At 72.3% G+C, this 94660-nt stretch carries 99 protein-coding genes; 44 read left to right on the top strand and 55 right to left on the bottom strand.

The window, feature by feature from the left end:
* The first annotated feature begins 299 nt into the window (after positions 1–299).
* Genes GRQ65_RS19610 through GRQ65_RS23065 form a run of 4 tightly spaced genes read left to right on the top strand, consistent with a single transcriptional unit; the run spans position 300 to position 2852 of the window.
* Positions 300–1703, top strand: coding sequence for a hypothetical protein (locus tag GRQ65_RS19610; RefSeq protein WP_160879677.1), 1404 nt, complete (start codon positions 300–302; stop codon positions 1701–1703).
* Between the two features lie 26 nt (positions 1704–1729).
* On the top strand, positions 1730–2008 hold the full coding sequence (locus GRQ65_RS19605; protein WP_160879676.1) for a hypothetical protein: 279 nt from the start codon (positions 1730–1732) through the stop codon (positions 2006–2008).
* Between the two features lie 36 nt (positions 2009–2044).
* The gene (locus tag GRQ65_RS19600) at positions 2045–2263 is read left to right on the top strand and encodes a cold shock domain-containing protein (protein ID WP_160879675.1); all 219 of its coding nucleotides are present in this window, start codon (positions 2045–2047) and stop codon (positions 2261–2263) included.
* A gap of 34 nt (positions 2264–2297) precedes the next feature.
* Positions 2298–2852, top strand: a complete 555-nt coding sequence (locus GRQ65_RS23065) for a hypothetical protein (protein WP_237448551.1) — start codon at positions 2298–2300, stop codon at positions 2850–2852.
* Here GRQ65_RS23065 and GRQ65_RS19590 read toward each other — a convergent pair.
* Positions 2849–3895, bottom strand: a complete 1047-nt coding sequence (locus GRQ65_RS19590; protein ID WP_160879673.1) for an NAD-dependent epimerase/dehydratase family protein — start codon at positions 3893–3895, stop codon at positions 2849–2851. The genes GRQ65_RS23065 and GRQ65_RS19590 overlap by 4 nt on opposite strands.
* Positions 3896–3934: 39 nt before the next feature.
* Here GRQ65_RS19590 and GRQ65_RS19585 point away from each other — a divergent pair, with 39 nt between their 5' ends.
* Positions 3935–4747, top strand: coding sequence for an alpha/beta fold hydrolase (locus GRQ65_RS19585; RefSeq protein WP_202388381.1), 813 nt, complete (start codon positions 3935–3937; stop codon positions 4745–4747).
* Here GRQ65_RS19585 and GRQ65_RS19580 read toward each other — a convergent pair whose 3' ends face one another.
* From GRQ65_RS19580 to GRQ65_RS19565, 4 genes are read right to left on the bottom strand one after another with little or no spacing between them, the layout of a single operon-like run.
* Complete coding sequence (locus GRQ65_RS19580) at positions 4748–5581, bottom strand: DUF2705 family protein (RefSeq protein WP_202388380.1); 834 nt, start codon at positions 5579–5581, stop codon at positions 4748–4750.
* The gene (locus tag GRQ65_RS19575) at positions 5578–6474 is read right to left on the bottom strand and encodes an ATP-binding cassette domain-containing protein (RefSeq protein ID WP_160879672.1); all 897 of its coding nucleotides are present in this window, start codon (positions 6472–6474) and stop codon (positions 5578–5580) included. The genes GRQ65_RS19580 and GRQ65_RS19575 overlap by 4 nt, the downstream gene beginning before the upstream one ends.
* A gap of 2 nt (positions 6475–6476) precedes the next feature.
* Positions 6477–7586, bottom strand: a complete 1110-nt coding sequence (locus tag GRQ65_RS19570) for a transcriptional regulator (RefSeq protein WP_160879671.1) — start codon at positions 7584–7586, stop codon at positions 6477–6479.
* Complete coding sequence (locus GRQ65_RS19565; protein WP_160879670.1) at positions 7583–8161, bottom strand: hypothetical protein; 579 nt, start codon at positions 8159–8161, stop codon at positions 7583–7585. Before GRQ65_RS19565 ends, GRQ65_RS19570 begins: the two co-directional genes overlap by 4 nt.
* Before the next feature lie 90 nt (positions 8162–8251).
* On the opposite strand from GRQ65_RS19565, the gene nhaA reads away from it, so the two are divergent.
* Positions 8252–9559 carry a Na+/H+ antiporter NhaA gene (nhaA, locus tag GRQ65_RS19560; RefSeq protein WP_337191900.1) on the top strand — a complete coding sequence of 436 codons (1308 nt, stop codon included), beginning with the start codon at positions 8252–8254 and terminating at the stop codon, positions 9557–9559.
* Here nhaA and GRQ65_RS19555 read toward each other — a convergent pair.
* The 8 genes from GRQ65_RS19555 to pstC all read right to left on the bottom strand — a co-directional run bounded on the left by GRQ65_RS19555 (position 9556) and on the right by pstC (position 20520).
* Positions 9556–10281 (bottom strand): lytic murein transglycosylase, encoded by a 726-nt coding sequence (locus tag GRQ65_RS19555; protein ID WP_160879669.1) that lies wholly within the window; start codon positions 10279–10281, stop codon positions 9556–9558. The two genes, nhaA and GRQ65_RS19555, sit on opposite strands and share 4 nt — an antisense overlap.
* A 4-nt stretch (positions 10282–10285) precedes the next feature.
* Positions 10286–11089, bottom strand: a complete 804-nt coding sequence (locus tag GRQ65_RS19550; RefSeq protein WP_439331872.1) for a phosphate ABC transporter ATP-binding protein — start codon at positions 11087–11089, stop codon at positions 10286–10288.
* 142 nt (positions 11090–11231) lie between these two features.
* Entirely contained in the window at positions 11232–12821 is a 1590-nt protein-coding gene (locus tag GRQ65_RS19545) for a PstS family phosphate ABC transporter substrate-binding protein (protein ID WP_160879667.1), read from the bottom strand.
* A gap of 107 nt (positions 12822–12928) precedes the next feature.
* Complete coding sequence (locus GRQ65_RS19540; RefSeq protein ID WP_160879666.1) at positions 12929–13906, bottom strand: sortase domain-containing protein; 978 nt, start codon at positions 13904–13906, stop codon at positions 12929–12931.
* The gene (locus GRQ65_RS19535; RefSeq protein WP_160879665.1) at positions 13903–16623 is read right to left on the bottom strand and encodes a hypothetical protein; all 2721 of its coding nucleotides are present in this window, start codon (positions 16621–16623) and stop codon (positions 13903–13905) included. Before GRQ65_RS19535 ends, GRQ65_RS19540 begins: the two co-directional genes overlap by 4 nt.
* The gene (locus tag GRQ65_RS19530) at positions 16623–18311 is read right to left on the bottom strand and encodes a phosphate ABC transporter substrate-binding protein PstS (RefSeq protein WP_337191898.1); all 1689 of its coding nucleotides are present in this window, start codon (positions 18309–18311) and stop codon (positions 16623–16625) included. The genes GRQ65_RS19535 and GRQ65_RS19530 overlap by 1 nt, the downstream gene beginning before the upstream one ends.
* The gene (pstA, locus tag GRQ65_RS19525) at positions 18308–19510 is read right to left on the bottom strand and encodes a phosphate ABC transporter permease PstA (protein ID WP_160879664.1); all 1203 of its coding nucleotides are present in this window, start codon (positions 19508–19510) and stop codon (positions 18308–18310) included. The genes GRQ65_RS19530 and pstA overlap by 4 nt, the downstream gene beginning before the upstream one ends.
* Positions 19510–20520, bottom strand: a complete 1011-nt coding sequence (gene pstC, locus GRQ65_RS19520; RefSeq protein WP_337191897.1) for a phosphate ABC transporter permease subunit PstC — start codon at positions 20518–20520, stop codon at positions 19510–19512. The genes pstA and pstC overlap by 1 nt, the downstream gene beginning before the upstream one ends.
* A 303-nt stretch (positions 20521–20823) precedes the next feature.
* On the opposite strand from pstC, the gene GRQ65_RS19515 reads away from it, so the two are divergent.
* The 3 genes from GRQ65_RS19515 (at position 20824) to GRQ65_RS19505 (ending at position 22492) form a co-directional block, all read left to right on the top strand.
* The gene (locus GRQ65_RS19515) at positions 20824–21120 is read left to right on the top strand and encodes a hypothetical protein (protein WP_160879663.1); all 297 of its coding nucleotides are present in this window, start codon (positions 20824–20826) and stop codon (positions 21118–21120) included.
* A gap of 132 nt (positions 21121–21252) precedes the next feature.
* Complete coding sequence (locus tag GRQ65_RS19510; protein WP_160879662.1) at positions 21253–22047, top strand: sigma-70 family RNA polymerase sigma factor; 795 nt, start codon at positions 21253–21255, stop codon at positions 22045–22047.
* A gap of 10 nt (positions 22048–22057) precedes the next feature.
* Positions 22058–22492 (top strand): SRPBCC family protein, encoded by a 435-nt coding sequence (locus GRQ65_RS19505; protein WP_160879696.1) that lies wholly within the window; start codon positions 22058–22060, stop codon positions 22490–22492.
* Between the two features lie 10 nt (positions 22493–22502).
* On the opposite strand, the gene GRQ65_RS19500 is transcribed toward GRQ65_RS19505, so the two are convergent.
* From GRQ65_RS19500 to GRQ65_RS19480, 5 genes are all read right to left on the bottom strand, one after another.
* On the bottom strand, positions 22503–23171 hold the full coding sequence (locus tag GRQ65_RS19500) for an ElyC/SanA/YdcF family protein (RefSeq protein WP_160879661.1): 669 nt from the start codon (positions 23169–23171) through the stop codon (positions 22503–22505).
* Between the two features lie 86 nt (positions 23172–23257).
* Positions 23258–24445 (bottom strand): zinc-dependent alcohol dehydrogenase, encoded by a 1188-nt coding sequence (locus GRQ65_RS19495; RefSeq protein ID WP_160879660.1) that lies wholly within the window; start codon positions 24443–24445, stop codon positions 23258–23260.
* A gap of 147 nt (positions 24446–24592) precedes the next feature.
* The gene (locus GRQ65_RS19490) at positions 24593–24985 is read right to left on the bottom strand and encodes a DUF421 domain-containing protein (RefSeq protein ID WP_202388379.1); all 393 of its coding nucleotides are present in this window, start codon (positions 24983–24985) and stop codon (positions 24593–24595) included.
* Positions 24986–25012: 27 nt separating this feature from the next.
* A complete protein-coding gene (locus tag GRQ65_RS19485; protein WP_160879659.1) occupies positions 25013–25528 on the bottom strand; it encodes a hypothetical protein in 516 nt (171 codons plus the stop codon).
* A complete protein-coding gene (locus GRQ65_RS19480; protein ID WP_160879658.1) occupies positions 25525–26211 on the bottom strand; it encodes an HAD family hydrolase in 687 nt (228 codons plus the stop codon). Before GRQ65_RS19480 ends, GRQ65_RS19485 begins: the two co-directional genes overlap by 4 nt.
* A gap of 54 nt (positions 26212–26265) precedes the next feature.
* Here GRQ65_RS19480 and GRQ65_RS19475 point away from each other — a divergent pair, with 54 nt between their 5' ends.
* Both GRQ65_RS19475 and GRQ65_RS19470 read left to right on the top strand, forming a co-directional pair.
* Positions 26266–26460, top strand: coding sequence for a hypothetical protein (locus tag GRQ65_RS19475; RefSeq protein WP_160879657.1), 195 nt, complete (start codon positions 26266–26268; stop codon positions 26458–26460).
* The gene (locus GRQ65_RS19470) at positions 26457–27443 is read left to right on the top strand and encodes an LLM class F420-dependent oxidoreductase (protein WP_160879656.1); all 987 of its coding nucleotides are present in this window, start codon (positions 26457–26459) and stop codon (positions 27441–27443) included. Before GRQ65_RS19475 ends, GRQ65_RS19470 begins: the two co-directional genes overlap by 4 nt.
* Before the next feature lie 29 nt (positions 27444–27472).
* Here GRQ65_RS19470 and GRQ65_RS19465 read toward each other — a convergent pair whose 3' ends face one another.
* Positions 27473–28093, bottom strand: a complete 621-nt coding sequence (locus GRQ65_RS19465; RefSeq protein ID WP_337191896.1) for a response regulator transcription factor — start codon at positions 28091–28093, stop codon at positions 27473–27475.
* Between the two features lie 224 nt (positions 28094–28317).
* On the opposite strand from GRQ65_RS19465, the gene GRQ65_RS19460 reads away from it, so the two are divergent.
* Both GRQ65_RS19460 and GRQ65_RS19455 read left to right on the top strand, forming a co-directional pair.
* On the top strand, positions 28318–29127 hold the full coding sequence (locus tag GRQ65_RS19460; protein WP_160879654.1) for a sigma-70 family RNA polymerase sigma factor: 810 nt from the start codon (positions 28318–28320) through the stop codon (positions 29125–29127).
* A 1-nt stretch (position 29128) separates the two neighbouring features.
* Entirely contained in the window at positions 29129–29746 is a 618-nt protein-coding gene (locus GRQ65_RS19455) for a methyltransferase domain-containing protein (RefSeq protein ID WP_160879653.1), read from the top strand.
* Positions 29747–29881: 135 nt separating this feature from the next.
* On the opposite strand, the gene GRQ65_RS19450 is transcribed toward GRQ65_RS19455, so the two are convergent.
* From GRQ65_RS19450 to GRQ65_RS19440, 3 genes are all read right to left on the bottom strand, one after another.
* Entirely contained in the window at positions 29882–30088 is a 207-nt protein-coding gene (locus tag GRQ65_RS19450) for a CDGSH iron-sulfur domain-containing protein (protein WP_337191895.1), read from the bottom strand.
* On the bottom strand, positions 30085–31038 hold the full coding sequence (locus GRQ65_RS19445; RefSeq protein WP_160879651.1) for an iron-containing redox enzyme family protein: 954 nt from the start codon (positions 31036–31038) through the stop codon (positions 30085–30087). The genes GRQ65_RS19450 and GRQ65_RS19445 overlap by 4 nt, the downstream gene beginning before the upstream one ends.
* Before the next feature lie 65 nt (positions 31039–31103).
* Complete coding sequence (locus GRQ65_RS19440) at positions 31104–32336, bottom strand: Nramp family divalent metal transporter (RefSeq protein ID WP_160879650.1); 1233 nt, start codon at positions 32334–32336, stop codon at positions 31104–31106.
* A 252-nt stretch (positions 32337–32588) separates the two neighbouring features.
* On the opposite strand from GRQ65_RS19440, the gene GRQ65_RS19435 reads away from it, so the two are divergent.
* The gene (locus GRQ65_RS19435; protein ID WP_202388378.1) at positions 32589–33503 is read left to right on the top strand and encodes a ferritin-like domain-containing protein; all 915 of its coding nucleotides are present in this window, start codon (positions 32589–32591) and stop codon (positions 33501–33503) included.
* Between the two features lie 276 nt (positions 33504–33779).
* On the opposite strand, the gene GRQ65_RS24190 is transcribed toward GRQ65_RS19435, so the two are convergent.
* Genes GRQ65_RS24190 through GRQ65_RS19410 form a run of 5 tightly spaced genes read right to left on the bottom strand, consistent with a single transcriptional unit; the run spans position 33780 to position 40190 of the window.
* Positions 33780–35900, bottom strand: a complete 2121-nt coding sequence (locus GRQ65_RS24190; RefSeq protein ID WP_160879648.1) for an acyltransferase family protein — start codon at positions 35898–35900, stop codon at positions 33780–33782.
* On the bottom strand, positions 35897–38023 hold the full coding sequence (locus tag GRQ65_RS24185) for an SGNH hydrolase domain-containing protein (protein WP_160879647.1): 2127 nt from the start codon (positions 38021–38023) through the stop codon (positions 35897–35899). Before GRQ65_RS24185 ends, GRQ65_RS24190 begins: the two co-directional genes overlap by 4 nt.
* Before the next feature lie 60 nt (positions 38024–38083).
* A complete protein-coding gene (locus GRQ65_RS19420; RefSeq protein WP_237448572.1) occupies positions 38084–38662 on the bottom strand; it encodes a sulfotransferase family 2 domain-containing protein in 579 nt (192 codons plus the stop codon).
* Entirely contained in the window at positions 38662–39594 is a 933-nt protein-coding gene (locus GRQ65_RS19415; RefSeq protein WP_337191893.1) for an LCP family protein, read from the bottom strand. Before GRQ65_RS19415 ends, GRQ65_RS19420 begins: the two co-directional genes overlap by 1 nt.
* Entirely contained in the window at positions 39591–40190 is a 600-nt protein-coding gene (locus GRQ65_RS19410; RefSeq protein WP_160879645.1) for a hypothetical protein, read from the bottom strand. The genes GRQ65_RS19415 and GRQ65_RS19410 overlap by 4 nt, the downstream gene beginning before the upstream one ends.
* A 163-nt stretch (positions 40191–40353) precedes the next feature.
* On the opposite strand from GRQ65_RS19410, the gene GRQ65_RS19405 reads away from it, so the two are divergent.
* Positions 40354–44082: a multifunctional oxoglutarate decarboxylase/oxoglutarate dehydrogenase thiamine pyrophosphate-binding subunit/dihydrolipoyllysine-residue succinyltransferase subunit gene (locus tag GRQ65_RS19405; protein WP_337191891.1), complete on the top strand. Its 3729-nt coding sequence runs from the start codon at positions 40354–40356 to the stop codon at positions 44080–44082.
* 29 nt (positions 44083–44111) lie between these two features.
* Positions 44112–44288, top strand: a complete 177-nt coding sequence (locus GRQ65_RS22255; protein ID WP_202388417.1) for a DUF6104 family protein — start codon at positions 44112–44114, stop codon at positions 44286–44288.
* 215 nt (positions 44289–44503) lie between these two features.
* Here the strand turns inward: GRQ65_RS22255 and GRQ65_RS19400 are convergent, their stop codons facing one another.
* Positions 44504–45832 (bottom strand): glycoside hydrolase domain-containing protein, encoded by a 1329-nt coding sequence (locus GRQ65_RS19400; RefSeq protein WP_160879644.1) that lies wholly within the window; start codon positions 45830–45832, stop codon positions 44504–44506.
* A 76-nt stretch (positions 45833–45908) separates the two neighbouring features.
* Here GRQ65_RS19400 and GRQ65_RS19395 point away from each other — a divergent pair, with 76 nt between their 5' ends.
* Entirely contained in the window at positions 45909–46562 is a 654-nt protein-coding gene (locus GRQ65_RS19395) for an acetoacetate decarboxylase family protein (RefSeq protein ID WP_160879643.1), read from the top strand.
* On the opposite strand, the gene GRQ65_RS19390 is transcribed toward GRQ65_RS19395, so the two are convergent.
* The 3 genes from GRQ65_RS19390 to GRQ65_RS19380 are packed head-to-tail and all read right to left on the bottom strand — an operon-like array spanning position 46559 to position 49021.
* Positions 46559–46783 carry a hypothetical protein gene (locus GRQ65_RS19390; RefSeq protein ID WP_237448549.1) on the bottom strand — a complete coding sequence of 75 codons (225 nt, stop codon included), beginning with the start codon at positions 46781–46783 and terminating at the stop codon, positions 46559–46561. The genes GRQ65_RS19395 and GRQ65_RS19390 overlap by 4 nt on opposite strands.
* Positions 46784–46800: 17 nt before the next feature.
* A complete protein-coding gene (locus tag GRQ65_RS19385; protein ID WP_337191890.1) occupies positions 46801–47901 on the bottom strand; it encodes a fatty acid desaturase family protein in 1101 nt (366 codons plus the stop codon).
* Positions 47902–47944: 43 nt separating this feature from the next.
* The gene (locus GRQ65_RS19380; protein WP_160879642.1) at positions 47945–49021 is read right to left on the bottom strand and encodes a ferredoxin reductase; all 1077 of its coding nucleotides are present in this window, start codon (positions 49019–49021) and stop codon (positions 47945–47947) included.
* A gap of 139 nt (positions 49022–49160) precedes the next feature.
* Here GRQ65_RS19380 and GRQ65_RS19375 point away from each other — a divergent pair, with 139 nt between their 5' ends.
* Entirely contained in the window at positions 49161–49781 is a 621-nt protein-coding gene (locus GRQ65_RS19375; RefSeq protein WP_160879641.1) for a TetR family transcriptional regulator, read from the top strand.
* On the opposite strand, the gene GRQ65_RS19370 is transcribed toward GRQ65_RS19375, so the two are convergent.
* The 4 genes from GRQ65_RS19370 to GRQ65_RS19355 all read right to left on the bottom strand — a co-directional run bounded on the left by GRQ65_RS19370 (position 49782) and on the right by GRQ65_RS19355 (position 52986).
* A complete protein-coding gene (locus tag GRQ65_RS19370) occupies positions 49782–50456 on the bottom strand; it encodes an SDR family oxidoreductase (RefSeq protein ID WP_160879640.1) in 675 nt (224 codons plus the stop codon).
* A gap of 11 nt (positions 50457–50467) precedes the next feature.
* Positions 50468–51436 (bottom strand): zinc-binding dehydrogenase, encoded by a 969-nt coding sequence (locus GRQ65_RS19365; protein WP_160879639.1) that lies wholly within the window; start codon positions 51434–51436, stop codon positions 50468–50470.
* Between the two features lie 43 nt (positions 51437–51479).
* On the bottom strand, positions 51480–52595 hold the full coding sequence (locus GRQ65_RS19360; RefSeq protein ID WP_160879691.1) for an NAD(P)-dependent malic enzyme: 1116 nt from the start codon (positions 52593–52595) through the stop codon (positions 51480–51482).
* A 67-nt stretch (positions 52596–52662) separates the two neighbouring features.
* The gene (locus GRQ65_RS19355; protein WP_237448548.1) at positions 52663–52986 is read right to left on the bottom strand and encodes a S24/S26 family peptidase; all 324 of its coding nucleotides are present in this window, start codon (positions 52984–52986) and stop codon (positions 52663–52665) included.
* Positions 52987–53107: 121 nt separating this feature from the next.
* On the opposite strand from GRQ65_RS19355, the gene sodN reads away from it, so the two are divergent.
* The 5 genes from sodN (at position 53108) to GRQ65_RS19330 (ending at position 56272) form a co-directional block, all read left to right on the top strand.
* Positions 53108–53509, top strand: a complete 402-nt coding sequence (gene sodN / locus GRQ65_RS19350) for a superoxide dismutase, Ni (protein WP_160879637.1) — start codon at positions 53108–53110, stop codon at positions 53507–53509.
* Between the two features lie 252 nt (positions 53510–53761).
* A complete protein-coding gene (locus GRQ65_RS19345; protein WP_160879636.1) occupies positions 53762–54562 on the top strand; it encodes a sigma-70 family RNA polymerase sigma factor in 801 nt (266 codons plus the stop codon).
* A 157-nt stretch (positions 54563–54719) separates the two neighbouring features.
* Complete coding sequence (locus tag GRQ65_RS19340; protein ID WP_160879635.1) at positions 54720–54959, top strand: hypothetical protein; 240 nt, start codon at positions 54720–54722, stop codon at positions 54957–54959.
* Positions 54960–55047: 88 nt separating this feature from the next.
* Positions 55048–55455 (top strand): ATP-binding protein, encoded by a 408-nt coding sequence (locus GRQ65_RS19335; RefSeq protein WP_160879634.1) that lies wholly within the window; start codon positions 55048–55050, stop codon positions 55453–55455.
* 1 nt (position 55456) lies between these two features.
* Entirely contained in the window at positions 55457–56272 is an 816-nt protein-coding gene (locus tag GRQ65_RS19330; protein WP_160879633.1) for an RNA polymerase sigma factor SigF, read from the top strand.
* Positions 56273–56281: 9 nt separating this feature from the next.
* Here the strand turns inward: GRQ65_RS19330 and GRQ65_RS19325 are convergent, their stop codons facing one another.
* The gene (locus GRQ65_RS19325; RefSeq protein ID WP_160879632.1) at positions 56282–56674 is read right to left on the bottom strand and encodes a hypothetical protein; all 393 of its coding nucleotides are present in this window, start codon (positions 56672–56674) and stop codon (positions 56282–56284) included.
* Between the two features lie 293 nt (positions 56675–56967).
* Between GRQ65_RS19325 and GRQ65_RS19320 the strand changes: the two genes are divergently transcribed.
* Complete coding sequence (locus GRQ65_RS19320) at positions 56968–57219, top strand: WhiB family transcriptional regulator (RefSeq protein WP_027863177.1); 252 nt, start codon at positions 56968–56970, stop codon at positions 57217–57219.
* A gap of 42 nt (positions 57220–57261) precedes the next feature.
* On the opposite strand, the gene GRQ65_RS19315 is transcribed toward GRQ65_RS19320, so the two are convergent.
* On the bottom strand, positions 57262–58752 hold the full coding sequence (locus tag GRQ65_RS19315) for a sensor histidine kinase (protein ID WP_337191887.1): 1491 nt from the start codon (positions 58750–58752) through the stop codon (positions 57262–57264).
* 123 nt (positions 58753–58875) lie between these two features.
* On the opposite strand from GRQ65_RS19315, the gene GRQ65_RS19310 reads away from it, so the two are divergent.
* The 4 genes from GRQ65_RS19310 to GRQ65_RS19295 are packed head-to-tail and all read left to right on the top strand — an operon-like array spanning position 58876 to position 62282.
* Positions 58876–59754 carry a DUF2785 domain-containing protein gene (locus GRQ65_RS19310; RefSeq protein WP_202388377.1) on the top strand — a complete coding sequence of 293 codons (879 nt, stop codon included), beginning with the start codon at positions 58876–58878 and terminating at the stop codon, positions 59752–59754.
* Positions 59755–59764: 10 nt separating this feature from the next.
* Positions 59765–61426, top strand: coding sequence for an acetolactate synthase (locus tag GRQ65_RS19305; RefSeq protein WP_160879630.1), 1662 nt, complete (start codon positions 59765–59767; stop codon positions 61424–61426).
* A gap of 8 nt (positions 61427–61434) precedes the next feature.
* Positions 61435–61929, top strand: coding sequence for a GNAT family N-acetyltransferase (locus GRQ65_RS19300; protein WP_160879629.1), 495 nt, complete (start codon positions 61435–61437; stop codon positions 61927–61929).
* Positions 61926–62282, top strand: a complete 357-nt coding sequence (locus tag GRQ65_RS19295) for a thioesterase family protein (protein ID WP_337191885.1) — start codon at positions 61926–61928, stop codon at positions 62280–62282. Before GRQ65_RS19300 ends, GRQ65_RS19295 begins: the two co-directional genes overlap by 4 nt.
* A gap of 72 nt (positions 62283–62354) precedes the next feature.
* Here GRQ65_RS19295 and GRQ65_RS24315 read toward each other — a convergent pair whose 3' ends face one another.
* The 5 genes from GRQ65_RS24315 to GRQ65_RS19275 all read right to left on the bottom strand — a co-directional run bounded on the left by GRQ65_RS24315 (position 62355) and on the right by GRQ65_RS19275 (position 64952).
* Positions 62355–62429 carry a 50S ribosomal protein bL37 gene (locus GRQ65_RS24315; protein ID WP_396408713.1) on the bottom strand — a complete coding sequence of 25 codons (75 nt, stop codon included), beginning with the start codon at positions 62427–62429 and terminating at the stop codon, positions 62355–62357.
* Between the two features lie 86 nt (positions 62430–62515).
* Positions 62516–62791 (bottom strand): mycothiol system anti-sigma-R factor, encoded by a 276-nt coding sequence (rsrA, locus tag GRQ65_RS19290; RefSeq protein ID WP_160879628.1) that lies wholly within the window; start codon positions 62789–62791, stop codon positions 62516–62518.
* On the bottom strand, positions 62788–63474 hold the full coding sequence (locus GRQ65_RS19285; RefSeq protein WP_237448547.1) for a sigma-70 family RNA polymerase sigma factor: 687 nt from the start codon (positions 63472–63474) through the stop codon (positions 62788–62790). Before GRQ65_RS19285 ends, rsrA begins: the two co-directional genes overlap by 4 nt.
* Before the next feature lie 75 nt (positions 63475–63549).
* A complete protein-coding gene (locus GRQ65_RS19280; RefSeq protein ID WP_160879627.1) occupies positions 63550–64215 on the bottom strand; it encodes an alpha/beta family hydrolase in 666 nt (221 codons plus the stop codon).
* Positions 64212–64952 (bottom strand): SOS response-associated peptidase family protein, encoded by a 741-nt coding sequence (locus GRQ65_RS19275; protein ID WP_160879626.1) that lies wholly within the window; start codon positions 64950–64952, stop codon positions 64212–64214. Before GRQ65_RS19275 ends, GRQ65_RS19280 begins: the two co-directional genes overlap by 4 nt.
* 103 nt (positions 64953–65055) lie before the next feature.
* Between GRQ65_RS19275 and GRQ65_RS19270 the strand changes: the two genes are divergently transcribed.
* From GRQ65_RS19270 to rsgA, 4 genes are read left to right on the top strand one after another with little or no spacing between them, the layout of a single operon-like run.
* Positions 65056–66588 carry a zf-HC2 domain-containing protein gene (locus GRQ65_RS19270; RefSeq protein ID WP_160879625.1) on the top strand — a complete coding sequence of 511 codons (1533 nt, stop codon included), beginning with the start codon at positions 65056–65058 and terminating at the stop codon, positions 66586–66588.
* Between the two features lie 7 nt (positions 66589–66595).
* The gene (locus GRQ65_RS19265) at positions 66596–67153 is read left to right on the top strand and encodes a DoxX family membrane protein (RefSeq protein WP_160879624.1); all 558 of its coding nucleotides are present in this window, start codon (positions 66596–66598) and stop codon (positions 67151–67153) included.
* 7 nt (positions 67154–67160) lie between these two features.
* Positions 67161–68438 (top strand): 3-phosphoshikimate 1-carboxyvinyltransferase, encoded by a 1278-nt coding sequence (gene aroA / locus GRQ65_RS19260; protein ID WP_160879623.1) that lies wholly within the window; start codon positions 67161–67163, stop codon positions 68436–68438.
* Complete coding sequence (rsgA, locus tag GRQ65_RS19255) at positions 68438–69442, top strand: ribosome small subunit-dependent GTPase A (RefSeq protein WP_160879622.1); 1005 nt, start codon at positions 68438–68440, stop codon at positions 69440–69442. Before aroA ends, rsgA begins: the two co-directional genes overlap by 1 nt.
* Before the next feature lie 15 nt (positions 69443–69457).
* On the opposite strand, the gene GRQ65_RS19250 is transcribed toward rsgA, so the two are convergent.
* Entirely contained in the window at positions 69458–69904 is a 447-nt protein-coding gene (locus GRQ65_RS19250; protein WP_160879621.1) for a DUF2231 domain-containing protein, read from the bottom strand.
* A gap of 54 nt (positions 69905–69958) precedes the next feature.
* On the opposite strand from GRQ65_RS19250, the gene hisN reads away from it, so the two are divergent.
* The 4 genes from hisN to GRQ65_RS19230 are packed head-to-tail and all read left to right on the top strand — an operon-like array spanning position 69959 to position 72456.
* A complete protein-coding gene (gene hisN / locus GRQ65_RS19245) occupies positions 69959–70831 on the top strand; it encodes a histidinol-phosphatase (RefSeq protein ID WP_160879620.1) in 873 nt (290 codons plus the stop codon).
* Between the two features lie 49 nt (positions 70832–70880).
* Complete coding sequence (locus GRQ65_RS19240; protein ID WP_160879619.1) at positions 70881–71312, top strand: CBS domain-containing protein; 432 nt, start codon at positions 70881–70883, stop codon at positions 71310–71312.
* Positions 71309–72052, top strand: a complete 744-nt coding sequence (locus GRQ65_RS19235; RefSeq protein ID WP_160879618.1) for an SDR family oxidoreductase — start codon at positions 71309–71311, stop codon at positions 72050–72052. Before GRQ65_RS19240 ends, GRQ65_RS19235 begins: the two co-directional genes overlap by 4 nt.
* Positions 72053–72087: 35 nt before the next feature.
* Positions 72088–72456: an FKBP-type peptidyl-prolyl cis-trans isomerase gene (locus GRQ65_RS19230; protein ID WP_160879617.1), complete on the top strand. Its 369-nt coding sequence runs from the start codon at positions 72088–72090 to the stop codon at positions 72454–72456.
* A 9-nt stretch (positions 72457–72465) separates the two neighbouring features.
* Here the strand turns inward: GRQ65_RS19230 and GRQ65_RS19225 are convergent, their stop codons facing one another.
* Both GRQ65_RS19225 and GRQ65_RS19220 read right to left on the bottom strand, forming a co-directional pair.
* A complete protein-coding gene (locus GRQ65_RS19225; protein ID WP_160879616.1) occupies positions 72466–72699 on the bottom strand; it encodes an RNA-binding S4 domain-containing protein in 234 nt (77 codons plus the stop codon).
* Positions 72700–72755: 56 nt separating this feature from the next.
* Positions 72756–74039: a DUF445 domain-containing protein gene (locus tag GRQ65_RS19220; protein WP_337191884.1), complete on the bottom strand. Its 1284-nt coding sequence runs from the start codon at positions 74037–74039 to the stop codon at positions 72756–72758.
* Positions 74040–74136: 97 nt separating this feature from the next.
* On the opposite strand from GRQ65_RS19220, the gene GRQ65_RS19215 reads away from it, so the two are divergent.
* From GRQ65_RS19215 to GRQ65_RS19205, 3 genes are read left to right on the top strand one after another with little or no spacing between them, the layout of a single operon-like run.
* Positions 74137–74535 (top strand): FAD synthase family protein, encoded by a 399-nt coding sequence (locus tag GRQ65_RS19215; RefSeq protein WP_160879615.1) that lies wholly within the window; start codon positions 74137–74139, stop codon positions 74533–74535.
* 15 nt (positions 74536–74550) lie between these two features.
* Positions 74551–75174 (top strand): sulfotransferase family 2 domain-containing protein, encoded by a 624-nt coding sequence (locus GRQ65_RS19210; protein WP_160879614.1) that lies wholly within the window; start codon positions 74551–74553, stop codon positions 75172–75174.
* A 57-nt stretch (positions 75175–75231) separates the two neighbouring features.
* Positions 75232–75405 (top strand): hypothetical protein, encoded by a 174-nt coding sequence (locus GRQ65_RS19205; RefSeq protein ID WP_160879613.1) that lies wholly within the window; start codon positions 75232–75234, stop codon positions 75403–75405.
* Positions 75406–75667: 262 nt separating this feature from the next.
* On the opposite strand, the gene araA is transcribed toward GRQ65_RS19205, so the two are convergent.
* The 9 genes from araA to GRQ65_RS19160 all read right to left on the bottom strand — a co-directional run bounded on the left by araA (position 75668) and on the right by GRQ65_RS19160 (position 87061).
* Entirely contained in the window at positions 75668–77194 is a 1527-nt protein-coding gene (gene araA / locus GRQ65_RS19200; protein WP_160879612.1) for an L-arabinose isomerase, read from the bottom strand.
* A gap of 63 nt (positions 77195–77257) precedes the next feature.
* On the bottom strand, positions 77258–78919 hold the full coding sequence (araB, locus tag GRQ65_RS19195; RefSeq protein ID WP_160879685.1) for a ribulokinase: 1662 nt from the start codon (positions 78917–78919) through the stop codon (positions 77258–77260).
* Between the two features lie 5 nt (positions 78920–78924).
* Positions 78925–79962, bottom strand: a complete 1038-nt coding sequence (locus GRQ65_RS19190) for a LacI family DNA-binding transcriptional regulator (RefSeq protein WP_202388376.1) — start codon at positions 79960–79962, stop codon at positions 78925–78927.
* A complete protein-coding gene (yjfF, locus tag GRQ65_RS19185; protein ID WP_160879611.1) occupies positions 79959–80969 on the bottom strand; it encodes a galactofuranose ABC transporter, permease protein YjfF in 1011 nt (336 codons plus the stop codon). The genes GRQ65_RS19190 and yjfF overlap by 4 nt, the downstream gene beginning before the upstream one ends.
* Positions 80966–82081, bottom strand: coding sequence for an ABC transporter permease (locus GRQ65_RS19180; protein WP_337191883.1), 1116 nt, complete (start codon positions 82079–82081; stop codon positions 80966–80968). The genes yjfF and GRQ65_RS19180 overlap by 4 nt, the downstream gene beginning before the upstream one ends.
* Positions 82074–83687, bottom strand: coding sequence for a sugar ABC transporter ATP-binding protein (locus GRQ65_RS19175; RefSeq protein ID WP_202388375.1), 1614 nt, complete (start codon positions 83685–83687; stop codon positions 82074–82076). The genes GRQ65_RS19180 and GRQ65_RS19175 overlap by 8 nt, the downstream gene beginning before the upstream one ends.
* A 111-nt stretch (positions 83688–83798) precedes the next feature.
* Entirely contained in the window at positions 83799–84800 is a 1002-nt protein-coding gene (locus GRQ65_RS19170) for an ABC transporter substrate-binding protein (protein WP_337191882.1), read from the bottom strand.
* A 115-nt stretch (positions 84801–84915) separates the two neighbouring features.
* Positions 84916–85986, bottom strand: coding sequence for an aldose epimerase family protein (locus GRQ65_RS19165; protein ID WP_160879609.1), 1071 nt, complete (start codon positions 85984–85986; stop codon positions 84916–84918).
* 61 nt (positions 85987–86047) lie between these two features.
* Entirely contained in the window at positions 86048–87061 is a 1014-nt protein-coding gene (locus GRQ65_RS19160; protein ID WP_160879608.1) for a LacI family DNA-binding transcriptional regulator, read from the bottom strand.
* Between the two features lie 123 nt (positions 87062–87184).
* On the opposite strand from GRQ65_RS19160, the gene GRQ65_RS19155 reads away from it, so the two are divergent.
* From GRQ65_RS19155 to leuE, 3 genes are all read left to right on the top strand, one after another.
* Positions 87185–88561 (top strand): GntT/GntP/DsdX family permease, encoded by a 1377-nt coding sequence (locus GRQ65_RS19155; protein WP_160879607.1) that lies wholly within the window; start codon positions 87185–87187, stop codon positions 88559–88561.
* A 133-nt stretch (positions 88562–88694) separates the two neighbouring features.
* Entirely contained in the window at positions 88695–89783 is a 1089-nt protein-coding gene (locus GRQ65_RS24180; protein WP_160879606.1) for an Ig-like domain repeat protein, read from the top strand.
* Positions 89784–89815: 32 nt separating this feature from the next.
* The gene (leuE, locus tag GRQ65_RS19145; RefSeq protein WP_160879605.1) at positions 89816–90493 is read left to right on the top strand and encodes a leucine efflux protein LeuE; all 678 of its coding nucleotides are present in this window, start codon (positions 89816–89818) and stop codon (positions 90491–90493) included.
* 42 nt (positions 90494–90535) lie between these two features.
* Here the strand turns inward: leuE and GRQ65_RS19140 are convergent, their stop codons facing one another.
* The gene (locus tag GRQ65_RS19140; protein ID WP_160879604.1) at positions 90536–92764 is read right to left on the bottom strand and encodes a CLIPPER-2 domain-containing protein; all 2229 of its coding nucleotides are present in this window, start codon (positions 92762–92764) and stop codon (positions 90536–90538) included.
* A 154-nt stretch (positions 92765–92918) separates the two neighbouring features.
* Between GRQ65_RS19140 and GRQ65_RS19135 the strand changes: the two genes are divergently transcribed.
* Positions 92919–93611: a VOC family protein gene (locus GRQ65_RS19135; protein ID WP_160879603.1), complete on the top strand. Its 693-nt coding sequence runs from the start codon at positions 92919–92921 to the stop codon at positions 93609–93611.
* Positions 93612–93769: 158 nt separating this feature from the next.
* A partial coding sequence (locus GRQ65_RS19130; protein WP_237448546.1) for an integrase core domain-containing protein occupies positions 93770–94660 on the top strand: 891 nt, incomplete at its 3' end.

Genomic DNA, 94660 nt, shown 5'->3' with positions numbered 1-94660 from the left:
CCCACCCCCGCCAGCCACAGCCCATCACCAACAGGGCTGCAGCAACAGACTCACAGTCTCGAAACCACTCTCGTGGAACGCCGATCCGGTGGTCGAGCAGCGACCCCCGGCGAGCGTCGCCGAGACCCATCCAAGGCGGTCCGGGAGCCGACCAACCGGTGGTTGAGGAAGGACGAAGTCCTGTCTCGAAACCACTGCCAGCCGCCCCTCGGAAATTGTTCTGCCTACCGTCTCGGATCGTGGTCAACCATGGCCTCGACGGGGTCTGACTGTCGGTGGTGACCTCTAGCGTTTCACTCATGACGGAGCACCTCGACCACGACCTCGCGCAGGCCGTGCTGGCCTCCGCGACCCGGGTCGTGCGCGTCCGTCGTCTGGTCGAGGTCGAAGACCTCGAGACCCTCGCCGCGTGGGCCGACCTGCACACCGGACCCGCCACCGGTAAGTGGGACGCCCTGGTCCAGCTCGGCGGGCAGGGGACGCCCAGGGTGCGGGACCACTGCCTCGGCGAGATCGCCATGGCCCGCGGCACCGGAGTGGTGGCCACCTCAAACGCGTTGGCTGATGTGCTCGATCTGCGCCACCGGCTCCCGCTGACCTGGGCCGTCGTCCGCCGCGGCGAGGCGGAGGTGAACATCGCACGCCGGGTCGCGAAGTTGTCACGGCACCTGCCGCTCGATTGTGTCGGGACCGTCGATGCTGCGGTCGCCCGGGTCATCGCCCGCGAGGCCGGCGGCCGGGTCCTCGCGGTCGCCGAAGCCAAGATCATCGAGGCCGACCCCGCCCTCCACGAAGAACGAGCCGAAGCCGAACGCCGACGCCGCTACGTCGGGATGTCCCGCACCGACGAACACGGCCTCCGCACCATCATCGCGAGGGTCGAAGGCGGCGACGCGCACTGGATCGACGCCACCCTCACCCGGGTCGTCGAGCTCATCGCACCCAGGCACCCCGACGCCTGCGCCCAGGAGCTGAGGTCGATCGCGTTCGGGTGGCTCGCCCGACCCGCCGAGCTCTTCACACTCCTCGTCGAGCACCAGCAGCCCGCCCGGTTCGACCACGACGCCGAGGAAGCCGAGCCGTCCCGAGCGACCGCGATGCCCGCCGACCTCCTCGACGCCCTGCGCGACCTCGACCTCGAGCCGCTGCGCCCGCGCACCGTGCTCTACGTCCACCTCCACGAGGCCGCGCTCCACGGCACCCCCGCCGCCGCCCGCATCGAAGGGCTCGGCCCCAGCACGATCACCGGTATCACCAGCCTCCTCGCCGGCTGCAAGGTCACGATCAAGCCGGTCATCGACCTCGCCGACCGCGTCCGCACCACCGCCTACGAACACCCCGAGGCCCTCAAGGAACGGGTGCACCTCACCACCGGCGGCGACTACTGGCCCTACGCCGTCAACGTCAGCAGACGCGTCGACTACGACCACCCCACCCCGTACACAGCCCAAGGACCACCCGGGCAGACCGGCACCCACAACTCCGGCCCCCTCGGCCGCCGACACCACCGGTGGAAGACCCACGCCGGCTACCAAGCACGACAATCAGGCCAAGGCCGCTACGCCTGGCTCACACCCCACGGCCTCGGCTACCTCGTCGACCACACCGGCACCCGACCCATCCCCGCACACCACGCCCGGATGATCATCGACGCCCCACCAGGTCTCGACCTCTACCCCGGCACCGAGATCGACCTCGACTAGCGCTGACTGTGCGGCAAGATCGTCCGGTGAGCGGGGACGAACGTCAGCACCTGATCGACCGGCTCGAGATCCTCGAGGGCCTGTCCACCGCATCGCAGCGGTTGCCCGAGGTCGTCGACCTCGTGATGCGCACGGCCGACGGAGAGACGGTGGCGGCGCTGCAAGAGCTGCTGGGATGCAGCGAGAACGCGGACCGGGCGCTCCTCGACACGCAGCTGAGGCGTTGGTCTCCCGCTGCGGTCGCTGAGCTCCATGAGTGGACGAGGGAAGTCCGCGCCCAATTGGCCGAGTGCGACCAGGGGTGACCCTGTCCTGTCCGGGTCTGGCCTACCGTCGGTCCTGTGGTGCGAGCAACCGTGCGCGAGTGGCACGACGACCTCGGGTGGGGTGTGCTGGACAGCGAGGAGACCCCGGGCGGCTGCTGGGCGCACTTCTCGGCCATCGACACCGGTGACCTGAACGTCTTCCGGAGGCTGCGTCCGGGCCAGGTCGTCGACCTCGACGTCGAGCATCCCGGCCAGGACGGCTTCGACCATCGGGCGCGCAGGATCCGCGCCTAGGAACCGGGCATCTCGGGAACCGGTGATCGGGTTGATGAGCGCTGCGAGCCTCACAACCTCCTACCTCGGCGACGAGATCACGCTCGCGCTGTGCCGAGAGCGGCCGGAACCGACGCACGCCAAGACGCGTCGGACCGCCGTGCGAGCTCACCTGATCGCCGCTGCGGCGTTCGCATTCCTGGCGCCGTCAGCATGCGACGCGACATGCCTCTCGTCCGCGACGTCCTCCGCGTCCTGCGTCGGCCCGTACGTCGACGACCAACCGCCGCGCGGCACCTTCGGCGCCGAACCGCCCGTCGTCACGACTGGCGAGACAGTGACCCTCTACGGGCACTTCTTCCGCAGTGGCTGCAACGACACCGGCAACTGCGTCGACGAGGAGCGGCCCCTGCCCCCGGTGACGCTGCTCGTCACCTACCCCGGCGGCGGCACCGAGGAACTCGGCCCCCTCACGCCAGCAGGGTGGGACTCGGGCTTCCGCACCGAGCTGACGATCCCGGCCGGCACCCCGCCCGGCCGGATCCGGGTCCGCTACGACGGTCAACCGCGCCCACAGCGGCCGTTCGTCCTGGTCGTAGGCGCGGCCTAGACCCGCAGCGGAGCGGTGGCGAACGCCGCGAGCCCGGCGTCGGGCAGGATCTCGGCGCGGAAGCCGAGCTCGGCGGCGGCGCGGGCGGGCGAGGCGACGACGTGGCGCACGTCGCCGAGCCGGAAGCCGCCGGTGACCTCGGGCTCCGGGGTCGAGTCGGGCAGGCCGTCGGCGACGCGGCGGGCGACGTCGAGGATGGTCACCGGGTGCCCGGAGGCGACGTTGTAGGCGGCGTAGCGGCCGGCGGGCTCGTCGACCACGGCGCGGAGGGCGGCGAGGTTGGCGCGGGCGACGTCGTGGACGTGCACGAAGTCGCGCATCTGCCCGCCGTCCTCGTAGACCTGCGGCGCCTGGCCGCGCTCGAGCGAGGAGCGGAACATCGCCGCGACCCCGGAGTACGGCGTGTCGCGGGGCATCCCCGGCCCGTAGACGTTGTGGTAGCGCAGCGCCACTGCCGAGGCGCCCGCCTGGCGCACCCAGGCCGAGGTGTAGTGCTCCTGGGCGAGCTTGCTCGCGGCGTACGACGAGCGCGGGTCGAGCCGCGCGTCCTCGTCGACGAGCTCCCAGCCGAGGGGTCCGTCGCAGACGGGGCAGTGGTTCTCGAAGTCGCCTGACTCGAGCGCCTCGACCGCGCGGGGCGGCGGGGCCTGGTCGCCGTGCTCGGGGCAGGCGTAGCGGCCCTCGCCGTAGACGACCATCGAGGAGGCGAGCACCAGCCGGTCGACGCCCGCCTCGTGCATCGCGGCGAGGAGCACCGCGGTGCCGAGGTCGTTGTGACCGGCGTAGTCGGGCAGGTCGGCGACCTTGACGCCGGCGCCGACGACGGCGGCCTGGTGGCAGACCGCGTCGACGCCCTCGAGCAGGTCGGTCCACTGCGCGGCGTCGCGCACGTCGAGGCGGTGGGTGCCCGGCGGCGGGGTGGCCGAGCCGTGGGCCATCGGCAGCATCATGTCGACGCGCACGACCTCGTGCCCGTCGGCCTCGAGGACCTCGCCGATCGCCGTACCGATGAACCCGGCCGAGCCGGTGAGCAGCACCTTCACACCCGCCACCCTGCCTGAGGCGTGGGAGAGACTGGGGAGGTGCCCCCGCTGCGCTCGCTGTCACCGGCCCGTCGACGCTTCGTCCTCGGCTCGCTCGGACTCGCGATCGGCGTCGTCGTGGCCGCGCTGGTCGGCGTGGTGCTGAGCGGGGACGACGCGGTCGAGCCGGTCGCCCAGGACGATCCGGGGCCGGTCCTGCTGGTGCCGGGGTACGGCGGCTCGACGGCCGCGCTGCAGGTGCTCACCGACCAGCTGAGCGCCGAGGGGCGCGACGCCCGGATCGTGCGGCCCGAGGGCGACGGCACCGGCGACCTGCGGCAGCAGGCGGCCGACCTGGCCGACGCGGCGGAGCGAGTCCAGGACAGCACGGGGGCGGCCTCGGTCGACCTCGTCGGCTACTCCGCCGGCGGCGTCGTCGTGCGGTGGTACGTCGCCGAGCTCGGCGGCGGCTCCCACGTCCGCCGCGCGGTCACGCTGGTCTCGCCGCAGCACGGCACCGACCTCGCCGCCCTCGCCGGCACCCTCGGCTCCCGGGCCTGTCCGGAGGCCTGCCAGCAGCTGGCGCCCGACTCCGACCTGCTGCGCACGCTCAACGCCGGCGACGAGACCCCGGCGGGTCCTCGGTGGGTCTCGATCTGGACCACCGACGACGCCACCGTGGTGCCGCCGGACTCGGGTGCGCTGGACGGGGCGCTCGACTTCTCGGTGCAGGACGTCTGCCCCGGCCTCGCGGTCTCGCACCCCGACGCCCCGCGCACCCCGGCGGTGATCGCGATGGTCGCCTCCGTGCTCGGCACCGGCGGCCCCGACGTGCCGAGCAGCAGCACGTGCGCGGACGAGATCAGCCGGTGATCAGTCGGTGACGTCCTTGGTCGTGAAGTTGGCCCAGCCGGCCCCGAGGAACACCACGACGTAGACGCCCTGCAGCACGACCCCGCGCACCACGTCGCGCCACAGGATCGGGTCGCGGAACAGGTCGACGAAGGCCAGCCAGTAGCGGGTCGGCAGGTAGGGCTGCACCGCGTTGGCGGCGTCGAGCGTGATCAGCAGCGTCGAGGCGACGAGGATCGCGAGGGTGCCGAGCGCGGCCCCGAGCGGTGAGTCGGCGACCGTGGAGAAGAACAGCGCGATCGCGGCGACGCAGAGCATGCACAGCATCGCGTAGCCGAGCGCGAGCCCGGTGCGCCCGAGCAGCTCGGCGGTCGACATCGACGAGCCGGACACGCTCGTGGCGGGACCGGTGGCGGTGACCGTCTCGTTGCCGAGGAGCAGCACGCCGAGCACGTACGCCGTCACGGCGACGACGAGGACGGTCAGCACCACGAACGCCATCACCGCGACCAGCTTGGCCACGAGCAGCCGGGTGCGGCCCACGGGTCGCACGAGCAGGTAGCGCAGCGTCCCCTGCTGGGCCTCCCCCGCGATCGCCTCGCCCGCGGTGATCGCCACTGCGATGGGCAGGAACAGCGGCAGCACGATCGCCAGCGCGGCGAGCGGGAAGAGCGTGCCGTCGGTCAGCACGGCCGAGAGGAACGCCGGCCCGGTGCCCGGGCGCGGGCCGAGGTCGGTCCAGGCCAGGAGGAGGGCGACGAGGGTGGGCAGCGCGTCGATGAGCGCGATCGTCACCCAGGTGCGGCGGCTGCGCACGAGCTTGCTGAGCTCGACGCGGATCAGGGCCCCGGTCACGGCTGGCTCGCCTCCAGCACGACGTCCTCGAGGTGGCGGCGTTCGGGCACGAGCGCGGTGACGCGGACACCCGCGGCGACGAGCCGGGCGTTGAGCGCGGCGGGGTCGGGCTCGCGCACGAGAAGGCGCGGGCCGTCGTCGTCGTGCACGACCTCCTCCAGCGTGCCGTCGAGCAGCGAGCGGCCGAGCTCGACGTCGGGGGTGTGCACCGCGACCCGCCCGGTCGGCCCGCGCAGCTCGGCCAGGGGCGCCTGCACGACGAGACGGCCGCGCGCCAGCACCCCCACCCGGGTGCACAGCTGCTCGATCTCGGCGAGCAGGTGGCTGGACAGGAACACCGTCGTGCCCTCCCGGTTGAGCTCGAGCAGCAGCTCGCGGATCTCGTGGATGCCCTGCGGGTCCAGGCCGTTGGTCGGCTCGTCGAGCACCAGCAGCCGCGGACGGCGGAGCAGTGCGCTCGCCAGCCCGAGCCGCTGGCGCATGCCGAGGGAGTAGGCGCCCACGGGACGGTCGTCGACGTGGCCGAGCCCGACCCGTTCGAGGGTCTCGGCGATCCGGGCCTTGCGGCTCGACCGCGCACCGCCGGGGCCCGAGGCGTCGACGAGGGCGAGGTTGCGGCGCCCCGACAGGTGGTCGTACGCCGCCGGCCCCTCGACCATCGCGCCCACCTGCGGCAGCACGTGGCGCGCCGCCTTCGGCATCTCCTCGCCGAGCACCTCGGCGGTGCCGGAGGTCGCGAGCACCAGCCCGAGCAGCATCCGCACGGTCGTGGTCTTGCCCGAGCCGTTGGCGCCGAGGAAGCCGTAGACGTCGCCCTCGCGCACGTCGAGGTCGAGCCCGTCGACGGCCGTGATGGCGCCGTAGGCCTTGGTCAGCCCGTGGGTGCGGATCACCGTCAGCCCCGCCCGACGTAGCGGAAGCCGCGCACGACGTCGTCGGCGGCGCGCACCAGTCCGTCGCGGTTCAGCGTGCCGGCCAGCAGCCAGCCGCCCTCGCCCTCGGTGCCGGTCAGCACGACGCCGAGCGGGCCGACGGTCACCAGGGTGCGGCCGGGGCCGTCCTCGGTGCCGTCGGTGCGCTCGACCCCGGGGGTCACCGCGAGCTGGTCGCGCAGCGCGTCGGCCTCGCGGTCGCGCAGCGGGATGGCGATCACCTGGGTCAGCCCCTCTCCGTAGACCCCGACCGCGCGGTCGGAGGACTCGCTCTTCGCCAGCCCGGCGACGGTGCGCGGCGGGCGCACCGGGGCATACTGGTTGGCCGCGTCGGCGATGTCGAGCACGTCGTCGTACTCCACGTCGCTGCTCGGCGTTGCCGTGAAGTCCACGTCGGCGGCGGGGGGCCGCGCGCCGTCGAACTCCTCGAACGTGCTCGTGAACGCCGGCTTGCCGCTGCCGGCGTAGACCTCGACGCGCAGCGGCACCCCGGTGTCCGGGTCGGCCCACAGGTCGACGTGGTCGATGCTGGAGAGCTCCGAGGACGGCACGATCCGCAGCCCGGGCGCGCTGACCCCGGCGACGCGACGCGCGTCGAGCCGGCTGACGTCGCCGTCGCCGACCCCGTCGAGGAAGCGGCGGGCCAGCTCGGGCGGCACCAGGTCGGCGCTGCGCGGCAGCCGGATGTCGGGGTCGCGGCTCACCGTCGCCTCGGCGCGCTCGTAGTCCCAGGCGGTCGTGCGCCCACCGTCGTGGATCAGGTCGCGCTCACCGGTGAGCAGCAGCTGGTCGACGCGCCAGTGGTCGGCGTCGCGCCACCACGCGCGCAGCACCGTGCCCTCCCCGAACAGCGCACCGACGTCGCTGAACTGGTCGGCGTCAGGGAGCTGCAGGGTGCCCTCGGTCTCGACGTAGCCCGACCACCCGGCGTCCTGCGACGCGCGCACGCGCTCCAGCAGCGCGGAGGCGCTGACGTCGCTCTCGGCCGCGGGCAGGGCGCGCAGCCCGATCGGCACGCCGATTAGCAGCAGGGTGCCGAGGGCGACCACGCACCAGCGGCGGAACGGCGTCACCTCGAAGACGCTACAGAGCGGCGGGTCGCCCACCAGGCCACGACGAACCCCGCCAACAGCGACCCGAGGGTGCCGAGGGTCTCGTCGCCGAGGGTGTCGCGGTAGGCACCACCCGCCTCCTTGCCGGTGCGGATGAACAGGGCGTACTCCCCCAGCTCCCACGCCAGCGCGAGCACCGACCCGGTGCCCGCGACCAGCGGCACGAGGACCCACCGCGGGCGGACCGACGGCGCGACGAGCAGCCCGAGCCCCGCGCTGAGCAGCGCCCAGTGGGCGAAGTGGCTCGCGTCGTCCCACCAGCCGACCGAGCGGAACAGGTCGAGCCAGTTCGCCGCGGTGTCGGAGAGGAACGGCAGCATGATCAGCCCGAACGCGGCGTACGGCGGCGGCCCGGACCGGCGCGCGAGCGCCCAGACCAGTGGGGCGACGAGCATCAGCGCCGGGTAGGCGACGAGTCGGACGCCCCACCCCTTGTCGTCGAACTGCGGCCCGCCGACCACGACCGCGGCCACCAGCAGCGCGAGCGTCGCGAGCAGGACCAGCCCCGGGAACCAGACCCCACGGTGTCGCGCCATCCCTCCATGATGCTCGCTAGGGTGGACACCGGTGCGCCGGGAAGTCTGGTCGGCAGTCTGCTGCCGACCCCACGACTCCTGAGGAGCCCCGTGCCCGACACCACCCTCCGCCACCGCCTCTTCGGCCGCGGCAGCTTCCCCGAGGCCACCCGCATCGCCGAGGTGCTGCGCGCCGAGACCACCGGCGGCGTGCTGCTCATGATCGGCGCCGCGGTCGCGCTGGTCTGGGCCAACTCGCCCTGGGCCTCGTCGTACGCCGGGCTGCGCGACACCGTCGTCGGCCCGAGCTCACTGCCCCTCGGCCTCCACCTCGACCTGAGCCTCGGCACCTGGGCCGCCGACGGCCTGCTGGCGATCTTCTTCTTCGTCGCCGGCCTCGAGCTCAAGCGCGAGTTCGTCGCCGGCGACCTGCGCGACCCCCGCCGGGCCGCGCTGCCGGTGGCGGCCGCGGTCGGCGGCATGGCGGTGCCCGCCCTCGTCTTCGTCGCGTGGAACGCCGGCAGCCGGGCCGACCTCGCGGGCTGGGCGATCCCCACGGCCACCGACATCGCCTTCGCCGTAGCCGTGCTCGCGGTGATCAGCACCCACCTGCCGACGGGGCTGCGCACCTTCCTGCTGACGCTCGCGATCGTCGACGACCTGCTCGCGATCACCGTGATCGCGTTCTTCTACACCGACACGCTCCAGCTGTCCTACCTGGCGCTCGCCCTCGTGCCGCTCGCGGCGTTCACGGTCCTGGTGCAGCGCCGCGTCCGCTCGTGGTGGCTCCTGCTCCCCCTCGCCGCCCTGACCTGGGTGCTCGTGCACGAGTCCGGCGTCCACGCCACGGTCGCGGGCGTCCTGCTCGGCTTCGCCGTACCCGTCGTACGCCGCGCGCCCGGGGACGGCCCCGGCCTCGCCGAGCACTTCGAGCACGTCTTCCGTCCGCTCTCGGCGGGCTTCGCCGTCCCGGTCTTCGCCTTCTTCGCGGCCGGGGTCACCGTCGGCGGGCTCAGCGGGTTCCTCGACGCGCTGCGCGACCCGATCGCGATCGGCATCGTCTGCGGCCTCGTCGTCGGCAAGGCGGTCGGCATCAGCGGCTCGACGTACCTCCTCGCGCGCTTCACCCGCGCCGACCTCGACGACGACCTGTCGTGGGTCGACGTCATCGGCCTGTCCCTGCTGGGCGGGATCGGCTTCACCGTCTCGCTGCTGATCGGCGAGCTCGCCTTCGGCGCCGGCACGCCGCAGGACGACCACGTCAAGGTCGGCGTCCTGTGCGGCTCGATCGTCGCGGCGCTGCTGGCCACGGTCGTGCTGCGCGGGCGCAACCGCGTCTACCGCCGACTGTGCGAGGAGGAGGCCCGCGACGACGACGGCGACGGCGTGCCCGACGTCTACCAGCGCGAGCGCGGCTAGCGAGTGCGCTCGGCGTACGTCGTCGCGGCCGAGTGCACGGCGAGCACGTAGGCGTCGCTGTGGTTGTAGGCCCGCACCGCCGCCGTCCACCCGGCAGCGGTGGTCAGGTCGTAGCCGGTGCCGCACAGGTACGCCGCCGCAGCGGCCGCCGCGTCGTCGAGGTCCTGCGGGTCGGCGACCCCGTCGCCGTCCCCGTCGCGGCCCCACTGCTGCCAGGTCGAGGTGATGAACTGCATCGGACCCGTGGCGCGGTCCCACGCCCCGTCGACGGGGATCGCCGCCACCGGGCCCGTGCCGTCGAGCGCGGGCCCGACGATGGGCGTCGAGGGTCGGCCGTCGGCGCCCACCGTCCGCCCGTCGATGGTGGCGTGGTGCGACTCGACCCAGCCGATGCCGGCCAGCGTCGTCCAGCCGAGGTCGCAGCCCTCGGGCGCACCGAGCGTCGCCCGGGCGTACGCCGCCACGGCGGGCTCAGGGATGCCCGCCGCGAGCGCCGTACGGCGGACCCAGGCGGGGTCGGCTGCCGCCGGCGCCACCGGAGTGCGCGAGGCCGAGCGCGACGTCGGACCGGGCTCGGGAGCGGCCGCGGGGGCGACGTCGGCCGGCGGACCCGAGGTCAGCAGCACGGGGTCGGAGGTCACCGTGCGCTGCTGACCGAGCCAGGCGACGGCGCTGAGCACGGCCAGGCCGACCGCGACGAGCAGGACGGAGCGGAACCTCACCCGCTCAGCCGAAGCGGCCGTTGACGTAGTCCGACGTGCGCTCGTCCTGAGGGCTGCCGAACATCGCGTCGGTGCGGCCGTGCTCGACGATCACGCCGGGTGTGCCGTGGGCGGCGAGGAAGAACGCACAGGTGTCGGAGACGCGCGCCGCCTGCTGCATGTTGTGGGTGACGATGACGATGGTGACCTCGCGGGCCAGCTCGACCATCGTCTCCTCGATCACGCGGGTCGAGGTCGGGTCGAGCGCCGAGCAGGGCTCGTCCATGAGCAGCACGCGCGGCTTGACCGCGAGCGAGCGGGCGATGCACAGACGCTGCTGCTGACCGCCGGAGAGACCGCCACCGGGCGCGTCGAGGCGGTCGCGCACCTCGGTCCACAGACCGGCGCGGGTCAGGCAGGACTCGACGAGCGCGTCGCGCTCGGACCGGGAGGCCTTGGTGCCGGTGAGCTTGAGCCCGGCGAGGACGTTCTCGCGGATGGACATCGCGGGGAACGGGTTGGGCTTCTGGAACACCATGCCGATCGCGCGGCGCGCGTCGATGAGTCGGCGCTCGGGGTCGTAGATGTCCTCGCCGTCGAGCAGCACCTCGCCGGCCAGCGCGGCCGAGGGCACGAGCTCGTGCATCCGGTTGAGGATGCGCAGGAAGGTCGACTTGCCGCAGCCGGACGGGCCGATCAGGGCGGTGATGCCGCCGGCGGGCATGGTCAGCGAGACCCGGTCGAGCACCTTGCGCTGACCGAACCACGCGGTCACGCCGACGGCCTCGAGCTGGGCCAGGGCGGGCGCGTCGGCGGGTACGGCGGGCAGCAGGTCGGTGGCGGTCTCGTCCTGCGTCGGGGTGCTGGTCACGGTGTCTCCGGTGCTCGTCTCTGGATCTGGACCGCCCGGGCCCGGGCGAGCACGTCGGCTCGCCCGGGCCGGGCAGGGTGGTGCTGGGGTGGAGCGGGTGCTACTTCTTCTTGACGACCTTGACGACCTTGATGGTCGCCTTCGCCGTGCTGGCGTTGCCGTTGTTGTCGCCCGCCCAGGTGATCGTCAGCTTGTTCTTGCCGGGCTTGAGCTTCTTCAGCGTCACCTTGGCGACGCCGTTCGACAGCGTTCCCTTGCCGACGGTCTTCTTGCCGAGGGTCACGGTGACCACGCCGGAGGCCTTGGCGCTGGAGCCGGCCAGCGTGACGGTGACCGTGCCCTTGACCTTCTTGCCGGCCTTGGCCTTCTTCGGGAACTTCGCCGAGATGCTCGAGGCGACCTTCGTGGCGGTCGCGGAGACGACGCCGGCGCCGGTGCCCTCGGAGGTGGTGAACGCGGTGTTGGCGGCCGGGGTGAAGACGGCGCGGTAGGTGTGCGTACCCGGGGTCGTCGGCTGCACGCGGACGGCCTGGCCGGAGCTCAGCGGGACGCCCGAGGCGAGCAGGGTGGAACCCTCGTAGAAGGCGACGGTGCCGCTGGGGGCGGTCGAGCCGGTCACGGTCGCGACGATGCGAGCCGAGGAGGGAGCCACGCTGGTGACGGTCACGCCGGTCTTCGTAGCGACCTGGGCGACGGTGAAGTTCGTGGTCTGCGCCTGGGTCGCGGCGCCGCACACCCCGCCCTGGGTCGGGCGGAAGAGCTGCTTGAAGCCGGCCTGCTCGATGAGCGGCTTCGCGGCCGCCGAGCAGAAGTACCCGTTGCTGCCGAACGCGGCGGTGAACTCGGGCTTGGCGACGTCGGCCTGACGCACGACGTTGTAGACCGCACGGTTGGCAGCGAAGCCGCCCTCGACGCGGACGGTGCCGGCGAGGTTGGCGCGGCCCTCGGAGAACGGTGCAATGGCGTTGGGGTCGTTCTGGATGTCAGCCGGGTTGTGCTCCTGGGTCGGGGTGACCGACCCGGCGAGGCTCACCGGCACGCCGTTGTTGGCGACTGCGAGCTGAGCGGTGAAGAAGTCCCGGGTGCCGGAGTTGGTCTGCGGGATGTAGGGCTTGATGACACCCGGCGTGCCGCCGAGCTGGCTCCAGTTGGTGATGTCGCCCTCGTAGATGTCCACGATCTGAGCGGGCGTCAGGGAAGCCGGCGCGTTGGAGGCGACGCTCTTCGACGTGACCATGACCAGGGTGTCGAGAGCGTAGGGGAACGCCTGCAGCTGCCCGGCGATCTCAGTGTCGTTCAGCGGAGAGGAGGAGCGCGCGAAGTCGATCTGTACGTTGTTGTTCGCGCCGTAGAGCAGGCGCTTGCCGCCTCCCGAGCCGTTCGGCCGGGTGATCTTGGTCCCGTCGGGCAGGGTCACCTGGCCACAGGTCGTCGGGGTCGCGCACGCCGCGTAGGTGAAGATCGAGGCGCTGGGGTTGGTGGCGTTGTAGGCGTCCGAGACAAGCTTGACCGCGTGCTGGGTGGTGTCCGACCCGGCGCCGAGCAGCTGAGCGGCCGTGGGGACTGCCGTGCTGGTGTCGTCGGGCTGCGGGTCGGTGGCCTCGGCGAAGGCCGCGGTGCCGGTGAGCGTCAGGACCGACGCGGTCACCGCGGTGGCGGCGATGCCACCGAGGAAGGAGCGAATGCGCATCTGGAGTCTCTCCAAGGACGAGGCCGAGAGCGGCCGGGTGGGTGGTGCGGTGGTTTCTGGTGCGGGATGGTGCGGGATGGTGCGGGTGGTGCGTGCGGGCAGGCGGCTCAGACCACGTTGGGCAGGAGCCGCATGACCACGTCGGTGGTCGACCAGGCCAGGGCCAGGGCGACGGGGGTCGCGACGATCCACACCAGGGGTGCGGACCAGCGCTGACGGGCGGCGACGATCCCGAGCGTCACCGCCAGGAGCAGCGCGAGGTGCAGTGCGAGCAAGGGGTAGACCCCCGGGTCGTTCTGCATCAGCTGCTCGGACTCGGGCACCGCGGTCGGCAGGCCCGACGGCGGGTTGAACCCCTTCGGGGCGTCGGCGTCGACGTAGAGCACGTCGCCGGGGGTGAGCGCCGCCAGCGGGCCGGAGCCCGTCGCGGTGGCGAGCACCAGACGGCTCTGGCCGGCCGGCAGCGGCTGGGGCAGCGGGTCGCCAGCACGTCGTACGTCGACGACCTCGTAGGTCACGCTCCCCTGCGCCATCGTCACGTCGATGGTGTCGCCGGGGCGCAGCTCGCCGATCTCGGCGAACGGCGCGCCGTACGTCGCGGCCCGGCCCATCACGACGGAGGTGCCGGTCTGGCCGGGCAGGACCGTGCGGCGCAGGTGGCCGGGGCCGGCGAGCGTGTCGGCGGACGACGTGCCCTCGACGACGACCTGGGAGACGCCGAGGCGCGGGATCGACAGCAGAGCCACCGGGTCGCCGACCGGCACCGTCGGCCCGACCGGGGCGACGATGTTGGGGTCGCCGGCGATGCTCGTGCGCAGCTCGCTGTAGAGCAGGTCCTGCGAGCGGGCCTGGGACAGGCCGCTGAGGAACAGCACCTGCGCGAGCACCCAGAGGCACACCAGCGCGACCATGGCGCCGCCGGCCGAGACCACGGTCCACAGGTCGTCGCCGGGGCGGGGCGGGCGGGCGAGGGACGGGGCCGGCGTCGGGGTCGCCCGACGGCGGCGCGCCGGCGTGGGGGCCGGAGCCTGCGGCGCGGTGACCGAAGCCTCGGTGCCCTCGCGGTCGGGGATGGTCGCAGTCATGACAGCGGACCCCTCGGACGGACGAACAGGCGGACGGCCGTGGTGAGGGCCATGCCGAGCAGACCGAGCACGAGCAGGACCGGCACGGCGCGGTTGCCGAGCTCGGAGCTCACCGCCTGCGTGGGTGGCATCGCGACCGGCTCGGCCACGACGGTCGGCGCCGCCGAGGTCGGCACGGCCTCGACCGGCTGGTCCGTCGGCACGTCGCCGCTGGGGACCTCGGTGACCGACCCGGTGTCGACACCGGTCGAGGTGTCGACCGGCGGGGTGCTCGCCTGCTCCGTCGGCGACGGCTCCTCGCTCGGGGCCGGGACCTGGGCCTCGACGGCGTCGGCGACGTCCTGCGCGGTGCGGTAGAGCTTGCCGGTGGCGCCGGTCCTGCGCACCGGCAGGAAGCCGGCCGGCAGCTCGCCGTTGCCCGCCCCCTCCTGCTGCCCCTCGGTCGTCGCCGTCCGGATGAACAACGCCACCTTGGCGGCGTCGGCCTTCTCGAGCTCACGCAGCTTGGCCGCGGTGTAGACGACCATCGTGCCGGGGTAGGCCTTCTTCGACCGGCGTACGTCGGCCTGGTCGAGCGTGTAGGCGCGCGTCAGTGCGTCGAGCACGGCACCCGTCGGGGGCTTCGGGTCCGCGGTGGGCGCGAGGCGCGCTGCCGGATCGGACTGGCTGGCCTCCGACCCGTTGCCACCCTTGCCGCCCTTGCCGCCTGTCGCCGGCGCCTCCTGCTGCATCAGGTCGACGGCAGCGGCCAGCGAACCCTTGTTCGGCGTGACGAAGGTTCCCTCCTTTGCCTGCAGCGCCGCGGTCTTGATCCCGTAGCGCGCCGCGTCCCCGAGGCTGATGACGCCGAGCATGAACCGGGACCCGTAGGTCTGCCGGTCGACCCTGCTCTGTTTGAAGGTGTTCGTGGTGGGGTCGAACTCGCACTTGGTCTGCACGTTGGGCCAGCCGTCGAGCAGGGCGTCCGAGACCTTGCGCAGGGCGGTCACCGGCGCCGCCAGCTGGGTGAAGTAGACGGTGGCGGTGTTCTGCTTGCACGTGTCAGAGGTCTGCGGCACGAAGGTGTCCAGCAGCGGCCACTCCTCACGCGGCAGCTTGATCTTCTTGTACGCCGGGTTGACGACCATGCCCCACGGGTCGGGCTTGCCGTCGACGAAGTCCATCGCCTTGCGGTCCTGCGCGATCCAGTCTGTGAGCTGATCGACGATGTCTGACTCGTTCGACAGTGACAGCAGAGCTGCTCCGGCCTCCTGAGTTGTCTGGCTGAGACCGGGGTTCAGCTGCTGGAACTCGGGGTCATTCATCATGGCCAGCGGGTTCGCCGCCATTCCGGGGTGTCCCCGGCCCAGGTCGGAACCCAGGTAGGACTGCGTCAGCAGCTTGGCGACCAGGCGCGGGGTCAACTTCAGGTCGCCGTACTCCCCGGCGTTGTCGGGGCGGTCGATGTTGTAGCCGATCGCGAAACCAGTGACGGCGGTCGGCGCCATGCCGACCGGCTCGGACCCGGTCCGCTTGTGCGCCGAGGACACGAAGGCCGCGACGCCGCCGCCGCTCTCCATGAGGTTCCAGCCGGCCGCGTCCGACATCTGGTTGAGCTGGAACTTGAAACGCTTCTTGTCCAGGCAGTACGCCGGCGACCACTGCAGGCCCGCCTGCGCCATCAGCTCTGAGCCGTAGAAGCCCGTCGGCGGACGGGGGTCGAGCACGTCGCAGGTGTCGGGCGGCAGGCCCATGGTGATCGGGATGCTCAACCGGTTCGCCCAGTTGGAAGCCGACCACCACAGGGCCGGCGACACGGCCTGGTCGACGCCCTGGTTGGCGAAGTTGCTGGTGCCCGGAGCGAACTGACCGCCCTTCCGGCACGCAGAGTCGGAGACCGAGGCCGGGATGGCGGGGGCGTCGCAGGAGATCCCGTTGATCGGGATGACGACGATGGAGCAGGCTGTCTTGTCGTTGCAGCCCAGCGACTCGTTCTCGACGTCGCTGCGCACCTCGAACTGCACCGAGCCGGCGCCGCTCTCGTCGGTGAAGGCCGCGATCTCGGCGGGGGGGAAGGCTGCGCCGACCGCTGCCTCGGGCGGCATGTGCGCGCTGTCGCACGCTGCATAGACCTTGCCAGAAGCGGCGACGAACGGCGTCAGGTGTGTGTAGAGCTCGGCCGCGTCCGCAGTCGGGCACTGGTCACTCGGGAACGGGTCCATCCCGGAGATGCGTGCCTTCTGCGAGGGGTCGGCGGCGGCGTCGTGGATCCACGACGCCTCGCCGTCGGACCTCGCGATCTGCGAGCGCTGAGCGACCGAGCCGGTCCAGCAGGTCTCCGGGCGCACCTGCTGGTCGAGGGGCAGGCTGGTGTCGTCGGTACCGCGGCACTGCAGGATGACGACGGGGTACTCCTGCTGGAGTCCCTTCTCGCCGTAAGGGTTGGAGGCGCGGCCGCCGCTGGGCTGCGCGCCGGTCCAGCTGATCTGGATCCGCTGACGTCCGCGCAGCTCCTTGGTCTGCGACGCCTCCACCGTGACGGTGTTGGCCGGGAACTCGTAGGTGCTGCCGTCGTCGTTGACGAAGGTGCGCGTCAGCGTCTTCGTCGTGGTGAACGATGAGTCCGAGGCGCGCTGGACCGGGTCTGCCTGCGCAGGCAGGACCGCGAGCCCGAGCCCCGTCAGGGTGGTGACGGTGCTGACGATGAACGCGAGGGTCAGGGCGAGGCGGCGGTCCATCACTGCCCCCGTCGCACAGGCCGGCGGCGCAGCTTGGTGGCCATCACGCCGGGCATCAGGACGAGCGCGACGAGGAGCAGCGCCGCGACCCAGCTGAACGTCTTGGTGTCCGCGGGGCGCGCGGCGGCGAGCTCGGTCGGCACCGGGAAGTCCGCGGCGGCGGCCTGCGGCTGAGTCGCGGTCGTGCCGGTCGTGTCCGTCGTCGTGGTGCCGGTGTCGGCCGCCGGAGCAGCCGGGTCGACCGGTGCGGCCTGGACGACTTCGCCTGTCGTCGAGTCGACCACGGGAGCGGTGTCCGTCGGTGGTGACGTCCCGTCGGCCGCCGGCGCCTGTGAGGTGCCGTCGGTGGGCTGCTGCCCGTCGGTCGAGGGCTGGTTGGTGCCGGTGTCGTAGCCGCACGGGCCCGCGCCGGTCTTGTCGCACGCCGCGGGCTGCGGGGCGATCTGCGCCAGCTTGTTCTTCGACAGGTTCTTGCCGTCGAAGGTCGGGTTGTTGCAGGACTTCACGTCGCGCGAGGTCAGGTCGACCGCCGGATCAGCCGTCTTGAGCTTGGCGATCTGGTCGAAGCCGGCCTGCACCAGGTTGAGCGGCAGCGGGCTGTAGCCGTAGGGACCGGCCTTGGTCTGCCCGGCGCACAGCGAGTAGTACATGAAGTCGGCGAGCGTCTGCCGCTTGGCCGTCGTCATGCGCGGGTCGGTCGAGCCCGTCGGGATGATCATGTAGCTGTAGCTGGAGATCGGGTAGGCCCGCGGGTCGGCGTTCGTGTAGACGTTGTCGAGGATCTGCGTCAGGTAGAGCGGGCTGTTGGGGTCCTGGTTGATCTGGGCCTTGGTGAGCGCGACCGCGGTGTTGTACTGCGTCGGCTCGACGTAGTAGCCCGCCTTGTTGAGCACCTTGACGACCGGGTAGTCCTTGTTGAGCGGGTAGGAGTACTCGACGTAGCCGATCGTCCCGTTGCCGGCGAACCCGGCGATGGTGTTCATGACCTGGTCGGAGCCGGCCTGGCCGATCGCGCGGCCCTGACGGGGGTAGTACGACGTGAGCCCGGACTTGCCGTAGAACGGCCGCCAGATGCTCGGGTACGACTTGTCCATCCAGAGCGTGAACTGCGCCGTGGTGCCCGAGCCGTCGGAGCGGACGACGGGCGTGATCGGCAGCGACGGGAAGGCGCGGCCGTTGTTGTCCGCGGCGATCGCCGGGTCGTTCCAGTTGGTGATCTGGTTGGTGAAGATCTTGGCGATCGTCTCGCCGGACAGGCGCAGGTTCTTGACCTGCTGGCCGCCGATCTTGAGCTGGTAGGTGAAGGCCGTGCCACCCGCGACGATCGGCAGGTAGGCGAACTGCCGGCCGTTGCTCGTGTCGGCGTTCCCCTGCTCGTCGGTGCCCTGGTAGGGGATCTCGGAGATCGCGAAGTCGGTGCTGCCCTGCGCGAAGTCCTTGCGGCCCTTCGACGAGCCGCCGCCGGTGTAGACGACCTTCATGCCGTTGGCGTCGACGTCGGCGATCCACTGCTGGACGATCAGCTCCGACCAGGTCGAGCCGGTGCCCTCGATCTGGGCGTACGTCGTGCGCAGGGCTGGGGTGGCGGGCCCCACCGTGCTCGCGGCGGCGAACCCCACGGGGGCGATCAGGCAGGCGGCCGCGACGAGCAGGCTGAGCAGGGCGCGGATGCGGGTGCGGCGGGTCACCGGGACTCCAGGTCGGACGGGCGGCGGCGGGCCAGACGGCTGCGCAGCGGTGGGCGGTTGCCGCGCGGGCGGGCGAGCACGCGGGCGAGGGTGAAGAGGATCAGCACGAGGATCAAGAGGGCGGTGGCGGCGGCGAAGGCGCGCTCGATGGCGACCGGCTCCCCGCTGCGCACGTTGGAGTAGATGAAGAGCGGCAGCGAGTTCATGACGCCGTCGGTGGGGTTGGTGACCAGGAACGCCGCGGCGCCCGAGGTCAGCAGCACCGGGCTGGTCTCCCCCACGCCGCGGGCGACGCCGAGGATCACCGCGGTCGCGAGGCCGGGGCGCGCGGTCGGCAGCACGACGTGCCACACGGTGCGCCAGCGGCTGGCGCCGAGCGCGAGGCTCGCCTCGCGCAGGCCGCCCGGCACGACCCGCAGCACCACGTCGGAGGCGCGGGCGATGATCGGCAGGATCATCACCGAGATCGCCAGGCCGGCGGCCAGGCCGGAGCGCGGCTGGCCCAGGGCGATGATGAAGACGGTGTAGACGAACAGGCCGGCCACGATCGAGGGCAGCGCGGTCATCGCCTCGACGACGGTGCGCACGATGCGGGCGAACTTCCCGCCGACCTCGGTCATGAAGACGGCGGTGCCGATGCCGAGCGGCAGCGTGATGAGCAGCGCGATGCCGAGCTCGATCGCCGACCCGGTGATGGCGTGCACGACGCCGCCGGTGTCGAAGCCGTCCTTGGGCCCGACCCCGCTCATGTCGTCGGTCCAGAAGTTCAGGTGCAGCAGCGGGCGCCAGCCCCGCAGGGCCACGAAGACCACCGTGCTGACCACCGCGGCGCCGACCAGCAGCGCCGCACCGGTCACCAGGGACTCGGCGACCCGGTCCTTGACCTCGATGCGCCCGCCGGTCATCCCTGCGGTGACGGCACTGACGGCGACCCCGAGGACGAACCACGCGATGAGCAGCCACGGCAGCCCGTCGAGCGGCAGCAGCCGCTGCGTGACGACCCAGGCGAGGCCGAGCCCGGCCACCCAGGAGCCGACCTTGGCGAAGCGCTCGTCGGGGCTGGCCTTGCCGAGGCCCAGGCGCGGGACGACCGGCGCCGCGTCCTCGTCGTACGACGGGAGGATCGTGGCGGGCGGCGGCGCGACGTCGTACGTCGGGGGCTGGGTGGTGGAGGGGGTCGTGGAGGGCGTGACGGTCATCAGTCGACCCCCGCCCCGGAGCGGCTGCGGTTGACGACGACGGCGGCGCCGGTGTTGACCACGAGCGTGATGAGGAAGAGCACGAAGCCGGCGGCGAGCAGCGCGGACAGCTGGGAGGTGCTGGCCTCGCCGAAGCGGCCCGCGATGAGGGAGCTGACCGTCGAGGTGCCGACCTCGAGGATGCGGGGCTTGACCTCGAAGGCCGGCGACACGATCAGGACGACCGCGATGGTCTCGCCGAGCGCGCGGCCCAGGCCGAGCATCGTGCCGCCGATGATCCCGCCGCGACCGAACGGCAGCACGACGGAGGTGACCATCCCCCACTTGGTGGCGCCGAGGGCCAGCGCCGCCTCCTTCTCGCCGGGCGGGGTCTGCGAGAACACCTGGCGCATGACCGCGCACGCCATCGGCATCACCATCATCGAGACCGCGATGCCGGCGCAGAAGGCGCTGGAGACGTAGCGCGTGGCGTCCCAGGTGGCGGCGTTCGGGTCGGTGTCGGCGACCTGGAAGATCGGGATCCAGCCGAGGTGGCGCTGCAGCCACAGGGCGAGCTCGGCGGCGTGCGGCATGATCAGGAAGAAGCCCCAGAGCCCGTACACGATCGAGGGCACCGCGGCCATCAGGTCGATCAGCGCGACCAGCGTCGACTTGATCCGGGCGGGGGCGTACTCGCTGATGTAGAGCGCGGTGAGCAGCGCGAGCGGGAACGCGAAGAACATCGCGACGAGCGCGACCGAGACCGTGCCGCACAGCACGGCGGCGATGCCGATGACGTCCTGGTCGGGCTGCCACTGGCTCTCGGTGAAGAAGCTCCAGCCGTAGCGGCGCAGCGTCGGGTAGGCCTGCCAGGCCAGGAAGGCGCCCACGCCACCGGTGATCACCAGCACCGAGGCGCCGATGGTGCGCGCGCTCGCGGTGAAGACCGCGTCCGCGCCGGTGGAGGCGCGCGACAGGCGTCGCGGGCTCACCTGGGCCAGCTCGGCCTCAGGCGTCGGGATGGTGGTCACGTGTTCTCTCAGCGGGTGTCCGGGCGCGCGGACGGGTGCCGCGCGGGTCGTCCCGAACTGTGAGGAGGGCGCCGGAACGAAACCTGCGGCGGTGGTGAACGCGGAGCGAACAACCGTTTCCCGCGCGACCAACGGGTCAGGGGAACGACCGGCGGCATGGCCCGAACGGGTCACCCCGGGTGACCCGCGCCGTGACGCCGACTCCGGGCGGTCGCTCGCCGTTCACCGACGGCGCCACCACCGGCCCCCGACACGTCGCCCGGTCGTCGCCCGTCGTTCCCCGCCGCTGCCTAGTTTCGCGCCGTGAGCAGCAGGTCGATGCGGGCCGACGGCAGCCGGCGCCGCGGACTGCCCGACGCCCACGCGTGGGCGCACGACGCCTGCCGGCGCTGCGGCATCCGCCGCCGTGAGGAGTGGGTCCTCGACCGGAGCGGCCAGGCCGTGCTGGCCCTGGTGTGGACGGGACGCTCGGGCGACTTCCGGGTGCAGCCCTTCCCGCCCATGCGCGGGCTCGTGCCCGAGCAGGTCCCCGACCAGACGCTCGAGCAGGCGTTCCCCGGTGTGCCCGTCGGCGGCGAGCCGCCCTGCCGCGCACGCTGAGGCGCAACCCCGTCCGCTGACAAGCCCGACCGGACTTTCACCCCCAGAGGTGGACGTAGGCCTCCACCGCCCTGGCTAACGGTGTGACAGACGGCCCCGGTCCGGGAGGGGCCCCACCGCGGAGGTACGCCGATGACCGTCACCCCGATCCGCACGGCTCGTCAGACGAGCAGCCGGGCGGAGCGCAGCCGCCTGACCCACGACCTGCTCCTCGCCGCCCACGCGTCCGACGACGAGGTCGAGCGCAACCGGCTGCTCGACGAGGTGATCCTCCTCAACCGCGGCGTCGCCGAGGCGGTCGCCGCCCGCTACCGCAACCGCGGCCTCTCGTCCGACGACCTCGAGCAGACGGCGTACGAGGGACTGATCAAGGCGGTCCGCAAGTTCGACCCGACGGTGCGCCCGGACCTGCTGACGTACGCCGTGCCGACGATCCGCGGCGAGATCCAGCGCCACTTCCGCGACCACGGCTGGACGGTGCGACCGCCCCGCCGCATCCAGGAGATGCAGTGGCGCATCAACCGCGGCGTCGAGACCCTGGCCCAGGAGCTCGGCCGCGAGCCGTCGGACGACGAGCTGTGCAGCCACGTCGGCTGCACCCCGGCGCAGCTGCGCGAGGCCGTGGCGGCGTTCGGCACCTTCACCCCCGCCTCGCTCGACCGCCCGCTCGCGGGCCAGGACACCTTGACCGTCGGCGACACGCTCTCCATCACCGACGAGACCGAGATCGACCAGGTCGACGCCGTCGCCCTGTTGCAGGAGGCGCTGCCGCACCTGTCCGAGCGCGACCGCGAGATCGTGCGGATGCGGTTCTTCGAGGACCGCACCCAGGCCGAGATCGGCGAGGCGCTCGGCATCACCCAGATGCAGGTCTCGCGGCTGCAGTCGCGGATCCTGCGCGACCTGCGCCGTCACCTGGAGGGCTGACGTTCCCGCCATCGAGCGCACCGTCACGGTCGACACCCCGGTCGACACGGTATTCGCCTTCATGGCCGACTCCACGAGCACCGAGCGGTGGGACCCGCCCACCGTCTCCACCACCCGCACCGCGGGCGACGGCGGCGTCGGCACGACCTACCACACCGTCACGAAGATGCTCGGGAGCACGCAGGAGATCGACTACACCGTCCTCCAGCGGGAGGAGGACGCCCTCCTCCAGCTCGAGGGCGACGCCGGCTCCGTGAAGCTCCTCGACACCATCCGGTTCGAGCGGACCCCGGAGGGCGGCACGGCCGTGCACTACCGCGCGGAGTTCCACCCCGTCGGCCTCGCCAAACTGGCCACTCCCCTGCTGCCGCCCGGGCTGAAGATCCTGGGTGACCAGGTCGCCAGCACGCTGGAGGACGAGCTCCGGGGACTCGGGCGAGGCTGAGCCGGCCGGGTCAGGACCGCGCCGGTCGTCCCCAGTCGGGGTGCGACCGCAGCAGGGCCGCGTGCGCGGCCTCGACCTCGGCAGGCACGTCGACGTGCGCCAGGAACCCGGCTCCGCGCGGGCCGTAGCCGCCGGCGTCGTCGCGCAGGCGGGGCACCTCGCCCACGACGAGCTGCACCCAGCGCTCGCGCGGCCAGGTGTCGCGGCCGTCCGGGCCCGGACGGTTGACCGCCCGGGCCTCGGGCCACACGAGCCTGAACACCGCATCCATCCGCCGCTGCATCGTGGGGTCCTGGACGAGCCCGACCGTCCGCGGTGACAGACCGTGCTCCTCGGCCACCGCCTTGGCCCGCGCGACGTTCTCCCCGCAGTTGGTCGACTCCCGCTCGAGGAGGACGTCGGTGACACCTCGGCGCGCGAGGTGGCGCGCCACCATGTCGGCCTCGGCCTCGTCGTCACGGCCCCCGACGATGGACTGCAGCACGTCCGTGGTGTGGCCGCGGCCTCCCACGACCATCAACCGGCCCACGCTCCCCCGGCCGACCGCCTCGACCACGCCGTCCCACGCCGTGGGCAAGGACCCGCCGAACAGCAGCAGCAGGTCGACGTGGTCGGGTTCGGGATCCTCCAGCGCCAGCCACGCCGCGATCGTGTCGAGGTGGTGTTCGTCGGACGTCACGGCTCAGTGTCCACCGGGAGGCCGACCGCGGACGCACGACGCCGCCGGACCCGCGGCGGGTCCGGCGGCGTCGTGAGCAGAGGACGTCAGGGTCGGAACACGACCTTGACCATCCCGTCCTCCTTGGCCTGGAACTTCGCGTAGGCCTCGGGGGCCTCGTCTAGCGAGAGGTGGTGGGTGGCGAAGGACTCGACGCCGAGGACGTCCTCGTCCTGGTCGAGGAGGGCGAGGATGTCGTCGGACCAGCGACGCACGTTGGCCTGTCCCATCTTGACCGTGACCTGCTTGTCGAACATCGAGAACAGCGGCATCGGGTCGGTCGCGCCGCCGTACACGCCGCTGATCGAGACGGTGCCGCCGCGGCGCGCGGCGTCGAACGCCGAGTTCAGCGCAGCGAGGCGGTCGATGCCGGCCTTGAGCATGAGCGGCTCGGCCACCGCGTCGGGCAGCAGGCCGACGAGCTTGTGCAGCGTCTTGGCGCCGCCCGAGCCGTGCGCCTCCATCCCGACGGCGTCGATCACGGAGTCGGCCCCACGGCCCTGGGTGAGCTCGCGGACGCGGTCGCCGAGGTCGCCGGTGTCCATGTCGGCGATGTCGATCGTCTCCGCACCGCGGGCAGCGACGCGGGCGAGCCGCTCGGGCACCAGGTCGACCGCGATCACGCGGTGGCCGCGGTGCAGCGCGATCCGGGCCGCCATGTCGCCGATCGGACCGGCGCCGAGCACGACGAGCGTGCCCCCGTCGGGCACGTTCGCGTACTCCAGCGCCTGCCACGCCGTCGGCAGCACGTCGCTGAGGAAGAGGTAGCGGTCGTCCGGCGGGCCGTTGCGGACCTTGATCGGACCGTAGTCGCCGTGCGGCACGCGGAGGTACTCCGCCTGGCCGCCCGGCACCTGGCCGTAGAGCTTGCTGTAGCCGAGCAGGCTGGCGCCGGTGCCCTGCTCGGTGTTCTGGGTGGTCTCGCACTGGCTCTGCAGGTCGTGGGTGCACATGAAGCAGTGCCCGCAGCTGACGTTGAACGGGACCACGACGCGATCGCCCACGTCGAGGTGGGAGACCCCGGAGCCGACGGCCTCGACGACGCCCATCGGCTCGTGCCCGACGATGTCGCCGGGGGTCATGAACGGACCGAGCACCTCGTACAGGTGCAGGTCGGAGCCGCACAGTCCGCTCGAGGTGACGCGGATGACGATGTCGGTCGGCTCCTGGATCGTCGGGTCGGGGACCTGGTCGACGCGGATGTCCTTGGGACCTTGCCAGGTGACTGCACGCATGCCGGGCCGGTGTCCGTCACCTGCGGGCTGACGCCCACCCCGCAGGGTGAAGCCGTCCGGTCAGCCCTCGGGCGGAGGCTCGGGTGCACCCGGGTCGCCGTCCCCGCGCGTGAAGAACGAGATGCGGCCGTCGGCCTCGAGCACGGCTTACTCGATGTGGTCGACGTGCCGGATGCCCTGCTCGCGTGCCGCGACGAGCAGGTCGCCGATGGACAGGCGCTGGCGCGCCATGGCGGCCTCGTCGAGGTGCCCGTCGTGGGCGACCAGGACCGGGCGCCCGGTCACGACGTCGCGGGCGCGCGGGAAGCGCCACTGCACCCACGACAGCCCGACCGTCAGCAGCGCGAAGGTGCCGACGGCCAGCACCGCTGCGGTCACGGAGTAGTCCTGCTGGGTCACCGCCTGCTGCACCAGGTCGCCCATGGTGACGTAGAGGAGCAGCTCGAAGGTGCTGAGCTCCCCCAGGGTCGAGCGCCCCACCGCCCGCGTGACGGCCCACAGGAAGACGAAGACCACGACGGTCCGCAGCACGATCTCCATCAGCACGACCCCCTCAGCACGACCCCATCAGGGCAGCAGCCGGGTGCGGAACGTCACCGGCGCGTAGCGGCGGCCGCCGCTGAGCACGGCGAGGGTGGCGAATCGGCCCCGCTGAGCGGCAGGCTGGACGTAGGCGTCGAAGCCCACCACCAGCTCGTCGCCGGAGGGCGGCGCGTCGAAGGCGAGGTAGAGCGTGTCACCGTCGCGCCGCGACGACGCCGGCTCCGGACGGAAGCCCTGGGACTCGTAGAGGTCGAGGTAGTCGCCGGTGATCACCAGGGTCACCGGGGTGTCCGCCGGGAAGCCGCCCTCGTGCCGCACGGTCGCGGTCCACGGTACGTCGAGACCCGCACGGGCGACCGCGGCGTACTCCAGGTGCAGCGACCACTCCCCCTCTCGCGCGGAGGCGTCGGCCGAGCGGACGCCGAGCAGCCCGGCGGGGCCTGCGAGGACGACCGCCAGCAGCAGGGTCACGAAGCCACGCCGTCCCCACAGCCCCACGACGTCCGCGCGGGAGCCTTCGAGGCCTTCGAGGACGCTCACCGGGGCAGCCACTCCTCCAGGTGCTCGCGCAGGTCGTCCAGGTCGACGTAGACCCCGGCCGCGCCCGCCTCGAGCAGCTCGGCCCGCGAGGTCCCGCCCGTCAGCACGGCGTACGCCGGGAGCCCGGCACGCTGCGCGGCACGCACGTCGTGGACCGAGTCGCCGACGACGCACGCGGCGCCGGTCTCGAGGTCCTGACCGAGCCGGTCGAGCGCGGCCTGCACCAGCTCGGGATCGGGCTTGGACTCCCCGGCGTCCTCGGCGCTGGTGGCGGTGTCGACGAGACCGTCGTCCTCGGCGCCCTCGTCGACCCCCAGCAGCGCGAACGCGTGGTGCGCGTGCTCAGGGTTCGCCGAGCTCGCCAGCGCCACGGCCACCCCGCGGTCCTTCAGCGCAGCGAGCAGCTCGCGGGCGCCGACCAGCGGGCGCACCTCGTCGATGACCGCGTCGAACTCGTCCTTCCACCGGGCCCGCACCTCGTCGCCGAGGCGCTCCTCGACGTCGTCACCCGCGACCTCGCCGACCAGACGGTCCCCTCCCATCCCGATCGCGCGGTGCACGCGCCACAGCGGCACGGTGACGTCGTGGGCCGCGAAGGCCCGGGACCACGCGAGGACGTGGTGGTAGTTGGTGTCGACGAGCGTGCCGTCGACGTCGAGGACCACGGTGGGGTCGGCGCTCATGGCGCGCGGGTACCCACCTCGACCAACCCCACCGCGAGCGGTTACCTGCCCCCCATGAGCCCCGGAATGCACTCCGTCCCCCACCCCCACGACCCGCCGGCCGAGCGCCGCGACGAGATCCCCGACCTGCCGGCCGACGAGCACGTCGACGCCGGTCGCGTCGCCGAGGACCTCGCCCTCGAGCCCGAGGAGAAGCAGAACGCCACCGACGGCCAGGACGGCCCCGACTCGGGTACCAGCCCGGCATGACCCGCTTCGGCTACACCCTCATGACCGAGCAGTCCGACCCCCGTGACCTGGTGACCTACGCCGTGGCCGCCGAGCGGGCGGGCTTCGACTTCGAGGTCTCGAGCGACCACTACTCCCCCTGGCTCACCGAGCAGGGCCACGCGCCGTACGCCTGGAGCGTGCTGGGCGCGATCGCGCACGCCACCGAGTCGGTCGAGCTGATGACCTACGTGACCTGCCCGACGATGCGCTACCACCCCGCCGTCGTGGCGCAGAAGGCCGCGACGATGGCGCTGCTCTCGGACAACCGGTTCACGCTCGGCCTGGGCAGCGGCGAGAACCTCAACGAGCACGTCGTCGGGGCCGGCTGGCCGGCGGTCGAGACCCGCCAGGAGATGCTGGAGGAAGCCGTCGAGATCATCTCCTCGCTGTTCGCGGGAGACCTCGTGACCTACCGCGGCGACCACTTCGACGTCGACGCCGCCCGGCTGTGGGACCTGCCCGACGAGGCGATCCGCATCGCGATCGCGGTCTCGGGCGAGCGCAGCGTGGAGCGGTTCGGCCCGCTCGCCGACGACCTGGTCGCGGTCGAGCCGGACGAGGAGCTCATCACGCGGTGGAACGCCGTCGAGGGCGCGGACCGCATCGGCGACGGCGCCCGGGCCATCGGCCAGATCCCGATCTGCTGGGACCCCGACGAGGACGCCGCCGTCGAGCGCGCGCACGCGCAGTTCCGCTGGTTCGCGGGCGGGTGGGGCGTCAACTCCGACCTCCCGACCACGGCGGGGTTCTCCGCGGCGACGCAGTTCGTGACACCCGACGACGTCGCCGACAACATCCCCTGCGGCCCCGACCTCGACGCGATCGTCGACGCCGTCTCGGAGTTCTGGGAGGCCGGCTTCACCGACGTCGCGCTCGTGCAGGTGGGCGACGAGGGCCAGGACCGGTTCCTCGTCGAGGCGGCCGAGCCGCTCCTGGAGAAGCTGCGCGCCGCCGCTCCCTGAGCCTCGAGACCAGTCGTCGGGACCGGCCCTCAGGACTCGGGCTCGTCGCCCCCGAGGGAAGCGGTCATGTGGTGCTGCACGCCCCACAGGACCGCCTGGGGGCGACGGGTCACGCCCATCTTGCGGTAGGCCGTGCGGATGTAGGTCTTGACCGAGTTGATGCTGAGGAAGGTCTGCTCGGCGATCTCCTCGTTGGTGAGACCGCGGGTGATGAGGGCGACGATCTCCGCCTCGCGCACGCTGAGGCCCTGGGCGCGGCCGGGCCAGTCGGCGCCCGAGGGGGCCTTGGTCCGCGATGACGGCTGCGGGGAGACCTGGGTGCCGGCGCTCACGCGCTCGAGGGCCTCGACGAGCTGCTCGGCCGGCAGGCCCTTGAACAGGTAGCCGGACGCCCCCGCCTCGAAGGACGCCCGCACCAAAGGCTCGCTGAGGTTCCAGCTGTAGACGGCCAGGTGCCGGCTGCGGGTGCGGGTCAGCAGCTCGCCCACCCGCATGGTCGGGCCCTGGGCCCGACCGAAGGTGTCGTAGAGGACGACGTCGGGTCGCTGGCGCGGCCCCGCGGTCAGCGCGACGCGCTCGCCGAAGGGCTGGAGCAGGTGCTGGACCCCCGCCACCACCAACGGGTAGTCGTTGACGACGCTGACGAGCACCGGTCGTCGACCGGTTCCGCCCTTAGAGGCTGTGTGGCTCGTCACCGCCCGCCGGTGTCCTGAACTCCCGATCCCATGCGCCCCACGAGTACGCCACCCCCAGGGGTGAGCAGACTGTGCTGAGACCCATCTCTAATGGAAGGGTCGGCAGTCGTGCCGACGCACGACGCGGCGTCCGCACCAACCGGCGCTGCGACACCCCCTTCTGGGAAGGGGGTTCAGAGATGAACTCCACACGCACGCGTTCCACCACCCCCACTCTCACCCGCGCCGAGCGCAGCCAGCGCACCGACGAGCTGCTCCGCGAGGCGCACGACAACCCCGACGACGTACGCCGCGAGCAGCTGCTCGACGAGGCCGTCGTCATCAACCTCGGCGTCGCCGAGGCCGTCGCCAACCGCTACCGCAACCGCGGCGTGCCCGACGAGGACCTGCGCCAGGCGGCGTACGAGGGGCTGGTCAAAGCCGTCCAGCGCTTCGACCCCACCGTGCGCCCCGACCTGCTGACCTACGCGGTCCCGACCATCCGCGGCGAGGTGCAGCGGTGGTTCCGCGACCAGAGCTGGATGGTCCGCCCGCCGCGTCGCCTGCAGGAGCGCCAGTGGCAGGTCAACCGGAGCATCGAGCGACTGACCCAGGACCTCGGCCGCCTGCCGACGGGCGACGAGGTGAGCAGCGACGTCGGGTGCACCGCCGCGGAGCTGGCCGAGGCCGAGGCGGCGTACGGCTGCTTCGCCCCCGCCTCCCTCGACCGCTCGCTGACCGACGAGGCCGGACCGACGCTCGGCGACGCGCTCGCGGCGGACGACGACGGCGGAGCCCAGGCGGCCGAGGCCCGCGCCACCCTCGCCCCCGTCGTGGCGCACCTCAGCGACCGGGACCGGCGCATCCTCTACCTCCGGTTCTTCGAGGACCAGAGCCAGAAGGACATCGGCGCCGAGCTCGGCGTCACGCAGATGCAGGTGTCCCGGCTGATCCAGCGCATCCTCGACGACCTGCGCGACGAGATCGGCCCCGTCGCGGTGCCCGCCTGACGTGACGACCGAGACCGTCGACTTCCGCGGGCTGCGGATCTCCTACGACGACCGCGTGCTCGCCCCGCGCATCTGGACCGCTGCGCAGTCGGAATGGGCCGCCGAGCTCATCCGCACCGCTCCCCCCGGTCCGGTGCTGGAGCTGTGCTCCGGGGCCGGCCACATCGGGCTGCTCGCGGTGCACCTGGCGCCCCGCTCGCTCGTCTGCGTCGACGCCGACCCGGTGGCCTGCGACTACCTGCGGCAGAACGCCGCCGCGGCCGGCGTACCCGTCGACGTCCGGGAGGGCCGGATGGACGCCGTCCTCGGTGCCGACGAGCGGTTCGCCGTGGTCATCGCCGACCCGCCGTGGGTGCCGACGAGCGGTGTTGCGGAGTTCCCGGAGGACCCGGTCCTCGCGATCGACGGAGGCGACGACGGGCTCGACCTCGTCCGCTCCTGCCTCGCCGTGGTCGCGGGCCACCTGCTGCCCCAAGGCTCCGCGGTGCTCCAGGCCGGTCCCGACCAGGCCGACGCCGTGACCGCGCTCGTCGAGGACCACCCCGACCTGAGGGTGGCCGAGACCCGGGCCTTCCCGCGCGGCTCGCTGATCCGGATCGACCGCGCCTCTGGTGGTTGAGGAAGGACGGAGTCGTGTCTCGAAGCCACTGCCGACGGGCGTGGTCTCGAGACGGTCCTAGCGGACCTCCTCAACCACCGGCACGGTGGTTGAGGAAGGACGAGGTCCTGTCTCGAAGCCACGCCCCAGGTGGCGCTACGGCCGCAGCTTGGGCGGCAGCACCTTGTGGGTGCCGTCGCACCAGGGCTTCGAGGCCGACTTGCCGCAGCGGCACACGGCGCTGACCGGTCGCGTGGTGGCGTGGCTGACGCCGTCGTCGTCGACCACCACGTGGTCACCGCGCAGCAGCATCGGACCACCCGGGCACATCACGACGTCGGGGCGGGTCGCGGGGCGGGTCACGCGGCCACGCCCCATCCGGAGAGCAGCCGGCGTGCCGTGCGGTCCTCGAGGTCCAGGCACGCCCAGGCGCCGAACCACACGTCGGCCTCGAGGACGGGCTCCTCGGCGACCAGCGCGACGCAGATGTCGCGCAGCGCGGTCTGCTCGTGCACCGCGTCGGCCTCGACGTGCTCGGTGTAGTACGCCGCCATCTCCGCGGGGAACCCCAGCCGGTCGAGCCCCTGCGCCATGCGACGCGAGGGCATCGAGCTGGTCGCCTCGAACGCCGCCAGGTGACCCAGCGCCGAGGCCCGCAGCCGGCGCTGGAGCCCGAACATCGACAGCGCGTTGTTCTGCTCGAGGATCTCGGCCGGAGCCTCGTCGACGTACGCCGCGTAGTCCGCGCGCAGCCCGCTGGCCTCCATTCCCTGGGCGAACAGCACGGCGTGCAGCCGGGCCGGGTCGCCGACGCCGTACTCGTCGAACTGCAGCTCGACGAGCGCCGCCTTGGGGCCGACCGGCAGGCGCGGTACGACCCAGGTCGTCGGGTCCGCCTCCTTGAGGTGGTAGACCGAGCGCACCCGCAGCAGGTCGAGCACCTGGTCCCGCGTCGCCGCGGTGTGCACGTGGCGGGCGATGGACGGCCCGTCGTGGTCGGCGACCCAGTCGAAGAAGTCGCGCTGGAGGTCGAGACCGTCCGGCACCCCCGGCCAGCGCTCGCGCAGCGCCGCCTCGAGGCGCTCCTCCAGCCGGCGACGCACCCGGAGCAGCTCGGGCTCCCACTCGGCGCGGTCGTCGACCTCGTCGAACCCGCGGTAGTGCAGCTCGTGCAGCGTCCAGAGGGTGATCGCGGCGTCGTCGTCGGACTCGGGTTCGGCGTCGATCCGCTCGACCGGCTGCTCGGGGAGCTCGCGCAGGGCGAGCAGCACGGCGTCGCTGAGGCGGCCTCGGGGCTTCGGGAGGGACGTCACCGCGTCCAGGTATCCGCGCCTCCGCGCCTCACCCCACCCACGGGGGTGAAGGTGAGGTGGCCCGGTCAGACGAGCTGGACGAGCAGCACGCCGTTGAGGGCGATGATCAGCGCCGCCACGACAGCGGCCGCCAGCGTGGTCACCTGCCGGTTCACCAGCCCGCCCATGAGGTCCCGCCGGCGCGTGAACAGCACGAGCGGCACCAGGGCGAACGGGATGCCGAACGACAGCACCACCTGTGAGACCACCAGTGCCCGCGTGGGGTCGATGCCGAGGGCGAGCACGGCCAGGGCGGGAGCGAGGGTGATGCCCCGACGCAGCACCAGCGGGATGCGGCGCTGGATGAACCCCTCCATCACGATCTGGCCCGAGAGCGTGCCGACCGAGGAGGCGGCGAAGCCGGAGGCCAGGAGCGAGAGCGCGAACAGCAGCGCCGCTCCCGCGCCGAGCTGGGCGCCGAACGCCGCGTGCGCGCCCTCGATGGTGTCGACGGGCGGGCCGTCCCCTCGCAGCGCGGCGGCGCCGATGACCAGCAGCAGCAGGTTCATGACGCCCGCGATCGACATGGCGCTCACGACGTCGATGCGCTGGCTGCGCACCAGGGCCCGTCGCTGCTCCTCCGTGCGCCGCACGTAGCGACCGTTGGTGAGCGCGCTGTGCAGGTAGATCGCGTGTGGCATCACCGTCGCGCCGAGCATGCCGGCGGCCAGCATGAGCGAGTCGGGGCCGTCGAAGCGCGGGACCGTGCCCTGGACGATCGCGAGCGGCTCCAGACCGCTGTGCGCCACGTCGTAGAGGAAGCCGATCAGGATGACGGCGAGCAGCCCGGTGATCGCGACCTCGAACGGACGGTGCCCCCGGCCGTGCAGGACCAGCAGCCCGAAGGCCACGAGGGCGGTGATGAGCCCGCCGACGACGAGCGGGAGGTCGAAGAGGATCTTCAGCGCGAGCGCCCCGCCCACGACCTCGGCCAGGTCGGTCGCGATCGCCACGCCCTCGGCCTGCAGCCACAGGCCCTTGTTGGTGCGCCGCGAGAACTCGTCGCGGCACAGCGCGGGCAGCGTCTTGCCGGTGGCGATGCCGACCTTGGCGGAGAGGTACTGGATGAGCATCGCCATCAGGTTGCTGACCACGACCACCCACACGAGCAGGTAGCCGTACGTCGAGCCGGCGGTCAGGTTGGTCGCGAAGTTGCCCGGGTCGACGTACGCGATGGCCGTGACGAACGCGGGGCCCAGCAGCGGCAGCGGTCCCCGGACCAGCGCTCGGGGGACGGTCCGACTGCGGTCCTGGAACATGAGGGCATCGTCTCCTGTCGACCGGCTGCCGGCGAGTGGTTCGGTGCCCCCGGGTGTCCGGATTGGACGACCGTCGAGCCAACTTCTCGAAAAATTTCCCACCAGGACCAATCCGACGGGCCGGGGGTACCGAACCCACCGCGAGGACGGCAGTGCACGCCTGTCCGGGATGCAAGCCCACGACGTGGGTCCTCGTCCAGATCCCTTTCTTGATCGGAGAGCACATTGTTCGGCAAGGCAGTAGTCACCGACATGATCAACCGCAGCGCGGAGAACGAGGCGGACCGCCGCTCGTTCCTCAAGGCTGCCGGTGTCGCCGGCCTCGGGACCGTCGGCGGCGCGACCGCCCTCGGCGCGATGACCGACGGCGCGATGGCCGCCCCCAAGATCACCGACGGCGCGATCCTCAACTTCGCGCTCAACCTCGAGTACCTCGAGGCGGAGTTCTACAACATCGCTGCGTTCGGCACCGGGCTGAAGAACAACCTCACCGGCGGCAAGGGCAAGAAGGGCGGTGTCGTCGGCGGCTCGGCGGTGCCGTTCAAGACCCCGGCCATCGCCAACTACGCCCGTGAGATCGCGATCGACGAGCTCGACCACGTGAAGTTCCTGCGCAAGGCCCTCGGCGGCGCCAAGGTCGCCCGCCCGGCCATCGACCTGCAGAGCAGCTTCACCGCCGCCGCCACGGCTGCCGGCCTGATCCAGCCGGGTCAGACCTTCAACCCGTTCCTCGACGAGGACAGCTTCCTGCTGGCCGCCTTCATCTTCGAGGACGTCGGGGTCACGGCCTACAAGGGCGCCGCTCCCCTGATCCAGAACAAGACCTACCTCGAGGCCGCCGCCGGCATCCTCGCGGTCGAGGCCTACCACGCGGGCATCGTGCGCACCGCGCTTTACCAGAAGGGCCTCTACGCCCAGGCGCAGGCGATCAGCGACGCCCGCGACAGCCTCGACGGCCGCAAGAACGACGACCAGGGCATCGGCACCGCCCAGGTGGCCAACCTGGTGCCGACGGACAAGAACGGCATCGCCTACTCGCGCGACCCGTTCCAGGTGCACAACATCGCGTACCTGACCGACAAGAAGGCCCGCAAGGGTGGGTTCTTCCCCAAGGGCACCAACGGCGTGCTCACCACCAGCGCCAACCAGCGCCGCAAGAAGGGCTGATCGTCGTGGTCGTCGTCTCCGCACTGGCCCTCGTGGCCTGGCTCACCGTCCTGCTGCGCGGCATCTGGATGGTCTCCCACCCCGTGCGACGTCCGGCCACGGCCCTCGCGCACAGCTGATCCGACCCGTCCGCGGAGTCGCCCGGCACCGGGCGACTCCGCGGACGTCGTCATTTCCGACCCGATGGTTGAGGAAGGACGAAGTCCTGTCTCGAAACCACTGTCGGTGAGGGTGGTTTCGAGACGGGCCCAGCGGCCCTCCTCCACCACCGGTGGGCTATTGCAGACCCAGAGCTCGTTCGAGCTCACCCGCCAGCGACCCGGCGTACACCGTGGTGAGGTGGCCGCGGTCGCGGTAGGGCAGGACGTCGCCGATGACCGCAGGGCACTCGCCCTGCCAGCAGACCCACTTCGTCGGGTCGACGACCTCGGTGCCGGTCGCCTCCGCGGCGTCCACCGAGATGTCGGCGTCCTGGGTCGAGGCCGCGAGCGGCTTCCACAGGCAGTCGCCGAGGGTGTTGCTCTGCTCGGTCAGGCACTCGTCGGGCAGGTTCTCGTTCTTCGGTACGTCGCGCAGCAGGACGGTGCGCTGGGCGGTGGAGTCGAGCCGGGTGAAGAGGTCGACGTAGCCCTGCCGCGCGGCGGCGTCGAGCCCGTCCTTGGGGATGCGGTTGCCGTCGGCGTCGTAGAGCACCGGGTTGGGGCCGCTCGTCGAGACGACGACCAGGTCGGGGTCGAGCTGCGCGATCTGGTCGAGGGCGAAGGCCCGGAAGTCGTCGCACTCCTGCCACAGCGGTGAGCCCGGCTCGAGCTGACCGACCGTGACGAGCGTGGCCGCGCAGTTGGGCTTGACGAAGTAGTAGGTGGTGTAGCCGAGCTCCTCGCCGATCTTGTCGAACGCCGGGATCCACATCCGGCCGTGGGAGTTGCCGAAGACCACGATCGAGCGGTCGGCGTCGACGTCGCCGCGGGGGCAGACCTCGCGCGAGTCCTTCTCGTAGTCGCACGCCCCGACGTCCGGCTCGTCGTCGCGCACCGACAGCAGGTCCGGCCGCAGCTTGCTCGGGATCGCCATGTCGTTGCGGGCTGCGATCACCGAGGCCTGCACGAGCGCGACGGTCTTGTCCTTGGCCAGGTCGACCGAGGACGGGTCGGCGCCGAAGTTCGTCAGCGTGATGGCGGGGTTGTCGCCGAGCGCCCCGGAGGAGTACTCGCTGTACCACTGCCCGCCGAACGCGCTCGCCGCCACGAGGGCCACCGCCCCCGGGTAGAGCGCGATCGCCCGTCGCGTGGGGAACCGCACCGGGCTGCGGAACGGCTGCTCGACGAAGCGGTAGGTCAGCGCCGAGAGGACGAAGGTGAGCGCCACGCACGCGGTGGCGCGCACGACGCCGAGCGGCGCGTCGACGTACCGCTCGGCGATGATGAGCACCGGCCAGTGCCACAGGTAGAGCGAGTAGGACCAGTCCCCCACGACCTGCATCGGGCGCACACCGAGCAGCCGCCCGGCCGCACCCGCGGGCCCGGCCGCCCCGGCCAGCAGCACGAGCGCGGAGCCGACGACCGGCACCGCCGCGGCCGAGCCGGGGAACGGCGTCGCCTCCGAGAACGCCACGCACGCCAGCAAGATGAGCCCGAGCCCGGCCAGGCAGAGCGCCGAGCGGGCGGCGGTGCTCAGCCGGCCCGCGACGGCGGGCGCGACCAGCGCCGTGAGCGCGCCGAGACCGAGCTCCCAGGCTCGCGCAGGGGTCGAGAAGTACGCCGAGAGCGGGGTCGAGGCGGTCGAGGCGGCCGACCACGCGAACGACGCCAGCGTCGCCACGACCAGCACCGCGGCGACCGGGCCGCGAGGCAGCCCGGTGCGCCGACCGCGCCGCGCGGCGAGGAGCACGAGGACCAGCAGCACGATCGGCCAGACGAGGTAGAACTGCTCCTCGACCGACAGTGACCAGTAGTGCTGCAGCGGCGAGGGCGGCTCCTCCTGGGCGAAGTAGTCGGTGCCGACCGCCGCGAAGTGCACGTTGGCCAGGAAGAACGTCGACCACAGCGCGTCGCGCACGATCGTCTGCAGGTCGACCGCGGAGAGCCAGATCGCCGAGGCGGCCAGGGTCGCGAGGGTGACCAGGGTGGCCGCCGGCAGGATGCGCCGGGCCCGGCGAGCGTAGAAGCCCGACAGCGAGACGCGCCCGGTCCGCTCGACCTCGCGGAACAGCAGCTGGGTGATGAGGAAGCCCGAGATCACGAAGAACACGTCGACGCCGACGAAGCCGCCCGGGAGGAACGGCACCCCGGCGTGCGCGCAGATCACCGTCACGACCGCGATGGCGCGCAGGCCCTGGATGTCGTCGCGGTGCACGACGGCGGGCGCGGTCGCGGGCGCGGTCACCGGGGCGGTCACCGGGCGGCTGCCGGGTCGAGGAGGATCTGCCCCTCGAGCTCGTCGGTGAGGTAGCGCGCGTAGCTCTGGCTGATGTGGGTGCGGTCGCGGTGGGCGATGTAGTCACCGACGACGGCGGGGCACAGCCCGTCCGCGCAGAACCACGAGCCGGTCTCGACGAACTGCACGCCGCGCGAGGCCGCCGCCTGGCGCAGGGCGTCGATGAAGGTCAGCGAGGCCTGCTCCTCCCCCGACAAGCACGACTTCAGCGTCGCGTCACGCTCGGACAGGCAGCGGCCCGGGTGGATCACGACCGCCGGCGGGTCGCCGATGACGATGACCCGGTCGGTGTCCGGCGAGATCTCGTCGATCTGCTTCTGCATCCCGTCGTGGTACATCGTCGCCATCGTCGGTACGTCGTCCACGAGGTTGCCGTCGTCGTCGGCGAAGCCGCGGCGGTTGGCCTCCGAACCCATCAGCACGACGTCGGGCTGCAGCTCGGCGACCTGCTCGCGCGCCCAGTCCTGGAAGTCCTCGCAGTCGGTGCTGGGGCCACCCTTGATCAGCCACGGCGTGACGTCGGAGGAAGGGCAGCCCTCGCGGATCAGGTAGTAGGCGACGTAGCCGTAGCGCTTGGCCAGCTCGTCGAGAGCCGGCACCCACTGGCGCGCGTGCGAGTCGCCGATCAGCACCAGCGTCTTGTCGCCCTCGGTGTCACCGCGCGGGCAGAGCGGGCGGTCGGAGTTGATCTCGAAGTACTGGCACTCGCCGAGGTCGGGGATGTCCTGGTCGAGGTCCAGCAGCGACGGCTTGAGGTCGGCCGGGATCTCGTAGCCGTTCTGTGCGGCCTCGATCGAGGCCTGCACGAGCGCCACGACGGGGTCGGTGCTGAAGCCGGGCTGACCCTCGCCGGTCGACTGGCCGAACGCCGAGGTCGTGATCGGCGGGCCACCGCCGGAGATCTCGTCCGCGACGACGGTGTTGGCCGCCGCGAGCATCGGCAGGGTCAGCACGATGACCGCGGGGTAGAGCAGCACCCCGCGCAGCCGGCGGCCCTGGAGCAGCTTGGCGCGGCGCACGGGGTTCTCCACGAAGTGGTAGCTCAGCGCCGAGAGCGGCACGACCCCCGCGACCACCAGCGCCCCGACCCAGCCCGAGGCGTCGCGCCAGGCCGCCGAGACGATGATCAGCGCGGGCCAGTGCCACAGGTACAGCGAGTAGGACCAGTCCCCCAGGGCCCGCACCGGCGCGACGGTCAGCAGCCGCTGGGGCCCCCACGCCGCCGGGGCGAGCCCGCCGACGAGCAGCGCCGCGGTGCCGAGGACGGGCAGCGCCGCGGCGTACCCGGGGAACGTCGTGCTGCCGTCGAAGGCCAGCGAGGCCACCACGACCGCGGCCAGCCCCGCCCACGACAGCGCGGCCTGGACCGCGGGCTTCACGGTCGCCAGCCGGGCGACGAGGCACGCGGCGAGGGCGCCGACGGCGAGCTCCCAGGCGCGGGTGAACGGCGAGAAGTACGCCGCGACCGGGTCGGTGGTGCTGTAGGTGACCGAGAAGGCCAGCGAGACGCCGATGATCACCACGAGCGGCGAGACGGCCAGGTCGCGCAGCCGGGGGCCGGTGCTGCGGCTGCCGACGCTGCGGCGCGCCCGCCAGGCGGAGTAGAGGCACAGCAGCAGCACGAGCAGCGGCCAGACGACGTAGAACTGCTCCTCCACCGCGAGCGACCAGTAGTGCTGCAGCGGCGACGGGGCGTTCTCGGCCTGGAAGTAGTCGGTGCCGTCGTGGGCGAACTTGAAGTTGGCCGCGAAGAAGGTGGCCCACAGCGCGTCCTCGATCGCTCCGCTCGCCTCGACCGCGCTCAGCAGGAACAGCCCCGCCACGATGGTCACGACCAGCACCAGCGTGGCCGCCGGCAGGATGCGCCCGGCGCGCCGGGCGTAGAAGCTGAGGAGCGAGACGCGCCCGGTCCGCTCGGCCTCGGCCACCAGGAGTCCGGTGATGAGGAAGCCCGAGATCACGAAGAAGACGTCGACGCCGACGAACCCGCCGTGGAAGGGACCGATCTGCGCGTGGTCGAGCACCACGAGCACGACGGCCAGGGCGCGGAGTCCCTGGATGTCGCGCCGGAAGCCCTGCTGCACGGTCGAGATGATAGGTCGGGTGCCCGGGCTGGCCCGCTTCGCCGAGCCCGCGGACGTGTCCTACCGCGCGGCCTCGTAGACCGCGAGGTCGGCGGCGAAGTGCTCCTCGAGCCGGGCGCGCGTGGTGACGTCCACCTCGCCCGGGCGGTCGGGGCTGACGTTGGTGGGCTCGAGCACCGGCGGCTCGATGCCGAGCTGCTCCGACATCCACGCGGTCGCCGCGCCGAGGTGCTCGTAGCGGTAGAGCCGGTCGACGATGACGCGTCCCTCGGCGTCGGTCACGAAGTTGGCGGCCGTCCCGAGGCCGATCTCACCGCTGATCAGCCCGTCGGCGAACTCCGCGAACCCCATCTCGGCGCTCGAGTGCCGTGCGCCCGGCCGGGACCGGTACTTCCACCACGACACCGCCCGGTCGATCGGGTGGCGCACCAGACAGGTCGTCTCGTACGACGAGCGCGGGTGGCCGTAGCGCTCCAGCCACGGCGCCATCACCGACTCGTAGGTCGAGGCCGACATGTGCTTCATCCCCGGCGGCTGCCGCACCAGGATCATCGCGTGGCGCGCGAAGTGCCGCTGCAGCACCGTCGAGCCCGCCTTGGGCATCGACAGGAAGACGAACCCGCGGTCCGCGAACGCCATCACGTGCAGGACTCCAGGGTGGCGTCGTCGCGAGCGCGGTCGCCCAGCCGCTTCGCCTGGTCGGTGTAGGGCAGCACCACGCTGGCGCCGCCCACGTCACCGATGTCGCCCTGCAGCACGCAGGAGGTGATCTTCCCGGGGCGGATCGTCGCGGCGGCGCGGGCGAGGCGGTAGACCTCGGTGGGCGAGGCGGTGACGGCCATGTTCTCCAGCGCGGTCGTGGCGCCGTCCTCGATGAAGCCGGGGCGGTCGGCGCGGGCGCGGATCTTGGCGGCGATGCCGCGCAGGACCCGCTGCTGGTTGGCGGAGCGGTCGAAGTCGCCGCGCAGCAGGTCCTTGCGGACCCGGGCGAAGGTGAGGGCGAGGTAGCCGTTGAGGTGCTGCTCCCCCACCGCGAACCCCTTCGGCTTCAAGTAGGGGTCGCTGAACGCCACCGGGTTGTCGACGTCGATGCCGCCGATGGAGTCGACCATCGCCTTGAACTTCTCGAAGCGGGTCACGAACACGAAGTCGGGCTCGATGCCGACGAGGTCGCCGACGGTGTCGGCCAGCAGCTGCGGCCCGCCGTAGTAGAGCGAGGCGTTGATCCGGTCGCTGCCGTAGCCCGGGATCGAGACGTAGGAGTCGCGCGGGATGCCGATCGCGGTCGCCGCTCCCGTACGTGCGTCGAGTCCGATCAGCTGCAGCGCGTCGCCGCGGGTGCGGGTCATGTCCTCGCCCGGGCGCGCGTCCGAGCCGACGGCCATGATCCACACGACGTCGCTGTCGCCGTCACCGCCGACGTCGACGCTGCTGGCCTTCTGCACCTGCACCAGCGCCATGTCGGTGGGCTTCACCGTCGACGTCGGGGCGACCCCGATCCCCACGGCGAGCACGGTCGCCAGCGCGGCCAGCCGCAGCCCCCTCGTCCTGCCGATCGTCCGCGCCCTCACTGCGCCACCGCCTCGTCCACGTCGTAGCCGAAGACCTGCCACTGTCCCTCGGACCGCGTGACGTACAGCCTCCCCGTGACACGCCGGCTCTCGGCGAGCGTGCCGGTGGTGTCGAAGTCGAGCAGGAACTGGACGGTGCCGCCGCGCGGGTGCCCGTCGTGGGAGAACACGTCGAGCCGCACCTTGCGGCGGGTGGCGGTGGCGGTGTCGATCCGGTCGGAGATCGCCTGGTTGCTCAGCAGCGCGAGGTCGCGCTGGGCGTCGCGGGCCGCCCCCGGTGTGAACGCAGCGAACGCCGGCGCGTAGTCGCTGCGCGGGAACTCTCCCAGCCACGCCCCGTCGAACCACGGGTCGAGCGCCGCGACCAGGCTCGTCTTGATCCGCTCCCGCTTGGCGTCGCCGACCCCCTTGCCGAGGTTGCCGAGGGTCACGACGGTCTCGACCGGGGCGGTGGTGTCCGACCCGCTGGCGGCACCGGTCGAGGCGTCGCCACCACCAGGGCGGTCCGGCTCGTCGTCGCCGCTGCAGCCCGTGGCCACGACGGTCAGCAGGACGGCGCCCGTGACGACCGCGCGCCGCAAGGTGAGCCACATCATGGGGACACCCTCACACGCACCCCGACCTCACCCCTGCATTTGCTGGAGGGGAGGACTAACGTGGAGTCCGTCTCCGGACGACCCGTCCACCACCTCGAATCGACCTGCGGAAGAGGCGATCCACGCCGTGCCCGACCCTTCAACGTCCTCCCCCTCCTCCTCGGTGACCATCCCTGAGGAGTTTGGGGCCAACGAGTGGCTCGTCGAGGAGATGTACGACCGGTTCCAGGCGGACCCGTCGAGCGTCGACGCGACCTGGGTCGCCTACTTCGAGGCGCACGGCAAGGACGTCGGCGGGAGCACCAGCAACGGGGCGAAGAACGGTTCCGCCAGCGGGTCGAACGGCGCCAGCAACGGGTCCAGCGCCCCGGCGGAGCCCGCCCCGGCGAAGCCCGCTCCGGCGAAGGCGGAGAAGCCGGCTGGCAAGGCCGAGCCCGCGAAGCCCGCCGCCAAGGCCGAGCCCGCGAAGCCCGCGGCCAAGCCTGCTGCGAAGCCGGCGCCGAAGCCCGCGGCGCAGGCCGAGCCGGCCGCGAAGCCGGCCGACGCCGAGCCGACCTACACCGTGCTGCGCGGCGCGCCCGCCCGCACGGCGAGCAACATGGACGCCTCCCTCACCGTGCCGACCGCGACATCGGTCCGCTCGGTGCCGGTCAAGCTTCTGTGGGACAACCGCACGGTCATCAACAACCACCTCGCCCGCGCCCGCGGCGGCAAGGTGTCGTTCACCCACCTGATCGGCTACGCGCTGGTCAAGGCGGTCGCCTCGATGCCGGAGATGAACGTCGGCTTCGACGTCGTGGACGGCAAGCCCAACCTCATCCAGCCGGCCCACGTCAACCTCGGCCTCGCGATCGACGTCCCCAAGCCCGACGGGTCGCGCCAGCTGCTGGTGCCCTCGATCAAGGCCACCGAGGAGATGGACTTCGCGGCGTTCTGGACCGCCTACGAGGAGGTCGTGCGCAAGGCCCGCGACAACGCCCTCACCGTCGCCGACTTCCAGGGCACCTCGATCTCGCTGACCAACCCCGGCGGCATCGGCACCAGCCACTCCGTCCCGCGCCTGATGAAGGGCCAGGGCGCCATCATCGGCGTCGGCGCGATGGAGTACCCGCCCGAGTGGCAGGGGGCCTCGGACGACGCGATCGCCCGCAACGCGATCAGCAAGGTCATGACGCTGACCTCGACCTACGACCACCGCGTCATCCAGGGCGCGCAGTCGGGCGAGTTCCTCAAGCGGATGCACCAGCTGCTGCTCGGCCAGGACGGCTTCTACGACGAGATCTTCCGCTCGCTGCGCATCCCCTACGAGCCGATCCGCTGGAGCAGCGACATCTCGACGTCGCACGACGACGAGATCAGCAAGCAGGCGCGCATCCTCGAGCTCATCCACGCCTACCGCGTGCGCGGCCACCTGATGGCCGACACCGACCCGCTGGAGTACCGCCAGCGCAGCCACCCCGACCTCGAGGTCGAGTCGCACGGCCTGACCCTGTGGGACCTCGACCGCGAGTTCGCCACCGGGTCGTTCGGCGGCGAGGGTCGCCGCTTCATGAAGCTGCGCCAGATCCTCGGGATCCTGCGCGACTCCTACTGCCGCACCACCGGCATCGAGTACATGCACATCATGGATCCCGAGCAGCGCCGGTGGATCCAGGAGCGGGTCGAGCAGCCGCACTCCAAGCCCCCGCGCGAGGAGCAGCTGCGCATCCTGCTCAAGCTCAACCAGGCCGAGGCCTTCGAGACCTTCCTGCAGACCAAGTTCGTCGGCCAGAAGCGGTTCAGCCTCGAGGGCGGCGAGACCACGGTCCCGGTGCTCGACGAGATCTGCGAGGCCGCGGCCGAGGCCCACCTCGACGAGGTCGCCATCGGCATGGCCCACCGCGGCCGGCTGAACGTGCTGGCCAACATCGTCGGCAAGAAGTACAGCCAGATCTTCCGCGAGTTCGAGGGCAACATCGACCCGCGCACGGTCCAGGGCTCCGGCGACGTGAAGTACCACCTCGGCGCCGAGGGCGAGTTCGAGGCCGGCTCCGGCGACACCATCAAGGTGTCGGTGGCGGCCAACCCCTCGCACCTCGAGGCCGTCGACCCGGTCCTCGAGGGCATCGCCCGCGCCAAGCAGGACGTGCTCGACCAGGGCGCGGCCTACCCCGTCCTGCCGCTGCTCGTCCACGGCGACGCGGCGTTCGCAGGCCAGGGCGTGGTCGCCGAGACGCTCAACCTCTCCCAGCTGCGCGGCTACCGCACCGGCGGCACGATCCACGTCGTCGTCAACAACCAGGTCGGGTTCACCACCTCGCCGGGCAGCTCGCGCTCCTCGCTCTACTGCACCGACGTGGCGCGGATGGTCCAGGCGCCGATCTTCCACGTGAACGGCGACGACCCCGAGGCGTGCATCCGCGTGGCGCGGCTCGCCTTCGAGTACCGCCAGGCGTTCAACAAGGACGTCGTCATCGACCTCGTCTGCTACCGCCGCCGCGGCCACAACGAGGGCGACGACCCGTCGTACACCCAGCCGCTGATGTACGACCTCATCGAGCAGAAGCGCTCCGTGCGCAAGCTCTACACCGAGTCGCTGATCGGTCGCGGCGACATCACGATCGACGAGGCCGAGCAGGTGCTGCGCGACTACCAGCAGCAGCTCGAGCGGGTCTTCACCGAGGTGCGCGAGGCGACCAGCCAGCCCTCGGAGTGGACCACCGTCCCCGACTACCCCGACAAGCCCGCCGGCGAGACCGCCACCGCGGTCGTGCCCGAGGTGCTCAAGCGGATCTCGGACGCCTACGTCACCCCGCCCGAGGGCTTCACCGTCCACCCGAAGGTGATGCCGCAGCTGCAGCGCCGCGCGACCGCGATCACGGAGGGCCCGATCGACTGGGGCACCGGCGAGATCCTCGCCTTCGGTGCGCTGCTCATGGACGGGCGTCCCGTGCGCCTCGCCGGTCAGGACTCGCGCCGCGGCACGTTCGTGTCCCGCTTCGCCACGATCATCGACCGCGTCAACGCCGACGAGTGGACACCGCTGGCCAACCTCACCGAGGACCAGGCCAAGTTCCACGTCTACGACTCGCTGCTGTCCGAGTACGCCGCCCTCGGCTTCGAGTACGGCTACTCCGTGGCCCGGCCCGAGGCGCTGGTGCTGTGGGAGGCGCAGTTCGGCGACTTCGTCAACGGCGCGCAGACGGTGATCGACGAGTTCATCACCTCCGGCAAGACCAAGTGGCGCCAGGAGTCCGGCGTCGTGCTGCTGCTGCCGCACGGCTACGAGGGCCAGGGCCCTGACCACTCCTCGGCCCGCATCGAGCGGTTCATGCTCATGTGCGCCGACGAGGCGTTCGTGGTCGCCCAGCCGTCCACGCCGGCGTCGTACTTCCACCTGCTGCGCAAGCACGCCCTCGGTGAGCAGCACCGCCCGCTGGTGGTGTTCACGCCCAAGTCGATGCTCAAGCGCAAGGAGGCCGCCTCGCAGCCCGCCGACTTCACGAGCGGCACGTTCCGCCCGTTCATCGGTGACGAGCAGGCCGACGCGCAGAAGGTCGACACGCTGCTGCTGTGCTCGGGCCGGATCACCTGGGACCTCGTGGTCGAGCGCGCCAAGCGCGAGGCCGAGGGCGAGCGGTTCGCGATCGGGCGGGTGGAGCAGCTCTACCCCCGTCCGCTCGACGACATCGAGCACGAGATCGCGCGCTACCCCAACCTCAAGACGGTCCGCTGGGTGCAGGACGAGCCGATGAACAACGGCCCGTGGCCGCACTACGCCCTCAACGCGTGGCCCCACGTGGACGCCACCGTCGAGCCGATCACGCGCCTCGAGTCCTCCTCCCCATCGGTCGGCACCGCCAAGCGGCACGCCGAGGAGCAGAAGGACCTCATCGCGCGGGCCTTCGCCTGACGGCCCGGGACCGACGCAGGGGCTGAGCGGTGTACTTCACCGACCGCGGCATCGAGGAGCTGGCGGCGCGCCGGGGCGAGGAGGAGGTCTCCCTCGCCTGGCTCGCCGACCGGCTCTCCGAGTTCACCGACGTGCACCCGGAGTTCGAGACGGCCACCGAGCGTTTCGCCACCTGGCTCGCCCGCCTCGACGATCCCGAGGACTGAGCGACTCCCGAGAGTGGTTTCGAGACGGTCCTAGCGGACCTCCTCAACCACCGGCGACGACACCGGTGGTTGAGGAAGGACGAAGTCCTGTCTCGAAACCACTGACGTTCGAGTGGTTTCGAGACCGTCCTAGCGGACCTCCTCAACCACCGGTGGCGACACATCGGTGGTTGAGGAAGGACGAAGTCCTGTCTCGAAACCACCCTCGCTGCGCGCTACTGCCCGCTGAGCTCGTCCCAGACCTCGGCGGTGGTGACGCCGGTGACGGACAGCCCGCGCTTGCGCTGGAGCTTGGTCACCCGCCGGGCGGTGTCGACGCTGTAGACGCCGTCGATGACGACCTTGCGGCCCAGGGCCGCGGTCAGCGCCCGCTGCAGGCGCAGCACCGGCTCACCGGTCGACCCGACCTTGAGGTCGGGGTGCTTGCCCTTGGCGAGCAGCGCGGCCCACGTGGGCGCGGTGAGGCGTCCGGTCGGCTTGAGGCCGAACTTCCGCTGCGCCTTCTTCACCGCCGCCACGGTGCGGGCGTCGTACCGCCCGGTGATGGGGGCGTTGGTGATGCGCTGCTTGCGCAGCACGCACTGCGCGGCGCTGACCACCGGACCCCGCTTGCCGGCACGCAGGGTCGGGTAGCGGCGCAGGTCGACCTCGACGCCGCGGCACAACCGCTTCGCCGGCTTCGCGACCGAGCCCTCCCCCACGTCGGCCCAGTTGGCGTCGACGGTCAGGGGGTAGCCGCCGAAGCTCTGCGGGGTGTCGAGGAGGTACTGGTGGATCCGCGCGTGGTCGTCCCAGCGCGAGCTCAGCACGCGCTCGTCGGTCACGGTGTCGGCCTGGTTGTTGTTCCAGGCGAACCAGATCTCGTCCGGCATCGTGTAGGTGCCGTACGACGCCCGGTCGGCGTAGTCGAGGGCCGCAATCCCGGCCGCGATGTTGGAGTAGACGCCCGAGGTGTAGCCCGCGGCGTGAAGCCCCTTGCTCCAGCCACTGAGGAACCACAGCGACGACTGACGGCACGGGGTCGAGGTGATGTCGTAGTCCTCGAGGTCGTAGTAGAGCGTGGACCCGCCACCGATGCCGAGCGACTGGGCCACGGTCACCGCCGCGGCTGCCTGGGCCTGGCCCTGGGCCTCGGCGGTCGGGAAGTCGAACGACATCTTGTCGGCGTACGTCGAGCACGCGGCCTGCGGGCCGACCCACAGCGACAGCAGCCGCCAGCCCTGGGCGCGCTGGGCGCCCACCCAGCCGGGCGTGAGCTGCGGCTGGTCGCACAGGCGGTTGCTGCCACCGAGGTAGATACCGACCGCGGCGTACGGCGACTCGTCCCACCAGGCGTCCATGACCTCCTGGGCCGGCGCGGAGCAGGTGTCGAAGGCGTAGCCGGTGAACGAGCCCGGCGCGGAGCCGCCGGCCTTGCGGGCCGCGGGGTCGGGCGCCGCCGTCGACGGGGCGGCCGTGCCGACGAGCAGCGTCGCGGCGAGCGCAGCCACGGAGGTGAGGAGGGCGGTCCAGCGGGTGGCGGAGCGGGGTCCCGAGAAGGTCATGCAGCGTCCTTGGCCTGGTGGGGTCGTGGTCGTGTGCCCCACGACCCTAAGCGACGCAGCGTCCTAGGGTGAGGTCATGACGGTCGAGTGGTTGCAGTCGTCCGAGTCCGAGGTGAGCTACCCGGCCGCGCCCTGGCCGCTGGCGGGGTCGATGTGGGTCACGCTGTTCCGCGTCCGGCGCCCGGTCGACCCCTCGCGTCCCGCCGGCCTCTACGCCGCAGCGTTCGTCTCCTACGACGAGCCGAGTCCACTGACCTACTCCGAGCTGCTCGTGGCTCGGCCGGTGAGGGCGGCGGGCACCCGTCGGCCCCACGTCACCATCACCGACATCTGGGTCGACTCCCCCGAGTCGATGGCGGGTGGCCGCGAGCTGTGGGCGATCCCCAAGGGCCTCGCCGACTTCGAGCTCGACACGGCGCACCGCGGCCCGCTCGCGACGACGGAGTGGACGGCCCGGGACGGCCGGGTGCCCATCGCGCGGGCATCCTTCACCGATGTCTCCCGGGCCGTGCCGCGTACGCCGTTCGCCGGCGCGACCTCGCAGACCGGCCTCCCCGACACCGGGGACGAGCCGCGCGCGGCTCCGATCCGCGGCTCGGCCCACACCTTCGCTGCCCGCGCCCGCTGGGACGTCAACCCGGACGGGCCGCTCGGCTGGATGGCCGGAGCCCGCCAGCTCGGCTCGGTGCGGCTGGCGGGCTTCCGGATGGCGTTCGGGGAGACTGGCTAGTCCTCGGACGCCTTGCGCGCCGAGTCCCGGATCTCGAACACCTCGGTGGCGAACCCACCGAGCGCGGTCGCGATGTCGCGCACCGCGTTGGTGACGATGACGGCCACCTCCCCGACGGTGGTGGCCGCCGCCTCGACGGTGGACTGCAGGGCGTCCTTGCCGATCTCGGGGCCGGAGAGGTGGTCGTCCCCGCTCATGTCACCGCTCGTGTCACCGGTCATGCCACCAGTGTGCCGCGTCAGGCTGCGACGGGCTCGGCGACCGGCGCGCTCGTCCTCTCCTCGACCTTGCGGTCGGGCAGCGCCATCCGGCAGATCTTCTTGGCCACCGAGCCGAGCTGCTTGCCGAGCCGACCGGTGTTGTACTGCAGGCCGTAGCGCTCGCAGATCTCACGCACCTCGACCGCGATCTCCGGGTAGCGGCGCGCCGGGAGGTCGGGGAACAGGTGGTGCTCGATCTGGTGGCTGAGGTTGCCGGTCATCACGTGGAAGAGCTTGCCGCCGGTGATGTTGGCCGAGCCGAGCAGCTGGCGGTAGTACCAGTGGCCGCGGCTCTCGTCCTCGCACTCCTCCTGCGAGAACGTCGCCACGCCGGCCGGGAAGTGACCGCAGAAGATGATGTTGAACGCCCACACGTTGCGCACGAGGTTGGCGATCGCGTTGCCGGTGAAGGTCAACGGGAACAGCGGCCCGGTGAGCGCGGGGAACAGCAGGTAGTCTTTGAGCGCCTGACGCTTGACCTTGCGCATGATGCCGGCGTGCAGGGCGGCGTTCTCCGACACCTTGCGCTTGCCCGCGACGATGTTCTCGACCTCGAGGTCGTGCAGCGCGACGCCCCACTCGAAGAACACCATCAGCGCGAACGCGTAGAGCGGGTTGCCGAGGTAGTAGGGGTGCCACTTCTGGTCCTCGTCCATGCGCAGGATGCCGTAGCCGATGTCACGGTCCTTGCCGAGGATGTTGGTGTAGGTGTGGTGAATGTAGTTGTGGCTGTTCTTCCACTGCTCCGAGGGGCACACGTTGTCCCACTCGTACATCCGCGAGTTCAGGCCGGGGTCGCCCATCCAGTCGTACTGCCCGTGCATGACGTTGTGGCCGATCTCCATGTTGTCCAGGATCTTGGAGATGCTGAGCGAGGCCACGGCCAGCGGCCACGCCGGCGGGAGGTACATCAGCGCACGGCCCGCGACCTCGAACTGGCGCTGGGTCTTGACGACCTTGCGGATGTACGCCGCGTCCTCCTCGCCGAGGTCGGCGATGATCCGCTGACGGATGGCGTCCATCTCCTCGCCGAACTTCTCGAGCTGCTCGTCGCTGAGGGTGGTCTTGTTGGTCTTCACGGTTCGTCCCTTCGGTTCGTTCTCGAGGGTGGAGGGGTGTGGATCAGAGGTCGACGGAGCAGTCGCCCACGGGCGCGCTCACGCAGATGCGGACGTCCTCGTCGGGCAGCGAGGACTCCTCGCCGGTCAGCACGTTGCGCACGGTGCCGTCGGTCTTCTTCGACACGCAGGAGAAGCAGATGCCCATCCGGCAGCCGAACTCAGGCTTGAGCCCGAGGGCCTCGGCCTGCTCGAGCAGCGAGGCGCCGGTGTTGTCGGCGCTCTTGCCCGAGCGCTCGAAGCTCACGGTGCCGCCGGCCTCGCCGGTCGCCGCGCGGGGCGGCTTGAAGTACTCGACGCGCAACGCGTCGGAGTCGGCGTACGCCGCCTGGACGCCCTCGATCATCGGCGCCGGGCCGCAGGCCCAGGTCGCGACGTCTCGGTAGCCCGGGACCAGCCGCTCGAGGTAGGCCGGCGAGAGGTTGGGGTCGCCGAGCTCCGGGTGCAGCAGGTGCACGTCGATGCCGTGACCGGAGCGTCGGATCTCGTCGAGCTCGTCGGCGAAGATCTGGTGCTCGGGGCTCTGCGCGTAGTGCAGGAACGTCACGTGGCCGCGGTGGGTGCGGCGCTGCAGGGAGCGCAGCATCGACATGACGGGAGTGATCCCGGAGCCGCCGGAGATGAACAGGATGCGTTCGGGCACGCGGTCGGGCAGGACGAACTCGCCCTGCGCCTGCGAGAGGTGGACCATCGTGCCCGGCCGGGCCCGCTCGACGAGGTAGCGCGACACGACGCCGTCGGGGTTGGCCCGCATCGTCACCGTGAACCGGTCACCGGCGTGCGAGTCGGGGCTGGAGATCGTGAAGACCCGCGTCGTACGACGCGCGCCGTCGACCTCGACGCCGAGCTGGACGTGCTGGCCGGCACGGTGTCCTCGCCAGGTCGAGGTGGGCTGCAGCGTGATCGTGGCGACCGGCGGGTGACCGGGCACGTCGACCTCGCGGTGGATGTCCACGATGCGCGCGCGGACCTCGTGGGCGGCCCACATCGGGTTGACCTGCTCCAGGTAGCGGTCGACGCCGTGCGGCGAGGTCAGCGCAGCGAGCGCCTTCGAGCGGAGCACGGTGGTCGCGAGTCCCATGTGGTGCCTCCTCGGAGTGGAAGATCGGGTCGGACGATCAGTGCACGTCCGTACACTCAAACTCTCTCGAACCACCCCAGGGGAGGTCAAGGCGCTCCTGAGGTGATAGGGGACACGTGTGCACGAATAGGATGGGGGAATGGCCGAGTCCCGAGGAGAGCGCAAGGAGCGCACCCGACGCGCCATCCTCGACGCCGCACTGCGACTGTGCGAGGAGTCGTCGCTCGTCGCCCTGTCGCTCCGTCAGGTCGCGAAGGAGGTCGGCATCGTGCCGACCGCCTTCTACCGCCACTTCGACTCCATCGAGGACCTCGGCATGGCCCTGGTCGACGAGTCGTTCGTCAGCCTGCGCGCGATGCTGCGCGACATCCGGCAGGGCGACCCGTCGTACGCCACCATCGTCGACAGCTCGGTCGAGGTGCTCGTCGACCACGTCCACCGCCAGCGCCAGCACTTCCTGTTCATCGCGCGCGAGCGCGCCGCCGGTCCGCCGTCGGTCCGCGAGGCCATCCGCCACGAGATCGAGCTGTGCGAGCGCGAGCTCGCCGCCGACCTCACCCGACTGCCCGGCACCGGCGGCTGGTCGCCCGAGGACCTGCGCGTGCTCGCCAACCTCATGGTGACCTCGATGGTCGGCACCGCCGAGCAGATCATGGAGGCCGCCGGTCGCCCCGGGGTCGAGAAGCAGATCGTCGAGACCGCCCGCACGCAGCTGCGGATGGTGCTCGTCGGCGCCCTCAACTGGGAGTCACGCGGCTGACTACCGGGGCTTCACCGTCAGGTCCGTGATGGTGGCGTCACCGGGCAGGTCGAGCACGTGCAGGACGGCGTCGACGACGGTGGCAGGGTCGATCCAGGCCGCCGGGTCGTAGTCCTTGCCCTCCTGCTCGTGCACCTTCGCCTGCATCGGCGTGGCGGTGCGGCCGGGGAACAGCGAGGTGACCCGCACCCCGTGCTCCTGCTCCTCGGCGCGCAGCGAGTCGGCGAGCGCCTTGAGCCCGTGCTTGGAGGCGGCGTACGCCGACCAGCCGGGGTGGGCGAACAGCCCGGCGCCCGAGTTCACGAGCACGACCGTGCCGCGCGCCGCCCGCAGGGCGGGCAGCGCGCGCCGGGTGAGCACGGCGGGGGCGACGAGGTTGACCGTCACCTGCTGCTGCCACGCCTGCGTGCTGAGGTCGGCGACGGGACCGAGGTCGACCATGCCGGCCGCGTGGACCAGCGAGTCGAGCGCGTCCGGCAGATCGAGGGCCTCGAGGCCCGCCGGGTCGGCGAGGTCGGCGACCACCACGGTGGCGCCGGGCAGCTCCTCGCGCAGGTCGTGGGCCCTCTCGGTGGAGCGGGCGAGGAGCACGAGGTCGTCGCCGCGCTCGAGCAGCCGCTCCGCGAGCAGCGCGCCGATGCCCGAGCCGGCGCCGGTGAGCAGGTGGGTGGCCATCGGTGGTCCTCTCAGGCCGTGAAGACGATCTTGCCGAACACGTCGCCGTCGAGCATCGCCGCGAACCCGTCGCGGGCCTGCTCGAACGGCAGCTCGCGGTCGATCAGCGGTCGTGCGCCGGAGGCGTCGAGGAGCGCCACGAGGGAGGCGAGCTCGTCGCGGGTGCCCATCGTCGAGCCGATGACGCTCAGCTGGAGGAAGAAGATGCGGGTGAGCTCGGCGTCGTCGAGGTCGGGGCCGGAGGTGGTGCCGGAGGTGATGAGGCGCCCGCCCGGGCGCAGCGAGCGGATGGAGTGCGACCAGGTCGCCTTGCCGACGGTCTCGATGACGGCGTCGACCTTCTCGGGCAGCCGTGCGCCGGACTCGAACGCCTCGTGGGCGCCCAGCTCGATCGCCTTCTGCCCCTTGGCCTCGTCGCGGCTGGTGACCAGCACCCGCAGTCCGGCGGCGCGCGCCAGGGTGATCGCGGCGGTCGCCACCCCTCCCCCGGCACCCTGCACGAGCACGGTCTCGCCGGCGGTGAGCCCGCCCCGGGTGAAGAGCATCCGGTACGCCGTGAGCCAGGCGGTGGGCAGGCAGGCCGCCTCGGCGAACGAGAGCGAGTCCGGCTTGGGCACGACGTTGCGGCGCGGCACCGCGACCCGGGCAGCCATCGTGCCCTGGTGCCGCTCGGAGAGGAGCGAGCGCTTCGGGTCGAGGGTCTCGTCGCCCGTCCAGTCAGGACTGCTGACGACCGCGTGCACGACGACCTCGTTGCCGTCCTCGTCGAGCCCCGCGGCGTCGCAGCCGAGGATCATCGGCAGCGCCTCCTCGCGCAGCCCGACCCCGCGCAGCGAGAACAGGTCGTGGTGGTTGAGCGAGGCGGCCTTGACGGTCACCGTGGTCCACCCGTCGGGCACCTCGGGGTCGGGGCGCTCCCCCACCACCAGTCCGCTCAGCGGGTCCTGCTTCGAGAACGACTCTGCGTAGACGGCGAACATGTCCTCGAACCTAGCGGGAGGCCCGAGGACGCGTCAGCAGCCCTCAGGCGCGGGCGACCCCGTCTCGACGAGCGGCCTCGGCAACCGCGGCGGAGACGGCAGGGCCCACGCGCGGGTCGAACGGCGAGGGCACGATGAGGTCCTCGGCGAGGTCGTCGCCGACCAGGTCCGCCAGCGCCGTCGCGGCCGCGAGCTTCATCCCCTCGGTGATCGCCGTCGCGTGGGCGTCGAAGGCGCCCCGGAAGATCCCCGGGAAGGCCAGCACGTTGTTGATCTGGTTGGGGAAGTCGGAGCGACCGGTGGCAACGATCCGCGCGTACTTGTGCGCCACGTCGGGGTGGACCTCGGGCGTGGGGTTCGCCAGGCCGAAGATGATCGACTCGGGCGCCATCCGGGCGACGTCCTCCTCGGGCACGGTGCCGCCCGACAGGCCGATGTAGACGTCGGCGCCGTCGAGCACGTCGGCCAGGCTCCCGGTGCGGCCGGTCTGGTCGGCCGTCAGCGCGGCCAGCGCCTTCTTGACGGGCGTGAGGTCGCTGCGCGAGGAGTGCAGGACGCCCTTGCGGTCGGTGACGGCGAGGTCGGTGATGCCGGCGTTGAGCAGGATCTTGGCCACGGCGACTCCCGCGGCGCCCGCTCCGGAGATGACGACACGGGTGGTGCCGGGGTCGCGGCCGGTGAGCTTGAGGGCGTTCTGCAGGGCCGCGAGGGCCACCACGGCGGTGCCGTGCTGGTCGTCGTGGAAGACGGGGATGTCGAGGCGCTCCTTGAGGCGGTCCTCGATCTCGAAGCACCGCGGCGCCGAGATGTCCTCGAGGTTGATGCCGCCGAAGCTCGGCGCGAGCCGCGCCACCGTCTCGATGATCTCCTCGGTGTCGGTCGTGTCGAGGCAGATCGGCACGGCGTCGACGCCGCCGAACGACTTGAACAGCACCGCCTTGCCCTCCATCACGGGCATGGCCGCCGCCGGGCCGATGTCCCCGAGGCCCAGCACCGCGGTGCCGTCGCTGACGACGGCGACGACGTTGGGCACCCACGTGTAGTGGCGCGTCATCTCCGGGTCGTCGGCGATGGCCTCGCAGACCCGGGCCACGCCGGGGGTGTAGGCCAGCGAGAGGTCGTCGCGGGTGGCGAGGCCGACCGTGCTGGCGACCTCCATCTTGCCGCCGACATGGAGGTCGAAGACCGGGTCACCAGCGTGCGGATGTCCGCTCACGGAGCTCGATTCAGGCACCGCAGGAGTCTGGCACAGCCCTGCGGCGCCCCGGCGGCCAGATCCGCATGACGACCACGCCGTGCACGTCCGCGTCGCGCACGGGGCCTCGGTGACGCGAGTCGACACCGCGCCGGGGGTCGTCGCTCAGCAGCCACCACGCCGGCTCGCCGGTGCGCGTCGTACGCCGCTCGACGGCGCGCTTGGTGACGAGGGTGCCGTCGGCCAGCGTCGCGACCACGACGTCGCCCTCCCGCGGTCGGCGGTCGTACCTCACGAGCAGGCGGTCACCGGGGCGCAGGGCGGGCCGCATGGAGTCGCCCGTGACGGTGGCCAAGCCCCAGTGGGGTACCAGGGGAGGGCGTGTCGACACCGGAGTAGTGTCGCAAGTCCACGACGCACCACCCCTGTCCGAGCCCGTCAGCGGCCCGCACCGCGGGCCAGAGCAAGGAGTCTGCATGTTCCGCCGACTGTTCGCCCCGACCGTCGAGGTCTCCGCCCACTGCGACCTGCCCTGCGGCGTCTACGACCCCGCCCAGGCCCGCATCGAGGCCGAGTCGATCAAGGCCGTCATCGCCAAGGTCGCCGACAACGACGACCCCGACTTCCGCACCCGCGCCATCCTCATCAAGGAGCAGCGCGCCGAGCTGGTCAAGCACCACCTGTGGGTGCTGTGGACCGACTACTTCAAGCCGCCGCACTTCGAGAAGTACCCCCAGCTGCACCAGCTCGTGAACGAGGCCACCAAGCTCGCCGGCGCCAGCGGCGCCAAGGGCAGCCTCGACGCCGACGTCGCCGACCAGCTGCTCGCCAAGATCGACGAGATCGCCGAGATCTTCTGGGAGACCAAGAAGGCCTGAGCGCCTGCGCGCACCCGCTCCACCCGACGCCCCGATCCGCTCCCGCGGATCGGGGCGTCGCCGCGTCCGGTCCAGACCGGACACCCTCAGGCGCGGTCGAGGTCCAGCACAGGTGTTTCTCAGCCTGCTCCGAGGGGTAAGCGCCTTCTCAGCTCCCCGTTTGAGGGAGCTGACTGACGCTGTCCTCATCCATAGGGGTGAAGTTCAGTTTTCAAGGTTTCGACGGCTCTGCGCTCTGGGAAGGTCACCACCATGACGATCTCCATGATGGACGAGGCCCCATCACGTGCAGTACGCCGTGAGGAGACCGCCCGTCTCCTGCAGGAGGCGTCCGAGCTCACCGGCTCCGCCCGCGACCAGGTCATCGACCAGGTCATCGTGCTCAACATCGGCGTCGCCCACGCGATCGCCCACCGCTACCGCAACCGCTCGGTCCCGGTCGAGGACCTCGAGCAGGTCGCCTGCATGGCGCTCGTGCGTGCCGCGCACAAGTTCGACGTCGCTCAGGAGCGCGACTTCCTGACCTACGCCGTGCCGACCATCTCCGGAGAGATCAAGCGTCACTTCCGCGACCAGGGGTGGACGATCCGTCCTCCGCGCCGCGTCCAGGAGATCCAGTCCAAGGTCATCCACGCCTACCACCGCGGCGAGGAGCACGGCGCTCCCCCCTCTGCAGCGCGGATCGCCGAGCAGCTCGGCCTGCCCGAGTCCGACGTGGCCGAGGCACTCCAGGCCGAGGGCTGCTTCCGCCCGGTCTCCCTCGACGTCCCCGTCACCGAGGACGGCCGGCCCGCGATCGACCAGCTGACCGCCGACGAGGACGCCGACGAGCGTGCCCTCGAGGCCCGCCTCATGCTCGGCCCGGCCATGCGCAACCTCTCCGAGCGCGACAAGCGCATCCTGCACCTCCGCTTCGTCGAGGACCGCACCCAGCAGGAGATCGGCGACGAGCTCGGCGTGACGCAGATGCAGGCCTCGCGCCTGCTCAAGCGCATCCTCGACCAGCTGCGCGCCGAGCTCGGCCCCGACGCTGTGCCCGCCCGCGCCAGCTGACGACGCACCTTGACAACACCGACCCGATCGCGCATGCAGCGCGGTCGGGTCGGGCACTGAGGGGACAGGGTCCCGGGTTCCGGTCGGGGGGATCCTGAGCGTCACGCCCGCGCCGACCGGAGACGGCCCGTCGGCCCATCGATCAGGAGTGGTTGCGTTGTCGCAGCGTGGTGAGCTCGGAGAGCTGATCGACCGTCTCGGGGTCCGCCAGCACATCGACCCGGACGAGAACGTCCGGGGCGCCGTGGTCCTCCTGACGGTCGAGGAGCCGGACGGGCACCTCTCGCTGCGGGCCGCCTGGTCGGAGGGGATGAGCTGGATCGAGCGCATCGGCGTCCTCCGCGCCGCGGAGCGGGCTGAGCTGCCCGCCGACGGCGCACACGACTGGCGGGTCTGAACCCACCCAGGGCCCGGCACCGCTACCCTCGGTCCACCCTCTCGTGCGAGTCCGTACGAGCAGCCACTCGCACGAAGGACGGACCCGCATGTCTCCGAGCGGCACCGGCGACGACCCACGCCCCGACGTCGAGCTCCGCCTGCCTGCGGACAGCGTCTACGTCGCGGTGCTGCGCACCACGTCCGCGGGCCTCGCGGCGCGACTCGACTTCACCCTCGACGACATCGAGGACCTGCGGATCGCGGTCGGCGAGGCGAGCGCGCTCGTCCTGGCCGAGGCCGACGACGGCAGCGACCTGCACTGCGCCTTCCACCTCGGCAGCGGAGAGCTCACCGTGAGCGTCACGGTCGACAGCGCCGCGCCGGCGACCCCCGACGAGGACAGCTTCGCCTGGCAGGTCCTCACCACGCTGGCCAACGAGGCCTCGTCGTCCGCCGAGGACGGACACTTCAGCGTGTCGCTGACGATGCGCTCGGCCCTGCAGCCTCCCGCCTGACATGGCCTCCTCCGAGGAGCTCGCACCGCGACCGGACGGACCGGTCAGCGGCGTCGAGCAGACCCGACGGCGCAGTGCCGAGCTCTTCGCCTCGCTGCGCGAGGACGACGCCTCCCAGGCCCAGCGCGAGACCGCCCGCGAGGGCCTGGTGCACCTGCACCTGCCGCTGGTCGAGCACTGCGCACGGCGCTTCCGCAACCGCGGGGAGCCGTTCGAGGACCTCGTCCAGGTCGGCACCATCGGGCTGCTGAAGTCGATCGACCGCTTCGACGTTGGGCGCGGCGTCGAGTTCTCGACGTACGCCACCCCCACGATCATCGGCGAGATCAAGCGCTACTTCCGTGACAAGGGCTGGGCGATCCGCGTCCCGCGGCGCCTGCAGGAGCTGCGCATGCAGATCGGCGCGGCCGGCGCCGAGCTGACCCAGACCCTGGGTCGCTCCCCCACCCCGCGCGAGCTCGCCGAGAAGATCGGCTGCACCGTCGAGGACGTGCTCGAGGGCATCGAGTCCAGCAACGCCTACTCCACGCTCTCGCTCGACGCCGGCGACAACGACGAGGACGGCTCGGCCTCGATGCTCGACGCGATCGGCATCGACGACGAGAACCTCGAGCACGTCGAGATCCGCGAGTCGATCAAGCCACTGCTCGACAAGCTCGACGCCCGCGAGAAGAAGATCCTCCTGCTGCGGTTCTTCAAGAACATGACGCAGTCGCAGATCGCCGAGGAGATCGGCGTGTCCCAGATGCACGTCTCCCGGCTCCTCTCGCGCACGCTCGACCAGCTGCGCCGCTCCCTGGAGGAGAGCCCCGACTAGGGACGGCGATCAGCGCAGGTCGGCCGGGTCCTCCTCGGCGGCGAGAGCCGCCGTCGAGGCGGGGTGCAGCACGCCGACCAGGGCGACACCGGCGGCCGCCAGCATGCCGAGGGCCCACTGCCTCGACCCGCCCCAGGTGCTGAACGCCGTGAGCACGAGGATGAGCTCGGCCGCGACGACCGGACCCCGCGCCCAGCTCGAGAGCCGGGTGAGCGCGACGGCGCAAGCGCCCAGACCCGCTCCGACCAGCCAGAAGAAGGCCGTGGTCGTCACGGCCAGCGTGACGCGGCCTCCGCTGAGGTGCACGAGCTCGAGCACGCCGAGCACGACCAGGGCGGCCGCCTCCAGCGCCACGACGGCGGCCGCGGCCAGGAGGGGCGGGGGCGCCGAGGTGCGGTTCACGACGGCCAGGATAGGCGGGGGGACCAGACCGCCCGGCTTCGCGAACCTGACGCGCACCTGAGAGGATGCTGCGGATTTCGTCGTCGCGCGCCCTGTGATCCACGAGACGGGCGCAAACGCTTGTGCACCACCCCCTCGACCGGGCAGGCTGGTGTCACACGCGCCGGCGTCCGAATCGTCGCGCCTGTGTCGATGCCCGCGTGACACCTCCAGACCGGAGCCGCCCGCGGGAGACCCGATGGGCGCGGAAACCCCCTCGCGCCCTCCCCTGTTGTGAAAGAAGGACCCCAGCCATGGATTGGCGTCACCGTTCCGCGTGCCTCGACGAGGACCCGGAGCTGTTCTTCCCGATCGGCAACACCGGTCCGGCCATCCTCCAGATCGAGGAGGCCAAGCAGGTGTGCCGTCGCTGCGACGTGCGCGAGCAGTGCCTGGCGTGGGCGCTCGAGGCGGGACAGGACCACGGTGTCTGGGGTGGCCTCAGCGAGGACGAGCGGCGCGCGCTGAAGCGCCGCAACGCACGGGCGCGGGTCCGCACCGCCTGACCGGCGCCGCCTGACCCGCCCCGTCCGGCCCCAGGGGAGGGATCAGACCGGCACGTCGATGCCGGCACGGGTGCCGCGGCCCGAGGGGGCGGGCCCCAGCGACAGACGGCCACCCAGTTCGCTCTCGACGAGCGTCGTCGCGATGGAGAGTCCCAGCGAGGACTGTCCGGCCACGTCGAACCCGGGCGGCAGCCCGCGGCCGTCGTCGTCCACCGTGAAGCGCAGCCGGTCCTCGGTGCGCTCGGCCGACAGCACGATCCGGCCCGTGACCGGCCCGCTCGAGGCGTCCGCCTCGGGGTGCCCGGCGTAGCCGTGCTCCGCGGCGTTCTGCAGCAGCTCGGTGATGACCATCGCGATCGTGGTGGCCGTCTCCGAGGGCAGGACCCCGAACGACCCCTCGCGCCGCACCTGCAGGCGCACGTCGACCGAGCCGACGTCGGTCACCATCAGGGCGAGCCGGTCCGCGACGTCGTCGAAGGCGACGCTCTCCTCGACCGCCTGGCTCAGGGTCTCGTGCACGATCGCGATCGACCCGACCCGTCGCACGGCCTCCTCGAGCGCGGCCTTCGCGTCGGGGTTGCCCATCCGGCGCGCCTGGAGGCGCAGCAGCGCGGCCACGGTCTGCAGGTTGTTCTTCACCCGGTGGTGGATCTCGCGGATCGTGGCGTCCTTCGTGACCAGCTCGCGGTCGCGGCGGCGCAGCTCGGTCACGTCGCGGACCAGCACGATCGAGCCGATCAGGCGGCCCTGCGGGCGCAGCGGGATGGCCCGCACGATCAGCGAGACGGAGTGGGTGCCGATCTCGGCGTCCCGGTTGGCCCGCCCGCCCAGCACCGCGCTGAGGGTCTCCTCGTCGGGGCGCAGCCGCGGTGGGACGAGCTGGCGGGTGACCTCGCTGAGCCGCAGACCGTCCAGGTCTCCGGAGTGGCCCAGCCGGCGGTAGACCGAGAGTGCGTTGGGGCTGGCGTAGACGACCCGCCCCTCGTCGTCCACGCGGATGAAGCCGTCGCCGACGCGAGGGGTGTCGGCGTGGTCGCTGCGCTGCCCCGGCACCGGGAAGTGCCCGGCGGCGATCATCTGGGTCAGGTCGGCCGCGGTCTGGAGGTAGGACAGCTCGAGGCGGCTCGGGGTGCGCACGCCGAGCAGGTTGGTGTGGCGTCCCACCACGGCGATGACGCGCTCGCCGCTGCGCACCGGGATCGTCTCGGAGCGCACCGGCACGTCGTCTCGCCACTCCGGGTCGCCCTCGCGCACGAGCCGGCCCTCGGCGTACGCCGCGTCGAGGTGGGGGCGCCGTCCCGCCGGCACGAAGGTGCCGACGATGTCGTCGACGTAGGCGGTGGGTCCGGTGGTGGGGCGCATCTGGCTGCCCGCCCAGAACCCCTTGCCCTCGCGGTCGGGGAGCCAGAGGACCAGGTCGGCGAAGCTCAGGTCGGCGATGATCTGCCAGTCCGCCTGGAGCAGCTGCAGCCACAGCACGTCGTCGGCGTCGAGGTCGGTGTGGGCGCGCACGAGATCGGTCAGGGACGCCACGCCCCCCAGGCTAAGCCCCTGGTGGGTCCCGGTTGAGGCCGGTCGCGGAGGCCAGCGACAGCACGATCCGGGCGCGAACACAAGACTCCCCTCGGGCGCGTCGGGCGGGCAGACTTTGGCAGGATGGGCAGCGTGCAGAGGTCGTACTGGGAGCAGGTCGCAGCCTCCGGGCTCGCCGTCCCGCAGGACCGACCGCTGGGTGACCTGACCGCTGAGCTGACCCGGATGCTGGGCGACACCGACCCCGATCAGCGCGACGGCACGGCCTACCCGACGCTAGCGACCTGGGTCGAGCGGGGTGTCTACGACGACCTGCTCCCCGGGCTCGGCGACGGCATGGCCGCGGGGCTCGGAGTGGGCCTCGGCGAGCGCGACACGGACTCGGTCTTCCGCCGCAGCTTCTCGGCGCTGATCCTCGGGGAGTGCATCGCGCGCGACAACCAGCGGCCGCTGGTCGCCGGCAACAAGGTGCTCGAGTGGGGCGACCGGCTCGCCACCTGGCTGCTGCGCGAGCGCGACCTGCGCGGCTTCGTGCCGGGCAAGGGCTGGGCCCACGCCGTCGCCCACGGCGCCGACGGCCTCGCGGTGCTGGCCCGCTCGCCGCACGTCGCCGCCAACGAGCTGACCGTCGTCCTCGACGTCATCGCCGACCGGGTGCTGCTCCCGGTCGACGCCGTCTTCGGCACCGACGAGCACGACCGCCTCGCAGCCGCGACGATGGCGGTGCTGCGGCGCGGGATCGTCTCGCTGCGGGTCCTCGAGCCGTGGATCGCGCGGCTCGCCGCAGCCGGACGCCCGACCGAGGACCGTGACGGCGCCGCGGACCACCGGCGCGACCCCCGCCTCGACACCGGCAACGCCCAGGCCTTCCTGCGCTCGCTCTACCTCCAGCTCGCGCTCGGTCCGCGGCCGCCCGAGGTCCGCTCCGACCTGCTGCTGGTCGTCGTCGACGCGCTGCGCTCCACCAACCCGGCGTACCTCCAGGCAGCCCAGCCGCGGTAGGACTGGTCTCATGACTTCCGAGGAGACCATCTCCGGCCACAGCGGCGAGCTGGCCGTGGCCGTGGCTCGCGCGCACGGCGTCGAGACGATGTTCACGCTGTCCGGCGCCCACGTCTTCCCGATGTACGACGGCGCCGTGAAGGCCGACCCGCCGATGCGGCTGCTGGACGTGCGCCACGAGCAGACCGCCGCCTTCGCGGCCGAGGCCACCGGCAAGCTGACCCGCGTGCCCGGCCTGGCGGTGCTGACCGCCGGCCCGGGCGTCACCAACGGCGTGAGCGCGATCGCCCAGGCACAGTTCGCCGGCTCCCCCATGGTGGTCGTCGGCGGGCGTGCGCCGCAGAACCGCTGGGGGAGCGGCTCGCTGCAGGAGCTCGACCAGCCGCCGATCCTGGCGCCGGTCTCGAAGTCGGCGACCACGCTGATGACGGCGGGCGACGTGCTGGGCGGGATGGACGCGGCGTTCACGGCCGCCGGCAGCTCCCACCGCGGCCCGACCTTCGTCGACGTGCCGATGGACGAGTTCTTCGCCCAGGCCTCCGGGCCTGCGCCGGTGACGCCCCGCCCCGCCCCGATCGAGCCCGACGGCGACGCGATCGCTCGGATCGCCCGACTCCTCGCCGAGGCCCGTCGGCCGCTGATGATCCTGGGCACTGACGTGTGGGCCGACCGCGCCGAGGAGGCCGCGCTGCGCTTCGTCGAGGCCCTCGGCGTGCCGACCATCACCAACGGCATGGGGCGCGGCCTGGTCCCGGGCGGCCACCCGCTGCTCGTCACCAAGGCGCGCGGGGCCGCGATCAGCGGCGCCGACCTCGTCGTCGTGGTCGGCACCCCCCTGGACTTCCGCCTGGGCTACGGCGTCTTCGGCGGCAAGGAGGAGGGCTCGAGCCCGGCCCGCGTCGTGCACGTCGCCGACTCCCCCGGCCAGGTCTCCCACCACGCCGACCTCGCCGCGTCGGTGTCCGGCGACCTCACGAGCGTCTTCGACGGCCTGCAGAGCGCCGTCGAGCGTGGCGCCCGGCCCGACTGGTCCTCCTGGGTCGAGACGCTCCAGGACACCGTGCGCGCCACCGTCGAGAAGGACCGCGCGCTGCTCGAGGCCGAGGCCGACCCGATCCACCCGGCCCGCATCTACGGCGAGCTGGTGCCGCGGCTGGCCGACGACGCCGTCGTCATCGGCGACGGCGGCGACTTCGTGTCGTTCGCCGGCAAGTTCGTCGAGCCGAAGCGCCCCGGCGGTTGGCTCGACCCCGGCCCCTACGGCTGCCTGGGGGCCGGTCTCGGCGCGGCGATCGCCGCCCGCCTCGCGCGGCCCTCGGCGCAGGTCACGCTGCTGCTGGGCGACGGCGCGGCTGGCTTCTCGCTGATGGACGTGGACACGCTGGTCCGTCACGACCTCCCGGTCGTGATGGTCATGGGCAACAACTCCGCCTGGGCGCTGGAGAAGGGCCCCATGCAGATGCTCTACGGCTACGACGTGATCGCCGACCTCGGCCAGCGCACGCCCTACGACCAGGTCGTGACCGCGCTCGGCGGCGCTGGAGAGACGGTGACCGACCCGAAGCAGATCGGGCCCGCGCTCGACCGCGCCTACGCCGCGGGCGTGCCCTACCTCGTCAACGTCATCACCGACGTCGAGGCGGCCTACCCGCGCGCGACGTTCGGCATCTGAGGGCGCCGGTGACCGTCGAGCTGCGCCGGGCGACCCCGGCGGACCACGACGCGGTCTCGCGCGTCGTCGTGGCGGCGTACGCGCCGTTCACCCGCGGTCGCCACGACGACTACGTCGAGTCGCTCGCCGACTCCGCGCGACGCGACCTCGAGGCCGAGCTGTGGGTCGCCACCGACGACGGGGACGGCGAGGTCCTCGGCTCGGTGACCGTGTGCCCGCCCGGCTCGGCGTGGCGCGAGATCGCGACCGAGGGCGAGGCGGAGTTCCGCACGCTCGCGGTCCACCCCGCGGCGCAGGGGCGTGGCGTCGGGGCCGCCCTGCTCGACCTGGTCGAACGGCGGGCGCGCGTCGAGGGCGACACCGCGATCGTCCTGTCGAGCCTGCCGACCATGACCGCGGCGCACCGGCTCTACGAGCGGGGCGGCTACCGGCGCGCACCGGAGCGGGACTGGCAGCCCCGCCCGGGCGTCGACCTGGTGGCGTTCGTGAAGGAGCTGGCGTGAGCGTCCTGCGCTTCACCGTCGGCGACGAGGACACGGCCCTCGCCCTGGGCTCCGGCAGCCTGCCGGTGCTCGCGACGCCGAGACTGCTCGCGTGGTGCGAGGCCGCGACCTGCGCGGCGCTCGAGCTGCCGGACGGCCAGACCTCCGTCGGCACCCGGGTCGCCCTCGAGCACGTCGCGGCCTCGTCCGTCGGCGCCACCATCGAGGTGAGCGCGGACGTCGCCTACGAGGACGGACGACTGCGCCGCTTCACGGTGGCGGCCCGCGACGTCGAGCGCGGCAAGGTCGTCGGCACCGGAGAGGTCACCCGCGTCGTCGTGGACGTCGAGCGGTTCCTGGGCCGCCTGGGCTGACCAGACTGACAGGGCTGGGCCGGGAAGCGACGAGCCCCCGGCACCTCAGGGGCACCGGGGGCTCGAACCACGTCAGGCGTTGGGACGCTTGCCGTGGTTGGCGGCCTTCTTCTTGCGGCCGCGACGCTTGCGTCCGGTCTTGCCCATGGTGACCTCCTGGTCGACAGAATCGCCGACCAGTCTCCCAGGGACCGGCGTCAGCGCGAAATCTCAGACGACTGCGACCGTGGTGGTCAGGCGTCGGTGATGCGGACCTGCACCTGCCGGATCCGCAGCAGCACCTTGGCCCGCAGCTCCGAGGGCGCGGGCTCCGAGCACGAGCGCGCCACGATCGACTTCACCGTGCGCTGGAGGTCGTACTTCTCCAGGCACGGGTTGCACGAGTCGAGGTGGGCGCGGACCACCGTGCAGTCGGCCTCGTCGAGCTCGTTGTCGATGAAGTAGACGATCTGGTCGAGGTAGTCGGCGCACTCGCTGGCCGACGGCGCCTCGTGGTCGTGCGCACTCACGACGCACCGCCCTTCGCAGCGGTCGCAGCGGCCGGCAGCAGGTCGTGGGCCCGCACGTAGTCCGACAGCATGTCGCGCAGCTGACGGCGGCCACGGTGCAACCGCGACATCACGGTGCCGATCGGGGTCTCCATGATCTCGGCGATCTCCTTGTAGGCGAACCCCTCGACGTCGGCGAGGTAGACCGCCATCCGGAACTCCTCGGGCAGGCGCTGCAGCGCGTCCTTCACCTCGGAGTCGGGCAGGTGCTCGAGCGCCTCGGCCTCGGCCGACTTGAGGCCGGAGGAGGAGTGCGACTCGGCCCGCGCGAGCTGCCAGTCCTCGACGTCCTCGGACATCGACTGCTGCGGCTGGCGCTGCTTCTTGCGGTAGTTGTTGATGAACGTGTTGGTGAGGATGCGGTAGAGCCAGGCCTTGAGGTTGGTGCCCGGGCGGAACTGGTGGAAGGAGGAGAACGCCTTGGCGAACGTCTCCTGGACCAGGTCCTCGGCGTCCGCGGGGTTGCGGGTCATCCTCATGGCGGCGGAGTAGAGCTGGTCGAGGAAGGGCAGCGCGTCGCGCTCGAAGCGGGCGGCGCGGTCCTCCTCGCTCTCGGTGGCGACGTCGACCGGCTGCTCCGGCTGCTCGGTCCCCGGAGCGGAGTCCTCGAGAGCCGACAGGTCGTCGGGAGTGGAGTGGGTCATCGCCTCCCAGCCTACGCGCGTGGCGGGAGGCTCCATCAGCGCGATCACAGAGGGTGAACGCCGATCCTCAGCCGGTCATTCCCCGTCCCCTGTCGCCGCGACCTGTCGCCGGAGCCAGGACAGCGTCGCCCCGACCACGACGTCGGCCACGTCGTCGGCAGCGACCCCGGAGGACTTCGCCGTCCGGAGCCCGTGGTCCGCGGCGGGCACCACCGCGAGGTCGACGTGCGGCAGGTCGTCGAGGGGGAACTCCTCGGGCCGCCCCATCGCGTCGCGCTCGCCCTGGACGACGAGGGTCGGCACGCCGGTCCCGGCGAGCTCGCCGAGGCGGCTGCGCTCGGGTCGCCCCGGAGGGTGCAGCGGGAACGACAGCGCGACGCAGCCGGACGCGCCGATCGCGGTGGCGCAGCGGGCCGCCGAGCGCGCTCCGGCCGAGCGCCCACCGACGACGAGCGTCGGGGTGTCCCCCAGCGACTCCGCGGCCGCGACCAGCGCGACGTCCAGCGTGGCCGGAGCCGTCGCGATCCTGCGTCCGGCGCGTCGCCACGGCTGCTCGAGCAGGGCCACGCTCACGCCGGACGCCGGCAGGCGGGTCGCCAGCGCCTGCAGGTCCAGCGCCTCGATGCCGCCGCCCGCACCGTGGCTGAGCAGCAGCGTCGCCGTCGGACGCTCGGCCGGGTGCAGCACGAGCCGCGCCTCGCCGTACGCCGTCGCGAGCAGTCGCTCCGACGACGCGCTCACGAGAGCGCCAGCGGCTCGAGCAGCTCCGGGCCGTTCTTGCGCACGGCGTTGACCGCGGTGGAGACCGGGTAGGCCTCGAGGCGTCCTGGCGCAGCCGGCGTCAGCAGTCCGAGGACGGTCTCGGCGTCGCTGCGGGGGTCGAGCCACGGGCCCCAGCGCTCCGGCTCGACCATCAGCGGCATCCGGTCGTGGATGCGCCCCAGGTCGTCGGGCGCGTCGGTGGTGATGACCGTGCAGGTCCAGCGGAACCGGTCCTCGGCGTCGTCGTCCTTCGTCGGGTCGCGCCAGATCTCGTAGAGACCCGCCATCGCGAGGGTCCCGCCGTCCTGCGGCCGGATGAAGTAGGGCTGCTTCTTCGGCTTCCCCGCCTCGGTCAGCTCCTCGGTGGCGTACCACTCGAAGTAGCCGTCGGCCGGCAGCAGGCAGCGGCGGGCCGCGAGCGCGCGGCGGAACGCCGGCTTCTCGGCCACGGTCTCCATCCGGGCGTTGATCATCCGGCTGCCGATCGAGGGGTCCTTGGCCCACGACGGGACGAGTCCCCAGCGCAGGACCCGCAGCTGGCGCTGGGGCGGCTCGGTCGACTCCCTCGACGGCGGCCGGTCGACGACGGCGTAGACCTCCTTGGTCGGCGCGACGTTGTAGTCCGGCTCGAGCGGCTGGGCGACGTGGCTCTCGAGCACCTCGAACTCCTCGACGAGGTCCTCGGGGCTGCGACTGGAGGCGTAGCGACCGCACACGTCCCTCACCCTAGGTCGTGGCACCGACCGCTGGACCGACCGCTGGACCAGACCGCCTCGGGGCCACCCGTGTCTTGATCACCTTGACGCAGTTGTCCTTCACGTGATCCCCGTCACCGTCCGGTCCCCCGCCCCGGTCCCGCCCCGCGTCGACGCCTACGCCCGGCTCTGCGAGGAGCACGCAGGCCCCGCTCGGCGTCTCGCCCACGTCCTCCTGGAGCACCAGCGGGGCGAGGTCGACCCGAGCCCGACGGACGCGGACGTGGACGGGCTGGTCGCCGCGGCGGCAGCCGACCTCTGGCCGGCCGTGGAGTCGGGTGAGGTCGAGGAGAGCGTGGTCGGCCTGCACCTGCTCGCCGCCGTGCGCAGGGTCGCGACACCCGGAGCGGAGCCCTCCCCCGTCGTGCGGGCGGTGGCGAGCCTGCCCGCGGACGTCCAGTGGGAGCTGTGGCACGTCGAGGTGGAGCACCGGCCGACGGTCTCGCCGGCGCTGCTGCAGGAGGCGCACACCGCATTGCCTGCGGCCCTGGTCGCGGCGCACGCCGGCACCACGCAACGTGCCCGGTGCCTCGTCGCGCGCACCCAGCTGCCGGCGTACGCGCGGACCGAGCTGGACGCCGCCGTGGCCACCCGCGTCGGGGCGCACCTCAGCGTCTGCCGCCCCTGCGCGGCCCTGGCCCTCGACCTCATCGAGGCGCGCACCGTCCCCGGCGAGCTGCTCGCCCGAGTCTTCCTGGGCGCCGGGGCCGCCGCCCACCTCGACGGAGGGTCACCGGCCGCGCGCGAGGCCGGCGAGCCGGCGCGCGCCGTACGCCGCGTCGTGGGCGGCGGGGCCGCCGTCGTACTGCTCGCCATGGCACTCACCCTGGGCGCGGGCGCCCTCGACGGCACCGGGCCCGACCGCGACGCGCCGGTCGCCGAGGCCCGCGTCGTCACCCGGCCGTCGACCGGGCCGGTGCTCACGCCGGTCCGGGACTCCGTGGCCGGTGTCGACCCCGCCGTCGCGGCGGTCCCCTCCACCACTGTCACCCCCGCGGCGGTCCAGCCGACCAGCGCCGCTCCCGACGTGCCGGTCCCCGTGACGCAGGAGCCGACGCTGGCCCCAACGCAGGGCCCGAGCCACCAGCCGAGCCAGCAGCCGAGCCAGCAGCCGAGCCAGCAGCCGAGCCAGTCGCAGACCCCGAGCGACCCGCCCAGCCAGCAGACGACTCAGCAGACCAGCCCGCCGCTCGACCCGCCGACGGTGGCACGCGACCCGGGCGCGGTCGACGTGGCCGTGCGTGCGGCGGTCTCGGGCATCGGCCCGGCGTCGGTCCTGACCGTCGGGGCGGACCGTCTCGGCGACGACCAGAGCGCGACGGTGACCGTCGAGGGCGACGGGCTGCTCGCCTCGCTGCAGCTGGGACCCGGCTGCCAGCTGCTGGGTCTCGGCAGGGCGACCTGCGAGGTCACGGGCTCGCGGACCGTCACGCTGGTCGGCGCGTCGCTGGGTCCGCAGCTGCTCGGCAGCCTCACCGGCGGCACCCCGACGACCCCGCCCACGACACTGCGCGTGAGCGTCGTCCCGAGCGGCGGACTGCACGACACGTCCATGGCCGACAACTCCACGAGCGTGACGCTCGGTGGTCGTGTATGACTGGGGCATGCCCCTCAGCAGACTGATCGCGCGCCCCCTGCTCGCCGCCGGATTCGTCGTCGGGGGCGTCAGCGCCCTCCGCAGCGCTCCCCAGCACGCCGAGAAGGCGGCTCCGGTCGCCGACCGCGTCGTCCCCGCCGCCAAGCAGGCCGGGATCCCGCTGCCCGAGGACCCGCTCGCGCTGGTGCGCCTCAACGCCGGCGTGCAGATCGCCGCCGGGCTGGCCCTCGCCACCGGCCGCGCTCCGCGCATCTCCTCGCTGGTGCTCGCCGCGTCGCTCGTCCCGACGACCATCGCCGGCCACCCGTTCTGGGCCGCCAGCGACCCGAGCGAGCGGGGCGCCCACCTGCTGCACTTCGCCAAGAACTCATCGATGCTCGGCGGTCTGCTCATCGCGGCCGGTGACACCGAGGGCAAGCCGGGCGTCGCCTGGCGTGCGCGCCGCGCGGCCAAGGACACCCGCCGCGAGGCCAAGCACCTCGCCCGCGACGCCCGCCGCGAGGCCAAGCACCTCGCCAGCGCCGCCAAGCGCGAGGCCCGCCTCGCCAAGGCCCGCGCGACCTGATCGGGCGGTGACGACCACGACCGACCTCGACCCCTGGCCCGCACCTCGCGCCACCGGGCCGGTCGAGGCCACCGTGACCCTGCCCGGGAGCAAGTCGCTCACCAACCGGGCCCTGGTGCTCGCTGCCCTGGCCGAGGGGCCGTCCGTCGTACGCCGGGCGCTCCGCTCGCGCGACACGACGCTGATGGCGAGGGCCCTGACGGCGCTCGGCTCCCACGTCGACACGACCGCCGAGGACTGGACGGTCACGCCGGGCGCCTTCGACCGCGCGGCCGACGTCGACTGCGGCCTGGCCGGCACCGTGATGCGGTTCGTCCCGCCGGCCGCGGGGCTCTCGACGGCCACCGTCGCCTTCGACGGCGACCCGCACATGCGCACCCGCCCGATCGGCGAGGTGCTCACCGCCCTGCGCGGCCTCGGGGTGCAGGTCGAGGACGACGGCCGGGGCTCGCTCCCCTTCACCGTCCACGGCACCGGCTCGGTGCCCGGTGGCCGGGTCGTGATCGACGCGTCGGCGTCGTCGCAGTTCGTCTCCGCGCTGCTGCTGGCCGGGGCGCGCTACGACCGCGGCGTCGACATCGTGCACGAGGGGAAGCCGGTGCCGTCGCTCCCCCACATCGACATGACCGTGGCCGTCCTGCGCGAGCACGGGGTGGAGGTCGACGACTCCGACGCGGACCGGTGGACGGTCGCGCCGGGACCTGTCGCACCGGTCGACCACGTCATCGAGCCCGACCTGTCCAACGCCGCGCCCTTCCTCGCCCTGGCCGCGGTCAGCGGCGGCACGGTGACCGTGCGCGACTGGCCCGCCCGCACCACCCAGGCCGGCGACGCGCTGCGCGACATCCTGACCCAGCTCGGCTGCTCCGTCTCGCTCGGCGACGAGGGGCTCACCGTCGCCGGTCCCGAGCGGCTCTCGGGGATCGACGTCGACCTCCACGACCACGGTGAGCTCACCCCGGCGATCGCCGCCCTCTGCGCCCTCGCCGGCTCCCCCTCGCACCTGCGGGGTGTCGCCCACATCCGGGGTCACGAGACCGACCGGCTGGCCGCGCTCGCCACCGAGCTCGACGCGCTCGGCGCCGACGTGGTCGAGCACCCGGACGGCCTGTCGTTCACCCCGGCCGCGCTGCACGGAGGCGTGTTCCACACCTACGCCGACCACCGGATGGCCCACGCCGGCGTGATCGTCGGCGCCGCGGTCGACGGGGTCGAGGTCGAGAACGTCGCCACGACGTCCAAGACCTTCCCCGACTTCGCCGGCTTCTGGTCCGGGCTGTTCTGATGCCGACCGGGCGGTACTCCGACCACGACGTCGAGCACTACGACCGCCCCCGTCGACGCACCCGGCCCCGCACCAAGGAGCGGCCGTCCTACGACGACGCGCCGCAGGGCGTGGTCGTGACGGTCGACCGCGGGCGGTTCACCCTGCTGGTGGGGGGCGCCGACGGGACCACGGTGACCGCGATGAAGGCCCGCCCCCTGGGCCGACGCGGCGTCGTCGTGGGCGACCGGGTGCGGCTCGACGGCGACGTCTCCGGCGACGAGGGCACGCTGGCGCGCATCGTCGAGGTGCTGCCGCGCAGCACCACCCTGCGCCGCACCGCCGAGGACGACGACCCCGTGGAGCGCGTCATCGTCGCCAACGCCGAGCAGCTCGTCGTCGTCACCGCGCTCGCCGACCCCGACCCGCAGCCGCGGCTCATCGACCGCGCCCTCGTGGCGGCGTACGACGCGGGACTGGCACCGCTGCTGTGCCTCACCAAGGCCGACCTCGCCGACCCCGCCCCGCTGCTCGAGACCTACCGCGCGCTCGACGTCCCCCACGTCGTGACGCAGCGCGGCGGTGACCTGGGCGCCCTGCGCGAGCGCCTCGACGGCCGGGTCAGCGTGCTCCTCGGCTCCAGCGGCGTCGGCAAGTCGACGCTGGTCAACGCCCTCGTGCCCGACGCAGGACGCGAGGTCGGCGTCGTCAACGCCGTCACCGGGCGGGGCCGGCACACCTCGACCTCGGCCTACCTGCTGCCGCTGCCCGCACCGCTGGCGGGCTGGATCGTCGACACCCCGGGCATCCGCTCGTTCGGGCTCGCGCACGTCGAGCCGGCACGGCTCATCGGCTTCTTCCCCGATCTCGAGCAGCTCACCGAGGACTGCCCGCGCGGGTGCACCCACGGCACCGAGGAGCCGGAGTGCGCGCTCGACGGGGCCGTCGCCGAGGGACGGGCCGACCCGGCGCGCGTCGCGTCGTTCCGGCGGCTCCTGGCCGCGCGGTCCGAGCCGGTGTGGTGAGTCGTCGCAGCGGCGTCAGCCGTTGACGCCGTACCACGCGATCTTGGCGCCGGCGTCGCCCGTCAGCACGGTGTAGACGAGGGTCAGCACGCCGAGACCGGCCACCACCCCCGCGGCCACGGCGCCGCCGCGGCCTGGCCGGCTGTGCAGCCACGCGGCGACGTACGTCGCGACGGCGAACGCTGTCACCGAGATGCGCAGGATCCCGGCCCGCTCCTCGTGCGTCTCGAGCAGCTCGCCCAGCGGGCCGCCGTAGGTGTTGGCCTCCTCCAGCTGCTCGCCGGAGAAGTAGGCGACCCAGATCGACACCAGCGCGATGGTCACGCTCGCGACGAGGGGCCAGCGCATCCGCGCGCGCCAGCGAGGCACGGCGTACGCGAGGCCCGCCAGGGCCGAGAGGGGTCCGAACACGACCGCTGCGTGCACGACCAGGGCGTGCAGGGGCAGACCGTTGATCTCCACGGCTCACACACGGACGGGCGCCCGGTTCGGTTCAGGTCCCTCTAGGGTGGCCTCGTGGCTGACTGGACCGACGACCTGCGGCTGGCCCACGTGCTCGCCGACGACGCCGACTCCCTGACGACGGCGCGGTTCAAGGCCCTCGACCTGCACGTGATGTCGAAGCCGGACCTCACCCCCGTCACCGACGCCGACCAGGCCGTCGAGGAGGCGATCCGCCGCACCCTCGGGCGGGTCCGCTCGCGCGACGCGATCACGGGCGAGGAGCAGGGCACCAGCGGCCACAGCCAGCGACGGTGGATCGTCGACCCGATCGACGGCACCAAGAACTTCGTGCGCGGGGTGCCGGTGTGGGCGACCCTCATCGCTCTCGCGGTCGACGACGAGGTCGTGCTCGGGGTCGTGTCCGCCCCGATGCTCCAGCGCCGCTGGTGGGCCTCGGCCGGCAACGGCGCCTGGACCGGGCGCTCGCTGCTCAAGGCGACCCCGTGCCACGTGTCCGACGTACGCCGCCTCGAGGACGCCTCGCTGTCCTACGCCTCCCTCCACGGCTGGGAGGAGCGCGGGATGATGGACGACTTCGTCTCGCTGATGCGTCGCTGCTGGCGCACCCGTGCCTACGGCGACTTCTGGTCCTACATGCTGCTCGCCGAGGGCGCCGTCGACGTCGCCGCCGAGCCGGAGCTCGAGGTCTACGACATGGCCGCGCTCGACGTCATCGTGCGCGAGGCCGGCGGCAGCTTCACCTCGCTCGACGGGCGGGACGGTCCCTGGGGCGGCAACGTCGTCGCCACCAACGGCCACCTGCACGACGCGGTGCTGTCGTTCCTCGGCTCCGTCGACGACGACGACCCCGACACCGGCTCGCGCTCCACCGGCCCGGGCTCGGTCTCCGCACTGCGACCGCGCGGCACCCAGACCGAGGACTGACGGCCCCGCGACCCTGGTCAGCGGCGCCGGGACTCGTTAACGTCGGCGGATGCGGATCGCCGACGTGCTCCAGGCCAAGTCGTCCCACGACGTGGTGAGCATCGCGCCCGACGCCGGGGTGCGCGAGCTCGTCGCCCGTCTCGCCGAGCACAACGTCGGGGCCCTGGTCGTGAGCTCCGACGGCGTGACCCTCGAGGGCATCGTCAGCGAGCGCGACGTCGTGCGTCACCTGCACAGCGACGGCACGGTCGTCCACAACACCGTGCGCGCGATCATGACCGAGACCGTCGAGACCTGCTCCCCCGACGCCGGGCTCGACGAGCTGATGGAGACCATGACGCGCCGGCGCATCCGCCACGTGCCCGTCGTCGAGGACGGCCGCGTCGTCGGCGTCGTCTCGATCGGCGACGTGGTCAAGCACAGGATCAGCCACCTGGAGTACGAGCGCGAGCAGCTCGAGAGCTACGTGCACTCGACGTGACCGGCCCCCGCAAGCGCGTCCTGGTCACCGGCGGCACCCGCGGCATCGGGGCCGCGGTGGCGACCCGACTGGCCCGCGACGGTCACGACCTCGTCCTCGGCTGGGCCCGCGACGACGCCGCCGCCGAGCTCACCCGGGCGGCGGTGGAGGACGCCGGCGCCGCCTGCACGCTGGTGCAGGCGGACCTCCTCGCCGAGGACGGCGTCGAGCGGCTCTTCGCCGCGGCCGGGCCGCTCACGGGCGTCGTCAACAACGCCGGCGCGACGTTCCACACCGGCACCCTCGCCGAGACCCCGCCCGACGTCGTGCGCCGCACGGTGGAGCTCAACCTCACCGGCGCGATCCTGGTGGCCCGGGCCGCCGTGCGCGCCCTCTCCACGGCGTACGACGGTCGCGGCGGGGTGCTGGTCAACGTCAGCAGCGCGGCCGCGACCCGGGGATCACCCGGCGAGTACGTCCACTACGCCGCCGCCAAGGCGGGCGTCGACGCGCTCACGCTGGGCCTGGCCGAGGAGGTCGCCGAGCAGGGCGTGCGCGTCGTCGGGGTCGCGCCCGGCATCATCCGCACCTCCATCCACGCCGACGCGGGCGAGCCCGGCCGCGTCGAGCGCGTCGCCCCGACGGTGCCGATGCGTCGTGCCGGCGAGCCGGAGGAGGTCGCCGACGCCGTGGCCTGGCTGATGGGCGAGGAGGCGTCGTACGTCACCGGCACCACGCTGCGGGTGGCCGGCGGGCGCTGACCCGGCCGCAGCGGCGCCTGGTTAGGGTCGGAGCCATGGACAAGCCCGAGATCGACTTCGTCGACCCCACCCCGCCCACCGACCTCGTCGTCACCGACCTGCGCGAGGGTGACGGTCCCGAGGCTGCCGCCGGCCAGACCGTCGAGGTGCACTACGTCGGCGTCGCCCACTCGACCGGGGAGGAGTTCGACGCCTCCTACAACCGCGGTGAGCCGCTGCGCTTCCGCCTCGGCGTGGGCCAGGTCATCTCCGGCTGGGACACCGGCGTGCAGGGCATGAAGGTCGGCGGTCGCCGCCAGCTCGTCATCCCGCCGCACCTCGGCTACGGCGACCGCGGCGCCGGAGGCGTCATCAAGCCGGGCGAGACCCTGGTGTTCGTCGTGGACCTGCTCGGCGTCAGCTGAGCCGCCGGGTCACTCCCAGACGCGCTCGCCGCCGACACGCGCCGACTTCGCAGCCACGCTGACGACGTCGCCGCGCTCGAGCTGGCGGCCGCGTCGGGTCTCGACCTCGCCGTTGACGCGGACGATGCCGCCCGAGAGGACCTGCTTGGCCTCGCCACCGGACTCGATGAGGTTCGCGAGCTTCAGGAACTGGCCGAGCTTGATCGCGTCGTCGTCGACCGGCACGTCGTTGTAGTCACTCACGCCCCCAGTCTCTCCCCGGGCGTGTCGCGGCCCAAATCAGCCCGGACCGCGCCAGCTCAGGAGATGAGCACGCTGACCGCGTGGATGAGCAGGCCGACGAGCCCGCCCACGACGGTGCCGTTGATGCGGATGAACTGCAGGTCGCGACCGACGTGCAGCTCGATGCGCTCGGAGGCCTCCTGGCCGTCCCACTGCTCGATCGTGTGGGTGATGACGGCGGTCAGGTCGTCGCCGTAGCGCTCGACGACGAAGACGGCCGCGTCGGCGGCGTGCCCGTCGACGCGGGCCTGCAGCGCCTCGTCGGTCGAGAGCCGGGCGGCCAGCGCGTCGACCTCGGTGCCGAGGCGGCGGCGTACGGCGCCCTGCGGGTCCGCGAGCGAGGCGGTGAGCGCGCGGCGCAGGGCGTCCCACAGCGAGATCGCCGAGCGGATCACCGCCGGGTTGTCGAGCAGGCGGTCCTTGAGCCGCTCGGCGCGCGCCTGGGTCTCGGGCTCGTGCAGCAGGTCCTGGGCCAGCTGCACGAGGACGGAGTCGAGCGCGAGCCGGGCGCGGTGGCGCGGGTCGTCGCGGATGTCGGCGACCCAGCGCACCAGCTCGACGTGGAGCCGGGTGATGACGGCCTCGTTGACGCGGGTGGGCGCCCACCACGGCGCGCGCTCGCCCAGCACGTCGGCGACGGTGTCGGGGTTGTCGAGGAGCCAGCCGTGCATCTCGTCGAGGGCCAGGTCGACCAGCCCCTTGTGCAGGTCGTCGCGCAGAGCCTCCTCGAGCAGGCTGCCGAGCAGCGGCGAGATCGGCTCCTCGTGGAAGCGTGGGCGCAGCGCCTCGCGCACGAGCGACTCGACGTGGTCGTCGCGCACCTTCGTCAGCGCGATCGCGGCGACCTCGGCCACCTCGTCGACGACCCGCTGGGCGTGGGCCGGCTCGCTGAGCCAGACGCCGAAGCGTCTCGCGACGTGGGCGGCGTCGAGGCGCTCGCGGATGATCGCCTCCTGCAGGAAGTTCTCCCCCACGAACTCCTGCAGCCCGCGGCCGAGCTCGTCCTTCTTGCGCGGGATCAGCGCGGTGTGCGGCACCGGCAGCCCGAGCGGGTGGCGGAACAACGCCGTCACCGCGAACCAGTCGGCGATCGCGCCCACCATCGACGCCTCGGCCGCGGCGTTGACGAAGCCCAGCGCTCCCCCGCGGTCGAGGGTGAGCACGTAGACGACGGCCGCGAGCACCAGCAGCCCGGTCGCCACCGTCCGCATCCGGCGCAGCGCGCTGCGCCGCTGCTCGTCGGCGGCGAGGTCGCCGCCGACGACGGGGACGCTGGCCGGAGAGCTGGCTCGGCTGGACACGGTCGAAGACTAGGCGGAGGGGTGAGCAGCAGGCGGAACCTGCCACGCGCTGCTCCGGGTTGCTCCCCGCGGCACGCCGGGTGGGAGACTGCCCGCCATGCCCCGCACCGTCTTGACCTTCGGCACGTTCGACGTCTTCCACGTCGGTCACCTGCGGGTCATCGAGCGCGCCGCGACGTACGGCGACCGGCTGGTCGTCGGTGTCTCCTCCGATGCGCTCAACCAGAGCAAGAAGGGCCGCCAGCCGGTCTTCAGCCAGGCCGAGCGGCTCGCGATCGTCGGGGCGCTCAAGCCCGTCTCCGAGGTCTTCGTCGAGGAGAGCCTCGAGCTCAAGCGGCACTACATCGAACAGTTCGGCGCCGACGTGCTCGTCATGGGCGACGACTGGGAGGGCCGCTTCGACGAGTTCCGTGACGTCTGCGAGGTCGTCTACCTCCCCCGCACCCCGGCGATCTCGACCACCGCGCTGATCGAGAAGATCTCCGACCTGGCCTGACGGTAGGTTCTCGGGGTGCTCATCTCCGACTCGCACCGGTTCCTCTTCGTGCACGTCCAGAAGACCGGCGGGTCGACGATCGACAACGGGCTGACGGCGGCGCTCGGCGACGTGCGCCGCATCCCGGCTGCCAACCGCCACGCACCCCTCGACCGCCTGCTGCAGCTCGAGCCCGGGCTGGCGGACTACTGGACCGCCGGGTTCGTCCGCAACCCGTGGGCGCGGATGCTGTCGTGGTGGCGGATGATGGAGCGCTTCCGCGACGGTGCGGCGCAGGGCGTCGAGCGCTACGTCGACCACCTGCAGCGCAACCGGTTCGCCGCCTCCATCGTCGAGACCTACCCCGACTTCGAGTCCTTCGTGCTCGGTGCTCCCGACGAGCACCCGCGGCTGCGCAAGCCGCAGATCCGCTTCCTCGACGTGCCGGCCGGACGGGCCGACTTCATCGGCCGCCAGGAGAGCCTCGAGGCCGACCTGCACACGATCTACGACCACCTCGGCCTCGAGTGGACCGAGTTGCAGTCGGTCAACATCGACCCCGGTCGCCCCGACTACCGCGACGTCTACACCCTGCGGGCGCGCCAGCGGGTGGCCGAGCTCTTCGAGCCGGACCTGCGGGCCTTCGACTACGAGTTCTGAAGGTCACACCTGCGGCAGGGACGGTTCACAGGCGTGTCGGCGGGGCATGCTCCCGCCATGTCCGCCGCCGCCTCCTCACCTCGCGCCATGTCGCACCCCAGCTCGTTCGTACGCCAGCCGCTCGCGACCGCCCTCGCCGCCGCGCTGCTGGCCCTCGGTGTCACAGGCGCAGCCTGGGCCACCTCCTCCGCCACCCCTGACCGCGCCCCGCAGACCCAGTCCGCGCGCTGACCCCTCACCGAGCTCCGACCGGTCTGGTCCGCTCCTCCTCCGTTCGGCCCCATCTGGGCCGACCGGGCAGCACAGCCGCCCGTCGGGAGTTGCCATGGATGCGTAGCCAGCGCGCAGACCACGGAAGGAGCGCCCCGGTGATTCGGGTCATGTCGGAGGACGAGTACACCGCCTGGAGCGCCCTGACGGCGCCCCCGACCGGCGAGGGTCGCCGCGAGGTCGCACCCGACGCCTCGGAGCTCCCTGACTAGACGCCCTGCGACTAGAGCCCCTGCGCGAGGCGGTGGTACGCCGCGCTCCAGCGCAGCTCGCGCTGGACGGAGCGGGGCGTGGAGTTCGCGTCGATGAGCACCAGCTCGGTGCGGGTCATCTCGGCGAAGTCGTCCAGCACCTCGGAGTCGAGCGCGGTGCTCAGCACCGTGTGGTGCGGCGCGCCGGCCATCAGCCACGACTCGGCCGAGGTCGACAGCGACGGACGCGGCTCCCAGACCGCGCACGCCACGGGCAGCTGCGGGAGCGCCTCGTCGGGCTCGACGAGGTCGACCTCGTTGACGGTCAGGCGGAAGCGGTCGCCCAGGTCGGACAGGCCCGCGACCAGGCCCTCGCCCGGGTCGGCGGTGAACCGCAGCCGGACCGGGTCCTCGCGCCCACCGATGCCGAGCGGGTGGATCTCCAGGCTCGGACGGGCGGTCGTGATGGTCGGGCAGACCTCGAGCATGTGCGCGCCGAGGATCTTCTCCTGGCCCGGGACGAGGTGGTAGGTGTAGTCCTCCATGAACGACGTCCCGCCGGGCAGACCGGCGGCCATGACCTTCATGCCGCGCAGCAGCACCGAGGTCTTCCAGTCGCCCTCGCCGCCGAAGCCGTAGCCGTCGGCCATCAGCCGCTGGACCGCGAGGCCGGGCAGCTGGCGCAGCCCGCCGAGGTCCTCGAAGTTCGTCGTGAACGCCGTGAAGCCGCCGTCCTCGAGGAAGGTGCGCATCCCGAGCTCGATGCGTGCTCCGTAGCGCAGCGACTCGTGGCGCTCGCCGCCCGGCAGCAGCTCGGGGGCGACGTCGTAGGAGTCGGCGTACTCGACGCACAGCTTGTCGACGTCGGCGTCGGTGACCCGCGTCGTGTCGTCGACGACGGCGACGAGGTCGTTGACGCCGTAGGTGTTGACCGAGACCCCGAAGCGCAGCTGCGCCTCGACCTTGTCACCCTCGGTGACGGCGACGTCGCGCATGTTGTCACCGAACCGCGCCAGCCGGGTGCGGCGCAGCGCGTCACGACCCACCGCGGCCCTCGCCCACCCGGCGATGCGGGCGACGACCGTGGGGTTCTCGACGTGGCCGGCGACGGTCTTGCGCGCCACCCCGAGCCGAGACTGGATGTAGCCGAACTCCCGGTCGCCGTGGGCGGCCTGGTTGAGGTTCATGAAGTCCATGTCGATGGTCGACCACGGCAGCGCCATGCCCGCCTGCGTGTGCAGGTGTAGCAGCGGCTTCTGCAGGGAGTCGAGCCCGGTGATCCACATCTTCGCCGGGGAGAAGGTGTGCATCCACGCGATGACCCCGACGCACTCGGGGGCGCTGTTGGCCTCGAGCAGGCGGCGGTGGATGGAGACGGCGTCGAGCAGCACCGGCTTCCAGACGATCCGCACCGGCAGGTCGGCGGAGCCGGCCAGCCGCTCGGCGATGGCGCGGGACTGGTCGGCGACCTGGTCGAGCGTCTCGGGGCCGTAGAGCGACTGGCTGCCGGTCAGGAACCAGACCTCGGGGACGGCCTCGGGGACGGGCTGGTGGGTCATGCGGGGTGTCCTTCCTGGACGGGTGGTGCGAGCGGGGCGGTGCGGGAGCGGAGCCGGGCTGGACTAGGCGAGGACCTCCCGGCGGATCGCCTTGAGCCGGCGCATGACGTCGCTGTCGCGGCCGAGGTGGTCGTGGAGCTCGAGGTAGACCGAGAAGAGCCGGTCGTAGGCCTCGGCGCGCTGCTCGTCGGGCACGTAGACGGCCTTGCGCACCTTGCCCATCGACTTCGCCGCGGTGGGCACGTCGGGGTAGGCACCCGCCGCGACGGCGGCGTGGATCGCCGAGCCGAGGGCCGGTCCCTGCTCGGAGTCGATGATCGACAGAGGCAGGCGGGTCACGTCGGAGTAGATCTGCATGAGCAGGGCGTTCTTGGCCAGCCCGCCCGCGACGATGAACTCCTCGACCGGGACCCCGGCCTCGCGGAAGGTCTCCACGATGACGCGGGTGCCGAACGCCGTCGCCTCGAGCAGCGCGCGGTAGACGTCCTCGGGCCGGGTGGCCAGCGTCAGGCCGACGACGAGGCCCGAGAGCTCGTGGTCGACGAGCACGGAGCGGTTGCCGCTGTGCCAGTCGAGCGCGACCAGGCCGTGCTCGCCGACGACCTGCTGCTCGGCGAGGCGGGTGAGGTGCTGGTGCACCGACTCCCCCGCTGCGTCCGCGGCCTCGACGTACGACGGGGGCACGCAGGTGCGGGTGAACCAGCCGAAGATGTCGCCGACCCCGGACTGGCCGGCCTCGTAGCCCCAGCTGCCCGCGACGATGCCGCCGTCGACGACGCCGCACATGCCGGGGACCTCGCGGAGCACGTCGGCGTTCATGACGTGGCAGGTCGAGGTGCCCATGATCGCGACCATCTGACCGGCCCCGGTCGCCTGGGCGGCGGGGGCGGTGACGTGGGCGTCGACGTTGCCGACCGCCACCGCGATGCCCTCGGGCAGCCCGGTCCAGGCCGCCGCCTCCGCGGTCAGCGTGCCGGCGCGGTCGCCGAGCTCGCCCATCTCGTGCTCGAGCTTGTCGGGCACGAACGCCGAGAAGCCGGGTGCGAGCTCCTCGAGGAACTCCGCCATCGGGTAGCGGCCGTTCTGGCGGATCCCCTTGTAGCCGGCCGTGCAGGCGTTGCGGACGTAGCGACCGCACAGCTGCCACACGATCCAGTCGGCCGCCTCGACCCAGTGGTCCATGGCGTCGTAGAGCTCGCGGTCCTCCTCGAACAGCTGCAGCCCCTTGGCGAACTCCCACTCCGAGGAGATCAGCCCGCCGTAGCGCGGCAGCCACGCCTCGCCGCGCTCCTCGGCGAGCCGGTTGATCCGGTCGGCCTGGCCCTGCGCGGCGTGGTGCTTCCAGAGCTTGACGTAGGCATGCGGTCGGTCGGCGTACGCCGGCACCTCGTTGAGCGGGGTGCCGTCGGCCAGCGTCGGCACCATCGTGCAGGCGGTGAAGTCGGTCGCGATGCCGATGACGTCGGCGGGGTCGATGCCGGCCGCCTCGACCGCGGCGGGCACCGCGACGCGCAGCACCTCGCGGTAGTCCTCGGGCACCTGCAGCGCCCACTCCGGAGGCAGCCGGCGCGCGTCCGGGCCGACGCCGGGGAGCCGGTCCTCGACGACGGCGTGGGGGTACTCGTGCACGCCGGTGCCGAGCTCGGCGCCGTCGGAGACGCGGACGACGACGGCGCGTCCCGACAGGGTGCCGTAGTCGACGCCGATGACGTACTGCTCAGACATGCTGCTCACTTCCGGACGGGTGGGACGACCGAGCTCGTCCGGACGACGAGCTCGGGGCTGATCAGGCTCTCGGGGGGCGTCTGGCCCTCGATGACGGCGCGCAGGATCTCGATCGCGCGGCGCCCGACCGCGCCGAAGTCCTGACGCACCGAGGTCAGCGGCGGGATGAGGAACGCCGCCTCGGGGATGTCGTCGAAGCCGACGACGCTGACGTCCTCGGGCACCCGGCGACCGCTCTCGTGCAGGGCCCGCAGCAGCCCGAGGGCCATCTGGTCGTTGGCGCAGAACACCGCCGTGACGTCGTGGCGGGCGACGATGTCGTCGCACCCGAGCGCAAAGCCGCTGCGCGCGGACCAGTCGCCGATCAGGGGCGGCGCGGGGCGCAGCCCGGCGGAGTACATCGCCTCCTGGTAGCCCGCCAGACGGGCCCGGGCCTCGGTCCACGACTGCGGTCCGGCGATGTGCACGATCTCGGTGTGGCCGAGGCCGAGCAGGTGCTCGGTCGCCATCGCGGCGCCGCGGACCTGGTCGACGCCCACGGTCCAGCGCGCCTTGGTCTCGTCGCCCTCGACCACCACGACCGGCAGGCCGGCCGCCTGGTGCGAGCGCGCGACGTCGAGCGCCTCGTCGGTGGCGGCGATGAGCACGACCCCCTCCACGCCCTGCGAGCGCAGGTGGTCGATGGCGTCGACGACCTCGGTGCGCGTGAGCGCGGGCAGGTTGACCGAGCTGACGAAGAACCCCGCGGCGCGGGCGGCCGCCTGCACCGTGCGGTGGACCGTGCTCGGCCCCCAGTAGCCGCTCTTGGAGCCGATGACCCCGATGGTGCCGGAGCGGCGCGTGACCAGCGCCCGGGCCGCCGTGTTGGGGCGGTAGCCGAGCTGCTCGATGGCGCGCTGCACCCGCTCGCGGGTCTCGGGGCGCAGGTTGGGGTGGTCGTTGACGACCCGGGAGACCGTCTGGTGCGACACCCCGGCGAGCCGGGCCACGTCGGCCATGACCGGGGTGCGCTCCACCGCGGGCTTCGGGACGAGGTCGGTCATGACTGGCGCCGGGTGGCCACTCGCTGGATCACGACGAAGACCAGCACGAGCAGGCCGATGACGATGCGGGTCCACCAGGAGCTCAGGGTGCCGTCGAAGGAGATGAAGGTCTGGATGATGCCGAGGACCAGCACCCCGACCAGGGAGCCGATCACCAGTCCGCGGCCACCGGTGAGGAGCGTGCCGCCGATGACGACGGCGGCGATGGCGTCGAGCTCCATGCCGACGGCGTTGAGGCTGTAGCCGGAGAGCGTGTAGAGCGCGAAGAGCAGACCGCCCAGGGCGGCGCAGAAGCCGCTGATGACGTAGACGCCGACCTTGGTGGAGGCGACCTTGAGCCCCATGAGCAGCGCCGAGCTCTCGCTGCCGCCGATGGCGTAGACGGTGCGCCCGAAGCGGGTGCGGGCGAGCACCCACACCGCGACCGCGACCGTGAGCAGCGCGATGACCGAGGTGTAGCCGATGTAGTAGCCGCCCGGCAGGTTCACCGTCTTGAAGGCCCAGTCCGAGAACGTCTGGTCGCGGATCGGGATCGCCTCGATGCTGATGATGTAGCAGAGCCCGCGGGCCAGGAACATGCCGGCGAGCGTGGCGATGAACGGCTGGATGTCGAAGTAGTGGATCAGCAGCCCCATGAGCAGCCCGAGCAGGGTGCCGGCGGCGAGCACCGCGACGATCGCGAGGTACGGCGACCAGCCCATCTCGAGCGTCTTGGCCGCGATCATCGTCGAGAGCGCCACCACCGAGCCGACCGAGAGGTCGATGCCCCCGGTGAGGATCACGAAGGTCATGCCGACGGCGAGCACGATGAGGAAGGAGTTGTCGAGCAGCAGGCTGAGGAAGACCTGCGGGTCGCCGAACCCCTCGAAGCGCAGGCTGCCGATGCCGAACATGCCGATGAACAGCGCCGTCGTCGCGAGGACGGGGTAGTACTTCGACGACGGGGTGTAGCTGCGGACCCGGTCCCACGCCGACGGGCCGGTGGTGGGGAGCGTCGCGGTGCTCATGCGAGACCAGCCTTCGAGGTGGGGGCGGACGTCGGCGCGGCCGGGCGGACCCGTCGCACGCGGAACGCGGCGCGGGCGCGCGGCGACTGCAGCAGGCAGACCGCGACGACGACGAGCGCCTTGAACAGGTAGTTGGCCTCGGACGGGATGCCGACGTTGACGACCGTGCGGGTCAGGGTCGTGATGAACACCGCACCGACGACCGTGCCGAGGATCGAGAACCGGCCGCCGGCGAGCGACGTACCGCCGATGACGACCGCGAGGATCGCGTCGAGCTCGATGAACAGACCGAGGCTGTTGGCGTTCACCGACCGGGTGTTGGCGGCGATGATCAGACCGGCCAGTCCGGCGCAGAGGCCGGAGAAGACGTAGACGGTCCAGATGATCGTGCGCGAGCGCACCCCGGCCAGCCGGCTGGCCTCGGGGTTGATGCCGACCGACTCGACGAGCATGCCGAGCGCCGTACGACGGACGACGAGCGCGGTGAGCGCGACGACGGCGACCGCGACGACGGTCGCGAGCGGCACGGCCAGGACGAACCCGGAGGCGAGGTTGCTGAAGGAGTCGTTGTTGACCGTCGTGATCTGCCCGTCGGTGATCAGCTGGGCCAGGCCGCGCCCGGCGACCATCAGCACCAGGGTCGCGATGATCGGCTGGATCCCGACGACGGAGACGAGGAAGCCGTTCCACAGGCCGAGCACGAGACAGACCGCGAGTGCCGTGAAGCAGCCGACCGCCGCGGTGGCGAAGGCGCCCTCGGCGCTGCTGCCGGCCATGTGGACGCAGGCGACCGCGCCGGCGATGGCGGCGATGGCGCCGACCGAGAGGTCGATGCCGCGGGTCGCGATCACCAGCGTCATGCCGAGCGCGACGAGCATCACCGGAGCGCTGTTGCGGGCGATGTCGACCAGCGGCCCGAACAGGTGGCCGTCCTGCAGCCGGATGTCGAAGAACGACGGCGTCGCGACGACGTTGACCACGAGCAGCACCACGAGGGCGAGCACCGGCCACAGCAGGGCCTTGGTCGACGACGAGGCACGCAGGCGGCGCTGCGGCGCGGGCGAGGGCCCGGGTGAGCCCGACGGCGTCGGGCGGGTCAGGGTGTCAGTCACGGGGGTGGGCCTCCTGGTCCTGGCGGGCCTCGCCCGCGATGATCTCGAGGACGTCGCTCACGCTCAGGCCGTCGTTGCGGCGCTCGGCGATCTTGCGGCGGTCGCGCATGACGACCAGCCGGTCGCTCAGGCGCAGCACCTCTTCGAGCTCGGCGGAGATGAAGACCACCGAGAGGCCCTGGCGGGCCAGGTCCGCGACGGTGGCCTGGATCTGCGCCTTGGCACCGATGTCGATGCCCCGGGTCGGCTCGTCGAGGATCAGCACCTCGGGCTGGGTGATGAGCCAGCGGGCGAGCAGGACCTTCTGCTGGTTGCCGCCGGACAGGTTGCGCATGAGCGCCTGCGGGTCGGCGGGACGGATGTCGAGCTTCTCGATGTACTCCTGCACCAGGGTGGTGCGGGTCGACTGCGGGATCGGGCGCAGCCACCCGCGCGAGGCCTGCAGCGCGAGGAGCATGTTGTCGGCGACGGTGAGGTCGCCGATGACGCCCTCGGCCTTGCGGTCCTCGCTCGAGAAGGCGACCTTGCGGTCGATGGCGTGCCGCGGGCTGCGCAGCCGGCGCCGCTCGGAGCGGAACTGCACCTCGCCGGTGTCGGCGGTGTCGGCTCCGAAGAGCAGGCGCGCGAGCTCGGTGCGGCCCGAGCCCAGGAGACCGGCGAGCCCGACGACCTCGCCCTCGTGGAGCTCGAGGTCGGTCGTCTCGAGGGAGCCCTTGCGGCTCAGTCCGAGCACCTTCATGACGGGCGCACCCGTGTCGGCGCTGTCGGTGGCGGCGACCTCGCGGTCGATCTGCTCGAGGGCCTCGAGCTCGCGGCCGATCATCAGCTTCACGAGCTCGAGCTGGCTGGTCTCGGAGACCATGCGCTCCTCGACGAGACGGCCGTTGCGCAGGATCGTCATGCGGTCGGAGATCTCGTAGATCTGGTCGAGGAAGTGCGAGACGAAGACGATGGCCACGCCGTCGTCGCGCAGCGTGCGCATCACCTCGAACAGCTTGGCCACCTCGTCGGCGTCCAGGCTGGAGGTGGGCTCGTCGAGGATCAGCACGCGCGCCTCGACGTCGACCGCGCGGGCGATGGCGACCAGCTGCTGGACGGCGATCGGGTGGTCGCCGAGGACCGAGGCCGGGTCGACGTCGAGTCCGAGCCGCTGCAGGGTCTCCCCCGCCTTGCGGTTCATCGCGCGGGTGTTGATGCCGCCGAAGCGCCGGGGCTCGCGCCCGAGCATCATGTTCTCGGCGACGGTGAGGTTCGTGACCAGGTTGACCTCCTGGTACACCGTGCTGATCCCGGCGGCCTGCGAGGCGGCCGGGGTGCCGAACTCGACCTGCTCGCCGCCGACCACGATCCGGCCGGAGTCGATCGTGTAGACGCCGGTGAGCGCCTTGATCATGGTCGACTTGCCGGCGCCGTTCTCGCCCATGAGCGCGTGGACCTCACCGGGGAAGAGCCGCAGGCTCACCTGGTCGAGGGCGCGCACGGCACCGAAGGTGATCGAGATGCCCTGCATCTCGACGACGGGCACGCCGGCGCTCGGCGCGGTGTCGGGGGCGGGCCGCGGGGCGGCTGCCCCGTCGGTCTGCGGGTCGGTGTCCGTGGTCGTCATGTCTCTCCTCGTCCTGCGGCCCTCGTGGTGACGCCGGCCCGGCCGGTCGAGGGGACCGGCCGGGCCAGCGCGTCAGGGTGCGGGTGCTGGCCAGCGGGGGTGGTGCTGGGCTCAGTACTCGCGGGTGGGCAGGGCCTCGGCGGCCTGCTCCTGGTCGAACGTGGTCTCCTCGGTGACGACGCGCTCGGGGACGTCCTCACCGGCCACGACCTTCTCGGCGAGGTCCATCAGCTGGGGACCGAGGAGCGGGTTGCACTCCACGATGTAGTTGATCTCGCCGGCGGCCAGGGCGGTCATGCCGTCCTTCACCGCGTCGACGGTGATGATCTTGATGTCCTTGCCCGGGGTGAGGCCGGCGGCCTTGATCGCCTCGATGGCGCCGAGGCCCATGTCGTCGTTGTGGGCGAAGACGACGTCGATGCCCTTCTCCGACTGCAGGAACGACTCCATGACCTGCTTGCCGCCGTCGCGGGTGAAGTCACCGGTCTGCGACGCGATCACCGAGATCTTCGGGTCGGCCGAGATGGCGTCGGCGAAGCCCTCGCCCCGGTCGATGGCCGGAGCGGCACCGGTGGTGCCCTCGAGCTGGACGACGTCGATGTCGCCGTCGCCGTCGACGTCGGAGTCGGCCGCGTTGTCGACCAGCCACTGGCCGGCCTTCTGGCCCTCCTCGACGAAGTCGGAGCCGAGGAACGTCTTGTAGAGCGAGGTGTCCTCGGAGTCGACCGCGCGGTCGGTGAGGATCACGGGGATGTTGGCCCGCTTGGCCTCCTGCAGGACGGTGTCCCACCCGGTCTCGACGACCGGGCTGAAGGCGATGACGTCGACCTTCTGCTGGATGTAGGAGCGGATCGCCTTGATCTGGTTCTCCTGCTTCTGCTGGGCGTCGGAGAACTTCAGGTCGATGCCCGCCTCCTTCGCCGAGTCCTCGATGGACTTGGTGTTGGCCGAGCGCCAGCCCGACTCGGCGCCGACCTGGGCGAAGCCCATCGTGATCGAGCCGTTGCCGGAGTCGCCGTCGGCGCCTGCACTGCTGTCCGAGTCCGAGCCACAGGCCGTCAGCGCCATCGCGCTGAGGGAGATCGCGGTGGCCGCGATCAGGGTCTTCTTCACCACTTGAAATCCTCCAGATCAGTGGGCTCTCGCCCTTGTGACCGGCGTCACTGGGAAGGAGTGTGAACGCTCACACGAGGTGGCGTCAACCCCCACGACGAGAATTTGTGAACGTTCACTCGAGAGGGGTCGAGGCGGTCACGTGCCAGGCGATCGCAGAGGTGTAGCGCTCCCCCGGTCGCAGCACGCTGCTGGGCCAGGTGGGCTGGTTCGGCGAGTCGGGGGCGAGCTGGGGCTCCAGGGCGATGCCGTCACCCTGGCGGTAGGCGACCCCCGCCGGCGAGCGCAGCGACCCGTCGAGGAAGTTGCCCGTGTAGACCTGCAGCCCCGGCTGGTCGGTGTGCAGCTCGAGACGCAGGCCGGAGGCGGGCGAGGTGAGGGTTGCGGCCCGGCGTACGACGCCGGGCGTGCCGTCGCGCAGGACGAGGTTGTGGTCGATGCCCCGCGCCGCGGCGACCTGGGGGTGGTCCGAGCGCACACGCGGCCCCAGGCGGCTCGGCGTGCGCAGGTCGAAGGGAGTGCCGTCGACGGGTGAGTGCTCGGGACCGAGCGGGATGCCCGTGTCGTCGACGAGCGTGTAGTGGTCGGCCTCGACGCTGAGCACGTGATCGTCCACAGCACCGGATCCGGCGCCTTCGAGGTTGACGTAGGCGTGGTTCGTGAGGTTGACGACCGTCGGAGCGTCGGTCTCGGCCTCGTGCCGCACCGTGAGCCGGACCCCGCTGTCGTCCTCGACGAGCTCGTAGTGCACCCGCACGGTCAGCTCGCCCGGGAAGCCCATGTCCCCGTCCGGGCTGACCAGCTCGAGACTCGCGCTGGACCCGGAGTGGGACAGGACGGTCCACACCCGGCGGTCGAAGCCGTCGGGGCCGCCGTGCAGGGAGTTGCCGCGGTCGTGCGTGCGCACCTCGACGGTGCGCCCGTCGAGCTCGAAGCGGCCGGCGGCGATCCGGTTGGCGTAGCGCCCGATGGTCCCGCCGAGGTAGTCGCCCGAGGCGAGCCGCTCCTCGACGCTCCCCTGCGAGAGCACCACGTCACGGCGGCGCCCGTCGCCCCCTGCCACCTCGAAGCGGTGGACCGTCGCCCCCAGGGTCAGCAGCTCGACCACCGCACCGGGCTCGGCGCCCAGCGTGAGCACGTGCACGTCGCTGCCGTCGGGCATCGACCCGAACACTCGTCGCGTCATGTGTGAACGTTAACAACGCGACGCCCTGCACGCACTCCCCCAGCCCCGTCCGAGGCGTCGGTCAGGCGGGCGGTGCGGTCGACCCGCGGACCTTGAGCTCGGGGGCGAGCAGCGGCGCCGTGGGCGCCTCGTCGCCGGCGAGCGCCCGCAGGGTGAGGTCGACGACCTGGCGGCCCAGGACGTCGAAGGACTGGCGCACGGTGGTCAGCGAGGGCAGGAGGAACGCCGACTCCGGCGTGTCGTCGTAGCCGCAGACGCTGACGTCGTCGGGCACCCGGCGCCCGCTCTCGACCAGCGCCTTGAGCACCCCGACCGCCATCGCGTCGTTGGCGACGAACACCGCCGACACCGAGGCGTCCTCGGCCAGGCGCAGACCGGCGCGGTAGCCGCTCTCGGGGGTCCAGTCGCCCTCGATCTCCGGACCGGGCTCGAGGCCACGGGCGGTGTGCGCCTCCTGCCACCCCACGCGACGCTGGTCGGCCTCGGCCCACCCGAGGGGACCGGTCACGTGGGCCACCCGGGTGTGGCCGAGCCCGAGGAGGTGGTCCGTGGCCGTGCGGCCGCCCGCGGTCTGGTCGATGCCGACGGCGAGGGGCTGGCCGCTCGTGACCCCCTGCGCCAGCACGACGGGGACGGGGGCGTCGATGGTGTGCGCCTCGGTGAGCAAGGCGGTGTGCGCCACGGCGACGACGATGGCCTCGACCGCCTCGCCGAGCAGTCGCTCGATCGCGTCGCGCAGCGTGTCCGCGTCGAGGTGCTCGACGGCGATGAGGGAGACGTCGTACCCGGACTCGTGCCCGGCGGCCTGCACCGCGGTGGCCAGCGTGCTGGGGCCGTAGTAGCCCAGGTGGGCGGCGACCATCCCGATCCGGCGCGACCGGTGGCTCGCGAGGGCGCGCGCCGCGTTGTTGCGCCGGTAGCCCAGCTCCGCGATCGCCGCGAGCACGCGCTCCCGGGTGTCCGGGCGCACCAGCGAGGAGTCGTTGAGGACCCGCGAGACCGTCTGGTGGGAGACGCCCACGGCGGCAGCGACGTCGGCCATGCTCGGGGCCCGGCCGGAGCGCTGCGCTGTCATGGGATGGATCCTAGGGCTGACGGAGCCGGGTGGGCCTGACGCGTCGACCGACGCGCCGCCACCGCGCCGCCGGTGGGGAGCCGTGCCCTACGGTGGGCGGACCCGACCGAGGAGGCCAGGCCCGTGGAGGTCGTCCACACCGTCATCGCCATCGTGCTCGTCGTGGGCCTGATCATCGGGGCCAAGATCGACCCCGTCATCTCGCTCGTGCTCGCCTCGCTCTACCTCGGCCTCGCCGCCGGGGTCGGCTTCGCCGACACCGTCGCCGCGATCACCGGGGGCTTCGGGTCGATCATGGCCGAGGTGGGCCTGCTGATCGGGTTCGGCGTGCTGATCGGCGCGTTGCTGCACTCCCTCGGCACCTTCCGCAAGCTGGTGACAGCCCTGCTGGGCGTGGTCGGCGCCCGGCGGCTGCCGTACGCCCTCACCGGGGCCCTGTCGCTGGTCTTCCCCTCGATCTACGTCGACGTGCAGGTCGTGCTCGCCGCGCCGATCGCCCGCTCCTCGGCGCCGCACATCGGTCCGCGCGGGCTCGCCCACCTCGCCGGCGCCATCGGCACTGGCATCTTCGCCGGCTACGTCTTCGTCATCCCGGGGCTGGCCGCCGTCTCGATCGCGGGCCTCCTCGACGTGTCCCTGGGCACCTGGCTGCTCTACGGCGTGGTGCTCGGCCCGGTGACCGCGCTGGTGACGACGTTCCTGTTCGGTCTCATGCTGCGCGCCGGGTGGTGGAAGCCCGCCACCGACGAGGCCGAGGACGACGCCCCCGACGACGGGCGCGCCGGGGTCGAGACCGGCACGGCCGGGACCGGCCCCGACGAGCGAGCCCAGTTGCACGACGTGGACCTGCCGCTCGCGGTCTCGCTGCTGCCGATCCTGGTGCCGCTGGCGATGATCGCCTTCGGTGCGTTCGCGGACCTGCTCGACTTCTCCAACTCCTTCATCGCCTTCGTCGGCGACGCCAACGTCGCGCTCTTCGTCGGGCTCCTCGGCGCCTACGCCCTGGCCCGCGCCGCCACCGGGACCGAGCGGACCGAGGAGGCGGTGAAGACCGGCTTCCACACCACCGGGGAGATCCTGCTCATCACGGGCATCGGCGGCTCGCTCGGTGCGGTGATCGAGGCGACCGGCCTCGACGCCACCCTGGCCGGCCTCTTCTCCGCCAGCGAGGGCGCCGCCGTCGTCACGAGCATCCTGCTCGCCTGGGTGATCGCGGCGGTCCTGCACCTCGCGATCGGGTCCGTCTCCGTCGCCGCCATCACCGCGGCCGGGATCATCGCCCCGGTGCTCGGCTCGATCGACGTCGCACCGATCGCGGTCGGTCTCGCGATCGCGTCCGGGTCGATGTTCGCCCTGACGGTCAACTCCAACTTCTTCTGGATGTTCAAGTCACTGCTCGGGGTGACCACGAAGGGCGCGCTGAAGTCGATGACGACGGTGACGAGCATGGCCTCGCTCGTCTCGCTGCCGCCGGTGCTGCTGGTGGCCCTGCTGGCCTGAGCCCGCAGGCACCGCAGGCACCGCAGGCACCGCAGGGAGGTCGCAAGGGCTCGCAAGCCGGGGACAACCCCGCGGCAAGCGGGCGTCGAGAGCGTGGGGGCACACCACCACCCCAGCGACTCGAGGAGTCACCGTGACCGCCCCTGCTCTGCCCAGCACCACCCCCACCCGGCACCGGCCCGCACGGCGCCGCCGCCTGACCCGGGTCGCGGTGAGCGTCGCCGGGCTGTTCGCCGCCATGACGGCCCTCGCCCCGAGCGCCGGCGCGGCCGCCGGCGACTGGAACCCCGGCAAGCACGACGAGGACGTGCTCATCAACTGCTTCACCGGCAACCCGGGCCCCGGCATGAGCGCCGACGTCGGCTGGCGCTCGCCGAGCGGCCAGGTGCCGCGGGTCGGGGAGATCTTCTACGTCCGCGGCTACATCGGCCTGGTCGGCCTCGCGTGCGCCGACGCCGTGCCCGTGCTGCCCGAGCTGATGCTGCCCGCGGGCGTCGTACCCGCCGATGAGCAGGCCCCGATCCTGTGGGACCTCACCAAGTCGGGCTCATCGCAGCAGCTCAAGACCAAGGAGCTCACCTTCGCCAAGGGACTCAACGGCGGCTACCTCATCGGCAGCCCCGAAGGTCTGAAGTGGGAGCTCTCCCGCGGTGACGTGCTCGAGATCCAGGTCCCGGTCATCGCCACCCGCACCCTCATCGGCTCCGGCACCCAGGCGCCCGAGTGCCAGTCGCGTCGAGACGGCACCGCCCCCTGCCCGATCGCCCAGTCCGGCGACCACTTCCAGATGGCGTTCACCGTCGCCGGCTACGGCGGCAGCAAGAAGTACGTCACGCCGTACGTCGGCCTCTTCGCGCAGGCCGCCGGCACCGGTGGCGGCACCGGCACCGGCACCGGCACCGGCACCGGGACCGGGACCGGTACGGGCACCGGGACCGGCACCGGCGCTGCGGCGGCCTCGTCCGCGACCTCGATGCAGCTGAAGGCGAGCCGACGTGCGGTGAAGGCCGTCGTCACGATCGCCTCCTCGGCCGCCCCGACCGGCACCCTGACCATCACCGACAAAGGCCGCACCATCGCCACCGCGGCGGTCAGCGGCCGCACCGTCAGCCTCAAGCTGCCCCGGCTCAAGCGCGGCAAGCACGTCCTCGTCGCCACCTTCAGCGGCGGCAGCGGCATCAGCGGCTCCGCCAGCGCTCCGCAGAAGGTCCGCGTGCGCTGACACCACGCCCCGCACGTGCGACGATCCTCGCCGTGTGGGGCGTGACGGACCTCGGGTCCTACCTGGTCGGACTGGTGCTCATCATCCTGCTGCCCGGTCCCAACTCGCTCTACGTCCTCTCCGTCGCCGCGCGGCGCGGTGTCCCGACCGGATACCGCGCCGCGTGCGGCGTCTTCACCGGCGACGCCGTCCTGATGACCCTCTCGGCCTTGGGCGTCGTCTCGGTGCTCAGCACCCACGAGACGGCCTTCGCCGTCGTGAAGTACCTCGGGGCGGGCTACCTCGGCTGGCTCGCCATCGGCATGCTCCGCGCGGCGTGGGCCGCCTGGCGGCGTCGGGCGCTGCCGCTCGCCACGGCATCCGCCGTCGCGGGGACCCCGTCCACGGCAGCGTCGACGGCGACGTCGACCGAGCGCGTCTTCCGCCGGGCCCTCGTGGTGAGCCTGCTCAACCCCAAGGCGATCTTGTTCTTCGTCGCCTTCTTCGTGCAGTTCGTCGACCCGGCCTACGACCGGCCGGCGCTGTCGTTCCTGCTGCTCGGCGGTCTGCTCGAGCTCGGCAGCTTCGTCTACCTCAGCGTGCTGATCCTCGCCGGCGCCCGTCTCGCCGAGGTCGCACGGCGTCGTCGCCGTCTCACGGCGGGCGCGACCTCGGCGGTCGGCGTGGTCTTCCTCGGCTTCGCGGTCAAGCTCGCGACCGCGAGCGCCTGAACCCAGTCGCCTGACCTGGACGCCTGACCCGGACGCCGGGCCTCAGCCGACGGGCGTCGCGACCACCACGAGGTTCTTCGTGTAGTGGAAGCGCCCGTCGGGGTAGACGACCTTGCCCGTGCACGTCACCAGCACGAGCCGGTGCGAGCCCGTGGTCGACACGGCCGCCCCGGACAGCCCACGGCTGCGCGGCTGGGCCGTGACGGTCGCGATCCGGTAGCGCGTCGTGCGGCCGGCGGCGTCGCGGACCAGGACGAGCTGGCCCTTCGCTGCGCGGCGCAGCCGGTCGAAGGCGCCGGGGCGGTCGCTGCGGTCGGACACGTGGCCCGCGATCACGGTGGAGCCGATCGCCTCACCGGGCGCGGCGGAACGGGCGAGCCAGCCCCCGCGCCGGATGTCGTGCGGGATGACCATGCGGCCCTTCGCCAGCCCGACCGCGGAGAGACGGGCGCTCATCCCGAGCGCCGGCACCCGCACCGACGTCGCGGCCACGGAGGCACGCCCACCGGCCCGGCTCAGCAGGTCGCCGAGCACCCCGGAGAAGCCGGTCTGCACCTCGATCGGGCCGTACGGCGCCCGGTGGACGCGCGTGATCGCCGCCTTGAGCCCGCAGTCGTGGGTCGCCCCGACTTGCTGGGCGTCGGCGTCGACCTTCGCCACCCACACGTAGTAGCCGGGCTGGCGCACCGTCACCGACCCGGTGCGCACCACGCCGTTGCCGCCGCTGAACGACACCGTGCCGACCGCCTTCCCCGGCGTGCAGGTCAGAGCCGACGCCTTCGCCACCGGTCCGTAGAGGGTCGCCTCGCCCGCGCGGGGCACCGCCCGGCTCGCGACCGATCCGGCCACGCGGCCGACCAGACCGCTCAGGGTCACGTCGTCGTGGATCTGCACCGGCTGCGGCTGTCCGGCGCCGTCGACCTCGAGCACCACGTCGCGCACCGAGGTCCTCGACGTGATCGCCGGCGGCCCCACCGGCGCGCTCGGGGTCGTGGGCTGGGTCGGCTGGGTCGGTAGGGCCGGCTGCGTCGGCTGCGGGTCGCGCGGCAGCACGAGCGGCACCCGGGCGCTGGCCTCGTCGGAGGCGACGTAGCCCTCCGGCGGCACGAAGCCCTCCGCGATGGCGGTGTTGACGATCGGGCCGCCGGACGCGACGTCGGCCGCGGTCACGACGTACGTCGCGGTGAAGGTCGCCGTGCCGCCCTTCGGCAGCTTCCGCACCGACTCCGGCGAGACCGCGGAGAGCCCCTCCTTGAGGTCCTCGATGCGCACGCCGTTGACGGCCATGCCGCCGGTGTTGGTGACCGTGAAGGTGTAGGTCAGCACGTCGCCAGCGTCGAGGGTCCCGATCGTGCCGCGGTCGGTCGTGAGCGCGGCGGTCTTGACGAGGGCGATGGCGGGCTCGGCCCGCGCGATCGGCGTGGGGGTGCCTGCGGGCGAGGACGCCACCGGCACCCTCTTCGGGGTCGTGCCCCGGGCGGTGGCGTAGTTCCAGATGTCGCTCGCCTGGTCGATGTCGTCCTGGACGACGGTGTAGGTCGCGCTGAACGTGCCCTTCTGCCCCGGCGTCAGCGTCGGGATCGACAGCGGCGATGTCGCGGAGAGTCCCTCCATCTCGTCCGAGACGGTGGTGCCGAGCACGGTGACGTTGCCGGTGTTCTCCACCTCGAAGGTGTAGGTGATGACGTCGCCGACGTCCGCCTTGCCCGGTGTCACCTCGTCGGTCGTGATCGCGCTCGTCTTGGTCAGCGCCAGCTTGGGCGCAGCGTCGACGACGGGGGTCCGCGTGCTCGACGGCGGCGAGACCACCGGGGTGCCGCCCTCGCTCGTCGTGCCCGTCGCCGTCGCGGTGTTGACGATCGGGTCGGGCGAGCCGTCGACGTCGTCCTGGGTCACGGTGTAGTCGCCGTAGAAGGTCTGCTTCTGGCCGGGCTCGAGGTGGACCGAGTACAGCGGGAGCTCGAAGGCCGCCAGCCGCGCCGGGAGGAACGGCGGGTCGACCTCGACCTGGTCGTCGTCGATGTCGACGTCGTCGAGCGGCACGTCACCGGTGTTCTCGACGTCGAAGCGGTAGCGGATGACGTCACCCTTGTCCGCCTTGCCCGGCGTGCCCCCGTCCGTCAGCAGCGACGACGTCTTCACCAGGGTCAGCGCGGGACCGGCGGCGGCAGCCGGCACGGCTGTGACGACCCCGGCAACCACCACCGACGAGGCGACGAGCGCCCCTCCGACCACGACACCTGCGATGCGCTCGAGCGCGCGTGTGGACATGAGAAGACCCCCCGTCGTGCCCGGTCCCCCTCGACCGGGTCGGCACACCGTAGGCGCCGTCGTCCGACGGCACCTAGCGGGCCCCCGGGCAATGGCCCGTTCCGACCATTCCGGAGCCGTGGACCGCTCCCCGACGCGGTCGTAGGGTGACGAGGTGCCCGCGCTGCTGGGCGGCGTGACCGTCCTCGCCTCGGACCCCGACGCCCAGGCGTCGTTCTGGCAACGCCTCCTCGGTCTCGAGCGGCGCGGCACGACCCTGCTGCCCGGCCCCGCCTTCCCCTTCCCCATCACCTTCGAGGCCACCGCCGAGCCGCTGGTGCTCCCGAGCCAGACCCACCTCCACCTGACGAGCAACGCCTCCACCCAGGAGGAGACGGTCGCGCGCGCGGTCGGTCTCGGTGCGTCGTACGTCGATGTCGGCCAGCAGCCGGACGAGGACCACGTCGTGCTGGCCGACCCCGAGGGCAACGCGTTCTGCGTCATCGAGGAGGGGAACCAGTGGCTCGCCGGTACGCCGTTGCTCGGCGAGCTCGCCTGCGACGGGACCCGAGAGGTCGGGGTGTTCTGGTCGGCCGCCCTGGGCTGGCCGATGGTCCACGACCAGGACGGCGAGACGGCGATCCAGCAGGACCCCGCGGGGCCGAAGATCGCGTGGGGCGGCCCGCCCCTCGACGAGCGCCTCGGCCGCAACCGGGTGCACCTCCACCTGGTGGCTGACGACCCCGACGACCTGGACGCCGAGGTCGAGCGGCTGGTGGCCCTGGGGGCGACGCTCCGCACGCGCGGGACCGACGTGGAGCTGGCGGACCCCGACGGCAACGAGTTCCACCTGCGTGGAAGCCCCTGAGAAGCAGATCAGCCCCCGACCCGTGAGAGTCGAGGGCTGATCATCTGTGTAGCGGGGGCAGTGTGCTGGCTCACGACATCGGCGACAGGTGTCTCGCGACATCGGCGACACGAGTCTCAGGTGATGGGCGACAGCTGTGAGCGGCGTCAGGCTCGGCCATGTCGAAGGCGCGTCTGGTCATCACCGCCCTGTTCGTCGAGGGTCTGAGCCCTTCCGAGGTCGCTGGCCGCTACGGCGTGCACCGCGCCTGGGTCTACAGGCTCAAAGCCCGCTACGAGGCCGAGGGTGACGCCGCGCTCGAACCCCGGTCACGAGCACCAAAGAGCAACCCCAACGCCACACCGACGGCCACGGTCGACCTCATCCTGCGTCTGCGCAGCCACCTGCGCGACAGCGGACTCGACGCCGGCGCGGACACCATCGACTGGCACCCGCGCCACCGCCACGACCTCGTCGTCTCACGCGCCACGATCAACCGGATCCTCGTGCGTGCCGGCACTGTCACCCCCGACCCGTCCAAGCGGCCCAAGGCCTCCTACATCCGTTTCCAAGCCGACCAGCCCAACGAGACCTGGCAGTCCGACTTCACCCACTACCGGCTCGCTCGCCCCGACGGCAGCCCAGGACAAGACGTCGAGGTCATCACCTGGCTCGACGACTGCTCGCGCTACGTCCTGCATCTCAGTGCCCACCCGCGCATCACCGCACCGATCGTGCTGGCCACCTTCCGCCACGCCGCTGACCTGCACGGATACCCGGCATCCACACTGACCGACAACGGCATGGTCTACACCGTGCGATTCGCTGGCGGGAAGGGCGGACGCAGCCAACTCGAGCACGAGCTGCGCCGCCTGGGCATCGTGCAGAAGAACTCCCGACCCAACCACCCCACCACCTGCGGCAAGGTCGAACGGTTTCAGCAGACGATGAAGAAGTGGCTGCGCGCCCAGCCCGTCCAGCCCACCACGATCGCCGACCTCGACACGATGCTGACCGCCTTCGCGCAGGAGTACAACCACCGCCGGCCCCACCGCTCGCTACCCCACCAG

Source organism: Nocardioides flavescens, from assembly GCF_009823805.1.
Lineage (GTDB): Bacteria > Actinomycetota > Actinomycetes > Propionibacteriales > Nocardioidaceae > Nocardioides > Nocardioides flavescens.
Note: the sequence above shows the minus strand (reverse complement) of the source record. Positions and strands in the feature narration are given on the sequence as shown.

Excerpts from the sequence above, each read along its gene's own strand:
- GRQ65_RS19610 (WP_160879677.1), top strand. The coding sequence starts at position 300 with ATGACGGAGCACCTCGACCACGACCTCGCGCAGGCCGTGCTGGCCTCC.
- GRQ65_RS23065 (WP_237448551.1), top strand. The coding sequence starts at position 2,298 with ATGAGCGCTGCGAGCCTCACAACCTCCTACCTCGGCGACGAGATCACG.
- GRQ65_RS19565 (WP_160879670.1), bottom strand. The coding sequence starts at position 8,161 with ATGGCGCGACACCGTGGGGTCTGGTTCCCGGGGCTGGTCCTGCTCGCG.
- GRQ65_RS19545 (WP_160879667.1), bottom strand. The coding sequence starts at position 12,821 with ATGCGCATTCGCTCCTTCCTCGGTGGCATCGCCGCCACCGCGGTGACC.
- GRQ65_RS19540 (WP_160879666.1), bottom strand. The coding sequence starts at position 13,906 with ATGACTGCGACCATCCCCGACCGCGAGGGCACCGAGGCTTCGGTCACC.
- GRQ65_RS19535 (WP_160879665.1), bottom strand. The coding sequence starts at position 16,623 with ATGGACCGCCGCCTCGCCCTGACCCTCGCGTTCATCGTCAGCACCGTC.
- pstA (WP_160879664.1), bottom strand. The coding sequence starts at position 19,510 with ATGACCGTCACGCCCTCCACGACCCCCTCCACCACCCAGCCCCCGACG.
- GRQ65_RS19510 (WP_160879662.1), top strand. The coding sequence starts at position 21,253 with ATGACCGTCACCCCGATCCGCACGGCTCGTCAGACGAGCAGCCGGGCG.
- GRQ65_RS19495 (WP_160879660.1), bottom strand. The coding sequence starts at position 24,445 with ATGCGTGCAGTCACCTGGCAAGGTCCCAAGGACATCCGCGTCGACCAG.
- GRQ65_RS19490 (WP_202388379.1), bottom strand. The coding sequence starts at position 24,985 with ATGGAGATCGTGCTGCGGACCGTCGTGGTCTTCGTCTTCCTGTGGGCC.
- GRQ65_RS19480 (WP_160879658.1), bottom strand. The coding sequence starts at position 26,211 with ATGAGCGCCGACCCCACCGTGGTCCTCGACGTCGACGGCACGCTCGTC.
- GRQ65_RS19475 (WP_160879657.1), top strand. The coding sequence starts at position 26,266 with ATGAGCCCCGGAATGCACTCCGTCCCCCACCCCCACGACCCGCCGGCC.
- GRQ65_RS19470 (WP_160879656.1), top strand. The coding sequence starts at position 26,457 with ATGACCCGCTTCGGCTACACCCTCATGACCGAGCAGTCCGACCCCCGT.
- GRQ65_RS19460 (WP_160879654.1), top strand. The coding sequence starts at position 28,318 with ATGAACTCCACACGCACGCGTTCCACCACCCCCACTCTCACCCGCGCC.
- GRQ65_RS19440 (WP_160879650.1), bottom strand. The coding sequence starts at position 32,336 with ATGTTCCAGGACCGCAGTCGGACCGTCCCCCGAGCGCTGGTCCGGGGA.
- GRQ65_RS19435 (WP_202388378.1), top strand. The coding sequence starts at position 32,589 with ATGATCAACCGCAGCGCGGAGAACGAGGCGGACCGCCGCTCGTTCCTC.
- GRQ65_RS19420 (WP_237448572.1), bottom strand. The coding sequence starts at position 38,662 with ATGGCGTTCGCGGACCGCGGGTTCGTCTTCCTGTCGATGCCCAAGGCG.
- GRQ65_RS19410 (WP_160879645.1), bottom strand. The coding sequence starts at position 40,190 with ATGATGTGGCTCACCTTGCGGCGCGCGGTCGTCACGGGCGCCGTCCTG.
- GRQ65_RS19400 (WP_160879644.1), bottom strand. The coding sequence starts at position 45,832 with ATGACCTTCTCGGGACCCCGCTCCGCCACCCGCTGGACCGCCCTCCTC.
- GRQ65_RS19395 (WP_160879643.1), top strand. The coding sequence starts at position 45,909 with ATGACGGTCGAGTGGTTGCAGTCGTCCGAGTCCGAGGTGAGCTACCCG.
- GRQ65_RS19390 (WP_237448549.1), bottom strand. The coding sequence starts at position 46,783 with ATGACCGGTGACACGAGCGGTGACATGAGCGGGGACGACCACCTCTCC.
- GRQ65_RS19380 (WP_160879642.1), bottom strand. The coding sequence starts at position 49,021 with ATGGGACTCGCGACCACCGTGCTCCGCTCGAAGGCGCTCGCTGCGCTG.
- GRQ65_RS19375 (WP_160879641.1), top strand. The coding sequence starts at position 49,161 with ATGGCCGAGTCCCGAGGAGAGCGCAAGGAGCGCACCCGACGCGCCATC.
- GRQ65_RS19370 (WP_160879640.1), bottom strand. The coding sequence starts at position 50,456 with ATGGCCACCCACCTGCTCACCGGCGCCGGCTCGGGCATCGGCGCGCTG.
- GRQ65_RS19365 (WP_160879639.1), bottom strand. The coding sequence starts at position 51,436 with ATGTTCGCCGTCTACGCAGAGTCGTTCTCGAAGCAGGACCCGCTGAGC.
- GRQ65_RS19360 (WP_160879691.1), bottom strand. The coding sequence starts at position 52,595 with ATGGAGGTCGCCAGCACGGTCGGCCTCGCCACCCGCGACGACCTCTCG.
- sodN (WP_160879637.1), top strand. The coding sequence starts at position 53,108 with ATGTTCCGCCGACTGTTCGCCCCGACCGTCGAGGTCTCCGCCCACTGC.
- GRQ65_RS19345 (WP_160879636.1), top strand. The coding sequence starts at position 53,762 with ATGACGATCTCCATGATGGACGAGGCCCCATCACGTGCAGTACGCCGT.
- GRQ65_RS19335 (WP_160879634.1), top strand. The coding sequence starts at position 55,048 with ATGTCTCCGAGCGGCACCGGCGACGACCCACGCCCCGACGTCGAGCTC.
- GRQ65_RS19330 (WP_160879633.1), top strand. The coding sequence starts at position 55,457 with ATGGCCTCCTCCGAGGAGCTCGCACCGCGACCGGACGGACCGGTCAGC.
- GRQ65_RS19320 (WP_027863177.1), top strand. The coding sequence starts at position 56,968 with ATGGATTGGCGTCACCGTTCCGCGTGCCTCGACGAGGACCCGGAGCTG.
- GRQ65_RS19310 (WP_202388377.1), top strand. The coding sequence starts at position 58,876 with ATGGGCAGCGTGCAGAGGTCGTACTGGGAGCAGGTCGCAGCCTCCGGG.
- GRQ65_RS19305 (WP_160879630.1), top strand. The coding sequence starts at position 59,765 with ATGACTTCCGAGGAGACCATCTCCGGCCACAGCGGCGAGCTGGCCGTG.
- GRQ65_RS19285 (WP_237448547.1), bottom strand. The coding sequence starts at position 63,474 with ATGACCCACTCCACTCCCGACGACCTGTCGGCTCTCGAGGACTCCGCT.
- GRQ65_RS19265 (WP_160879624.1), top strand. The coding sequence starts at position 66,596 with ATGCCCCTCAGCAGACTGATCGCGCGCCCCCTGCTCGCCGCCGGATTC.
- rsgA (WP_160879622.1), top strand. The coding sequence starts at position 68,438 with ATGCCGACCGGGCGGTACTCCGACCACGACGTCGAGCACTACGACCGC.
- GRQ65_RS19240 (WP_160879619.1), top strand. The coding sequence starts at position 70,881 with ATGCGGATCGCCGACGTGCTCCAGGCCAAGTCGTCCCACGACGTGGTG.
- GRQ65_RS19230 (WP_160879617.1), top strand. The coding sequence starts at position 72,088 with ATGGACAAGCCCGAGATCGACTTCGTCGACCCCACCCCGCCCACCGAC.
- GRQ65_RS19215 (WP_160879615.1), top strand. The coding sequence starts at position 74,137 with ATGCCCCGCACCGTCTTGACCTTCGGCACGTTCGACGTCTTCCACGTC.
- GRQ65_RS19205 (WP_160879613.1), top strand. The coding sequence starts at position 75,232 with ATGTCCGCCGCCGCCTCCTCACCTCGCGCCATGTCGCACCCCAGCTCG.
- araA (WP_160879612.1), bottom strand. The coding sequence starts at position 77,194 with ATGACCCACCAGCCCGTCCCCGAGGCCGTCCCCGAGGTCTGGTTCCTG.
- araB (WP_160879685.1), bottom strand. The coding sequence starts at position 78,919 with ATGTCTGAGCAGTACGTCATCGGCGTCGACTACGGCACCCTGTCGGGA.
- GRQ65_RS19190 (WP_202388376.1), bottom strand. The coding sequence starts at position 79,962 with ATGACCGACCTCGTCCCGAAGCCCGCGGTGGAGCGCACCCCGGTCATG.
- yjfF (WP_160879611.1), bottom strand. The coding sequence starts at position 80,969 with ATGAGCACCGCGACGCTCCCCACCACCGGCCCGTCGGCGTGGGACCGG.
- GRQ65_RS19175 (WP_202388375.1), bottom strand. The coding sequence starts at position 83,687 with ATGACGACCACGGACACCGACCCGCAGACCGACGGGGCAGCCGCCCCG.
- GRQ65_RS19165 (WP_160879609.1), bottom strand. The coding sequence starts at position 85,986 with ATGACGCGACGAGTGTTCGGGTCGATGCCCGACGGCAGCGACGTGCAC.
- GRQ65_RS19160 (WP_160879608.1), bottom strand. The coding sequence starts at position 87,061 with ATGACAGCGCAGCGCTCCGGCCGGGCCCCGAGCATGGCCGACGTCGCT.
- GRQ65_RS19140 (WP_160879604.1), bottom strand. The coding sequence starts at position 92,764 with ATGTCCACACGCGCGCTCGAGCGCATCGCAGGTGTCGTGGTCGGAGGG.